The following is an 88,814-nucleotide window of genomic DNA, read 5'->3' on the forward strand; positions in this document are numbered from 1 at the left end:
TCGTGTGTTGCGCGGTGTGGAGTGCGGAGCAAAGAACAGGAAACAACACCCCCCCCCCCTCTCCTTTCCCTCCTCCTTTGCCTCCCCCCCCCCCCCCCCCCCCCCCCACGACCCGGGGAGAGAAGAGTGGCCGACCCCTTCGACCTGTCCACACCGGCCGAGCGCTGGCTGTGGAAGAAGGACACGCTCAAGGAGCCGACGATCCTTCAGTCGTTCGCCTTCGACGAGGCGAACAAGCATCTCTACGTCCTTCAGCTCACCCGGGGCGGCTCCACGGCAGGCGATCTCTGCCTCAACAAGCTCGACCTCCGGGGCAAGCGCCTGGGCCACATGTACCTGCGCGGCTTCGGGCACGGCGTCAGCATGGGCGTGCAGCACACGTCCGACGGCACCGTGTGGATCTGGACCGAGGCCGACGCCGAGGGCGGCTACGGCAGGGGCGTGACCCGTTTCCGCTTCGCCGACGGCGCCGTCCGCACGCGCGAGGACGTCAAGGTCCGCCACCCGATCCCGGGCTCCACCCACAACCAGCCGTCCCTCTGCCCGGACTCGCGGCGCATCGCCGTCCGCCACCGCGTCGACGACAAGCCCCGCTACCGGATCTGGGACCTCGACGCGTTCGTCGCCCGTGACTACTCCGCGCCGGTCGCCGACTTCCCGCAGACCGGCGCGCATCCCGACCCGAAGGTCCCGTTCCAGGGCTACGTCCTGCACGGCGACCACCTCTACCAACTGGCCGGGACCGCCTACGACGCCAAAACCAACCCGCCCGCGAAGCGCGGCAACGTCCACCTCTCCTGCCTCGACAGCCGCACCGGCCGACTGCTCGACCGGCAGCGCACCGAGGCCGGCCACTCCCTCGACCACCGCGAACCGGAGGGCCTCGCCGTCCGTCGTGGCTCCGAGCCCCGGCTCTGTCTGGGGCTGGCGTCCGGGCAGGAGGGGGCGCGCAGGTTCTCGGTCTACTACAAGCCGCAGACGGCCTGAGGCGGCCGTACGCTGACTCCATGGCCAGGATCAACGACGTCGGCGGTACGCAGGGGTTCGGTGCCATCGACACGACCGACGACGCCGAGCCGTTCCACGCGGACTGGGAGGCGCGGGTCGTCGGTCTCTTCAACACGTTGCGCGCGCAGGGCGTCTTCAACACCAACGAGTTCCGGGACGCGATCGAGTCGATGCCGCCCGCCGAGTACCTGGCGGCGTCGTACTACGAGCGCTGGTTCACCGCCATCTGCGTGCTGCTGGAGCGCAAGGGCGTGATCGAACCGGGTGAGCTGGATGACTGACCGCTTCCCGCCCGGCACCCGCGTGCGCACCTTCCACCACGACCCGCCGCACCACACCCGCCTGCCGCGGTACGCGCGCGGCAAGCGCGGTGTGGTCGTCGAGCCGGAGGGCCCGGACGAACTGCCCGACATCAGCGCGCGGGGGCGTGGCGACGCGCCCGTCGAGCAGATCTACGCGGTCCGTTTCGAGGCCCGTGACCTGTGGGGCGAGGGCGACCATCACGTCGTACTGGACCTGTGGGAGAGCTACTTGGAAGAGGACGAGGAGGGTACGGCCGATGAGCGGTGACCACACCGACGCGACGATCGCCCGGCGCGTACGGCGGCTGGAGACCCTGCTGGAGGAGAAGGGCCTGGTCACCGGCGGGAGGGTGGACGAGGTGATCGACGCGTTCCTCGCCGGGTCCTCGCCCGTGAACGGGGCGCGCGTCGTCGCACGGGCGTGGACCGACGAGGCGTTCAGGTCCCGTCTGCTGCGCGACGGAACGGCTGCCGTCCGGGAACTCGGCCACATGGACGGCTCGTACCAGCGGCTGCGGGTGGTGGAGAACACCGCCACCACCCACAACGTCATCGTCTGCACCCTCTGCTCCTGCTACCCGCTCCGCCTCCTCGGCCCGTCGCCCAGCTGGTACAAGTCCGAGGCGTACCGCTCCCGCGTGGTCCGCGAACCCCGCGCGGTCCTCGCCGAGTTCGGCGTGGAGCTGCCGCCCGACACCCAGGTCACGGTCTGGGACTCCAGCGCGGAATCCCGCTACATGGTGCTGCCGCGCCGCCCCGAGGACACCGCGGGGATGAGCGAGGAGGAACTGGCGGGACTGGTGACGCGCAACGCGCTGATCGGCACGGCCGTGGTGTAGGGCACGGGGCGGAAGACGGAAGGCGGAAGACGGAAGGCGGAAGGCGGAAGGCGCAGGTCAGTGGCGTAGGGCTCACTTCCGCCGCGGCTTCGCGTCCGCGTCCATGTCCGGTACGTCCTTCACCGACGGTTCCCCGAGCTCCTCCAGCGCCTCCTCGGCCAGCGGCACCCGCGTCGGCGAGAAGTGCGGATTGATCCGCAGCGCCTCTCCCAGATGCCGCCGCGCGGGCCCCGCCATCTCCAGCTCCCGCTCGATCATCCCCCGGTGATAGGCGTACAGCGCGCTGCGCACCCCGCCCCCCTTGTGCTTGTCGGTCGCCCGGCGGGCGAACTTCAGCGCCTCCTCGTCCTCCCCGGCCCGGTGCAGCGCCCACCCCAGCGCGTCGGCCACCGCGATGCTCGGCTGCCGCCGCCACTCGGTCCTGAGCCGCCGTACCGCCAGCTCCGCGTCGCCGTGGTCCGCCTCGAAGAGGCCCAGCACCAGCTCCTCGTCCACCCCGCCGGCCGCGGCCCGCGCCGCCCGCTCGCGCAGCAGGTCGTACTGCACGCGCGCCGCCTGCCCCAGCCCCATCGACTCGTACAACTCGCCCAGTTCCAGGGCGTATTCGGGGAGCGGCTGCTTGGCGAGGGCCGCCCGGTAGGCGTTCAGCGCCTCCGTGGAGCGGCCCAGTGCCGCCAGCGTCCGCCCCTGCCCGGCGAGCGCGGCCCGCTGGTCGGGGTCGAGGCGCACCGCCGCCTGGAAGTGCCGCAGGGCCACCTCCAGGTCACCGCGCTCCCAGGCGAGTTGCCCGGTCCGTTCGAGATACGCCGCCCGCTCGGCCGGGGCCTCGGCGCCCGCCGCCGCGTCGGACAGCGCCGCCGCCGCGTCCTCCCGCCAGCCCCGGTCCCGGTAGAGGGCCGCCGCCCGCGCCTGTACGGCCGGTCCCGAGCGCAGCTTCAGCAGCCGGTCCAGCGTCCGCTTGGCGGCCTTGTAGTCACCCAGCCCCGTCTGCGCGTCGATCAGCAGCGGATATGTCGTCCACCGCCTGCCGTCCAGCTTCAGCGCCGCCTCGCTCCACGTCCGCGCCGCTCCGTAGTCCCGCCGCGCGTTCGCCAGGGCCGCCATGCCGTCCAGCGCCTCGACGTTCGTCTCCCGCGCCCGCAGCGACGTACGCAGCGCCTTCTCGGCCTTCGGGTAGTACGCCGGATCCGCGGTCCGCCGCCCCTGTTCCACATACGCGGCCCCCAGCACCGCCCACGACCGGGCGTCCTCGGGATGCCTCCGCAGATGGGTCTCGCGCTCGTCGATCAGCACCGCCAGATCGGGCAGCGCCGCCGTCACCCCCGTCGTGACCGCGGCCAGCGCCTGCGACCCCGGTGCCGGCGCCGGTGAACCCGTCCCGCCCGGCCCCCACGGCAACAGCGTCAGCACCCCGCCCAGCACGACGCATCCCGCCACCGAGGCGATCAGCACTCGCCGGCGGTCGCGCGGGCGCTCCGGCGTGCCCTGTCCGTCCTGCGAGGTGCCGTGGTCCGCTGTGCTGCTCTCCGTGGCGCTGCTCTCCGAGGCGCTGTTGCGCATGGCGCTGTTCTCCATGGCGCTCACTGTGCGTGAAACGTGGCGTCAATACGACGACCACACCCGTCTGACCCCGGCTGCCGTACATGGGGTTCACACCGATGGCCCCGGGTGTCACGCTGTGATCATGAGCCGTATCGAAGCCGCACCCGACCAGGCCCGGGGGGACCTCACCGAGCGGCTGCTCGCGGGCCTGCCCGCCGAGGCCGTCCTGACCGACCCCGACATCACGGCGTCCTACGCCAACGACATGGCCAGCTTCTGCCCGGCCGGCGCCCCCGCCGTGGTCGTGCTGCCGCGCACGGTCGAAGAGGTCCAGCACGTCATGCGCACCGCCACCGAGCTGCGCGTCCCGGTCGTCCCGCAGGGCGCCCGCACGGGCCTGTCGGGCGGGGCCAACGCCTCCGACGGCTGCGTCGTGCTGTCCCTGACCAAGATGGACCGCATCCTGGAGATCAACCCGGTCGACCGCATCGCCGTCGTCGAGCCCGGCGTCATCAACGCGACCCTCTCCCGCGCGGTCAACGAACTCGGGCTGTACTACCCGCCGGACCCCTCCAGCTGGGAGATGTGCACGATCGGCGGCAACATCGGCACCGCCTCCGGCGGCCTGTGCTGCGTGAAGTACGGGGTGACGGCGGAGTACGTCCTCGGCCTGGACGTCGTCCTCGCCGACGGGCGCCTGATGTCCACGGGCCGCCGTACGGCCAAGGGAGTCGCGGGATACGACCTGACCCGCCTCTTCGTCGGTTCCGAGGGCTCGCTCGGCATCGTCGTACGGGCCGTGCTGGCGCTGAAGCCGCAGCCGCCGCAGCAGCTCGTGCTCGCCGCCGAGTTCGCCTCCGCGGCCGCCGCGTGCGACGCGGTGTGCCGGATCATGGAGGGCGGGCATGTGCCGTCGATGCTGGAGCTGATGGACCGTACGACGGTCAAGGCGGTCAACGACATCGCGAAGATGGCACTGCCGGAGGCGACCGAGGCCCTGCTGCTGGCCGCCTTCGACACCCCGGACCCCGCCGCCGACCTCGCCGCCGTGGGCGCGCTGTGCGAGGCGGCCGGCGCCACCCAGGTGGTTCCGGCGGACGACGCGGCCGAGTCCGAACTCCTCCTCCAGGCCCGCCGGTTGTCCCTTACCGCGCTGGAAGCGGTGCGGGGTGTGACGATGATCGACGACGTGTGTGTGCCGCGGTCCCGGCTGGGCGATCTGATCGAGGGCGTGGAACGCATCGCGGACAAGCACCAGCTGACCATCGGGGTCGTCGCCCACGCGGGCGACGGCAACACCCACCCGACCGTGTGCTTCGACGCGGCCGACCCCGACGAGTCCCGGCGGGCCCGCGAGTCCTTCGACGAGATCATGGCCCTCGGCCTGGACCTCGGCGGCACGATCACCGGCGAGCACGGCGTGGGCGTCCTGAAGAAGGAGTGGCTGGCCCGCGAGATCGGCCCGGTCGGGGTCGAGATGCAGCGCGGGATCAAGCAGGTCTTCGACCCGCTCGGCATCCTGAACCCGGGCAAGCTGTTCTGACCGGCCCCTCCGGTCTCTCTCGTCCCTCCCGTCTCATCGGTACGCCTCACTGGGCGAGCAGTTGGTCGAGCGCGTCGTCGATCCCCAACTGCTCGCCCTCCATGCCCGGCGGCACCAGCCGCAACGTCCGCTCCAGCCAGGCCGACACCTGCGCCGCCGGGGCCTGCAGCAGGGCGTCCCCGTCGGGGGAGCTCAGCCCCATGATCACGAGGCTCCGGCCGTCGACCTTCGTCGGCCACACCCGCACGTCCCCGTGCCCGCACGGCCGGAACACCCCCTCGACGAGCAGATCGCGGGAGAAGGTCCAGTGCACCGGGTGGTCGGAGTTGACGTGGAAGGCGATGTGCACGGCGAACGGGTCGTCGCTGTGATAGTTCAGCAGCGCCGGAACCGGGATGCTCCGCTCGGGCGACAGAACCAGCCGAAGCTCCAGCTCGCGCTCTACGACGGTGTGATGCATGGCGTGTACGTCCTCTCTCGTGACTCACACGGACCCTGCGAGCGGGCCCGTACGAGTGGAGAGGGAGCAGGGGCGCGGATCATTACGCGGGTTCGCGAAACTTTTTCCCGGCCGGTTGCCGGGAAGGTTCCGCTCGGGTGAATTCGCGCCGGTCTGGCGCTGCCTGCCCGGGGGCGACCCCCGGACCCCCGGCCGGGGGTTGGCTGGCCGTGCCCGAACGGGTGGCGTGGGGCGGGTGCTGCGGGCTGGTTGCCGGCCCGGTTCCGGGAAGGTTCCGCTCGTGTGCAGTACGTGTGCGAGGTTGCCCGGAAAGGAGTGGGTCCTACGGGACTGGCGGTGCTGGTTGCGCCGGTCTGATAGATGTGGAGGCCCCTATTTGACCCACGAGCAGATACCGGACGACGGACATGAGCGCCCCAACCCCGGCCCCCGGTGACGACAGGCCCCGCGAAGGGTATTACCCGGACCCGTCCATTCCTGGATATGTCCGGTACTGGAACGGTGCCTCCTGGGTGCCGGGCACCAGCCGTCCGGCACCGACGGACGGCGAACCGCTCGCCCCGCCGCCGGGTGCGAACCCGGACGGGTCCGCGGCCGCCTCGGTCGAGGAGACCGGCCCGCACTTCTTCGACGAGGAGCCCGCGCCCGGCCACGGCCAGCACGGCAGCCGCCCGGAGCCGGCGTCCGCCTGGGGCGCCGACCCCGCCCACCAGGCCGGCTTCGGCGGCGACCAGGACCACCGTGTCTCCTGGGGCGCCCCGCAGGACCCGGACCCGAGGGACCCGCGCGCGGCCCACGCTCCGCCCGCCGAGCCGGAGTCCGACTCCGGGGGCGTCGCCTCCGGGGACACGTTCATGATCCGCCGGCCCGTGGCGGGAGGCGCCGCGGGAGCGCAGGCCACTCCCGGCATCCCCGGCCCCACCCCCGCCGACGGCACCATGGCCATCCGCGCGGTGTCCCCGCGCACGGGGCAGCAGGGCCGGGCGGCCGGGGCGCAGGGCGGAAGCACGGGCGCGTCCGCCGGCCCGGGCGCCGCGCGTGCGGACGCCGACCGCCCCTCGGCGGCCGGTGCCCCGCAGGGCCCCGGCTTCGGCGCCGGGAAGGCCGCCGCGGAGCGGGCCGCAGGGGCCCACGGACAGGCTCAGACGGCCGCGGGGGCCGCGAGTGCCGCCCAGGCGGCCGGCGCCGCTCCCACGGCTCTCTCCGGCCCGCAGCAGGCCCAGCAGGCCGCCCCGAGCATCCCCCAGCAGTCGGGCGGCCCGCAGCCCGCGGCAGCCGCCTCCGGCGCGCCCATGTCGGCGGGCCCCGGCGGCGGCCAGTCCTCCTGGGCGCAGCAGGTCCACCGGCTCGCGGGCCCCGAGGACGACCAGCCGGTCGCCCCGTGGAAGCCCCCGACCCTGGACCCGTTCCAGGCGGCCGCCATGCGTCAGGCCGCCGCCCGCCCCGCGGGCATGGGCAAGCGCCTGGCCGCGCGGCTGCTGGACACCGTCGTGCTGGGCGCCGTCACCGCCGTGGCCGCCGTACCGCTCGGCACCAAGGCGATCGACCACGTCAACGAGAAGATCGACGCCGCCAAGCTCTCCGGCGAGACGGTCACCGTCTGGCTGCTGGACGGCACCACTTCGGCGTATCTCGGCATCATCCTGGCCGTCCTGCTCCTGTTCGGCGTCGCCTACGAGGTGCTGCCCACGGCCAAGTGGGGCCGCACGCTGGGCAAGAAGCTGCTCGGCCTGGAGGTGCGGGACATCGAGGCCCACGAACCCCCGGTGTTCGGCGCGGCCCTGAAGCGCTGGCTCGTCTACAGCATCCCCGGCCTGCTCGTCGTCGGCGTCGTCGGCGTGCTGTGGTGCGTGTTCGACCGGCCCTGGCACCAGTGCTGGCACGACAAGGCGGCGCGTACGTTCGTCGCGGGCTGACCGCGTACGGCGAACGGCCCGGAAGATTTCGTACCCCGGACGGCCCCGCGCCGGATGCGGAGCCGGACGGTTCGCGGTCGACTCGGGCCATGAGCAGCGAACCGCCTCCCGGCTCCGGTCAGCAACCCCCGGAAGACGATCCGTTCAGGAAACAGCCCCCGCCGCCCGAGGGCTCGGGTTCGCCGTACGGTGAGCAGCCACCGTACGGCGGCCAACCCCCGCCCTCCTACGGCGGCGGCCCCTACGGCGGTGACCCGTTCGGCGGCGGAGGTCAGCCCGCGGACCCGCTCGCCGGAATGCCGCCGCTCGCCGACAGCGGCAAGCGCACGCTGGCCCGCATCATCGACATGATCCTGGTGGGCGTCGTCGTCTGGCTGCTCACCTGGGGCTTCGGCGTCACCGAGTACGACGTGGACACCGACAAGGTGGAGTACAGCAAGTCCTTCGTGCAGTCGCTGGTCGCGGCCGTGCTGTTCATCGGCTACGACACCGTCATGACCGCCAGGACGGGGCAGACGCTCGGCAAGAAGCTGCTCAACATGCGGACGGCGAACCTCGACAACGGCGCCACACCGTCCGTGCAGACCTCGCTGATCCGGGCCGCGGTGCTGTGGATCCCGTTCGCGTTCTGCTGTGCCTGCCTCTGGACCGTCATCGCCGGTGGCTGGAGCTTCTTCGACAAGCCCTACAAACAGGGCCTGCACGACAAGGCGGCGAAGACGGTCGTGGTCAGCACCGGCACCTGAGGGTCAGGGTCAGGACTGGGTCAGTACGGGTTCCTCCGCCTGTTCCCGGTCGGCGCGGGCGCGGGCGGGCTTGCGCACCGCCACCACGCGGGGCTTCTTGGGCATGGGCACCGTCATGGCGACCAGGAGCCCGAGCAGGAGCGCCGCGACGGCGATGACCGCGATCCCCGCACCCGAACTCGTCTGCGACAGCAGCAGCATGGCGAGCGTCGAGAAGATCACGGTGCACGAGCCGTAGGCGAGCTGTGCGGCAGTCGGACGAGGCATGATCATCGTGTCCTCGGAATCAGGGGTGCACGGGGGTCTCGGCCTGGCTTTCCGCCGACGTCCGGGCGTTCCGCCATCCGACTCTAACCGCGTGCATGCCCGAGAGGAACAAACCGTAAGCGTGACCTAACCAACAGTGCCGGTGCACGGGGGGCGCACGGAGTCATCTCGTCCAGCAAGTGGACGGCGGCACGCGCCGTTGCCGAAAGGGTTGTTGTTCGCTAAACGAACATCGACTCCGCATAGTGCAATTGACCTGTTCAAGTCAAGGTCTGTATTTTCTGCTTAACCTCTAGTCAAATGTCGTCACTTGACTACACGCGTTGATCAGGCGCTCGCGGGAACCTCCATGACCAGGACCCTCCCTTCCGCGTGCCCGGACGCGGGGGAGGAAGCAAGTGACCAGTAGACCCTGGACGTTCAGAACGGCGGCAACAGCCGTCGCGCTCGCTACGGCGGCGGCGACGTTCTCGACCTTCGCGGTGGCTCAGGCCGACGAAGGCGCGCCGGCGTCCGTGGAGCGGCACGACCCGGCGGAGCACACTCACGCCGACCACGACCTCGACGGCCCGATGAGCAAGACTCAGGAGGCTCAGCGCGAAGAGGCCCTGAACCAGGTCATATCCGGCCGGACCAAGGTGAAGAAGCGCGACGGCTCACAGGTCGTCGAGCTCAAGAGCAAGAAGGGCGACAGCAAGTACGTCGAGCTGGGCCGCGAGAAGACCGACAAGATCTTCACGATCCTGGTCGAGTTCGGCGACCAGATCGGCGAGTTCGGCGGTACGCCGGCCCGGCCCACAACCAGATAGCCGAGCCCGACCGCAAGAAGGACAACTCGACGGCCTGGCAGGCGGACTACAACCAGAAGCACTACCAGGACCTCTACTTCGGCACCGGCAAGAAGACCGAGTCGCTGAAGAAGTACTACGAGAAGCAGTCCTCGGGCCGCTACTCGGTCGACGGCGAGGTCACCGACTGGGTCAAGGTCCCCTACAACGAGGCCCGCTACGGCAACAACGCCTGTGGCGAGACCAACTGCGCCAGCGTCTGGAACGTCGTCAGTGACGGTCTGAACGCGTGGGTCGCCCAGCAGAAGGCAGCTGGGAAGACCGACGCCGAGATCAAGGCGGACGTCGCGCAGTTCGACCAGTGGGACCGGTACGACTTCGACGGCGACGGCGACTTCAACGAGGCCGACGGCTACATCGACCACTTCCAGATCGTGCACGCCGGTGAGGACGAGTCCGCGGGCGGCGGCGCGCAGGGCACCGACGCGATCTGGGCCCACCGCTGGTACGCCTTCGGCACCGACGCGGGAGCCACCGGCCCCGACGCCAACAAGCTGGGCGGCGCGCAGATCGGCTCCACCGGCATCTGGGTCGGCGACTACACCGTCCAGCCGGAGAACGGCGGCCTGGGTGTCTTCGCCCACGAGTACGGTCACGACCTCGGTCTGCCGGACCACTACGACACCGCCGGCGGCGAGAACTCCACCGGCTTCTGGACCCTGATGTCCTCCGGTTCCTGGCTCGGCACCGGCAAGAAGGAGATCGGTGACCTGCCCGGCGACATGACCGCCTGGGACAAGCTCCAGCTGGGCTGGCTGAACTACGACCGGGCGAAGGCCGCGACGACGTCCGAGCACAAGCTGGGCGTGGCCGAGTACAACACCCGGCACAAGCAGGCCCTGGTGGTCGAGCTGCCGAAGAAGGCCGTCACCACCGAGCTCGTGACTCCCGCGCAGGGCGCCACCCAGTGGTGGAGCGGCAGCGGCAACAACCTGAAGAACACGCTGAGCCGTTCCGTGGACCTCACCGGCAAGTCCGCGGCCTCCCTCACCCTCGACGGCTGGTGGGAGATCGAGAACGGCTACGACTACCTCTACACCGAGGTGTCGACCGACGGCGGCGCCAACTGGACGGCGATCGACGGCACGGCGAACGGCAACGCGATCAGCCGCGACGGCAGCGACAAGCCGGCGCTCAGCGGCGCGGTGGACGCGTACCAGAAGCTCGTCTACCCGCTCGACGCCTACGTGGGCAAGAAGATCGACCTCCGCTTCCGCTACGCGACCGACGGTGGTCTGGCGATGAAGGGCTTCGCGGCCGACCGGATCACGGTCACCGCCGACGGCTCCGCCCTCTTCGCGGACGACGTGGAGAGCGTGGACAACGCCTGGACGGCGACCGGCTTCACGCGGATGGGCGCGTCCTTCACCAAGGACTACGAGCAGTACTACCTCGCCGAGAACCGCCAGTACGTGTCGTACGACAAGACCCTGAAGTCGGGCCCGTACAACTTCGGCTTCTCGTCGACCCGTCCGGACTGGGTGGAGCACTACGCCTACCAGAACGGCCTGTTGATCTGGAAGTGGGACACCTCGCAGGCGGACAACAACACCAGCGCCCACCCGGGCGTCGGCCTCGTCCTGCCGGTGGACTCCCACCCGGCCCCGCTGAAGTGGTCCGACGGCACGCTGATGCGCAACCGCATCCAGTCCTACGACGCGCCGTTCAGCCTCTACCGCACGGACGGCATGACGCTGCACAACGCGGACGTCGCGACGAGGATCCCGTCGCGTGCGGGGGTGCCGGTCTTCAACGACCGCACCAACACGTACTACGACGCGGCGACCCCGGCCGCGGGTGTCAAGATCACTGACACCAACACGAAGATCAAGATCCTCAAGGAGGCCTCGAACGGCTCGACGATCACGGTCGAGGTTGGCCGCGCGGTGAAGTAATTCGCGTTTTCGCAGGTCAGAGCACTATCGGCGGTGACCCCCTGGCGGGGTTGCCGCCGATCGTGTTTAGGTGCACCCTGTGCTTCCGTTATTGACACCGGTGCCGGCACAGGCACCGGAACCGACCCTGACACCGACTCGCACGGGGGTGTGACCGCATGGCCGCTGGAGGTTTCTGCAAGCTGCCGACCGGCAGCGTGGTGGTGGCGCTGAACCTGCCCAGACCCACCGCCGACGGCACGGGCTGCGTCCGTGTCCTCGTCCACGCCCAGAACCGCGCCCGAGCCCTGACCAGGCTCCGCAACCTGGGCATGCGAGCCGTCTACCTGCGAGGCAACGGCTCTCCACCGACCCCGGACGAGATCACGGCGGTCCTGCACCACCCGGACGGCCTGATATGGCGAACGGCCCCCGACAACGGTGTCGGCGTGAGCCCGGAGCTGGTGCAGGAGCTGTGGCACCCGATCAGGGCACTGCTGAGGAGGCCGACGGCGTCGGCGTGAGTGAGGCGGCCCTGACGAATGCGGCTACGGCCCGGCAGCGCCCTACGGCGCCGCGGTCGCCAGACGACCGGATGAGGCACCCCGTGCAGCGCCCGGTAGAGCGCTACGCGACCACCGGCTTCCCCGCCAGCTCCACGCCCGCCTCGCGCATCTCCTCCAGCGCCCGCTCCGTGGTCTCGGAGGCCACCCCGGCGGTCAGGTCCAGCAGCACCTGCGTACGGAAGCCCTCCCGCGCCGCGTCCAGGGCCGTGGCGCGCACGCAGTGGTCCGTGGCGATGCCCACCACGTCCACCTCGGAGACCTCCCGGGCCCGCAGCCAGTCGGCCAGCCGCACGCCGTTCTCGTCGGCCCCCTCGAACCCGCTGTAGGCCGCCGCGTACGCGCCCTTGTCGAACACGGCGTCGATCGCGCCGGAGGCCACCGCGGGGGCGAAGTTCGGGTGGAAGCCGACGCCCTCCGTGCCGGCGACGCAGTGCGCCGGCCAGGAGTGGGCGAAGTCCGGGTTGGTGGAGAAGTGACCGCCGGGGGCGATGTGGTGGTCGCGGGTGGCGACGACATGCTGGTAGCCGGACCCGGCCGCCTGCCCGATCAGCTCGGTGACGGCGGCGGCCACGTCGGCGCCGCCGGCCACCGCGAGGCTGCCTCCCTCGCAGAAGTCGTTCTGCACATCTACGACGATCAAGGCGCGGCGCATGGTCGGTGTCCTTCGGTTATGGACGCTGGGGCCGGGACGCCGCGAAAGGGGCTGGCCCGGCCGTGAACTTACGAGCCTAGAGACTTCGGGTGCCGTGCGGGAGGGGGCATTGCGTGCGCACGCCGGGCGCGCTCGCTTCACGCCCCCGTCTGGCTCTCCGAGCGCCCGTTGACATACTCCGTCGGGATGACAGGTTCCCCGCGCGAGAGCTGTGTGGCGGACAGCGGCAGATTCGCGCGAGCGGCCGCGTGCCGGTCCCGTACGACGTCCAGCGGCTCACGGGCCACCACGTCACCCCCCTTGACCAGCTCGACCAGCAGCTGCCGGTCGGCGAGCCCGTCCGGCACCGGCCCGGTGCCGACGACCTCCGCCTCCGCGGCGCCGTACTCGTCCAGGCGACGCGCGGCCCACTTGCGGCCGCCGATCGACGTCTTGCCGCCGGTCGACTTCTTCGCCACCGGCACCAGCGGTGCCGTGGGGTCGGCGGACTCCGCGCGGGCGACCAGCTTGTAGACCATCGAGCAGGTCGGATGCCCGGACCCGGTCACCAGCTGGGTGCCGACGCCGTACGCGTCCACCGGCGCCGCCGCCAGCGAGGCGATGGCGTACTCGTCCAGGTCGGAGGTCACGATGATCCGCGTGTCCGTGGCGCCCAGCTCGTCCAGCTGCTGCCGGACCCGGTGCGCCACCAGCAGCAGGTCGCCCGAGTCGATCCGCACGGCGCCCAGCTCGGGCCCGGCGACCTCCACGGCCGTACGGACCGCCTCGGCGACGTCGTAGGTGTCCACGAGCAGCGTGGTGCCCCGGCCCATGGAGTCGACCTGGGCCTGGAAGGCGTCCCGCTCGCGGTCGTGCAGCAGGGTGAAGGCGTGGGCGCTGGTGCCGACGGTGGGGATGCCGTAGCGGAAGCCGGCGGCCAGGTCGGAGGTGGAGGTGAAGCCGCCGAGGTAGGCGGCCCTGGACGCCGCCACCGCGGCCAGCTCATGGGTGCGGCGGGCGCCCATCTCGATGAGCGGGCGCCCCCCGGCGGCCGACACCATCCGCGAGGCGGCCGCGGCGATCGCGGAGTCGTGGTTGAGGATGGAGAGGATCACCGTCTCCAGCAGCACGCACTCGGCGAAGGTGCCCTCGACCCGCATGATCGGCGAGCCCGGGAAGTAGACCTCGCCCTCGGGGTAGCCCCAGACGTCGCCGGAGAAGCGGTAGCCCGCGAGCCACTGAAGGGTCTGCTCGTCGACGATGTTCCGCTCGCGCAGGAAGCCGAGCACGTCGGCGTCGAAGCGGAAGTTCTCGACGGCGTCCAGCACGCGGCCGGTGCCGGCCACGACGCCGTAGCGCCGCCCGTTGGGCAGCCGCCGGGTGAAGACCTCGAAGACGCTCCGCCGCTGGGCGGTGCCGGCCTTCAGGGCGGCCTGCAGCATCGTGAACTCGTACTGATCCGTGAAGAGCGCCGTCGAGGGAACGTCCACCGGCAGCCCTAGGTCCGCTGTGTTCATGACGGGGATGGTACCCCCATTTCGTCAGTCTGACGATTTGTGGGGTCGGGGTCACGGTCGAGGTCACGGTCGAGGTCACAACAGGCGCGCTTGCGCAGCCCGTTTGTGCGACCGCCCCCCTCGGGTGGCAGCATGGGCTCTGTGACGTCACCCGCACCCCTGGAGATCGAACGCACCGAGTCGGCGGAGGAGGTCTTCGCCGTCCCCGAGCCGGACGTCCCCTGGGTCACGATCGTCCACAACGACCCGGTCAACCTGATGAGCTACGTGACCTACGTCTTCCAGTCCTACTTCGGCTACACCAAGGACAAGGCCACCAAGCTCATGCTCGATGTCCACCACAAGGGCCGGGCGGTCGTCTCCAGCGGCACTCGCGAGGAGATGGAACGCGACGTGCAGGCCATGCACGGCTACGGTCTGTGGGCCACCCTCCAGCACGACCGCAAGTGACCCGTTCGCCCGCGCAGGACCCGGAAGTAGCGAATCGCCTCCATGCCAGGAACCTTCGAACCGCTCCCCGGCGGCGGCGCGGCCGTCGCCCTCGATGACGTCGAGATCTCCATCATCCGGTCGCTGGCCGTCCAGCTCCTGGAACTGATCGGCCCCGGCCCCGCCGCGGACACCCCCGACGACCCGCTCGCCGAGCTGTTCGCCGAGGGTCCGAGCGAACCGCCCGCCGATCCGGTCCTGAGGCGCCTTTTCCCGGACGCCTACAGCGACCCGGAGGCGACCCCGGGTCCCCAGGAGGCGGAGGAGCAGCGGGCGTACTCCTCGGAGTTCCGCCGCTTCACCGAGAACGACCTGCGCGCCGGCAAGCGGGACAGCGCGCTCGCGGTGGTCCGCTCCCTGGACGAGCTCAGCTCCTCCGCCGCCGGTGAGGGCGGCGCGGTGCTCAAGCTCTCCCCCGAGGAGTCCCAGCTGTGGCTCGGCGCCCTCAACGACCTGCGCCTCGCCATCGGCTCCCGGCTGGAGATCACCGACGAGGACGACACCGACCTGCTCTACCGGCTGCCGGACGAGGATCCGCGCAAGCCGATGGTGATGGCGTATCTGTGGCTGGGCGGGCTCCAGGAGACGCTCGTCGCCACGCTCCTGCCGTAGTAGGCCCGGGTATGGGTCCGGCCCCGCCGCCGTACGCGCCGGGGCCGGACCCATGGGTGCGGCGTGCTCAGGCCACCAGTGCGGTGATGCAGGAGGTTGCCCCCGCGCCGACCGCCTGCTTGGCGACCTTGCTCGCAAGATCCTTGTTCACGCGGCCGACGATGAGCGAGATTGCGGCCGCAACGGACGCGTTCACAAGGCAGTTCTTCGTCTTCTTGCTCATCCTGAGGCCCCCGACGAGCAGCTCGCAGGCTTCCTTGTCGCCGTAGTGGCACTTGCTGGCGGCGATGTCCTGCCAGGTGTCGATCCTGGGCGTCCGAGGTGACGAGCCGTGCTGCGGCTGGGCCACGGCCGGTGCGGCCCCGAGGGCCAGCGAGCCGAGCACGGCGAGGGAGACGATCTTGAGCTTCATTGGTGTTCCCCTGTGTGGTGGACGGTGCGAGCCCGCGGTGGTGGTCGACCAACCGCTGGTCAGTGGCCCGCTCCGAGCACGCTAGGAGCGTTGGCATGTGCAAGGCCAGAAAATTGATCAACATCTGAGGAATGTGCCGACCTCGGGCGGGGCACATTTTGTTCATCTGTCAACTGTTTGCGATTCAAGGGGTGTTCGCTCAGAGGGTGCTCAGATCCGAATAACGATCCAGTCACCACCCATGCTCCTTGTGCGGCGATTTATGCCCCGTGTCCGGACCTCCTTGTGGTGTGCGCCACGTCGATCGGGTCGATCACTGCAACGGCCGTGATAGATCTTCTCGACCGCCCGCGGACGCCACCCCTGTCCACGGGGGGCGCCACCACGCCGGCGGATCGTCGGCTCGGCACCGCTCCATCCACATCCGGGGGGATCGTGACCCGATCCGGGGCCGCTTCGCAGGCTCGGATCATCATGGAGAAAGGCGCACCATTCATGACCTCAGTGCAGGTCGACAAGCATCCTGACGGCAACGGGGCCGACGGATCCGCGGCGGAGGACGGCGAGGGGTATCAGCGCGGGCTAGGGGCCCGGCAGATCCAGATGATCGCCATCGGCGGTGCCATCGGTACGGGCCTGTTCCTCGGCGCGGGCAAGGGCATCTCCAAGGCCGGACCCAGTCTGATCCTGGCGTATGCCATCGCGGGCCTCGTGATCTTCTTCATCATGCGGGCGCTCGGCGAACTGCTGCTGTACCGCCCGGTCTCCGGCTCCTTCGCGGACTACGCCCGTGAGTTCATCGGTCCGTTCGCGGGGTTCGTCACCGGCTGGACGTACTGGCTGTTCTGGGTCGTCACCGGAATCACCGAGGTCACCGCCGCGGCCGCCTACATGACGTACTGGTTCGACATCCCGCAGTGGGTCTCGGCGCTGATCTTCACCGTTGTCCTCTACGGCGCCAACCTGATCTCCGTGAAGCTCTTCGGTGAGCTGGAGTTCTGGTTCTCGATGGTCAAGGTCACCGCGATCGTCGGCATGATCCTCATCTGCGTGGGCATCCTGACGCTCGGCTTCTCGGACGCCGGCGACACCGCTTCCGTGACCCACCTGTGGAGCGACGGCGGATTCTTCCCGCACGGCATCGGCAGCACACTGATGACCCTGCAGATGGTGATGTTCGCCTTCCTCGCCGTCGAGCTGGTCGGCGTCACCGCGGGCGAGTCCAAGGACCCCAGGACCGTGCTGCCCAAGGCGATCAACACTGTGCCGTGGCGTATCGCCGTCTTCTACGTCGGCGCTTTGATCATGATTCTCTCGGTGGTGCCCTGGAGTCAGTTCCAGCCCGGCGTCAGCCCCTTCGTGGCAGCCTTCGAGAAGATGGGCCTCGCCGCCGGCGCGGGCATCGTGAACTTCGTCGTCCTGACCGCCGCCCTGTCGTCCTGCAACTCCGGCATGTACTCCACCGGCCGCATGCTGCGCAATCTCGCGCTCAACAGCCAGGGACCGAAGCTCTTCACCAGGCTCACGAAGAACGGCCTGCCGCTGGCGGGCACCACGTTCTCCGCCGCGCTGATGATGGTCGGCGTCTGGATCAACTACCAGTGGCCGGGCAAGGCGTTCGACTACGTGGTGTCCTTCGCGACCATCTCCGGCATGTGGGCCTGGATCGTCATCCTGATCTGCCAGCTTCGCTACCGTGCCAAGGCCGACCGCGGGGAACTGCCCCGGTCCGAGTTCCGCACGCCCGGCGCCCCCGTCACCAGCTGGTTCGCGCTCGCCTTCATCGGCATGGTGATCGTGCTGATGGGCATCGACAAGGACGCCCGTATCTCGCTGTACTGCGCACCGCTGTGGGGGCTGATCCTCGGCGTCTCCTACCTGGTGCTCAAGCGCCGGGATCCGCAGGCTGCGGCGTTCAAGAAGCGCTGACGAAGCCTCCCCGAGGACGTCCAGCCGGGCGGGGCACTCGTGGCGCCCCGTTCCGCTGCCGCTCAGGGCGTCCGGCATGTGGGCCGCCCCGTACCACTCTTCGGTACGGGGCGGCCCTCTGCTTATCCTGACGAGCATGCTGACCATCACCCAGGCCCTCGTCGACCAGATCGTCGCCCACGCGCGCAAGGACCACCCCGACGAGGCGTGCGGCGTCGTGGCGGGCCCGGCGGGCTCGGACCGCCCCGAGCGCTTCATCCCGATGCTGAACGCCGCGATGTCGCCCACGTTCTACGAGTTCGACTCCGGCGACCTGCTCAAGCTCTACCGCGAGATGGACGACCGCGACGAGGAGCCGGTGGTCATCTACCACTCCCACACGGCCACCGAGGCCCGCCCTTCCCGCACCGACATCTCCTACGCCAACGAGCCCGGCGCGCACTACGTCCTCGTCTCCACGGCCGACACCGACGGCCTCGGCGAGTTCCAGTTCCGCTCCTTCCGGATCATCGACGGCGAGGTGACGGAGGAGAAGGTCGACATCGTCGAGGCGTACTGAGCACGGAGCACCCGCGACCGACCTGAACAGCGCGGTCTCACTCCCCGGCCCGCATCCGTCCGCGATGTGGGATCACATACCAAGAGGCGGACCGGGAATCGATACGATGACCCCATGGTTTTCCACGACGTGAGCGAGAAGACGCCGGGCATGCTGCTCGTGGCGCGGCTGCACGTCGACCTGTGCAGGCTCGCCAGCGCCATCTGTTGACGCGACACCCTGCCGCCGTACGGCCGTGAGCCGCGGCGCCGCACACCCGCACCACCCTGCTGCACTTGCGCTGCCGCGCGCCCGCCCGACTACTCCCGACAGGAGCCCTGAGCCATGGCCATCGAGGTCCGCATCCCCACCATCCTCCGCACCTACACCGACGGTCAGAAGGCGGTGGAGGGCAGTGGTGACACCCTCGCCAAGCTGTTCGCCGACCTTGAGACCCGGCACGCGGGCATCCAGGCCCGCATCGTGGACGGCGACCAGCTGCGCCGCTTCGTCAACGTCTACCTGAACGACGAGGACGTCCGCTTCCTCGACGGCATCAACACCAAGCTGACCGACGGCGACAACGTCACGATCCTGCCGGCCGTGGCCGGCGGCATGGCCTGATCCCTATGCGCTACGACTCCCCGCTCGCCGCGGTGGGCAACACCCCTCTGGTGTGCCTGCCGCGGTTGTCGCCGTCCGAGGACGTCCGCATCTGGGCCAAGCTGGAGGACCGCAACCCCACCGGCTCGGTCAAGGACCGCCCGGCCCTGCACATGATCGAGCAGGCGGAGAAGGACGGCCGTCTCACCCCGGGCTGCACGATCCTGGAGCCGACCAGCGGCAACACCGGCATCTCCCTGGCGATGGCGGCGAAGCTCAAGGGCTACCGCATCGTGTGCGTGATGCCGGAGAACACCTCGCAGGAGCGCCGGGACCTGCTCGCCATGTGGGGCGCGGAGATCATCTCCAGCCCGGCCGCGGGCGGCTCCAACACCGCGGTGCGGGTCGCCAAGGAGCTGTCCGCCGAGCATCCCGACTGGGTGATGCTCTACCAGTACGGCAACCCCGACAACGCGGGCGCGCACTACGCCACGACCGGCCCGGAGATCCTCGCCGACCTCCCCTCGGTCACCCACTTCGTCGCCGGCCTCGGCACCACCGGCACCCTGATGGGCGTCGGCCGCTACCTGCGCGAGCACAAGCCCGACGTGAAGATCGTCGCGGCGGAACCGCGCTACGACGACCTGGTCTACGGCCTGCGCAACCTCGACGAGGGCTTCGTACCCGAGCTGTACGACGCCTCCGTCCTGACCACCCGCTTCTCGGTCGGCTCGGCCGACGCGGTCACCCGCACCCGTGAACTTCTCCAGCAGGAGGGCATCTTCGCGGGCATCTCCACCGGCGCCGCGCTGCATGCCGCGATCGGTGTCGGGAACAAGGCCCTCAAGGCAGGTGAGAGCGCGGACATCGTGTTCGTCGTCGCCGACGGCGGCTGGAAGTACCTCTCGACCGGCGTCTACACCGCGACGTCGACCGAAGAGGCCATCGAGACGCTCCAGGGGCAGCTCTGGGCGTGAGCCGGCCGGCCGGCTCGGGGTCCGCGAGGCCCTGACGGGGCGAGTGACGGCGCCCTACGTCGAGAGGTGACGGACCTGGTCCCACACGACCGGGTCCATCACCCCCACCCTCCGCCGGAAGTCGGACACCGGTACGTCCCGCAGCTCACCCGTCTCCAGGAAGCTCGCCCGCCCGCGGGTGTCCCCCACGGAGCCCGGCGGCAGTGGGATCACGCCGTGCCGCTCGTCCCGGTACTTACTGGTGATCTTGGCGACGGTGACCCGCTGCCCGCGCACCGCGAGCACCAGACACGGCCGGTCCTTCGCCCCCGGCCCGTCCTCGTACGGCACGTTCGCCCACCAGATCTCCGCGGGCTCCGGACGGGCCGAAGCGCGCCCCCGACCACGTCCCCCGGGCCGCCCCGGCGGCCTGGTGCGCCGCCCTTCGGGCCGCCGCCCGCGTCCCCATCCGTCGACGAGCGTGGCGACCAGCGCCAGCAGTACGACCGCCGCGAGCGCGAGCCACCATGACGTGTCCATACGCACGAAGGTACCGGCGCGCAGCTACCCGCGCGCGCCTTCTCTCCCGCCCCACGCAACCCCGCGGCCCGACAGGCGTGCGAGGCACCCCCACCGCATCCAGCCGAACGCGTGACACCACAGGTGAGTTCGCCCACAACAGCCCTTGGCGGAGGAGCGACCAAAGGTTTTGCGCCTTACGCTCGACAAACCGCACGACCCCCGACGCCACCCATTCCCGATCTTCTGGATTTCCCGCCAGCGGAGGTTTCTGTTTCATGAAGCTCACCGTCGTCGGCTGCTCGGGGTCGTTCCCGTCCGCGGAATCGGCCTGCTCGAGCTACCTCGTCGAGGCCGACGGCTTCCGGCTGCTTCTCGACATGGGCAACGGCGCCCTGGGCGAGCTGCAGCGCCACTGCGGTCTCTACGACCTCGACGCGATCTTCCTCAGCCATCTGCACGCCGACCACTGCATCGACATGTGCGCGTATTTCGTCGCGCGCTACTACCGGCACGACGGCGGCCGCTGCGACCCGATCCCGGTCTACGGACCCGAGGGCACCGAGCAGCGTCTGACCACCGCCTACGCCGACACTCCCACCGCCTCGTCCATGAGCGAGGTCTTCGACTTCCACACGGTCAAGCCGTCCACCTTCGAGATCGGCCCGTTCACGGTGCACACGGAACGCGTGGCCCACCCGGTGGAGGCGTACGGCATCCGGATCGAGCACGCCGGGAAGGTCCTGACCTACTCCGGCGACACGGGCATCAGCACGGCCCTGGACGAACTCGCCCGCGACGCCGACCTGTTCCTGTGCGAGGCGGCGTTCACGCACGGCAAGGAGAACATCCCCGACCTGCACCTCAACGGCCGCGAAGCAGGTCAGACGGCGGCCCGAGCGGGCGCCCGCCGCCTGGTCCTCACCCACATCCCGCCGTGGACCGACCCCCAGATCAACCTCGACGACGCGCGCGAGGTCTACGACGGCCCGGTGAGGCTGGCGGCGCCGAGGCAGACGTACGAGATCTAGCCGGCTTGATCCAGCCGGTGAACCAGCCCGTACGGGGTTCAGGCCCGTAGGTGCGTGAAGGCCCCGGAACCTTTCTTGGTTCCGGGGCCTTGTCATGCTCTACGGCTACGCCTTGGTGAGGTCCTCGATCTCCTCCTCGGGCTCGCGGCCCGGGGTGGGGAGGTTGAACTTGATGATCGCGAACCGGAAGACGGTGTAATAGATCGCCGCGAAGACCAGACCGATCGGGATGATCATCCATGGCCTGGTGGCCAGGTTCCAGTTCAGGGCGTAGTCGATGAAGCCCGCGGAGAAGTTGAAGCCCGCATGGACGCCCAGCCCCCAGGTGACGGCCATGGACACCGCGGTCAGGACCGCGTGGATGACGTACAGGAGCGGGGCGATGAACATGAACGAGAACTCGATCGGCTCGGTCACACCGGTCACGAAGGAGGTCAGCGCGAGCGAGATCATCATGCCCATCACGGCCTTGCGGCGCTCGGGACGAGCACAGTGAGCGATGGCGATCGCGGCGGCCGGCAGACCGAACATCATGATCGGGAAGAAGCCGGACATGAACATTCCGGCCGTCGGGTCACCGGCCAGGAAGCGGCTGTAGTCGCCGTGCACGACCTCGCCGGCGGCGTCCTTGAAGTCGCCGAGCTGGAACCACGCCACCGTGTTCACGAACTGGTGCATGCCGATCGGGATGAGCGCCCGGTTGATCGCACCGAAGAGGGCGGCGCCCGCGGAACCGAGGCCCGTCATCCATTCGCCGAAGCTGCCGATGGCCTCACCGATCGGCTCCCAGACCAGTCCGAAGAAGACGCCGACGGCGACACCGACGAAGGCCATGATGATCGGGACGAGCCGCCTGCCGTTGAAGAAGCCGAGCCAGTCCACCAGCTTCTTGCGGTGATACCGCTGCCACAGGACCGCCGAGAGCAGACCCATGATGATTCCGCCGAGCACACCGGGGTTGTTGTAGGTCGCGGCTATGTCCGCGCCCGTCTGGATCTTGGCCTCGGTGACCGGGAAGGCCTCAAGGACCTTGCTGTAGACCAGGAAGCCCACCAGCGCGGCGAGGGCGGTCGAGCCGTCGGACTTCTTGGCGAAGCCGATGGCGACGCCGATACAGAAGAGCAGGGGGAGGCTGCCCGTGATGGCGCCGCCCGCCTTGTCGAAGACGGAGGCGACCTTGTCCCAGCCGAGGCCCTCGGCCCCGAAGACGTCCGGCTGACCGAGCCGGACCATCAGGCCCGCCGCCGGCAGGACGGCAATGGGCAACTGCAGGCTGCGGCCGACCTTCTGCAGTCCCTGGAACAGACCGGATCCCCACTTCTTTGTGGGGGCCGCCGATGCGGTGGCGGTGCTCATAGACTTCCTCCATCGGGTGGTGGTCTACACCACTCAGTGGTGTAGACCTGTTGTAGCACGATGAAGGTGAGATAAGGAACCCGCGATTCCCGCGGGATTTTCCGGACCCGTTCCAGGTCTTTTGTCAGCCCTTCGTGACGTCCTCGACCTCGTCCTCCGGCTCTCTACCCGGGGTCTTGAGATCAAACTTCGTGATCGCGAAACGGAAGATCGCGTAATAGACGACGGCGAAGCAGAGGCCGATCGGAATGATCGCCCAGGGTTTCGTGGCCAGCTGCCAGTTGATGACGTAGTCGATCAGTCCGGCCGAGAAACTGAATCCGTCGTGGACCCCCAGCCCCCAGGTCACCGCCATGGACACACCCGTCAGCAGGGCGTGCACCACGTACAGGAGCGGGGCGATGAACAGGAACGAGTACTCGATCGGTTCCGTGATCCCCGTGACGAACGACGTCAGGGCCACCGACGTCATCAGACCGGCGATCTCCTTGCGGCGGTGCGGCTTGGCGCAGTGTGTGATGGCGAGGGCCGCGGCCGGCAGCGCGAACATCATGATCGGGAAGAAGCCCGAGGTGAACAGGCCGGCGTTCGGGTCGCCCGCGAGGAACATGTTGATGTCACCGTGCACCACCTCGCCGTCGGGCTTGGTGTAGCTGCCGAACTGGAACCACATGGGCACGTTCAGGAACTGGTGGAGCCCGATGGCCAGCAGCGCCCGGTTGGCCACCCCGAACACGCCCGCACCCCAGGCGCCCAGGTCCCTCATCCAGTCGCTGAAGCTCTCCAGCGCGTCACCGATCGGCGGCCAGACCCACAGGCACAGCACCGCGAACACGATCCCCACGAACGCCATGATGATCGGGACGAGCCGCCGCCCGTTGAAGAAGCCGAGCCAGTCCACCAGCTTCGTCCGGTGGTAGCGCTGCCAGAAGAAGGCCGCCAGCAGACCGATGACGATGCCGCCGAAGACACCCGGGTTCTGGTAGGTGAAGACGGTCACCGACCCGTCCCGCACCTGGCAGCCGACGTCCGGGACGGCCGTCGAGCCCTCCGGGCAGTCCTCCGGGAACTCGAGCAGCACGCTGTAGTAGACGAGGAACCCCGTCACCGCCGCCAGCGCCGTCGAACCGTCCGCCTTCTTCGCCATGCCGATGGCCACGCCGACGCAGAACAGCAAGGGCAGCCCGAGCGCCCCGTCGAGCAGCGCGCCGCCCGCGCCGTCCATCACCTTCGAGAGGTTGTCCCAGCCCAGCCCGTCGTTCCCGAACACGTCCGGCTGCCCCAGCCGGTTGAGGATGCCCGCGGCCGGGAGCACGGCGATGGGGAGCTGAAGGCTGCGTCCCATCTTCTGCAAGCCCTGGAACGCCGCCTGCCACCGCCTGCGTGCGGGAGGGGTCTCGGTCTCGGCACTCATGGGTTGGCGACCGCCTGTCAGGTGGTGTAGACCAGTTACCGACGATTGGGTTGCTGTGACGTCATCCTTCGGTACTCACCACGCACCCGCTCGTAAAGTTGGGCCAACAGTGCGTGAGGAGACCGAAATGGCCACCAAGGCTGAGAAGATCGTCGCCGGGCTCGGCGGCATCGACAACATCGAGGAGATCGAGGGCTGCATCACCCGGCTCCGCACCGAGGTCGGCGACCCCGCGCTGGTCGACGAGACCGCCCTGAAGGCCGCCGGCGCCCACGGTGTCGTGAAGATGGGCAATGCCATCCAGGTCGTCATCGGCACCGACGCCGACCCGATCGCGGCGGAGATCGAAGACATGATGTGAAGCCACGGGATCGTCCCGGGCTTCAGCCCCTGAGGGCCCTTCCCGACACGGGAGGGGCCCTTCCCCGTGGGGGGCTAGGCTCAGCGCCATGGCAGCTACCTCCTCAATTACTCGAATCGACGGCCGCACTCCCGAACAGCTCCGCCCGGTCACCATCGAACGTGCCTGGAGCAAGCACGCAGAGGGCTCGGTCCTCGTCTCCTTCGGCGACACGAAGGTTCTGTGCACCGCCTCCTTCACCGAAGGCGTCCCGCGCTGGCGCAAGGGCAGTGGCGAGGGCTGGGTCACCGCGGAGTACGCCATGCTGCCGCGCGCCACCAACACCCGCGGCGACCGCGAGTCCGTCCGCGGCAAGATCGGCGGCCGTACGCACGAGATCAGCCGCCTCATCGGCCGCTCCCTGCGCGCGGTCATCGACTACAAGGCACTCGGCGAGAACATGATCGTCCTCGACTGCGACGTCCTCCAGGCCGACGGCGGCACCCGCACCGCCGCCATCACCGGCGCCTACGTCGCCCTCGCCGACGCCGTCTCCTGGGCCCAGGGCAGGAAGCTGATCAAGCCCGGCCGCAAGCCGCTCACCGGCACGGTCAGCGCCGTGTCGGTCGGCATCGTCGGCGGCGTTCCCCTCCTCGACCTGCGCTACGAGGAGGACGTGAAGGCCGACACCGACATGAACGTCGTCTGCACCGGCGACGGCCGCTTCGTCGAGGTCCAGGGCACCGCCGAGGCCGAGCCCTTCGCCCGTGAGGAGCTCAACGCCCTGCTGGACCTGGCGGTTTCGGGCTGTGGGGAGCTGGCGGAACTCCAGCGCAAGGCACTTGATACCGTCCTCGAAAAGTAAAGGACGCACCAAGAAGAGCCGCATCTCGGGGCAACCGCGCAGCCTCACCTGACGTCATTAGGGGTACGGGCGTACGGCACACCGCTGTACGCCCGGCCAGTGACCAACGGGGGCCCTGCGGGCCTGGGAGCAGGGAGGGAACGTCAACCATGGCCACGAGCCGACGCCGCCGGAGCCGTATCGCCATAGCCGCCGCAACCATCGCGGCAGTCGGGCTGACGGCCGGGCTGACCACCGGCTGTGACGCCGTCAGCAAGGCGATGGACTGCGTCCAGACCGCCGACGCCATCGCCGACAGCGTCACGGAACTCCAGCAGGCCGTGGAGGGCGCCGCGAACGACCCGACGCAGCTCGAGGAGTCGCTGACCTCCATCGACAAGAACCTCGACAAGATCGGCGACAAGACGGACAACACCGACGTCAACAAGGCGGTGGACGACCTCCAGACGGCCGTCACCAACGTCCGTGACGCGGTGAAGAACGGCGACGAGACCCCCGACATCAGCCCGGTCACGGAGGCGGCCGGCGAGCTGACCAAGGTCTGCACGCCGTAGCGCCGCGCCGGCTGGGCGGGTACGTCTCGGCTGCCGGGTTCTGAGGGTGGGTGGGTGCGGGCCGAACGCGGCTGGTCGCGCCCACGCGGCGGAGCCGCGCATCGATACAGCCCCGCGCCCCTTGGGGCCCGGTTGAGTGGGCGCCGAACAGAAGGACGCCCACGGGATACTGGACCCCATGACCCGCCTCATCCTCGCCACCCGTAACGCCGGAAAGATCACCGAGCTCCGGGCGATCCTCGCCGACGCTGGTCTCGACCATGACCTCGTCGGCGCGGACGCCTACCCGGAGATCCCCGACGTCAAGGAAACCGGCGTCACCTTCGCCGAGAACGCGCTGCTCAAGGCGCACGCGCTGGCCCAGGCCACCGGCCTCCCGGCGGTCGCCGACGACTCGGGGCTGTGCGTCGACGTCCTCAACGGCGCCCCCGGCATCTTCTCCGCCCGCTGGGCCGGACGGCACGGCGACGACCAGGCCAATCTGCAGCTGTTGTTGGCCCAGCTGGGCGACATCGACGACGTCCACCGCGGCGCCCACTTCGCGTGCGCGGCGGCGCTCGCCCTGCCGGACGGCACGGAGCGGGTGGTGGAGGGTCAGCTCAGGGGTACCTTGCGCCACGCACCCGTCGGCGCCAACGGGTTCGGGTACGACCCGGTCCTCCAGCCGGAGGGTGAGAGCCGGACCTGCGCCGAGCTGAGCCCCGCGGAGAAGAACGCCATCAGCCACCGGGGCAAGGCGTTCCGGGCGCTCGTGCCGGTCGTGCGTGAGCTGCTCGCGCGGTGACTCGCGCGATGAGTGGTGCGGCCGGAGGGACTCGAACCCTCACGGGTGTTACCCCACTGGGACCTAAACCCAGCGTGACTGCCAATTCCACCACGGCCGCGTGACCTTGCCCGGCCATGCTACTGGCCGGGCTGGGTGCTCAGATGCCCAGATCCTTGATGATCTTCGCCACGTGGCCGGTCGCCCGGACGTTGTACAGCGCCCGCTCGACCTTGCCCTCCTCGTCCACGACGATCGTGGACCGGATGACGCCCATGTACGTCTTGCCGTAGTTCTTCTTCTCGCCGTAGGCCCCGTAGGCCTCGGTGACGGACTTCTCCGGGTCGGCGAGCAGCTTGACCTTCAGGGACTCCTGCTCGCGGAACCTGGCGAGCTTCTCCGGCTTGTCGGGGGATACGCCGATCACGTCGTAGCCCGCGCCGGCCAGCAGCTCCAGGTTGTCGGTGAAGTCGCAGGCCTGCTTGGTGCAGCCGGGCGTCAGGGCCGCCGGGTAGAAGTACACGATGACCTTGCGGCCCTTGTGGTCCGACAGGGACACCTCGTGGCCGTCGGCGTCGGGCAGGGTGAAGGCGGGGGCCACGTCCCCCGGCTGGAGTCGCTCGCTCATCGAACCAGCGTAACCGGGGAGCCTGACAGTGCGGTCCGGCGTGGAGCTGACAGACTGTCCGGAAACAGCATCAGCTTCACTTCGGAGGCCGAACCGTGGCGGACACGTCGGACACCAGAACCCCGGCGCAGATCGAGGCGGACATCAAGGCCCGTCGCGCAGTGCTGGCCGAGACGCTCGACGAGATCGGGGTGCGCGTGCACCCGAAGACGATCGTCGGCGACGCCAAGGCCAAGGTCGTCTCGAACATCGATCACACGCTCGGACGGGCCTACGTAGGGGTCAACCGGGCCGTGAGTGATGTGCGGGCCAAGTTCACCGACGAGGAGGGCGCACCCCGCCTGGAGCGGATCGTGCCCGTCGCCCTCGTCGCGGTCGGTCTCGTGGGCCTGCTGGCCCTCGGTACCCGGCGCCGCAAGGGCTGATTCGACGGCGGACCCGGCGGCGTACGCGGGCGGCGAAGGCAGGTAGGTTCAAAGGCGTGAGCGCCAACAGAAACGAGCACAGCAGCCAGCACGACAAGCTGCCCATCCGGATGCTGCACGACCGTGTACTCGTGCGGCAGGACACGAGCGAGGGCGAGCGGCGTTCCGGTGGCGGCATCCTGATCCCCGCCACGGCGGCCGTCGGCCGTCGGCTGGCCTGGGCCGAGGTCGTCGCGGTGGGTCAGAACGTACGCACCGTGGAGACCGGCGACCGGGTCCTGTACGACCCGGAGGACCGCGCCGAGGTCGAGGTGCGCGGCGTCGCGTACGTGCTCATGCGCGAGCGCGATCTGCACGCCGTGGCCGCGGACCGGTTCGAGGGGTCCGAGGACTCGACGGGGCTCTACCTCTGAATCGACTGTCAGAAGGGGCTGGTGACCATCGTCACCAGCCCCTTCTGTCGTTCGCTTGCTAGCTTTGAAGGAACCCGACGAGACGCGCCGTACCGGGATGTACGCAAAGACGACGCACCCCCGTTCAGTGTCGATACGTCTCGGAGGTGCCCGTCATGGCCTGGGTTCTGCTCGTCGTCGCCGGTCTGCTGGAGGTCGGCTGGTCGGTCGGCATGCTGTGCTGATCTGGGGGACACCCCCAGACCCCCGTACACCGACGGCTTCACCCGCCTCGTCCCCAGCCTCCTCACCGGCGCCGGCATCGTCGCCAGCATGCTGCTGCTGTCGTACGCCGCGAGGTCCCTGCCCATCGGTACCGCCTACGGCGTGTGGGTGGGCATCGGCGCGGCCGGTGCGGCGGTGGTCGGCATGGTGGTGCTGGGGGAGCCGGTCACCGCCGCGCGGATCTTCTTCGTCTGTCTGCTGCTGGTCGCCGTCGTGGGGCTGAAGGCGACCAGCGGTCACTGAACCGGGCCGCTCGCCCGGCGCTCACTGTCTGCGGACCGTGCCCTGCGGACCGACGGTGGTCCCCGTCGTCCCTCCGCCGCCGGTGTCCGTGCCGCCGGTGGAGGTGTCGCCGCCCGTACTGCCGCCGGTGTCGGTGCCGCCCGTGGAGGTGTCGCCCGTGGTGCCGCCGTCGGTGGTGCCGCCGGTGTCGGTACCGCCGGTGGAGGTGTCGCCGGTCGTGCCGCCGTCGGTGGTCGTGCCCCCGTCGTCGGCGCCCCCGGTCGTCGTGTCGCCCGTCGTGCCGCCGTCCGTCTGGCCCGGCGTCTCACCGCCGGTCTGGCCCTCGCTGTCCTGACCGCCGGTGGTCGTGTCCCCGGTCGTGCCGCCGTTGTCCTGGCCGCCGATGCCCTGGTCGCCCCGGGTCGGGTCGGTCGTCGGGTACTGGGGCTGGTCGGCGCCCTCCTGGAGCTCCAGGTCGAAGTCGCGGGCCGGCTTACCCTTCAGGGCCGTCTTGGTGTACTGGGCCCAGATCTCGGTGGGCGCGCCACCGCCGTTGACGCGGTCGAGGCCCATCGCGCCGTACAGCGACTTGTGCTTGGCCGTGACCGGGTCCTGGCCCATCACGGACACGACGGTGGCCAGGTCGGGGGTGTAGCCGGCGAACCAGGCCGCGGTGTCCTCCTCCGCCGTACCGGTCTTGCCCGCCGCCGGGCGTCCGGCGGCCAGGGCCGCGGTGGCCGTGCCGTTGTCGACGACGCTCTGGAGCACGGAGGTCGTGGTGTCGGCGGCCTCGCGGCTGATGACCTGGGACGTCTTGCGCTCCGGCAGCTCGATGACGTCGGCACCGTCCTTGGTGACCCTGTCGATCATGGTGTACGTGCCGTGCTTGCCGTGGTTGGCGAGCGTCGCGTAGGCCTCCGCCATGTCGAGGACGCTGGCCGTGGCCACGCCCAGCGCGATGGACGGCGAGGGGTACAACTCAGGGGTGCTGCCGGGCAGGCCGAGCTCGACCGCGGTGTCCTTCACCTTCTCCGGGCCCACGTCGACGGCCATCTGCGCGTACACCGAGTTGACGGACTTGTCGGTGGCCGTACGGACGTTGATGTCGCCGTAGGAGACGTCGTCCTCGTTCGCGGGGTCGTAGGCGCCGCCGCTCCAGCCCTGCACGGGGCGCTTGTTGGTGCCGTCGTAGATCGTGTTCGGGGTGATCTGGCGGCCGTCCTGCGTGGTCGAGCCGTTCTCCACGGCCGAGGTGAACACGAACGGCTTGAAGGTGGAGCCGACCTGGAAGTCCCGGCGGGTGGCGTTCGGGGTGTACTGCTTCACGTAGTCGATGCCGTTGTACATCGCGACGATCTTGCCGGTCTTCGGGTCGACGGAGGCGCCGCCCGCGCGGACGTAGTTGTCGACCTTGTTGTTCTTCTTGTCCAGCTTGGAGATCAGCTGGTCGTTGACCGCGTCGACGAAGGCGTTCTGCTTGTCCTTCTGGAGGGTGGTCGTGATGCGGTAGCCGCCGAGCGCGAGCGCGTCCTTGTCGACGATCTTGTTCTGGACGAGGTAGTCCTGCACGATCCGGACGATGTAGCCGCGCTGCCCGGACAGCCCCGTGGAGGTGGCGGACTCCTTCGGCATCGGGAACTTCAGCCCGGTCCGCTCGGACTGGCTGAGCCAGCCCTTGGTGACCATGCCGTCCAGGACGTAGTTCCAACGGGCCACCGCCGCGGCCTTGTTCTCGGGGTGGGCGACGACGTCGTACTCGCTGGGCGCGTTGACCAGTGCGGCCAGATAGGCGGCGCGGGCCGGGTCCAGGTCCTTGGCGTCGATGCCGTAGTAGGCCTGGGCGGCGGCCTGGAGGCCGTAGGCGTTGCGGCCGAAGAAGCTGGTGTTGAGGTAGCCCTCGAGGATCTCGTCCTTGCTCTTCTCGCGGTCCAGCTTGATCGAGATGAAGAACTCCTTCACCTTGCGGGTGACGGTCTGCTCCTGCCGCAGGTAGTAGTTCTTCACGTACTGCTGGGTGATCGTGGAGCCCGACTGCTTGCCCTTGCCGGTGACGGTGTTCCAGCCGGCGCGCAGCATCGCCTTGGGGTCGATCGCGGACTCGGTGTAGAAGTCGCGGTCCTCGGCGGCCAGGATCGCGTGCTGGGCGTCCTTGGACATCTGCCCGAGGGTCACGTTCTCCCGGTTGACCTCGCCGTCACGGGCGATCACGGAGCCGTCCGCGTAGAGATAGACGTTGGCCTGCTGGGTGGCGAGGGCGTTGGCCGGCGGGATCTTGACCATGGAGTAGCCGAGGAAGAACACGCCGGCGAGCAGCAGGACGCCGATGACGAAGGTGCCCAGCACCATCCGCCAGGTCGGGATGATCCGCCGCCAGCCCGTCCTCTTCGGCCGCTTGGGCTTCTCGTTCGGCTGCTGCGCCTGCGGCTGCGGCTCGTCGCTCATCTCGTGCACGGACTCCTGTTTCGCGTCGTACGTTCCCGTACGCCTCGTACGCCTACTGCGCCCCCATTGCTGAAGACTCTCGCACCGGGCGTTCCGTTCCCGGAAACCGGAGCGTGTCTGCGGAAAGTGAGCAGACTCTCGTGCCGTGCGGTCCCGGAAATCAGCTGGCAGGCCGTGCCTCGCGCGCACTAGGCTCCTGCGCTTCGGTGCCGTTGCGGGCGAGGAGGGCTGTGGATGTGGGATCGGGGCGGTTGTACTTAGCCGTCGCGGCGGGCGGATTCAGAAGATACGCGACCTACCGGGCGGCGACCGCGGCCGGGATCTTCACCAACACCGTCTTCGGCGTGATCCTCGTCTACACCTATCTGGCACTGTGGGACGAGAAACCGCATCTCGGCGGCTACGACCAGGCGCAGGCCGTCACCTATGTGTGGCTCGGGCAGTGCCTCTACGCGACGCTGGCCATCCAGGGCGGCGGCGCGGAGAAGGACCTGATGGAGCGTATCCGCACCGGTGAGATCGCCGTCGATCTGTACCGGCCGGCCGACCTCCAACTGTGGTGGCTGGCGGGCGACGTGGGGCGGGCGCTGTTCCAGATGCTGGGCCGGGGCGTGATCCCGTTCGTGTTTGGCGCGGTCTTCTTCCCGATGGCGCTGCCGACGGACGTCACCCCTTGGGCGGCCTTCGTGGTCACGCTCCTGCTCGCGACGATCGTCAGCTTCGCGATCCGCTATCTGGCCGCCCTGAGCGTGTTCTGGCTCATGGACGGCATGGGCGTCAACCAGGCCCTGATGATCACGGGAATCTTCTTCTCCGGCATGGTCCTGCCCCTGAACGCCTTCCCGGGCGCCTTCGGCGAGATCGTGCGGGTGCTGCCGTGGGCGGCGCAGCTCCAGATGCCGGCGGACGTGCTGATGGGCGAGACCGACCCGCTGCGGGCGTACGCCTTCCAGGCGGCGTGGGCGGTGGTGCTGCTGGCGGCCGGGCGGCTGGTGCAGTCGGCGGCGACGCGGCGGGTGGTGGTGCAGGGTGGCTGAACCCTCTGGGACTTTCGGTGGGTCCAGGGCGGGTGAGGCGCTGCGGGCCTACCGGCTGATCGCCGGGATGTGGATCCGCTCGTCCATGACCTACCGTGCCTCCTTCGTCGTCACGGTCTTCGGCAACCTGCTGGTGACCGGCCTGGACTTCGTGGCGATCCTGCTGATGTTCTCGCAGGTCGACTCGCTGGGCGGCTGGTCGCTGCCCGAGGTCGCCTTCCTGTACGGGCTGTCGGCGACGGCGTTCGGGCTCGCCGACCTGACCTTCGGCTCGATGGACGTCCTGGGCGGCCGGATGCGCGACGGCTCCTTCGACATCCTGCTCGTGCGGCCCGCCCCGGTGCTCGCCCAGGTCGCCGCGGACCACTTCGCGCTGCGCCGGCTGGGCCGGATCACCCAGGGCGTGCTGGTGCTGGGCTGGGGACTGCTGGCCGTCGACGTCGACTGGACCACGGCCAAGGTGCTGCTGGTGCCGGTGATGCTGATCAGCGGCGGGGCGATCTTCTGCGCGCTGTTCGTGGCCGGCGCGGCCTTCCAGTTCCTGGCGCAGGACGCCGCCGAGGTGCAGAACGCGTTCACGTACGGCGGCACCACGCTGCTTCAGTACCCGCCGACCGTGTTCGGGAAGGACTTCGTGCGCGGGGTGACGTTCATGCTGCCGCTCGCCTTCGTCAACTGGGTGCCGGCCGCTTACGTGTTGGAGCGGCCGTATCCGCTCGACCTGCCCCGGTGGACGTCCTTCGCGTCGCCGCTGGTGGCGGTGGCGTGCTGTGCGCTGGCCGGTCTGGCGTGGCGGGCCGGGCTGCGGTCGTATCGGAGTACGGGAAGTTAGGGGCAGGAGATGGAGGACCTGGAGGACATGGCCGGCGCGGACGCGTTCATCGAACTGGACGGGGTGGAGAAGGTCTTCGACGTACGCAAGAAGACCGGTTTCCTCAAGCGGGAGCGGCGGCAGGTGCGGGCCGTCGACTCGATCTCCTTCAGCGTGGCGCGCGGCGAGATGGTGGGCTACATCGGGCCGAACGGCGCGGGCAAGTCGACCACGATCAAGATGCTGACCGGGATCCTGACCCCGAGCGGGGGCCGGCTCCGGGTCGCCGGCATCGACCCGTCCCGTGAGCGCACCCGGCTCGCGCACCGGATCGGGGTGGTGTTCGGCCAGCGCACGACCCTGTGGTGGGACCTGCCGCTGCTCGACTCGTACAAGCTGATGCACCGCATGTACCGCATCCCGGACGCCCGGTACCGCGAGAACCTCGACCGCCTCGTCGAACTCCTCGACCTGTCGGCCCTGTTGGACGTCCCGGTGCGGCAGCTCTCGCTCGGGCAGCGGATGCGCGGCGACATCGCGGCGGCGCTGCTGCACGACCCCGAGGTGCTGTACCTGGACGAGCCGACGATCGGGCTCGACGTCATCTCGAAGGCGAGGGTCCGGGACTTCCTGCGGGAGCTGAACGCCGAGCGCGGCACGACGGTCCTGCTGACCACGCACGACCTCCAGGACATCGAGCAGCTGTGCTCACGGGTGATGGTCATCGACCACGGGCGGCTGATGTACGACGGCCCGCTCGCCGGCCTGCACGAGGTGGGGGAGAGCGAGCGCGTCCTGGTCGTCGACCTGGAGCGCGAGCTCCCGCCGATCGAGGCGGCGCCCGCGCGCGTGGTGAAGGTGGAGGGGCCGCGGCAGTGGCTGGCGTTCCCGGCGGCCGAGTCGGCGGCGGTGCTGGTGGCGCGGATCGCGGCGGATTATCCGCTGGTGGACCTGTCGGTGCGGGAGCCGGACATCGAGGCCGTGATCGCGAAGATGTACGCGGAGCAGGCGGAGCAGGCGGAGCAGGCGGAGCAGGTGGAGCAGGCGGGAAAGGCGATCTCGTAGCCCCGGGGCAAGGTAGCTCGTAGGCTGCTGTGTATGACCGACGATGCCCCGGAGCTTCGCGCCTCCGACGCCGATCGTGAACGAGTCGCCGAGGTCCTCCAGGACGCCCTCGCGGAGGGCCGTCTCGACATGGAGGAGTTCGAGGAACGCCTGGACGCCACGTACAAGGCTCGTACGTACGGGGAGCTGGCGCCGCTGACCCGTGACCTTCCCGTCGGCGCGGTGGCCGTTCCGAAGGTCGACATGGTCAAGAAGTCCGGTGGTTCCGACGTGAGTTGGGCGGAGCGGATCGTCGGCGGCGAGGGGTCGTCGACGTGGGGCGTCGCCGTGATGTCGGAGTTCCAGCGCAAGGGACGCTGGACGGCACCGAAGCGGTTCGACTGCGTCGCCTTCTGGGGCGGCGGGACGATCGATCTGCGGGAGGCGAACTTCGCGGACCGGGAGATCGTGATCAACTGCGTCGCGATCATGGGCGGCGTGCAGGTCGTCGTGCCGCCCGGCGTCGAGGTCGTGGTGCGCGGGATCGGGATCATGGGCAGCTTCGACCACCGTGAGGAAGGGGTGGCCGGGGAGCCCGGCGCGCCCCGGGTGATCGTGACCGGGTTCGCCTTCTGGGGCGGCGTCGGCGTCGAGCGCAAGCGCACCCGGGAACAGCGCCAGGAGCTGCGCGAGGAGCGCCGGCAGGAGAGGTTGGCACGCCGGGAGGAGCGGCGGGAACTGCGGGAGTCGATCCGGGACGGGCAGTACACGAGGCACCGCGAGATGCTGGAGGAGCATCGCGACGCGCGGCGGCACACCCACGACCCGCACGGCAGGCGGTCGGCGCGGGAGCGGGACGAGGACTGAGCCGCGCGCCCGACCGAGGCACCCGGTGCCCGGGCAGGGGCCTGCCCCTACAGTTCCGCCGGAGCCGCACCCTTCAAGTCGTTCAGGTTGAAGGTTTCGCCCATCCGTTCGTAGCCCTGGTCGCTCGGGTGGAGGTGGTCGCCCGAGTCGTAGTCGGGGCGGAACTTGCGGGGGTTGTACGGGTCCCGCAGAGCCTTGTCGAAGTCGGCGACCGCGTCGAAGACCTTGCCGGCGCGGATCTGGGCGTTGATCTGCTGGCGTACGTTCTCGCGGGCGTCCGTGTAGCCGCGGTGGCCCTGGAAGGGCATCAGGGTCGCGCCGACGACCTTCAGGCCGCGGGCGTGGGCCTGGCGGACCAGGGTGCGCAGGCCGTCCAGGATGCGGTTCGGGTCGGCGAGTTTCGGGTTGCGCAGGATGTCGTTGACGCCGAGGTCGATGACGACGACCTTGACGTTCGTACGGGAGAGGACGTCACGGTGGAAGCGGCCGACGCCCGCCTGGTTGTCCGCGGGGCGCCCGGAGCCGCTGGCGAGGATCTGGTTGCCGCTGATGCCCTGGTTGACGACGCTGTAGCGCGGCACGTCCTGGCCGGCGGCGACCGCCGCGCGCAGCCGGCGCGAGAGGACGTCCGTCCAGCGGCGGTTGGCGTTCTCGGTGGACGTGATGCCGTCGGTCAGGGAGTCGCCGAAGACCACGACCGTACCGTCGGACTCGTTGCTGAGGACGTCCAGCGCGGTCAGGTAGCGCCAGGAGCCGACCTGCCCGGTGTACGCCACGCCGGCCGCGTCCTCGGTGAGGTCGCCTTCGGCGACGTAGCTGATCTGGCGCGCGTGCGGGTGGAAGGTCACCGGGCCGGACGGGGTGGGGGAGAAGGTGGTGACGAGGATGTCGGTGTTCGCGGGGATCGCGAGGCGCACGGCGTCGCTCAGCACCTGCCGCCCGGGCGGGATGACGATCGTGGCGTTGCCGCCGAAGGTCAGCCGCCGCATGGTGTCCGTGATCGCCGCCGCGGTCCCGGTGCCGGCGGCGACGGCGATCGACGCGTGCGTGAGGGTCAGTGCGGACTGGCCGTAGAGGTTGGACAGGGTGATCCGCACGCTCGTGCCGCCGACGCTCGTGTGCACGACGTTGCGTACCGAACGGCCCGCCAGGCCCTCGACCTCGGTGCCGGGCTCGGCGCCGACCGGCGAGGCGGACCAGGCGCCGACCCAGATGCCGGTGGAGGCGGGGGCGGCGGGGTTGCGCGGAGCGCCTTCCTTGATGGGTGTACGCCTGTCGGTGGCGATGCCGCTGCCGGAGGCGACTCCGACGTATATGGCGGTCGAAACCGCCACGATCAGGGCGATGACCCCCGAAAGCAGGGCATAGTGCTTTGTGGGGGAGGCCCCCACACCCCCCGCGTAACGCCTGGTCATGCGGTGCGTGTCTCCTCGGGCGGATGGGAGCCCGAGGCTCCGATGTGATCACCTCATGATGCGTCATAAGGCGGAGAGGAGTTGCACAGACCCCCCATTGGGCCGCCGGAGTTCATCCGGACTTCGCCATCGATCTCCCCCCACCGAACAGACGCCGGGAACTCTTGATTCGTTCCAGGAGTCGGTCAGGAAGGGACAATGTGTGCGGGGGATCCTGGACGGGTGGAGTGGAATGGAACGTGCGAATCCGGATGAAACGGGAACGTCTGGCGTAGAGATGCATGCCCGGTCGGAGGCCGCCGATAACCGGCGCGTCCCCGCATCGGCCGTACGTGCGATGAGCACGTTCACCGCCGCCGACGAGGAGAAGCAACGCGGCGTACGGCGGATGAAGATCACCGCGACCGGACTGCTGCTCCTCGTGGCGCTGATCTACGTCCTCGCCAAGGTGGCGGCGCACCAGGGCGCCGGCGAATGGGCGAACTACGTCGCCGCGGCCGCCGAGGCCGGCATGGTCGGCGCGCTCGCCGACTGGTTCGCGGTCACCGCCCTGTTCCGCCACCCCCTCGGCCTGCCCATCCCGCACACCGCGATCATCCCCAACAAGAAGGACCAGCTGGGGGTCTCCCTGGGCGAGTTCGTCGGCGAGAACTTCCTCTCCGAGGACGTCGTACGACAACGCCTGCGCGCCGTCGGCATCGGCAGCCGCCTCGGCGCCTGGCTGGCCGATCCCGAGCACGCCGACCGGGTGACGGCGGAGTTGTCCGCGGCCCTGCGGGGCGCCCTGACGGTCATGCGCGACTCGGACGTCCAGGCCGTCGTCGGAGAGGCGATCACCCGGCGCGCCGACGCCCAGGAGATCGCGCCCGGCATAGGGAAGATGCTGGAGAAGATCGTCGCGGACGGCGGCCACAAGCGGGCCGTCGACCTGATCGTCGCGCGGGCCCAGCACTGGCTGATCCTGCACGACGAGGAGATCATGCACGCGGTCCAGGGCGGCGCCCCCGGCTGGACCCCGAAGTTCGTCGACAAGAGGGTCGGCGAGCGCATCTACAAGGAGCTGCTCCGCTTCGTCACCGAGATGCGCGACATGCCCTCCCACCCGGCCCGCGGCGCCCTCGACCGCTTCCTCACCGACTTCGCCTCCGACCTCCAGTCCGACACGGACACCCGCGCGCGGGTCGAGCGGCTCAAGGGCGAGGTGCTGGGGCGCGGCGAGGTCCAGGACCTGATCGCGTCCGCGTGGACCGCCGTACGCTCGATGATCGTCTCGGCGGCCGAGGACGAGCGCAGCGAACTGCGCCTGCGCGTGCGTGCCTCGCTGCTGTCGCTGGGTGCGCGGATGGCGGTCGAGCCGCGGCTCCAGGCCAAGGTCGACAGCTGGGTGGAGGGCGCGGCGGTGTACGTCGTCACCACCTACCGCAGGGAGATCACGTCCCTGATCACGGACACCGTGGCCGGCTGGGACGCCGAGCACACCACGAAGAAGATCGAGGCACACATCGGACGCGACCTCCAGTTCATCCGGATCAACGGCACGGTGGTGGGCTCGCTGGCCGGGCTGGTGATCTACACGGTGTCGCGGGCGCTGGGGGCGTAGCGGCGGGCGTGGCGGCGGGCGTGGCGGCGGGCGTGGCGGCGGGCGCGACGGGGCGTGGCGCGGGGTAGAACCGGCGTCCTCAGGGCACTCGGCACGGGTTCCGCTCGACGAGGAGGGGGCCCATGACCACCGCAGGTGCCGAGACCGGCCGTACCGTCACCACCGACATCCCCGCCCGCCTCGACCGCCTCCCGTGGTCGCGCTGGCACTGGACGATCGTCATCGGTCTCGGGACCGTGTGGATCCTCGACGGACTGGAAGTCACCGTCGTCGGAAACATCGCGCCCCGCCTCTCCGAACCCGGCAGCGGACTGCCGATCACCTCCGGCCAGGTCACCGGCATGGCCGCCGCCCTGTACGTGGCCGGAGCCTGCCTCGGCGCCCTGTTCTGGGGCCGCCTGACCGACAAGTGGGGCCGCAGGAAACTCTTCATGATCACGCTGGCGGTCTATCTGGCGGCGACGGCCCTGACCGCCCTCTCCTTCGACACCTGGTGGTTCTTCCTCTTCCGCTTCCTCACCGGCTTCGGCATCGGCGGCGAGTACGCGGCGATCAACTCGGCGATCGACGAACTGATCCCGGCTCAGTACCGCGGCCGCGTCGACCTGATGATCAACGGCAGCTTCTGGCTGGGCGCGGTCGGCGGCTCGCTGCTGTCGATCGTCGCGCTGAACACCGCGGTCCTGCCCGCGAACCTCGGCTGGCGGCTGACGTTCGCGCTCGGCGCCGTCCTCGCCCTGGTGATCCTCCTGGTCCGGCGGCACGTCCCGGAGAGCCCGCGCTGGCTGCTGATCCACGGCCGCGACGACGAGGCGGAACGGATCGTGTCCGCCATCGAGCGCGAGGTGGAGGCCGAACGGAACGAGCCGCTGCCGCGCCCCGAGGGCGAGATCACCATCCACCAGCGCCGGAGCGTCTCCTTCCTGGAGATCGGCCGCACGGTCTTCTCGAAGTACCGCAGGCGGGCGGCCCTCGGGTTCTCCCTCTTCATCGGCCAGGCGTTCCTGTACAACGCCATCACCTTCGGCTTCGGCGCGATCCTCACCACGTTCTTCGACGTGCCGAGCGGCAACACCGGCTACTACTTCGCGGTCATCGCGGTCGGCAACTTCCTGGGCCCGCTGCTGCTGGGCAGGTTGTTCGACACGGTCGGCCGCCGGATCATGATCTCCTCGACGTACCTGCTCTCCGGCTTCCTGCTCTTCGGCACGGCCTGGCTGTTCGACCGGGGCTCGCTCAGCGCGACCACGATGACGGCCTGCTGGTGCGCGGTCCTGTTCTTCGCCTCCGCCGGTGCGTCGAGCGCCTACCTCACGGTCTCCGAAGTCTTCCCGATGGAGACCCGCGCGATGTCCATCGCCTTCTTCTACGCCCTCGGCACCGCGGCCGGCGGCATCAGCGGCCCCCTGCTCTTCGCCGACCTCACCGAGACGGGCAGGGTCGGCGACACGGTCCTCGCGTTCCAGATCGGCGCGGCCCTGATGTGCCTGGCGGGCCTGGTCGCGGCGTTCCTCGCGGTCCGCGCGGAACGCCGGTCGCTGGAGGACATCGCACGTCCGCTCACGGCGGTGGCGAAACCGGCCCGTGCGGGGGCGACGGGAGGGTGAAGGTCCGGTCCCGGCTCCCCTCGTGGTGGCAGCCGGAACCGGAGATCGTGACCCTGCGCCCAGTCCCTACTGCGCCTGGGCCCGGGACTCGCGCTGATCACGGCCCCGGCGCCGCAGCAGGAGCAGGCCGCCGGCGAGGGCGGTGATGCCGGTGGCGGCCGTCCAGCCGAGGACGTCGTTCGAACCCGTGGCGGCGAGGTCACCGCTCGCGGCGGCGGACGCGGACGCCGAGGGCGTCACCGCGGTCCCGCCCTGCGGCCGGGCTTGTGACCCCGCACCGGCCGACGCGGCGGCCGAAGCCGACGCCGCCGGGCTCGGCGCACCGCCCGTGCCCGTCCCCGTGGCCTTGTCCCGGGTGAACGCCAGTGTCCCGAAGCCCAGTTGGTCGTATCCGCCGCTGTCGGGGCCGTAGTTCCCGCCGCCGCCCTCCGGGGCGGACCTCGCCGCGATCCGCGTGAGGTACGACGCCGACAGGCCCCGGCGCTTGGTGTAGTGGTTGGCGATCATCGCCCAGATCGGGCGGATCATCTCCGGGTTCACGGGAGCCGCCTCGGTGACGGTCTCCGACCCCGACCAGCCGTTGATCGCGCCCTTCCTGCGGGTGTTCGCGGTGAACGGCACATCCCCGCCCAGGGCCCACTTCGCGACGTACTGGGCGCCCTTGAGGAAGCGGTTGTCGTCGTAGCCGTAGAGGTCGGTGCCCTGGTTCCAGGCCATCTCGCAGAAGGTGCCCATCAGGCCGACGCCGAGCAGCGCGTGCCCCTGGTCGCGGCCCGCCTCCAGCCACTCGGCGAGTCCGTCGTCGTGCACGACGGGGATGGCGTGCTTGATGGAGCCGAGGCCCGCGCCGTGCTTGAAGTACTCCACGGCACGGCCGACCTGGGCCTTGTCGTCGCAGAAGATGCCGGTCGCCAGGACGCAGCACATGTTCGCCAGGTCCCAGTTGGTCCAGTAGTTGCTGACGACGGCGCCGTTGTGCCTGACCAGGAAGTCGTCGCTGAGCGGCGCGAAGGTCCGGGTCAGCATCTCCTGGAACCGGCCGAGCTCGAAGTCGCCGTGATCACGCACGAGTTCGGCCGCGTTGGCGAACTGGTACCCGTACAGGCCCGCCGCGAGGAACCGGTCGGCGCTGCCCTGCACGCTGGTCAGCGTCCCCGACCAGGCGTTGAGGATGCGGACCGCCGCGTCGGCGTGCGCGCTCTCGCCGGTGACGTGCCAGCGCAGGGCGTTCTGGTAGGCGGAGTGGATGTCCTTGTAGAGCGCCGCGTAGTTCTGCGGGGTGCCGCCGCCCCGGTAGACCGTGGCGGCGGGGCGGGGCTGCCAGCCGCTCTGCGCGTGGGGGTTGGCGGCGAGCTTGGCGAACCCGGCCGTGTAGGGCTCCGCGCCCGCCTTCACCTTGGCGGCCATCCGGTCCAGGTCGGCACGGGTGTGCAGCAGGCCGGGGTGCGCGAACGAGGCGCCGGCCGCGGCGGCCGGGGTCGCGAGAGCGGTCGTACCGACGCCGACGCCGACGCCGACGGCTCCGGCGGTCGCACCCGTGGCCTTGAGCATGCTCCGGCGGCTGATCTGTCGTGTCACGTGGCTCATTCCTCGCGTGCCTGGGGCTGGGGACGGAGAGGAGACGGAGCCAGACTGCGGGGGATAACAAAAACTCCGCACACCCCTCAGGGAGCACCACCGATGACCATCCGCAGGATCGTCCCCAACATCCACGTCGGATCCGAGGAGGCGATGACGACGAGCCGGGACTTCTACGGCCTGCTCGGCTTCGAGGAGGCGATGACCCTGTTTTCCGGGGGAGACCCCCAGGCCCCCGGTCCCTGGGTGATGACCATGGCGTCCCCCGCCAACCCCACCGCCCAGATCAGCTTCTTCACCGAGGAACGCACCGGCCCCGTCGTCCCCGACCTGAGCGTGGAGGTCGAGGACGTCGACGCCGTGTACGCGCGGGTGGTGGCGTCGGGCGCGGAGGTCGTACGGGAGCTCCGGGACGAGGAGTGGGGCGTACGGCGCTTCTTCGTACGGGACCCGGGCGGACAGGTGGTGAACGTGCTGAGCCACCGGGCCTAGGGCGATCCGGCGGCCATGGCGACTGCGGCGGCTACGGCGGTCTCGGGGTCCGGCGAGGTCCCGTGCGTACGGCTGGTGTCATGACCCGGCGGAGTCATGTGCCCTGTGCCCACGCCGGTCTCAGGGCCTGGCGGAGTCCCATGACCTACGGCCGGTCTCAGGGCCCGGCGGAATCCTGTGCCCTGTGCCCACGCCGGTCCCAGGACCCCGCGAAATCCTCTGGCCTACGGCGATATCAGCCCCGTCGGTCCGCCACCGCCCAGGACGCCAGGGCCATCGCGCCGGCCACTCCGAACACGGCGGGCCACGCACCCACCTTCTTGGCGAGGGGATGCGAACCGGCGAAGGCGGCGACATACGCGGCGGTCAGGGCGCCCGCGGCCTTTCCGCCCGCCTGCTGTCGCCACTGCTGGGCGGCCGTGGCCCCCGCGACGGCCAGTACGGCCCCGCCGAGCTGCCGCTTCCTGGTCCAGCGGGCTACCCCGTACCCTCCGACCAGCCCGCCGGCGGCGACCACCGCGCTGGGAACCTTCGCCATGACTGCCTCCGAACACCGCGGCCGACCGCTTCAGCCGGGTCTGGACAACCGAGGCTAACCGGCCTGCTGCCTGCGGAACTCGGCCCGGGCCCGCAACTCCGTCAGGTACCCCGAGCCGATCGCGCCCCCGGCGGCGGCGAGGGCGAGCCCGAGGACGGCCGGGTTGACGTACCCCGGCACGTCACCGTTGTCGTAACTCCCGCCGTCGCTCGTCTCGCAGACGAACCCGAGCGGGAGGTACTCGACCCTGTAGCCGGCGATCTCGATGCCCTGCCGGTGCCGTTCCATCCAGCCCGCCGTACGGCAGGACCGGGGCGGTGACGAGTCGGTGCCGCCGTCCTCCGCCGTCATGACGGCACCGCAGACGGCGAGCAGCCCCCACGCGTACAGGGCACACGCGCCCGCACCCGCGAGGGCGGCGAGACCGCGCAGTCCGAAGGGAGCGCTCGCGCGGCGCAGACCGTGGTCGGACAGCGTGCGGCCACCGTATCCGCACAGACCCACGGCGACGATCACCACGATCACGACGAACAGCAGGATCAGCAGGAACACGTGGCCTCCAGATCAGGGCGGAAGACGGCGGGTGCGCCGAGTCCAACAGGGCCCGGCGCACCCGGCTGTGGCGGAGCCCACAGTTCCGGCAACAGCGGTGTCACAGAGCCGGCTTCACCGAAGCGGCCTCACAGCACGTCGGCCAGGCGGTCCACCTGGTCCGGGTCGAGGCCGTAGCAGTAGAGCATCACCTCGTCGGCGCCCAGGTCGGCGAAGGCGGTGATCGCGGCGCGGATCTCGGCGGGCGTGGTGAGCAGGCCGGCGACCATGCGGTCGGCCATGCCGGTGAAGGCGTAGTAGGCGTGCATGCGGGCGTGTGCGTCGTCGAGTACGTCCCGCGGGCCGAGCGCGACGTTCACCTGGGCGACGAGGCGGGGTTCGCCGTCGCGGCCGTACTCCTTCCAGAAGCCGCGGACGGTGTCGAACAGGCCGCCCGCCCAGGAGGGTGCCGCGGCGGCGAGGAAGCCGTCGCCCCAGCGTGCGACGCGTTCGAGGGCGGCTGGCTTGAAGCCGCCGAAGAGGATCTGCGGGCCGCCGATGCGGGCGGGCACCGGGCCGATGGGGCCGACGCCGTCGCCGTAGGGCTCGCCGTGCCACAGGCGGCACATCGTGGCCATCTGCTCGTCCAGGCGCCGCCCCCGGGTGCGAGGGTCGGTGCCCGCGACCCGGTGATCGTCCTCCCGGCCGCCGATGCCCAGGCCGAGGACGAGACGGCCCCCGGTCATCCGGTCCAGCGTGGCCGCCTGCTTGGCCAGCAGGGCGGTGTCCCGCAGCGGGGCGAGCAGCACCTCGGTCTGGACGCGGACGCGTGAGGTGGCGCCGGCGAGGACGGCCAGGGCGACCAGCGGCTCGGGGTTGTCGTACACGAGCCGGTCGAGCAGACCGAGCGTGCTGAAGGGACCGGCGTCGGCGCGCCGGGCCCAGGTGAGAAGGGCGGCCGGGTCGCCGACGGGCAGGCCGATGCCCACATCTGTACCGACGTTCATGAAGGAGCCTCCGAATGAGGGGTCGACAAGGACTGCCGCCCCTCCTGCACCTCGGTGAGGTGGGACGCTCCCGCTCTGCGGCTTCTTTCCGGGGGAACGTCTCTTCGAAGTGAACTCACTGTAGGACGGGCCCGTTTCGGCGGACAAACCATTTGAACCGGACGGGGTGGCGGCGAAAACGCCCTGCCGGGCGGGGCACCGATGGGCCACCATCGCCGGATGCGCCCCCCACAAGCCGCCGAGCCCGCCGCGGAAGCCGCTGACGAGTCTGCCGCCGAGCCCTCCGAAGAACACCCTGACGACCCCTCCGATGACCCCTCCGACGACCCCTCCGATGACCCCTCCGACGGCCCCTCCGGTGACCCCTCCGGTGACCCCTCCGGTGACCCCTCCGGTGACCCCTCCGACGAACCCTCCGAGCACGCCCGCTTCGCCGCCTACACCGTTCAGCTGGCGAACTCCACGCCCGCCGAGGAACCGGCCCTGGTCCGCCGCGTCCTCACCGACCCGGACCGGACGATGGCCGAGTCCGCCGTGACCCGTCACCTGGACCGCCGGGCCGCCGCGATCCACGCCACCTCCGCCTACACCGAACGGGCCGAGTCCATGGCCGCGGCGACGGCCGGTCACGCCTTCCCGGCCGAACGCCTCCGGGAGTGGGCCCTCCTCAGAGCCGTGCACCTGAACCACCCGTGGGACCCCGAGGCCCTGACCCAGGCGTCGTCCAACTGGCTCCAGCTCAAGCTGGCCGAGGCCCCTGCCACGCCGACCCCCGTCCTCACCCTCCTCGCCGGCCAGGGCCGCACCAAGCGGATCCGCCACCAGGCGCGGACGAGCCTCCGGCTACGGTCGGCGGCCTCCTACCAGGGACCAGGGGACTAGGAGGTGCCGCGCTCCAGGACGACCGTCCGCATGCCCCCGGGCCCGCTCTCCTCGTGCCGGACCCGCAGCCCGGCCGTGCGCAGCTGGTCCAGCACCCAGGCGTGGGAGAGGCGGAGCTTGCGGTAACTGCGGGCGGTGAGCGTCCAGCCGGAGGCGTCGGCGTTGCGGGTGTGGAGCAGGTCGTGGACGACGACCGTGTAGTCGTCGTAGTCGTCCGGGTACTCCAGGAAGCAGGTCATGATCCGGTCCGCGGTCGCCCGGACCGGTAGGAAGCGGTCGGTGCCCGTGAGCGGGACCGTCAGGTCGCGGTAGGCGAGAACGGCCGTCCCCCCGGGCGCGAGCGCGGCGGCGACGTCGGCGAAGAGAGCGGCCACATCCCCCCGGGTCGGCAGATGCGTCAACGTGTCACCCAGGCATACGACGGCCCCCGCCGACCCCGGCCGCACCAGTTCCCGAAGAGCGGTCCGCACATCCGCCCGCACCGCGCGTACGGCGGGCACGTCGGCGGCGTGCGCGGCGAGTTCGTCCAGCAGCGGCCGGCTCAGATCGACCGCGAGAACGGAGTCGAAGCCGAGCCCGGCCAGCGCGAGGCTCGCGTGTCCAGGGCCGCACCCCAGATCCACGGCGAGCGCCCCGGCCGTCGCCGAACCGATCGCGCACCCGGGCGTCACACCCCACCCCGAGAGAGCGGCACCCTGTACCGCGGCGAGCGCGTCGAGATCGCCCCCGAGCATCCAGGTGTAGTACTCCGCGAGAAACCGGTCGTAGTGGTCGACGGCCTGGTCGACGGCTTGGTCGACGGCTTGGTCGACGGCCTGGGCAGTGGTCTGGTCAGCGGTCTGGTGAGCGGTCTGGTCAGCGGCTCGGGCGGCGGCGGTCGTCATGGGCGAGGGTCCCTTCGGTCCGGCGGGCGAGGGAAATGTATTGCGTGGTACGGGAGTTGGGCGGCTCGGCCGAACCAAATTCGGAACCCCGGGAAGAATGACGGCCATGGACGACACTGATTCGGCGATCCTCACCCATCTCCAGCGCGATGCACGGCTCACCAACCGCGAACTCGCCCGCAGGGTCGGCATCGCACCCTCCACCTGCCTGGAACGGGTCCGCGCCCTGCGCGCCCGCGGTGTGATCACCGGCTATCACGCGGCCGTACAGCCACGCCTGTTGGGCCGCTCGCTGCAGGCGCTGGTCTTCGCCCGGCTGCGTCCGCTGAGCCGCGAGGTGATCCACGACTTCGAGAGCTATCTCACCCGGCTCCCCGAGGTCGTCTCGGTCTTCGTGGTCTCCGGCGACGACGACTTCCTCGTCCAGGTGGCCGTCCCGGACATCGAGCACCTGCACGCCTTCCTCATGGACCGCTTCAGCGCCCGCCGCGAGGTGGTGAGCTTTCGCAGCTCGGTGATCTACCGGCAGACGGCTACGCGCGTACTGACGCCCATCGAGCCCGACTGAGACTCAGACCCCGTCGAGAAGGGACATGAGAACGGTGTCCAGTTCGGGCCCCAGATCCTCTCTCCCCGGCTCGACGACGGCGTACGACCGCTGGAGAAACCGCCGAAGAGCCGCCGTCCCGAACCGGATCGCGGCCATGCCGTGCGGGGCGTGGAACTCCACGACCGTGCGGGACCGGCCGCACGGTCGTATGCGTACGTCCCCGATCCCGGCCGCCCCGTCGAGCCCCTCCTCCAGCAGCGAGCGGGCGAACGTCCAGGTGACCCCGCGCCCGTCGTCCGAGACATGGGCGGGGAAGTCGAGGTGCACGGCGAAGGGTTCGGTGGCGGTGTAGCGCAGCGTGGGGCGTACCGGCAGCTCCGGGTGGTCGGGGGTGACGAGGCGGGCGCGGACGGACTGTTCGAGAGCGAGGCGCATGGTCTTCTCCGTTGGTGGTGCGGGGTGTGTGCGACCTCTCGACCGCACGGCGAGCACGTTGATTACGCCGAACCGGAACCCAGCGCATGTGATCTAACTCACCCGAACCATTTACTTGAGATTTTAGTCATCTACGCTGACAAACTCGTCCGCGCCCATCAGCCCAGCAGGCAACCGGAGCGTTCCCGCCATGTCCGACGGTTTCCCCAAGGTGCCCGCCCAGGCGACACCTCCCGTGTCCACCACCGCCTCGTACGCCCGTATCTACGAGGAACAGCAGCCGCGCCTGGTCGCGTTCGCGCGCTCGCTCACCCGCAACAACACCTGGGCTGCCGAGGACCTGGTGGCCGAGGCGCACTTCCGCGTCTGGCGGCGGCTGTCGGCGGGGCACGAGATCGAGAACGTACCGGCGTACCTGATGACGACGGTGCGGCACCTGGCGGCGACGGCCGGCGGCGAGGCGCGCGAAACCCCGCACGACCCGCAGGCCGCCGAGCGAGTGGACGTCGCCGCCCACACCGAGGGCGTGGCGGACCCGGCCGAACAGGTCTCCTCCGTCGACCTGTTGGTGCGCGTGCTGGGCCAACTGCCCGAGCGCTGGGTGCAGGCACTGTGGCTGGCGGAGGCCGAGGGCCAGCCGCTGGAGACGGTCGGCCGGCGCATCGGCGCCAAGCAGGGTGCGACGGCCGTACTCCTCCACCGTGCCCGCGAAGGCATGCGGCAGGCATTCCTGCGCTCCCAGACCGGCGCTCCCGACGACCCCGCGTGCGAGGTCCACTGGGTGCGCATGCCGGCCTACGTACGCGGCGGCGCGACGCCCCGCCAGTCGGAACGCCTGCTCGCCCACGTGGACGCCTGCGACGACTGCCGCGGCCGGCTCGCGGTACTCATGCGCGCCAACGACCGGCTGCCCGCGTTCGTCGGTCCGGCCCTGCTGGTCTTCGCCGTCGGCGGCGCGGGCAAGTTCCTGCTGCCGCTGGCCGCCGGGTCCGCCGGCGCCACGGCCGCCCTGAGCGGCCAGCTCGGCACCGCGCTCCACACGGCCCGCCAGGCGGTGACCGGCGGCGGGGCCGGCGGTGCGAAGGTGCCCGCCGCCGTAGCGGCCGGCGCGACCGTCACGGGCATGGCCCTCGCGATGGTCCTCGCCCTGGGCACGGGCGGCTCCACACCGACGCCCACCCCACCACGGGCGCCGCTGGCGGAGGCGCCGGTGGCGCAGCCGTCGGAGGGGACCGGGCCGGGGGAGCGGGTGCCGGGGGAGCCGGACCGTGCTGGTTCGGCCGGGCTGCCCGAGGTGACACAGGCCGACCAGCGCCGGCCGGATGGCGGGGTCGAGGTGCTGGTCGCCGGGTTCGCCGGGGTCGCCGGTCCGGATACGACGGGTGGCGGGGATGCGGCCGAGTCGGGGGATGGAGTTGGGGCTGGGGGTGGGGCTGGGGGTGGGCCGGTGGTGGTCGAGGCCGGTCCGGGGGTCGGGGTCGAGCCGCCGGTCGTCGAGGAGCCGCCGGTCGTCGAGGAGCCGCCGGTCGTCGAGGAGCCGCCGGTCGTTGAGGAGCCTGCACCGAGCCCTGTCCAGCCGGTGACGGAGCCTCCGGTGGAGGAGCCGGGCGGGCCGGGGTATCCGGAGTACCCGGGTGATCCAGGCGATTCCGGTGATCCCGGTGATGCGGGTGGTTCGGGGACAGGCGCGGAGCAGCCGGAGCACTCGCAGCCGGAGGCCGAGGGGCCGCCGGAGGCCGAGGTGCCGCCGGAGGCCCAGGCGCCGCCGGAGGGCCCTGGAGCCCCGGAGGCGGAGGCTCCCGAGACGCCGTCGTCGCCTACAACTCCCGTAGAGCCAGAGCCGGTTGAGAATGAAACACCTGAGGCCCCGCAGACGCCGGACAGCCCCACCCCGCCGGTGGTGACGGACCCCGCGCCCACCCCGCAGCCAACGCCCGGGGACCCCGGAGACAACTGCGGGAACTGACGAGGCCGAGGACGAAGACGACCGACTGACTGACCCACGCGGGCCGCGCCGGCCACCCCCTGCTACCCCTTGGCGCGGCCCGCGTCGGCGTTGCGCCGGGAGTCCGCCGTACGAGTTCAGTTGGAGTCGGAACCCGACCCCGGCCCGGAGTCCGAGCCGCCCAGGGCGGAGATGTCCGAGCCCGAGCTCTGACGGGAACGCCCCGACCCCCGTACCAACTTGCCCACGCCCAGGGTCACCGCGGCCACCGCGCGCACCCAGCCCGGCCCGCCCCGAGACGCCCACACGACACAGACGCATCCCCCGACGGTGAGCACGAGAACACCGACCAGCGCGAGCACGATCATGCTCATCCCCTTCGTTCACTACGGTCGGCGCAATCCTCTCAGCCGATACGGCGCCCGAACCCAGCCCCCTCGAAGCCTCCCCGAACCCCGTACGTCAGGACCGCAGTGGCACGCGCCAGTACTGCCGCTGCTTCTCATCACGTACGACGACGCCGAGCCTCAGCAGCTCCCCGCGCAGTTCCCGTGCGTCCTCGGAGCCCTGTTCCTTCTTCCGGGCCACCTCGCGAGCCCTCAGCAACGCGTCCGCCCCGTCGGGCAGCCCGGGCATCCCGGGAACCCAGCGCCGGAACTCCCCCTGATGCGGATCCTCGTCCGCCCACCGGTAGCCGTGCGCGGCGAAGGCATCGGCCAGCCGCGTCCAGGACAGATCGCAGCGCTCCCGCGCGATCTCCATCCCGTCCGGCCCGAGCAGCACGAGCTGCTTGCCGTCCCGCACCGCCAAGGCGATCTCGTCGTGCCCGAACTCCTGCGAGGAGTCCCTGACACCGAGGACCACCCGCCCGGAGGACACACTCACCGACAGCGACTCATGCACCGCGATGAACCCGAGGAACAGCCCCAGCAGGGCTCCCACCGCGACGCCGCCGAGGGTGAGCCAGGGCTCCGGGACGGAGGTCACCAGCTTGGCCGGCCCTTGCAACGGCGCCCACGACAACGTCACGAGCCACTCGGCGAGAAGGGTGACCAACCAGCCGACGCCCGCCCCGCACGCCACGCAAAAGAGAGTCAGAAACCATGGCGACTCGGCGAGTACGGTGACCTTCCCGCCCGAACGGCCCTCACCCCGAAGGCCCTCCATCCCCGCCGCACCATCGTTGTCCCCCGTGGCCATGCCGCTCCCACTTTCCCGCAGTCGTGTTCCCGTTCGCCGGTCCGGCGTAGTCACGTCCCGGCCCCAGCCCGCCTCAGCCCCAGTCTGGCGCAGCTCCGAACCGAGTCTGCCGAGCCGCCGGAGGCCCTGCCATCGGCCGAAGGTCTACGCCGTACGACTTTGGTCGACCGATGCCCTCCTCCCCATGGACCACCCGGGTGCCCGGGCGGGCGACCGGCCAGCCAGCCAGAACAGCTGGCAGACGCAAGCGGGGACCCCGCTGCCCGAGCTTGTCGCCCGGGCACCGGGGCCCCTGTCGATGAACTACGCGACGGAACGCGGATTGCTCAGTGGTGGCAACTGGAGCCGACGTGGTTGATTTGCGCGCCGGGGTGTCCCTCACCGTTGAGCAGATTGCCCGCAAGGCCGTTGAGCGCTCCGACCTGACCGAGAATGCTGAGGTCAAAGTCGTGCGACTTACAACCGCCATGACCGTCGTATGCAGGCTGTGCGGTGGCGGTGCCGGTGGCTATGAGGCTCAGAGTCCCGACCATGGCGGCCGCGACAGCGGCCTTCTGAAGCTTGCGCATTTCTCCTCCTTGGGTCGAGTTAGAGCGCACACCTAAAGATCCACATTGCGCTCAATTCGGAGGCTAATCCGATATCTCCCCGAGCGCTCATCGGGACTGCCATACGGGCCACGCCCATGAGGCCTAATCAGCTTCGAGGGCTGTGAGACCCCGTCAGCTGGGCGGGGTGGTCATGAGGGGGCATCAGCTGCGGCGGCCGTCGAAGGGATCTGCCCACTCGGCAAGCAAGCGCCTCGCCGCGTCCCCGGCACACGCGCGCTTCGTAAGAGAGCCAAAGATCCGGTCGTACTGGGCAATGTCGATCGCCTCGCGCAGCACCACCCGCCCGGTGAACACCTCCAACGTGGCGAGGCTGGCGTCGTACAACGTGAAGGTGTTGAACGGAACCTCGGCGACCCGGCCTGCCAGCGGAAGCACCTTGATATCGATGTTCGGGCGATGAGAGAGGGACACGAGGTGCTCGACCTGCCGGGCCATGACAGCTTCCTCGCACAGCTGCCAACGGATGGCCGACTCGGTGAGCAGAAACTCAAACCGTTTGTCGAGGTCGTCGAGTACGGCCTGACGCTCTAGCTTGCGCGCGATCACTTGCTCGACATCTTTGCTGACGACGGACGAGGTCCGTGTCATCACCTGCCGCATGTACTCGGCCGTCTGGATCAGTCCGGTGGGAATCGCGGGAAGGAAATACCGCAGACATGAGGCACCCCTTTCCAGCAGGGCGAGTTCACGTTGCACGTCATCTGTATCGGGTACCGGTTCAAACCTCATCTGATCTCCCTTGTTCAGTCGCCCGCCCATGTGATGCGGCCGGTCATCAGGACCTCGTGGTTGGCGTACAGCGCGTCGAGTTCGAGCTGCCGACGCACGTATGCCGTCCATGTGACGTCTGCCAAGTCGCCGTATGCCGAGGATGTCACCACCCGAGCGCGGCCCGCCTGGGTGAGAATCCAACGGGCCTGTTCCTGCCCGTTGTTACGTCCACCGAGATCGCGGGCGAGGTTCCACAGCTCCTCGCCGTCGCTGTGTTCGTCCACGACAGCGACAAGTCCGATGTCGCCCAGGCAGCGCTTGTCGCTGGACTGCGTCGTATAGGCCACAGAAAGGCCTTCGAGGGGAAAGAGGGTCACGCGCCCGGTGGCGGTCAGTTCGGTCAGCGGCACAGCTTGGTGTCCGTTTCTGGCCAGAGACGGGCGAGCCGGCTCGGGGGAGACGGCCCGCCCTAGCGGGGATGGCGGTGAAGGTGATCAGCAGCAGGGGCCGTCGCCGCAGCAAGCGGGCGGGTTGCAATCGGCGGCGGTACCCCACAGCCGTTCGTCGACTCCGAATCCGGCCGTGCGGATCCGCCGCACGACGTCGGTCATCAGGCCTCGTGTGCGGGTCTTGCTGTTCGGCTGGTGGTGCAGGAAGTAGCCGAACTGTTTCTGGCACCAGTTGGCGTACCAGTCGGTGTGCAGGATCAGCGTGTGCCAACCGGGGTCGACCTGCTGGGACGGAGCCATGGCGGCTCCTGAGCGGGTCGTGCCCATGACGTAGACGAGGGCGAGGGCCTGGTCGAGGACCCGGTCGGCGACGCAGCGCTCAAGGCCGTACTCGTCGGCGCAGAACGCGGCGAGGGTGTCGAACTCGGTGCCGGTGACGAGCGAGCGGCCGGTGCGCGGTTGTACCGCGACGGTGGTGGTCATCGTCGCGCCACTCCCTTGGCGATGGCGCGGCTGGTGGATACGGCCGTGACCAGGCGTTGATCGGGTCGGAACAGGCGTGTGTGGAGCACGAGTTCACCTCACGGTCGGAGGACTGTCGGGTTGCCCTCTGTCGTAGTTCCGGTTGCGTGTCGTGTTCTTCGGAGAGGGGACTGCTGCACTTGCCGCGTGAGGTGCAGCAGGCTGGCTTGTACGCAGTGGGAAGGGAGAGTGAGACCGGTGACGCAGCCGAACGACGGTGCTGCTGAAGGCATGTTGGTCCGGCTTGCGTGTTGCCCACAGGGGTTCAGAGCCGTGTGCCAATCGCGATCCGGTCGTTGCCTGTCGGACGCACCATCGCCAGGAGCACGATCTTCAAGCGGCGCTCGTTCAGGTGGCGAACGGCGGCCAAGTGGCACTGTCGAACGCCGACGATCGATAAGACCAGCCCGAGAAACGCCCGCTCGACTTCATCGAGCCCGAGCGTGTACATGCGTCCGGCCAAGCTCGCCCACCGGCACGTCATGACGCCGTCTTCCGTCGTCACGAGCGCGGCCCGGACGTTGCTCAGGGCGGGGAGTTCCTCTTCCTCGGCCAGGCACTGCACTGCGGTGCGCTCGCGGAGACTGGCGGCAGAGCGTGCGAGAAGCTCACCGAGCGAAGGGGCATCGGGCTCGTCGGCCGTCGCACCGGCGGCAGTTGTGTCGGGCGTCAGCATCCGAGTGCCTCCACCTGGACACACCCGCTGCTACCCAAAGCCGCGCTCAGCGCAGTCGGGTCGGTAAGGCGGCCCGAGCCGTCCGGACTCTCCAGCCGCGTGCGCTCGTTGATCGAGTACAGGACTGGTCGGCACTCAAGCTGCCAGCTCGACGGATGCACGGTCAGCTGCAGTGCGTGATCCAGCTCTTCAGCGAGGCATGGAGGCACGAGCCACCAGGCCCGGCCCGTCGGCGAGTCCACCGGAACGGGGCCGAGTCGCTCTCTGTCTACACACGCCATGGCGGCCTTGACGGACGGAATCAAGGGGGCTTCGACTACACGCCGGTGTTCGCCGACCGGGATCCGCGCGAACTTGTCTGCGGCCCACGCACGACACAACGCACTGGGATTACGAGTGCAGGACAGAAGCCGGTCCTGGCCTGCTTGCCGGAGTGACCGGATGAGTTTCGTGGCCATGACCAGGACGTTAGGCAGTTCAATTGCGCACCCGTGCAGTGATTGCGTCTGATTGCGCCGCTGACTGGCGTGCTTGCGGCTGCTTGCTCACGCAAGGTCCAGAGACGCCCGCGCTCGGCCGACGAGACGGCGCGCCGACGTCCCGTACTCAGCGGATTCCGAAAGCCAGACCCACGCCCTTTCGTACAGCTGGATGTCGTCCTCGCCCGTGAGCCATAGCTCTTCGCTGATCGTCTCGACGATGACCAGCCTGCGGTCGTAAATCCAGAAGCCGTGGGGAGCGGTACGGCGCAGCTGAGCGCCGAACGGAAGAATGCCGAGCTCAATCCGACGCTGGCCGACCAGGTTGTACAGACGATCCAGTTGCTCAGCCATCACGTCTGCCGGGCATGACCGGTGGTAAAGCGCTGCCTCGCATACGAGGAACATGAACGTCTTCTCGGGGTCGTACAGCGCTTCCTGGCGACGCATCCGGGCTTCGACGGCGGCCTCTGTGGTCGGCGGGATACCCCGGAACTCGGCGTTCGCCTCAAAGATGACGCGGGCGTACTCCGGCGTCTGGAACAGCCCAGGTATGCGCGACACCTCAAGTCCGCGGATAGCCTTCGTGGCCTGGGTTTGGCGCACGGCGATCTCTTGGCGGCCGCGGTGCCCGCCGGCAAGTTGGCGCCGCCAGGAGCGGTGGCGTTGCTTCATCTCCAGACCTGCCCGAAGCCCTTGGAGCTCAGCCTCGACGTCCGGCCGACCGCAACCTTGCGCCCAGGCGGTCAGGTCGGCCGCCGAAGGGGTCTGCTTGCCGTTCTGGAGCCGGGAGACCTTCGAGGTCTGCCAGCCAGCTCTGGCAGCGAGATCCTTGCCTTCCAGGCCCGCCTCGGTGCGCAGCTCACGAAGCCGCGCCCCGAGTGCCTCTCTGGCGGTCTGATAGTCCGTGCTCACACGGTGGAACGTACCCGCCTTGCGAAGTCTTCGGTGCGGACGGCGTGGTGCCAGGCGGCGTCGCGGGCTTGGCAGGCGGCGAGAACTTCAGCCGGGTCCTGGCTGACGTACACGCCCAGGGTGGTGTCTTCGTCGTCGAACGCGAAGCGGGCGAGGACCTTGGAGTCGAAGAGCCAGAAGTCGTACTCCGGCAGCCGCAATCCCTGGGACTGGGTACGTGTCAGATAGCGGATGTCCTCGCCTGCCGAGATGTTGCTTGGCGCACTGGCGAGGAGGAATTCCTGTCCCTGGGTGGGCGGGTCGTCGACCAGCCGGACCCGTTCGAACCGCTTGCCCTGCGTCGTCTGCGCGCGGACGTTGTCGCGCCAGGCGTTATCGGGGCCGCGCGCGATGTCCTCGCCGGCGAGGAACCGCGGCCACTTCGGGCTGTTGCGGTCGGAGGCGTAGCCACGTCGTGTCTCCAGCCGCCAGGCTGTGTGTTTGAAGTCGCTGAAGAGGTGGGAGATCGCGGCGAAGGGCTGGAGTTCGGGGGCGTCGTTCCTCGGTGCGTAACGGGTCAGCAGGCTGCGCGGGACGCGGACGAAGGTCTCGGACCCTTTGACGTCCCGCAACTGGGCCAGGTGCTCCGGGTTGGTCTCCCGCTCGCCCTGGACGAGGATCTCGTCCGTGTCCTCGATGTCGTAAAGGGTGGGGCAGTCGCCGTCGTCGCTGGTTGTGCCGATGAACCTGAGCGTCATTTTGCCCTCCAGCTGTGTTGGGTGATGATCCAGGATGCGATTAGCGGGTTCTGGCGTGCTCATGGATTGCAGCAGATTGCGTCTGCGGGGACGGAGGCGTGGGTTGCGCGCAACTGAGGCAGCGTGCTGTGCCGTTGATCTGGGAGATCACGTGCGGCAGTTCGAGAAGGCTGTTCACAGGGAAGGCCGGTGGTTACTCCATCCTCGACTTGCGGACTTCGCTGCGGTCTGGACGGAGTGGACCGAGCAGGTTCCCGAGCCTGGAACCTGTTCAGCTTCTGCCGGAGCGTCTCCAGTTCCTGCTTGGCTCCGAGAGCCTTCATCCGATCTGCCGCCCGCGTAGGCCGCGATCACGCCGCTCACTGATCCTGAGCCTCCTGCTTCAACCGCCTCGTGAGGTCAGTGCCCTCCTGCACGGCGATGTCGAAGTTGGGATCCAGGTAGAGCCGGATTCTGCCCCGGTAGTCGACGATCACGGTAGCGACGGCATTGAAGTCCGTCTGCGACGAACCCTCCAGTGCACGCTGAAGATCTTCTTCAAAGGACTCTCGGTCGCCCGGAAAGCCGTGTCCGGACCTCAGAGCTGCTCGAATGTTGCCGACGGTATGCAACGGCAGCGCCGCTGGTCCGGGCGTCTCCGCGCGCTGTGCGTTCACGATCGCCAGTTCCTTGCTGTCTGCTGCCGTGAGGTGTGCCCCGCTGCGGAGGGAGGGCTGCTGAGGAATCCCTCGTCAGTGCGCCAAGCGTCCGTGTTCCAGGACACCACCGAGGAAGGCACGCCACGCGCCGCGACCAACATTGATGATCGGTCCTGTCTCACACTTAGAGTCGCGTACGAGGGCGCCGTCCGTTGCCAACGAACACTCGACGCACTCTCCTCCGGCACCGTTGCTGTACGAGGACCTTGACCACACCGGAGCGTGGCTGCCATCGGCGGCTGCAATGCTCACCTTGCGTATTCCTTCAACATCGTCTTGATCAATTGGATGGAGCGTTGAGGACTCAGAGCCGCGGCTCGCAGGCCGTCGAACGCCTTGGTGTACTCACGAACATGATGCTCGCCCTCCAGGTACACGGCATCGGTGATGCCGTCCCGATACACGATGTCCGGGTCCTCCTGAGCAGGGAAGCCCAGCATGGTGAATGAGCCTGTGACCGGATAGGTGCCAGCGTCGAAGGGCAGGACCTGGAGGGTCACGGTGGGCAACTCGGCGGCCTCCAGTACGCGTTCGAGCTGCTCTCGCATGATTGCCAGATCCCCGATCACATGGCGAAGAGCGCCTTCGTTCACGACGAACCAGGCATCTGGCGCGTCAGGTCGCGTCAACATGGTTTGGCGTTCCATGCGTACACGCACGGCCCTGCCGATGTCCTCGGCAGACAGGTGCGCGCCGGTCGTGTGGAGTTCCCGCGTGTAGGCGTCCATCTGCATGAGTCCGGGGATCAACTCGCACTGGTACTGGCGGATGGTAGAGGCGTCCTGCTCCAGGCCGATGTAGATGTTGAACCACTCGGGCACGCCGGCGCCGTGCACCTGCCACCAACCGCGCGTCTTGGCTTGCCGGGCAAGTGACTTGAGGAACTCGCGCAGTTCGTCGCTGGTTTCGTAGAACCGGCACAGGGCCTCGATGTCGGACGGCTGGACCCGGCCGCTGCCCGTCTCCATGCGATTGACCTTGGAGCCGCTCCAGTCCAGAGCCTCGCCGACCTGGGCGCAGGTGAGCGCGCTCTTCTCCCGGAGCTTCTTCAGCTCGATCGAGAGACGACGACGGCGTGCCGTCGGTGAACCGGCCATTCCAACCCTCTTCCTGGTAGCGGGTGTTCAGTCTCGCGCCAAGGGGTGTGCTTGCCAATCACCTAGAAGTGGGAATCCCTCCCTGCACATTGCATGACGGGATGTGTATGTATCACTCTGAACGGCAACGCAACCCATCGTGAGCATCCGTAACACTCCGCCATCGTGTGGAGTTGCCTGTGAGGAGAGGGACCGTCGTGATCCAGGAAGCGTGTATGCAACGGAAGCCCTGGGACCTGGCCTTCACTGCCGAGCCAGCGGAAGTGGCCGCCCTGCGCCGCACCGTGCGGCAGCATTTGGGGAGCTGGGGATTGCACGATGTCATTGACCAGGCTCAGCTGTGCGTCAGCGAGCTGGTGTCCAATGTCATCACCCATGTCGGCCATGGCACGCCGGCCACCCTCATGGTCGCCATGAACGGCCTTCATCTGCGTGTCGAGGTCCATGACCCCGACACGCGCGCCCTCCCCACTCTCGTGGACGCGGACCGCGACTCCGAGTCCGGACGGGGCATGGCTCTCGTCGACGCGGTCGCCGATCGCTGGGGAGTCCAACTCCACCCCGATCGAAAGGTCACTTGGTGTGAGTTCGCGACGGGGCTGACCGCGCCGGACGGTCACGTGGCACGCGGGGACGTCACACGCGCTGAGGCGCTGCTAGGCATCTACAGGGCGGCGAGGTTGCCTCGTGAGCAGAGCCTGCGTGGGCTGAGCATGACGACTGCTGAAGAAGCGGTGATCGACGCCATCACAGACTTTCTCCACTGGCTGCGGGCACACGGTTGCGACGAGGAAGAGATCCTGGATCGTGCGCAAACACGCTTCGAGGCGCAGACCGCAGAAACTGGAGGTCTGCCGTGTCGAATCCAATGATGAGGAAAACCTCGGGTCTTCCCAGCGCGGACGGGGATTGGTTCAAGGGGCTCAACGATGCCTTGATGACAGCGCAGGATGACCGGTCTTCTGAAGGTCGGCAGCAGCAGCTGACAGGCCGCGCGCATGATTGGAAGGTCGCCTCCGTGCTGGCTCAGGAACTTCTCGTCTGACTCCTCTACCCCGCAGCGATAGTCGAGTACGTCCACACGTCCGCTGGGAGCTCATGCTGAAGTTCCCAAGTGATCGCCATAGGCTTGCTGCCTGTGTGCTTCACGTAGGTGGCTGGGCCCAAGAGCATCCAGGGCTCGGATTTGCCGATGGCGTTGCGCTTGTAGCGGCGAAGGAACAGCAGGACGTGGCTGTCCTGCTCAGCGTGCCGCTGGTAGCGAAGGCCGGTCGAGGAGTTCTCCGGTGTGTTGCCCTGAGATTCCCAGTGGAAGCGGGTGGGGCTGATCGCATAGTCCTTATAGCGGACGCTAGGGGAGAAGTCTCGTTCGCTCTTCTCCAGGGTGATGAGGAGGGCGTCGGTTTTGATCTCCTCAACCCAGGTCACTCCCTGGCTGAAGATTCCGGGCATCTGCCCGCCCAACCGTGCCACCCCGAGGGCCGAGAGGATTTCGGAGCGGTTGTAGGAGCTGTGAATCTTCAGCGGGAGGTGGCTGAGCCGTCCGTCCAGGGGGATGGGGAAGTGATCGGAGCGGTCGAGGACATACGACAGGACCTCCTGGAGTTCGTTGCGGAGCAGGCGTTGGGCGTGCAGCGATTCCAAGCCCTCCCGGTAGCTGGAGAAGCCGCCCGCCTTGTCCCATAGATTGAAGAAGAGCATGCGGGCGTACGCCTGCTCGGTCGGGGAGAGGGTGTCGTAGTCAGGAGCGTCACCCGCGAGAAGGCGGAGATACGCGTTGGCTCGGTCCTGGTCGTCCACGTGGAGAAAGGCGTGGACGCGCTTCAGAAGGTTCTCCTCGCCCGGCAGTGGGGCCTCGTTGATGATCCTGGCCTTGCGTAGGACCTTGGTCCAGGAGTTGTCGCTTCTGTAGAGCTCCTTGATATCCCGTCGGCTCTCGCGCAGGTACGAATCGAGCTGGGGAGTGCTGTAGTCCCTGACCTCCTTCGCCAACGTATTGACGGTGGCGTTAAGTTGAGTACGGATGTTGTCGAGGACGAGATCCTTGGACTTACCCTCCAGGATGATCTGGCAGCCGGAGGGAAGCTGAGGGAAGTCGCGCTCGATGCTGTCGACCAGGCGGTTCCGGGAGAGGTTCGTCATTGCGCGGAACTGCTCCTCGAAGCGGAATTCCGCGCGGTGTTGGCCGATGAAGTCCAGCACGGTCAGTACCGGCTTGTTGGGCGTGCGTCGAAGTCCACGGCCGAGCTGCTGGAGGAAGACCGTCGCACTGTTCGTGGGGCGTAGGAGTAGGAGAGTATCGACGTCGGGAATGTCCAATCCTTCGTTGAACAGATCGACGGAGAAGACGACCTGGAGCTTACCGTTCTTCAAGTCGTCCAGCGTCTGCTTCCGTTTTGCGGCAGACGATTCGCTGTCGAGTGCCGCGGCCAGGAAACCTGCTTTGATAAATTGCCCGGCCATGAAGTGAGCGTGTTTCTTGCTCACGCAGAAGCCCAGCGCTCGCATCGCGGCGGGGTTGGAGATCTTGTCCTTGACCTGCTTGAGGACGATGAGCGCTTGGCCATTTCCAGCCGTGTAGACGTTACCGAGTTCATCTCGGTCGTAGTTGCCCGATTTCCATTGCAGCTGAGTCAGATCCGTGCCGTCCGGGATTCCGAAGTAATGGAACGGGCACAGCAGGTCGGCCTCAAGCGCTTCCCACAACCGCATCTCGGCTGCGATCCGACCTTCGAAGAACTCGTCCTGCACATTCTTCCCGTCCATCCTCTCCGGCGTTGCTGTGAGGCCGAGCAGTTGGGTCGGTTCGGGGTGACCTTCGGGCCGTTTGAAGTGGGTGAGGACGCGGCGGTACGTGTCCGCCGTGGCGTGATGGAACTCGTCGATGACGATCACGTGGAAATGGCTCGGATCGAGCTGCTCCAGCCGACGGAGGTTGAGGGACTGGACGCTGGCAAAGACGTGGGTCCAGTCGCGAGGTTCTTTTCCGCTGTGGAGTAGTTCACCGAAGGAGGCGTCGCTGAGCACCTCTCGGTAGGTGCGCAGAGATTGCTCAAGGATCTCCTTGCGATGCGCCACGAAGAGTAGGTGGGGAAGCCGCCCACCCAATTTGTCGCGTAGGTTGCGGTAGTCCAGCGCGGCCATGACGGTCTTGCCGGTTCCGGTGGCCGCGACGAGGAGGTTTTCGTGATGACCGCGGATCTCACGCTCGACGCGTAGCCGCTCCAGCATGTCCTTCTGGTGCGGGAAGGGCTGCACTTCAAGACCGGAGAGGCTGATCCGGAAGTCGTCGTCAGGTCCCCTGCCTCCCGCGCGCGCCAGCGCCTCGGAGAGCCGCTCGCCGTCCTCATCGGGGTCGTACGACTCGAAGGCGAAGTCGTCCCAGTACGCGTCGAAGGTCGCCTCGAACTTGTCGAGTACCCGGGGTGTGGCGACCGATGACAGCCGTACGTTCCACTCCAGACCGTCGAGCAGCGCGGCTTTGGACAGATTGGAGCTGCCCACATAGGCCGTATTGAATCCGGTGTTTCGGCCGAACAGCCAAGCCTTCGCGTGTAGCCGTGTGGACCGGATCTCGTAGTTGACCTTCACCTCGGCGCCGAACTCGCGGACAAGGCGGTCCAACGCGTATCTGTCGGTGGCCCCGATGTAGGTGGTCGTGATGACCCGAATACGGATTCCCCGCTCCCTCGCCGCGCGAAGCGAGTCTTCGAGCACCCTTATGCCATGCCACTTCACGAACGCGCACAGCAGGTCGATGCGGTCGGCCGTGGCGAGTTCCGCACGCAGTTCGGAGCCGAGGTTGGGGTCGTCTGGGGCGTTGGTGATCAACGCCGTTTCGGAGAGAGGTGTCAGCGGACGGACCGCGTAGACCCCGGGGGCCTCCTGCTCGGCGAGAGCCAGCAGCTGACGTGGGCCATCAGTGATGGTGCTGTCGATCCTGTCCACATCAGGGTCGGGCACGCTGGCGACCAGTGACTGCATGATCTGGTTGGCGACAGCCACCTGCTTCTTGTGCGGCAGTTGGGCCAAGCGCTGCCCTACGGCTTCGCTGATATACCGGGCCAGCACGTGTGGCGTCGATACCTCACTGACCTCGGCGTCGATGGCCTTCCATCCTGCGGCTTCGAGTCCCTCTATCCGATCGCGCAGATCCTGAGTGACAAGCCGCTCGTGGACGCCGGCCACCAGCCCCGTAGGGTCCCCCGATTCCGCCACGCTTGCTCCTGAGTCTCTCGTTTGGCTAAGGATCTGTTCTAACAGCAGTCACTGACAAGTGAAGGTCTGATGCCGAGAGGCGATCACGCCAGGCCGCCGTGCCCCACAGGCAACTTCGAACGTTGAGGCGCCTCAGGGGGTGGGGTGCGAATCCTTTGGGGCAGCGGGGGTAGGGCTTTGCCGCGAGGGTTCAGCCGTGCTGTTCGTGGAGTTGATGAAGGTGAGGGAGACCACGACCAAGCACGTGAGGGCGAAGCCGAGGAACACAAGCCGCTGCTTCTGCATGGTAGCCACGCGACCTTTCGAGTCGCTGGCAATGATCTGGTACTTGGTGGTCCGGTGCTCGAAGAACCTGGCGACGGTGTCCTTGGGGAGGTTCCTGATCACTCGCGCCAACGCGAGTGTCACAAGTACGAGCCCGATTGAGATGACGACCTCAACGGGCACGCCGTCGAGAAGCTGCGAGAACATGGTTTGCTGACCCTTTTTCGTGCGGTCGGCGAGACAAGAGCGGCATGTGCGGCATGCTAAACGGCATGGCTACGCCCACGCCCCGATACTTATGGATGGTGGGCGTGTTGGCTCACGGGAAGCGAATCGGCGCTGTCTCAGGTCAAGCCGAAAATGATCGCCTTCCCCACCAAGGAGAAGGCGCTGACCGTTCGCTGAGTTACGCCTCGATCCGGTTCTCGGCCTTGCGGCCCTTGTTCCAGGCGTTAGCTACGAGGCGGTAGGCGGTCGAGACTCGCGATCCGGTACCGCTGTTGTTGAAGCCGCCACGGGACGACTGGCTGAGTATCTCGGAGCGCCACTTGGCGGCTGTGCCCATGGTCATGATCTTCCGGGCCAACTCGCTGTCCTCGACGACGTCTCCCCATCGGCCGAGGAACATGCCTATGCCGCCCAGGAGCATTCCGTCCCAGGTCTCCGCCGAACGGTCCCATGCGTTTTCCGCGACCGTAAGCGTGCGGTCGAAGACGGAGGAACCATAGCGATCCACGATCTGCAGCACGCCGGATACGGCCCCCACACCATTGGTGGAGGTGGAGCCGAGGGTCAGCTCGTGCTTCTTCAGGATCCTGTCTGTGTCGACGAAGAGAGGTACTCCACCGGTGAGGCCGACGTGGTACTCGTCGATGGGACGCGGCTTGTGGGACTCCCGGTTCTTGATAAGGAAGAGGATGGCTTCCTGCGCCTGGGTCAGTCCGTGATGGATCTCGGCCCGGATGGTCGGGATACCGGCCAACGCGCACGCTCGCCAACGATGCTGTCCGTCGACGAGGTAGAGGTCGCCGTCGGAACGCTGCGACACGATGACTGATCCGATTGCCTCGCGGACCATGTTGTTCGCAATGTTCTGGGCGCGCCTCTCATTGAGGGTCCGCTGCGCCTGGGGGTCGATGTTGAGGTCCTTGATCGCAACCTCGACCCCGTAGTCCACCTTGTGCTCGGGGAGCTCGAAGGTGTACCTCGCCTTGGGCATGGCTGTGCCTTTCAGCGTTGCGTTAGGGGGAGTTATCGGCAATGCCGGGATTTTGGGATGCAACGCGATCTTCAGCAAATCATATGGGCGAACGTTTCTGCAAGTCCCTTCTTCTGCAACGCAGTTCGTAGGCTTCGAGGGTTCCCGAGAAACCGATGAACCCCCAGCCATGCCAAGGCTGGGGGTTCACTGCCGTACGTGAGCGAGCTCCCGTCGTCGGCCGCGGTCGACCTACTACGCCCCGTGGCACTCCCCGTACTGCCGCCCAGACCCACACCAACACCCAGCCCCCCGCTGCGGCGGCCAGGCAACCGCCCGCCCCCGCGCCGCCAACGTCGTCGCATACTGCGGCAGCAGCGTCGCGTCCTCCGGCGAGGCCAGCTCGGAAGCCGCGAACGCCTCGTACGACGGCGCCGTGCCGGTCACGATCCCCAGGTTCGGGGTGCCGGACGAGGACAGCTCCCGGAGCGACGCCTCTATCGTCTCCAGGTGCTCCCCGTGCGAGGGGTACTCCGCCGCCAGCGACGGGTACGCCGCCACCAGCTCCGCCAGTTCCCCCGCCGTCCAGTGGAGGACCGCCACCGGGAACGGGCGGGACAGGGCCTCGCGGTAGGCGCCGAGTTCCGCTCGTAGGCGGGAGATCTCCGCCTCCAGCTCCGCCGGGTTGTCCGAGCCGAGGGACCACACCCGCTTCGGGTCGTGGAGTTCGTCCAGGGAGATCGGCATCGAGTGGAGCGTGTCGGCCAGGGCGTCCCATTCGTCGTGGGCCAGGCCCAGCATGCGGCGTACGCGATGGCGGCCGAAGAGCAGGGGGTGCGTCGAGTACGGGGGCTCCGGGACGTCTGTCAGGAGGAGGCGGGCGCCCTCCGTGAACGTCTCCTGCGCCTGCTCCAGCTCGTCGTGGGACTCCAGGGACTCCGCGACGATCACCCACGGGGCCGGGTCCCTGGGGGAGGCCGAGCGGACGCCTTCGATGATGGCCCTGGCCTCCGCCTCATGGCCGTACTCCCAGAGGTTCGACGCCTTCAAGGCCCGTACCAGATGGGGGTCTTCCAGGGGAGTCGACGACGCCAGCAGGCGGTCGTAGAGCGCGGTCGCGGCGGGGCGGTCGCCGGACAGTTCCAGGTGGGCCGCGGCCTGGAGGAGCAGGGCCTCGGCGTCCTCGGGGTAGAGGCCGGCGGTTCGCTCCAGGCGTGCCGCTTCGGCGGTGTGGTCGACGTTTTCGGCAGGCGTGTCGGGGCGCATGTCAGACACCGTACTGGCTAGGGATGGCGGTGCGGAGAACAGAGGGGGGAAGAGGGTGCAGATATTGCCTGGTCGAGGCGGGCGCGACCTTGGTCACGGCCGAGCAGTGGCAGCCCTGGCGCGGGCGCTTCAAGGCCGGGCACCCCGGGGCGGGCGACTCAAGGGCGGGCACCCCAGGGCCGGGCAGCCCAGGGTGCGCCAGCCCCCTCACGACCGCCGCCTCAGATCACCACCCCGTCGATCTGCAACGTCTGCACCGCCTTCGCCGCGAACGGCACCGCCACCGACTTCCCGCTCAGGAACGTGTTCGAGTACGACCGGTACTGGTCCCCGCCCGTCGTCACCGTGTTCCAGCGCGGGACCAATCCGCCCGAGCCGCCGGAAACCGTGGTGAAGCGGGACAGGTCGAAGGTCAGGGTCTGGGCCGACGTCGACGTGTTCACCGCGACGATCACCAAGCGGCGCGCCGACGCGTCGTAGGCCGCCGCCGCGTAGCTGACGCCGGTGTCGAGGATCCGCATGCCCGGGCGGATGTGACGGCTGAACTGCGCCATCACGTAGTACTTGGTCTGGATCGTCGTCGGCTGGAGCGTGTTCGCGTCGTACGCGATCATCGCCCAGCCCGTCGACGGGTCCATCACCTGCCAGTAGCACCACGCCGTCGGGTGCAGCCAGCGGAAGTCGTAGCAGAGGTTGGAGGCCAAGGCGAGGCCCGTGCCGTCGCTGTCGCCCGTCTCCGAGTTCCAGAGCTTCTTGCCGGAGGTCGTGACGACGTCCGTGTAGAGGAGGTCCCTGCGGCCGCCCGAGCCCTGGTAGCCGTGCACGTTGACCTGGCTGACCAGGGCCTTGGTCGAGGAGCCGAAGGACGACCAGGTCGAGCGGGCCGTGTCGATGTTCGTCTCGTCCGAGGCCGCGATGCGGATGCCCGTCAGGCCCCGCTTGTCCAACTCGCTGCGCATGTAGGGGAGTACGGCCGCCTGGACCGCCGGGTCCATGTGGCAGCCCTCCTGGGTGCCGGTGGCGGTCCACCAGGTGGAGGCCGGCTCGTTGAAGGGGTCGACCGTCGCGAAGTTCACGCCCCAGTTGTTCTTCGCGCGCAGGGCCGTCGCCGCCAGGTGCGAGGCGTGCTGGCGGTAGTTCCAGGTCTGGAGGTTGTTGCCGCCGCCCGCCGCGCCGGACGGGTTGTGGTTGGAACACATCCACCACATGGGGGAGTTGGCGAAGAGCTCGGTGGTCGCGCCCCGCTGCGTCGCCTTCACCAGCATCGCGCGCTGGTTGGCGTCCGCCGTCCAGTCCCAGGCCGAGGACGCCGGGTCCTCGTTGTTGTAGTCCTGCCAGAAGCCCTCGATCTGCTTGAAGGCGGGGATGTTCGGCGATGCGACCATGCTCTCGCCGTTGATGCTGTTCGAGCTGCACGCGCCGAGGTTGTAGCGGGCGATGTTGAGGCCGAGGCCGGGGAGCGTCGTGCCGTTGTAGGTCACCGAGTTGGTGGTGAAGAAGAGGTCGGCGAAGTCGTTCCGGCTGCCGAACACATTGGCCCACCAGGCCAGCGAGGTGCCCCAGCCCTCCCAGGTGCCGTACGACGTGCCGGGGTTGACGGCGATCGTCGCGTCCGCGTGTGCGGTGCCCGTCGCCAGGGCGCTGCCGAGGACGGCACCGCCTGTCGCCGCCAGCAGAGTTCTGCGTCGGATCATGACTTCTCCGCTTCGTTCAACGGCCGGTCGTCGTCGAACCGGCGTCGTGGCCTGTCCCCGTTGATGCCGACAGGAAGCATCAGGTGTGACGTATGAGGTTGTCGAGGGTTTCGACAGGTTTCGACAGCCCTTTCTCAAACCTGTGAAGGAAGTGTTCGGCGTACCGGACGCGCAGGGGTCTGGAGACCTCGCGAGGCGGCGCCTATCGTGCGTGCGGCCCCGGTGAAGGAGGCTCAGGATGGTGCGGGTTCGCGTCGTGCGGCACAGCGGGCTTCGGCGGCGCGCCCTGCGGCGGCGGGTGCTGTGGGGCGGCGGGGAGGTGCTCGTCACGGTCGGGGTGGTGCTTCTGCTGCTGGTCGTTCACCAGGTGTGGTGGACCAATCGGGAGGCCAGGGAGGGGGCCGCGCGGGAGGTCCGGGCGCTTGAGCGGACGTGGGACGGTGGAGGCGGCGACTCCCGTACGGCCGTGCCGCCGACGCCCGCCGTCACGCCGGCGCCGTCGTCCACCGGCTCCCCAAAGCGGCCCGCCGACACCCGGCGTCGGGCGACCGCCGCCCCCGCACCGGCCCCCGACTGGTCCCGGTCCTACGCCATCCTCACCATCCCCCGTCTCCACCTCCGCGTCCCCGTCGCCGAGGGCGTCAGCAGGAGCGGCGTCCTCAACAAGGGGTACGTCGGCCACTACCCCGGAACCCAACAGCCGGGCCAGGCGGGCAACTTCGCCCTCGCCGGGCACCGCAACACCCACGGTGAGCCCTTCCGGTACATCAACCGGCTCGCGGCCAGGGACACGGTTCGGGTCGAGACGCGGAGCGCGACGTACACGTACGCCGTCGACAAGACCCTGCCGCGGACCACCGCCCGCGACGGCGGCGTCCTGCGGCCCGTCCCGCGCTCCACCGTCAGGCCGGCCTACGGCTACACCGACCCCGGCTACTACCTCACCCTCACCACCTGCACCCCGGAGTACACGTCGAAGTACCGGCTGGTGGTGTGGGCCAAGCTCGTCTCCATGCGGCCCCGCTAGGGGCTCTGGCCCGGTCCCCGCCCCGCCCCCGCCCCCGCCCCCGTCCCCGTCCCTGTTCCAGTTCCTGTATAACGAACATCAGGACGAGCGCCATGACAGGACCGGTACGGAGGGGGCAGCCCATGATCCGCAGTCGGGCCGGTCTGCGTCCCGCCGCCGCGCTGGTGCTCCTCTTCCTCGAGATCGTGCTGCTCGACACCGGCAGCCTCTCCGCGACCGTCGCACTCGCGGCGACCGCGGCCGCCGGTTCCGCGTTCGCCGTCTGCTCGCTCCTCGCCTCGCGCGCGGCGCCCACCGTGGCGCCGACCCGGGTGCGCACGGCCATCCGTGACCGGGCCCGCCGTACGGCCTTCCTGCCGCAACGCGACCCCGACGCCTCGGGCCGGCCACGGCCCAGGGCACCCGGGCACGCCCTCCCGGCGACCGTCGCGTAGGGCACGCACACACGCACTGAACAGCTGAGAAGCGTGACCCCGCGCGGGTCGTCATGCCGCATTCCGCCATGCCGTTTCCCGGCATGCCCCGTTCCGGCACGACGAGACCCCCGGAGGGCTCACCCATGTCCGTTTTCGCCGACCTTGTTCAACAGCTCGCCGATCTGCTCCAGCCGCTGTTCGGCGCGTCCGCGGCCGCCGCCGCGATCGTCCTGTTCACCGCCTTCGTACGACTGCTCGTGCATCCGCTGTCCCGGGCGTCCGCGCGGGGGCAGAAGGCGCGGACCGAGTTGCAGCCGAAGATCGCCGAGCTGCGCGAGAAGCACGCCAAGAACCCCGAGAGGCTCCAGCGGGCCGTACTGGAGCTGCATGCCGAGGAAAAGGTGTCGCCGCTGGCCGGATGCCTGCCGGGCCTGTTCCAGCTGCCGGCCTTCTTCCTCCTCTACCACCTGTTCTCGAACACGACGATCGGCGGGAAGGCGAACGAGCTGCTCTCACACCAGTTGTTCGCGGCGCCGCTGGGGGACCGGTGGGCCGACGCGTTGAGCGGTGCCGGGGGAGGGGCGTTCGGCGGGGCGGGAGTCGTGTATCTGGGGCTGTTCGTGATCGTCGCGGCCGTCGCCACGTTCAATTTCCGGCGGACGAAGCGGATGATGGCGGCCAACAGCCCTGTCTCCCCGGTTGCCGCGGCCGAGGGGCAGCAACTGGCCGGGCTCGGGGCCGTCACCAAGGTGATGCCGTTCATGTCCTTCTTCACGCTCTTCACCGTGGCGGTCGTGCCGCTGGCCGCCGCGCTGTACGTGGTGACCAGCACGACGTGGAGCGCGGTGGAGCGGGCGGTGCTCTATCGCTGAGCTCCCCAGCTCCTGGGCTCCCCAGCTCCTGGGCTCTACGGTCCAGTACGTGAACCAGGTATTGCGGACTGGCCGTGGACCTTGGACGATCGACCAGTCCTCCGATGGCTGCACCCGTCGGCGGGCGCCCGCGATCGAGGGAGATTGTGATCATGAAGCTGCTGCGAGTCGGTACGGCGGGAGCGGAGACGCCCGCGCTGCTCGATGCCGAGGGTGTTCTGCGGGACCTCTCCGGTGTCGTGCCGGACATCGACGGGGCGCTGCTCGCCGACGGCGCGGCGCTCGGTCGGATCCGCGCCGCCGCGGACGCCGGTGAGCTGCCCGCGCTGGACGCGACCGGGCTGCGGGTCGGGCCGCCGCTCGGGCGCATCGGCAAGATCGTGTGCATCGGGCTGAACTACCACGACCACGCCCGCGAGACCGGCGCCGAGCCGCCCGCCGAGCCGGTCGTCTTCTTCAAGGCCGCGGACACGGTCGTGGGCCCGAACGACACCGTGCTGGTCCCCCGCCGGTCGGTGAAGACCGACTGGGAGGTCGAGCTCGCGGTCGTCATCGGACGTACGGCCCGTTATGTGGAGTCCGCCGAGGAGGCGCTCGCGCATGTCGCCGGGTACGCGGTCGCGCATGACGTGTCCGAGCGGGAGTTCCAGATCGAGCGCGGCGGGACCTGGGACAAGGGCAAGAACTGCGAGACGTTCAATCCGCTGGGGCCGTGGCTGGTGACCGCGGACGAGGTGGCGGACCCGCAGAACCTCTCGCTGAGGCTGTGGGTGAACGGCGAGCTGAAGCAGGACGGGACGACGGCGGAGCAGATCTTCCCGGTGGCGGAGGTCGTGCGGTACGTCAGCCAGTTCATGACGCTGTATCCCGGCGACGTCATCAACACGGGTACGCCGGCGGGGGTTGCCATGGGGCGGCCCGAGCCCAAGCCGTATCTGCGGGCCGGGGATGTGGTCGAGCTGGAGATCGAGGGGCTCGGCCGGCAGCGGCAGGAGTTCAAGGACGCGTAGGCGCTCCGCTGGGAGAGCTGGGAGAGCTGGGAGAGCTGGGGAACTGCGGGTCGTCGGTCGGCCGCGGGTAGTCCGTGGTTGATCGCGCAGTTCCCCGCGCCCCTAGAAGCCCAGGAAGGTTTCCAGCGCCTCCACCACCATCCGGTGGTCCTCCAGCTGCGGCAACCCGCTCACCGTCACCGACCCGATCACGCCGACGCCCTCGACGTTGACCGGGAAGGAGCCGCCGTGGGCCGCGTAGGTGTCGGGGTCCAGGCGGGAGGAGTCCTCGAAGGTCGTGCCCTTGGCGCGGAAGCGGGCGCCGACGACGTAGGAGGAGGCGCCGTAGCGCTCCACGACGCGGCGCTTGCGGGCGATCCAGGCGTCGTTGTCGGGGGTGGAGCCGGGCAGGGCGGCGTGGAAGAGCTGCTGGCCGGCCCGGTGGATGTCGATGGCGACCGGGGCCTGGCGTTCGCGGGCCATCTCGACCAGCAGGGAGCCCAGGGCCCACGCGTCGTCGTAGGTGAACTGGCGGAAGACCAGGCGGCGTTCCTGGGCCTCCAGCTCCCCCAGGGGCGGGGTGAGCTCCGGGTGGAACTTCGGAGTGATCTCCGGGTTGTGGGTCTTGTGGGGCTTGTGCGTCGTCACAGGGTCACCGCCGTTCCGTCGTGTGCCGAACGGCGCGCCGCCTCCAGCACGTCGAGGGCGGCGGCCGCCTCCAGGGCGGGCACCGGGTTGGGGCCGCCGTCCAGCAGTGCCTTGGCCACGGCCGCATAGTAGGCGGGGTAGTCGCCGGGGAGGGTGGGTTCGACGCGGCCGCCGCCCGTCACGGGGGACTCGCCGGATCCCACCCGGCCCCACAGCGACTCGGGTTCCGTGCCCCACTCCGTACCCGCGCCGGGCCGCCGGCCCTCCCGCAGTGCCGCCTCCTGCGGGTCCAGGCCGTACTTCACATAGCCCGCCTTCGAGCCGAGCACCCGGAAACGCGGGCCGAGCTGGGCGGTCGTGGCGGAGGCGTACAGGTGGGAGCGGACGCCGTTCGCGTGCGTGAGCGCGATGAAGGTGTCGTCGTCGGTCTCCGCGCCGGAGCGGCGGACGGCCGCCTCGGCGTAGACCTGGGTGACCGGGCCGAAGAGCACCAGTGCCTGGTCGACGACATGGCTGCCGAGGTCGTACAACAGACCTCCGATCTCTGCGGGGTCGCCGGACTCCCGCCAGCCGCCCTTGGTCTGCGGACGCCAGCGTTCGAAGCGGGACTCGAAGCGCCATACGTCGCCCAGTTCGCCCTCGGCCAGGAGGTGGCGGAGGGTCAGGAAGTCGTTGTCCCAACGGCGGTTCTGGAAGACGGACAGGAGCAGGCCGCGCTCCTGGGCGAGTGTCGCCAGTTCGCGCGCCTCGGCCGCCGTGCCGGCGATCGGCTTGTCGACGACGACCGGGAGGCCCGCCTTCAGGGCGGCGGTCGCGAGCGGGACGTGCGTCTTGTTCGGGGACGCGATGACGACCAGGTCGAGGTCGGCCGCGCGGGCGAGCAGCTCGTCGGGGGTGGCGACGACCCGTACGTCCGGGTGCTCGGCGCCGGCCTGCTTCTGCCGCTCGGGGTTCGACGTGACCACCGTGTCCAGGGCGAGCCCCTCGGTGGTGGCGATCAGCGGGGCGTGGAAGACGGAGCCGGCGAGGCCGTAGCCGACCAGGCCGACGCGCAGGGGAGTAGCACTCATGACGCCCACTTTCGCAACGCTGTTGCCAAAGTGCAAGCGCCAGGGACAATGGGCGGCGTGAACAGGACGAAGGACGATGTCGGCGGCGGGGCGGCGGGCGGCGCGATCGGTGGCGGGGGCGGCGGCGCGGGCGGTGGCGTGAATCTGGGCGCCCTGCGCAGTCACAACACCGCGCTCGTGCTCGACCTGCTGCGCACGGCCGGTCCCGAGGGCATCAGCAGGCTCGAACTCGCCGAGCGCACCGGACTCACCCCCCAGGCGGTCAGCAAGATCACCGCCCGGCTGCGGGAGGACGGACTCGCGGCGGAGGCCGGGCGCCGGGCCTCCACGGGGGGCAAGCCGCGTACGGTGCTGCGGCTGGTGCCGGAGGCCGGGCACGCGGTGGGCGTGCATCTGGACCGGGACGAGCTGACGGCCGTGCTCTGTGATCTGACGGGCGCCGTGGTCGCGCGGCGCACAACGGCGCTGGACCTGGGGGCCGGCGCGGAGACGGTCGTCGAGCGGGTCGTGCGCGAGGTGGGGGAGCTGGCGGCCGGGGCCGGGCGGCCGGGTGCCGTGCTCGGCGTCGGCGTCGCGCTGCCCGGACCCCTCGACCACCGGCGCGGTGTGCTCCACCGGGTGACCGGGTTCCCGGAATGGAACGGCTTCCCGCTGCGGGACGTGCTCGCGCGGCGCCTGTCGTTGCCGGTCGTCGTCGACAAGGACACCAACGCCGCCGCCCTCGGACTCGCGGTCGGGGGCGAGACCGCGTCCGTCACGTCCTTCGCGTATCTGCACTTCGGCGCGGGGGTCGGCGGAGGGCTGGTGCTCGGGGGAGTGGTGCACCGGGGGGCCCGTACGGGCGCCGGGGAGTTCGGGCACCAGGTCGTCCAGCTGGACGGCCCGCCCTGCGAGTGCGGCAACCGCGGTTGTGTCGAGGCGCTGTGCCTGGCCGCCGTGGCGCGCGGCGACATCGCGGAGGCGGCCCGCGTGCTCGGCACGGCCGTCGGCAACCTGGTCGCGCTGCTCGACGTCGACCTCGTCCTGCTGGGCGGCCGCACGGTCGCCACCGCCCCGGAGACCTTCGTACGAGGCGTCACCGCCGTCCTCGACGAACGCGCCCCGCGCGCGGGCGAGGAGACGGTACCGGTGCGGGTCGCCTCCGGCGGGGTGGGCTGGGAGGGGCGGGTTGGCTGGGAGGCCATGGAAGGCCGACAGGACCGGGTGGGCCAGGTGGGCCGGGAGGCCGCGGAAGGTCACGAGGGCCGCGTGGGCCAGGAGGCTGCCGAAGGCAGGGAATGCCGGGAGGGCGCGGAAGCTCGGCAGGGCCGGGACGGCAAGGAACACGCCGGGGGCGGCACAGGTGGCGTAGGCGGTGAACGGGGCGAACGCGGGGAACGCGGCGAACACGGTGAACGCGGGGAACACGGCGCGCACGGCGCGCACGGCGTCGCCGAAGGCGCGGCCCAGCTGCTGCTGGCGCCGTTGTTCGGGCGGGCCGACGGGTGACGGTGCGCGTGCGCTGATCGAGCGGTCTTGCGGGGCCGTACGGAATGGCAGCGCCGTATGTCCGCCCGCACCCGGCATGGTCATGTGTTCATGCGACTACTGCACTCACCCGCTCCCCTCTGCCTCGCAGCAGCCGCCCTTCTCGCCGCGGCGCCCCCGGTGCACGCGGAACCTCCCGTCGCCCTGCCCAGCTGCGTCACCGACGACGGGGCCTTCCCCCTGACCACCCGCCTCCGCGGCGGCCCCGACTCCTATACGGCCGGCGGCGGATTCGGCATCTGGTACCTGGACCTCACCAACACCACAGGGCGGACCTGCACCGGCATCCACCCCGTCGTCGTCCTCGTCGACGGCAAGCGGGCCCTCAAGCCGTCTCAGCCCCGCCTTGAGTTCTACGGGCCCCCGAAGGGCAGCCAGGACGGCCCGGCCGACGCCGGCAGCCCCGACGACGCCGGCAGCCCCGACGACGCCGGCAGCCCCGACGACGCCGGCAGCCCCGACGACGCCGGCCGACCGGACAAGGCCCGCCCCCACCCCGTCCGCTTCGAGACCACCGACGAGGACGAACTCGTAGGCGCCTTCGACGGCTTCTCCGGCTTCACCGTCGGCCCCCGCAAGACCGTCACCGTGAAGGTCCGCCTCGCGGTCACCTCGGACGCCGTGCCGAACGAGGTCACCGTCAACGCGGCCGTCGTACAGCGCCACGACGGCGACGGCGACTGGGTCGGCCAGTCCAACGACTACCGCTTCACCATCGAAGCCGACCCGGCCGACGCCGACGCCGACGCCGACGCCGATGCCGCCGACGGGACCGGCCCGTCCGACCCCTCCGCTCCGGCCGGCCGGGAATCCTCCGCCGACCCGGCCGCCTCCGCCGTCCCGAACCCCTCGACGAGCCCCCGCACCGGCTCCGCCGGGAACGAGCTCTCCCTCGCCGACGAACTCGCCCGCACCGGCCTCACCTCGACCCCCGGCGCCACCCTCGCCGCCACCACGGCCTTCGTGCTCGCGGGCGCCGTGCTGCTGCTCGCCCGGAGGCGCCGCTGAGAGCGCTCGCTTTCCCGGTCCGCCGCCTCCGTCGGCCTTTCCGTCTGCGACGGCGCATGCTCCTCGCCGCGTTCCGGTGGACGGCGGCCGCCCACTGCCGTTCGGGAGACGCGAAGGCGCTGAAGCCGGCCGGCGCGCCCATGTGCCCGGCCCCGTCGCCGAGTTGCCCGCACTGCCCGCCGCGCAGGGCACGTGAGCGGCGGCACCGCCGACGGTTACCAGGTGATCGACGGGGTCAGGATCAGCCACTCCTGATTACGCTGGGGGCCGTCGGTACGCCGTGGTTCCGGCGCCCCCGCCCATCCCGTACGCAGGCCAGGAGCACAGCGACATGGCAGACCGCAAGCCCATCGAGTCTTGGCTCACCGACATGGACGGTGTGCTCATCCACGAGGGCGTTCCGATCCCCGGCGCCGACGCCTTCATCAAGAAGCTGCGTGATTCCGGCAAGCCCTTCCTCGTCCTCACCAACAACTCGATGTACACCCCGCGCGACCTGCACGCCCGGCTGAACCGCATGGGCCTGGAGGTGCCGATCGAGAACATCTGGACCTCGGCGCTGGCCACCGCCAAGTTCCTCGACGACCAGCGTCCCGGCGGCTCGGCGTACGTCATCGGCGAGGCGGGCATGACCACCGCGCTGCACGACATCGGCTACATCCTCACCGACCACGAGCCGGACTACGTCGTACTCGGCGAGACCCGCACCTACTCCTTCGAGGCCATGACCAAGGCGGTCCGGCTCATCAACAACGGCGCCCGCTTCATCTGCACCAACCCCGACGAGACGGGGCCGTCGACCGAGGGCCCGCTGCCCGCGACCGGCGCGGTGGCCGCGCTGATCACCAAGGCGACCGGCAAGCAGCCGTACTTCGCGGGCAAGCCGAACCCGCTGATGATGCGGACCGGTCTGAACGCCATCGGCGCCCACTCCGAGACCAGCGCCATGATCGGCGACCGGATGGACACCGACGTGCTGGCCGGCATGGAGGCCGGCATGCAGACGTTCCTGGTGCTCACCGGACTGACCCGGCCCGAGCAGGTGGAGAACTTCCCGTACCGTCCGTCCAAGATCGTGGACTCGATCGCGGACCTCGTCGAGCGGATCTAGGGCGACACGCGCTGCCCTGACCCGTGGCCGCGCGACACAACCCGTACGGAGCAGTGCGGCCCCGCTGAGGATGCGGGGCCGGACTCACGGGGGGAGTCTCCAGATATCTGGAGGTTCACGATGGGATCACTGCGCGTCACCCTCTGTGCCATCGCCGCCCTGGGCACGGTCGCCGTCACCCCGGCGGCGTACGCGGCGGACGGGGGTGTCTCGGTCAGCCCGTCCGCACCCCACCCGGGCGGCGATATCGCGCTGCTGGTGAGCGGATGCCGGGAGAAGACCGCCCTGGCCGTCTCCACGGCGTTCGTCGCCGACGTACGCCTCACTGTCGGCGCCGACGGCACCCTCGTCGGGCAGAGCCGCATCCGCTCCACGGTCACCGCGGGCGTGTACAACGTGAAGGTCGCCTGCGGGGACGCGTCCCGCGCGGGCGCCGTCCACGTCGTACGGAAGGGGGCGCGGCCGTCGGCTCCCGCGTCTCCCGTGGCCCCGGTCGAGGCCGGCGGCGGTGGCACCGCCCACCTCGCCGTCGTGGACGCCCGCGAGGCCGGGCCCGGCACGGCGCACACCGTGACGGGGCTGGTCCTCGCGGGCGTCGCCGCGACCGCCGTGGCACTCCGCAGCGCCCGCCGCGGCCGCGAGCAGCGCAGGCCGCACTGACCATGTCCGACCACGAACGCCCCGCCCGCGGCGGCCGCTTCCTCATGGGCGCGGCCTGGGCCGTACTGCTGCTCGGGCTGTGGCTGTGGGGACGGGAGGTCACCGACGTACGGCAGGGCATATCCGCGCCGGTGTCGGGCGACGTCGCGGCCGTCGGACGGCCGCCACGCGTGGACCTGCCGCCCGCCGCACAGCCGTTGGGGAACGCGCTGCCCCAGCGCCTCGACATCCCCGGGCTCCGGGTGAAGGCGCCGGTGATCGCCCGCGGCCTCGACACCCACGGCGCGATCGATCCGCCGCCCTACGACCGGGCCGGCTTCGTCGGCTGGTACGCGGCCGGGGTGAAGCCGGGAGCCGCAGGCGCCGCGCTGCTGGTGGGGCACGTCGACACCGAGACCCGGCCGGCCGTCTTCTACAAGATCAGCGCGCTGAAACCGGGTGCCACGGTGCGCGTGCTCCGCGACGACGGCAAGCTCGCCGAGTTCACCGTGGACGACGTCCAGGTCATCACCCGCGACCGCTTCGACGCCCGGCAGGCCTACGGCGCCCACCGGTCGGGCCGGGCGGAACTGCGGCTGATCACCTGTGGCGGCACCTTCGACCGGGTGACGCGCAGTTATACGGCGAACGTGATCGTGTCGGCCTATCTGACGGGGACAGGGGTGTGACGGGCCTCTGCCCCTGGTTCGGCCGACGCCGGCAGGCATACGACGCCCAACCGGCGAACGTGATCGTCTCGGCCTGTCTCACCGGCACGGGGCTGTGAGCGGGGCCGGGGCGCACCTGGCCCGGTCGACGGCCCGCTCCCCCCGAGGCCGCCGACCGGGCCGGTCCTCTACCGCGCGCGCACGGGCTGCGGGAGTAACCCGGCGACCGGCGCGGGAGGCCTTGTGATGACCCAGTGGGGGATGGTCCGACCGGGGGCTGGGGTCGTCCGGAACCGACTCTAGAACGGATGGCGGCCGGGGCCTAGAGGAAGTTCGAGGCGGTACTACGCGCGTTCCTCGTCGTCCCCGCCTTCCGCCTCCCGGCGCAGCTCGGCGTCGTCCGCGACCCGGTCGATGACCTCGCCCGCGACCCGGTCCAGCGGCAGCCGGCGACGGCGCGCGTACTGCCGCAGCGCCACGAAGGCGTCGTCGGCGCCCGTGTTCCAGCGCTCGGCGAGCATGCCCTTGGCCTGCTCGATGCGCACCCGGCTGGACAGGGCCTGCTGCAACTGACCGGCGAGGGTGCGGCACTGGACGTACGTCGTGTGGTTCTGGAGTCCGAGGGCCGCGCAGTCGGCGATGAGCTGGGCCAGCCGCAGCTGCGTGCCGTCGTCGGCGCGGGAGCCGTCGGGCAGGGCGCGGACGAAGACGTTGAGCGCGCCCAGCGGCTGCCGGTGGCGGCGCAGCGGCACCGCGAACGTGGCGGCGATGTCATGGACGAGCGCCCGCTCGGTGAACTCGGGCCAGCGGGCCGCCGCCCGGGCCGCCCGTATCGACACCGGCCGCACTGGGCGGCCGGAGCTGTAGCTGTCCAGACAGGGCCCGCCGTCGCGCTGGGCCTCCAGCAGGTCCCTCGCCATCTCCTGATGCGCGCTGCTCGCCGTCAGCGACACCGTCCGGTCCTCGTCGATCAGCATGAACCCGGCGGCCTGCGCCGGCAGTAACCGCACACAGTGGTCGGCTACGCCCGTTAAGTACCGCGTGGCCTCGAACCCGTCTGTGAGGGTGTCCGCCGACTCCACCAACGCCTGCGCCAGCCGGATCTCCCGGGTGGATGGGTGCATGAGCGCACACTCCCCTTCCCCTGTTCCTCTGTTCCCCTGTCGGTGCCGCCCCACGGGCGCACCCCACCGCCCCTCGGAGCCGTCTTAGTGGCTGTAACAGGTCCCCGACAAGGCTCGGCGACCTCGTGTGCCCCACGACACGTATGTCAGGATTGAGCCTTGGAACAGTGCACCCGAGGGGGAGCTGGATGTACCTGAAGAGGGGGGCCTGGAGGGGGGCTCGCGCGCGGACGTCCGCGATGGTGCTGGGGGCGGCACTGCTGATCGCGGGCTGTTCTTCCGGGGACGGCGAGGAGCCGGAGGACAACGCCGGCGCCGGGATCAGCCAACAGCCCAAGGAGACCGACCCGTTCTGGGTGAACCCGGACGGGAACGCGGCGCAGCAGGTGGCCGACTACGTGAAGAACGGCAAGAAGGAGGACGCCGAGGAGATCCGCAAGATAGCGCAGCAGCCGACCGGCGAGTGGATCGGCCCGGAGAACCCGGAGGACGAGGCCCGCGGCTACACGGAGGCCGCCGACAAGGCCGGCCGTACCGCCCTGCTGGTCCTCTACAACATCCCGCACCGCGACTGCGGCCAGTACTCCCAGGGCGGTGCCGCCGACGGCGACGCCTACCGGGCCTGGATCGACGGCGTGGCCAAGGGAATCGGGGACCGGTCGACGACGGTGATCCTGGAGCCGGACGCGGTGCTGCACCTCGTCGACGGCTGCACCCCGGGCGAGTTCCACGAGGAGCGCTACGACCTCCTCAAGGGTGCCATCACCAAGCTCAAGGCCCTGAAGAACACCAAGGTCTACCTGGACGCGGGCAACGCCGGCTGGGGTCATCCCGACCAGATCTTCGAGCCCCTGAAGTGGGCGGGCATCGACCAGGCCGACGGCTTCGCCGTCAACGTGTCCAACTTCTACACGACCAAGGACTCGGTCGCGTACGGCAGGCAGCTCTCCACCAGGGTGGGCGACAAGCCGTTCGTCATCGACACCAGCCGCAACGGCAACGGCCCCTACACCCAGGGCAACCCGGACGAGCGCTGGTGCAACCCGCCGGGCCGCGCGCTGGGCGAGACCCCGACGACCAGGACGTCCGACCCGCTGGTCGACGCCTACGTCTGGGTCAAGCGCCCCGGCGAGTCGGACGGCGAGTGCAAGGGCGGCCCGAAGGCGGGCGAGTGGTGGGCGGAGTACGCCTTGAAACTGGCGGAGGCCAGTAAGTAACGCCGGGACTCATGTGGCTGGCGGCGCCCCCACCCCCCTAGGGGCGCGGGGAACTGCGCGACCAGCCACATGAAACCCGCAGCCGAAAACCAAACCCGCGGCAGCGCTACGGCACCTTCACCCACTGCGCCTTCGACGGCGTCCCCTGGTCATCCGTGACGAACAGCATGTACCACCCCGACGGAACCAGATTCCGATTCGTCGGCACATCCACCGTGATCTTGTCCCCGGACTTCTCGAAGTCCAGCTTCACCGATCGCTGATCCACGTCAGTGACATGTGTGGACGCACTCGGCCGCATCAACCGGACGTTCTCGATCGACGACGCGTGCTTCGAGGTGAACGTCCCCGACCCACCCCGCTTGATCGTCTGCGGACCGCCCGACAACGACGGCTGAGCGTCCCGGTACAGATACGGCGGCGTATAGATCTCGATCCGCTGCTCGAACTTCCCCGGCTTGGTGTTGGCCTTGTCGGCGTAGAGCGAGTCCGAGCCGAAGAACATCACCCGCCCGTCGGGCAGCAGGATCGACCCCGAGTGGTAGTTACGGCCCACCAGCGGGTCGGCGACCCGGTTGAGGGCGCCCGTGGCCGCGTTGTACAGGTGCGCCTGGAGGATGTTGGAGTCGCCGCGCCCCCGGTAGTCCTCGGAGCCACCCGACACCAGCACACTGTCGTCCGGCAGCACCGACGCCTGCGGATACCGCGTGCCCTTCTCCAGCGACGGCCCGTCCACGAACTTCGGGTCGTCGTCCTTCAGATCGATCAGCCGCGTCTTCTCGCTGGACTCCTTGGACTCGCCGACGCCACCGCCGCCGATCACCATGTACTTCTCGTCCTGCGCCGGCGGCAGCAGCACCGTGCCCGAGGTCTCCATCAGCTTCGGGTCGCTCAGCCCGCTCAGCTTGCTGAACTTGTTGGTGCCCACGTCCCAGATGCCCGGGTCGCGGCCCACGTTGTCAGGACCGTAGCCCGCGTTCGAACCCGAGTAGAAGATCTTCCCGTTCTCCAGCGGGAACAGCGCCGGGTACGTCGGGAACTGCCTGGTCTTCTGCAGGTACGTCCACTTCTTGGTCTTCGGGTCGTACACCTCGTTCTTGCCCGGCACGAGCTGGCCGATGTCGTCGAGGCCGGAGACGCTGAGGATCTTGCCGTTGCCCAGGGTGGTGAGCGTCGGGTACCAGCGGGCCTCGTGCATCGGGTCGACCTTGATGTACTTCTCGGCGACCGGGTCGAACTCATAGGCATCCCGAATACCCTGGAAGTCCTTCTTGTCCAGGGCGAGCTTCTGTGCGATGCCGTACGTGTTACGCGCGTCGGCACCGGACAGCCCCTGAATCCGGTAGTTGTCCTGGGTGCCGGTCTCGTAGTCCTCGCCCTTCTTCTGCGCCTCGACATAGATCCGGCCGAGACCGGGGTCGTTGCGCAGGAACTTGCCGGTCGCCTTGTCGAAGACCTTCTTCGCACGCGGCACCAGCACCGGGTCCTTGGAGACGAAGGTCTTGCCGTTCTCCTTGCCGGTGAACTTGGTGCCCGCGGGCAGCGTGATCGGCTCGTCCGGGTTCTCGTTGTGGACGATCATCAGGCCACCGGCCTTGGTGACGTCACCCTTGAGCTTCTCGTAGCGCTTGGTACCGCCCGCGATCAGCAGGTTGCCGTTGGACAGCTGGGTGTGCCCCGTGCAGAACAGGTCGTTCGGCGTCGGCACCTTCTTGATCGTGCCCTTGACCGGGTCCCAGATCCGGGTGTCGTACTTCTTCGCGTCGAAGTTGTCCTGGTTGTTGCCCGAGCCCGCGATCAGCAGCACCTTGCCGGTGTGCAGGAGAGCCGCGTGGATGGTGTTCTGGCGGTACTCCTCGGGGAAATCGACGATCTCCCATTTGCCGTTCTCGGCTTTGTACTCGGGCTTGTTGATTTGGTACTGGTGGTATTTCTCGGTGCCGACGCGATAGAGCCACGGCCCGTTCATTCCGGCCAGCGCGAGTACCACCGCCGTACCTATCGCGAGTCGACGGGCGCGGCGGCGGCCTGCACGGTCGTTCATTCCTTACGTCCCCCAAGTCCACCAAGGGCGATCTGCATCGTCTGGTCGTTACCACTACTGCCCGACGCGGCCCAACTCGGCTTGTGCTGCGGCGCGTGCGGGGCATGCGCCGTGTGCGGAGCATGGGACGCGTGCTGCGTGGGCAGCGGTTGCGGCTCCGGCTGGTACGGCGCGGACTGGGCCGGGGCGGGCTGGGCCGGCACGGTCGCGACGGGCCTCTTCTTGTCCTGCCGCAGCATGTAGCGCCAGGCGAAGATCGGCGTCGCGGTGATCAGCATGGCGAACGTCGCCCAGATGATCATCGCGGGGTGCGCGTGGCCGTACACGAAACCGGCGGTGATCGACGCCCCGAAGATCGCGATGAAGTACCAGTGGTACCGGAAGGTCCCGAACCAGCGGTCGGGGCTCGCGGAATCGCCCTTGGGGGTGACCACGAACTTGCTCTTCTTGCGCAGCGCGGAGTCGATCAGCGCCTTCGCGTACAGCGGCGCCGACAGCGCGGACATCACCATGCCGGCCACACCGCCGGAGCCCTCGGGCTCGTGCGGCGAGACGTTGTGGCGGCGGTTCCAGACGTAGAGGCCGATCTGGAGTGCGGAGGCGTTGCCGTAGAGCATCAGCCAGATCGTCGGGTCGATGTTCACACCCGAGGCGCCCAGGCCCAGGAACAGCGCACAGCTCAGTGCCGCCAGGATCCAGTTGAGGGCCGACATCGGGTAGAAGATGATCATCATGGTGTAGTTGAAGAGCTTGCTCGGCGGCAGCGAGTACCAGCCCTTCCAGTACTGCTTGAGGATCGTCTCGTACGTCCCGCGCGACCAGCGCATCTGCTGGGTGAAGAAGTCGGTCCAGGCGCTCGGCCCCTCACCGACGGCGAGCACGTCCGGCGTGTACACGGACCGCCACTTCTTCCCCGTGGCCGGGTTCTTGTGGCGGTGGATCTCGAACCCGGTCGCCATGTCCTCGGTGATCGAGTCGTACAGACCGCCGATCTGCTTGAGCGCCTTGATGCGTACGGCGTTCGACGTACCCACGAACATCGGGGAGCCGTACTTGTTGCCCGCCCGCTGGATGAGGGCGTGGAAGAGGAACTGCTGCGACTCGGCGGCCTTGGTGACGAAGTTGTCGTAGTTGCCGTACACCTGCGGGCCGATGACGAAGCCGACGTTCGGGTCGCGGAAGAAGCCGAGCATCCGCTCCAGGTAGTTCGGCAGCGGCACGTGGTCGGTGTCGACCGAGGCGAAGAAGTCGTAGTCGTCGCCGTGCGCGTCGAGCCAGGCGTTGTAGTTGCCGTGCTTGGTCTTGGCGCGGTGCGGGCCCTTGGCCTGGTTCCACTTGGCGATGCCCTTGCGGGAGAAGTGGTGCACGCCGAGCCGCGCGCACACCTCCTTCACCTCCGCGTCGTCGCCCTCGTCCAGCAGCCAGACGTGCATCAGACCCCGGTGGCGCAGCTTGACGGCCGCCTCCAGGGTCTTCGTCACCATCTCCAGCGGCTCCTTGCCGGGCACGAAGGAGGTCAGGAAGGCGACTCTCGTGCCGGTCTCCGGGACCACCGGGATCGGGTCGCGGGCGACCAGCGTGGCGTGCGCGTTGGACAGCACGTTCATGCAGCGGAAGAACTCGATCAGACCGATCGAGACGAGCATGACTATGTCGAGCGCCGGCAGGAAGTCGAAGGCGGGATAGTCCCGCTCGGTCCAGTGCTCGGGCTGGAGCAGCCAGAACAGCAGGACCAGCGACAGCACCGGGGCCGCCGCCAGCATCAGCGCGACCCTGATCCGGTGCGGCTCCTGCGAGATCAGCGAGCGGTACTCGACCCGGTACGGCTTGTTCGGGTCGGGCTGTGTGAGGGGGCCGGCGAGCCGGCTGTAGTGCTCGTAGTCGTACTTCGGCAGCGTCTTCTTGATCCGGCGGAAAGCTCCGGTCCTGGTCTGCGAAGGCACCCTCAGTTGGGTGGTTTGAGACGGGTCGAAGTTCTGCCGGGCGCCCGTCGGCGTCGACGTCATGAGTCATCCCCCCACACGCGGGTCACCCGCGTGTCTGTCGGTTCCTTTACGGCTGCTCCGGTCCCCCTCGACCTTCACAGGCGTATCAGTGGTGGGCCGCAGTCACCACATCTTCCACACCTTAGACATGGAACTGCGACCTTCCGGTTGCATCATGCCCCCCTCGGCATGCGGTCATGAGCGGGGCCCCCTATGCCCCGGCGAAAACCGGCAACCGGCTCCTTGCCCCCCAACTGCCGCGTATGCGCAGCATCTTGAAAAACCAATCACCAGGGTTCTACGTCGTTCCACATGATCGCAAGATGCGAAACGAGGTGTTTACCGGTCATACGCGCTCATTGTGGCACCTGTGGGGGTGTTGTGTACCCGTGGTGGAAACACGGGCGCGGATGTTGCCGAAGTGCTCCCTTATGGCCTCCTCCGCCCGTATCGCATCGCCCGACCGCACCGCCTCCACGATCTCCCGGTGCTGCCGGCAGGTGACCAGCGGATCCTGCGGGGCGCCCCCGAGATCGGTGTGGACGCGGTGGAAGGCGTCCCAGAACGCCTCCATCACCTCGCCCAGCAGCGCGTTGTCCAACCCCCGGTAGAGAGTGGCGTGAAACGCCCGGTCGGTGTCGGCGATCCCGTCGCCGCCGCGTGCCGCCTGCTCTTCCATACGGTCGACCAGCGCGTCCAGTTCAACGAGATCGCCCTCCGGCACCCGCCCCGCGAGCCGCGACACCAGCCCCGTCTCCACGGCCTCCCGCAACTGCACCAGCTGGAGCAGGGTGTCCTCGCCCCGGTAGTGCCCGGCGACGGTACGGAAGGCGAGGCCCTCGATCATCGGCGCCAGCGACATGGCGCCGACATACGTCCCGAAGCCGTGCCGGATCTCCACGATGCCCATCGCCTGCAAACCCTTGAGCGCCTCGCGCACGGAGTTCCGGCTGGCACCCAGATGAGCCATCAGCTCGGGCTCCGTCGGCAGCGGGGCCCCGGAGGGCAGCCGACGGTCGATGATGAGCTTCTTGATCCGCTCCTGAAGGTCACGCGCTGCCATGGCCAGAGAGTATCCGGCCAAACACGAGATCAGCCCCCCGCTTGCGCGAGGGGCTGATTCCACCGCTGCGCCGCCAGGGAGCACTGCCCGGGGGGGCGACCCCCGGACCTCCGGCCGCCCGTGTGGGCGTCGGTGACTGCGGCGGTAAAGGCCGAAGGCCCCTCGCGGTGGCGAAGGGCCTTCGGTGTCGTGCGCCGCCAGGGACTCGAACCCCGGACCCGCTGATGCTGTGTTTCCCGGGGGGCGACCCCCGGACCTCCGGCCGCCCGTGTGGGCGTCGGTGACTGCGGCGGTAAAGGCCGAAGGCCCCTCGCGGTGGCGAAGGGCCTTTGGTGTCGGTGCGCCGCCAGGGACTCGAACCCCGGACCCGCTGATTAAGAGTCAGCTGCTCTAACCAACTGAGCTAGCGGCGCCTGCTGACGGCGTAACTCTACATGACCTCTCGGCGTGCTTCGGACCACCGGGCGGGGGTGGCGGAGGGCCGGGGAGGGGGCCGTAAACCATTCGGACCGTCAACATGCGCGTCCGGAAGACAGTTGAGAAACTGACGACGTGCACAGCCGCGGACATTTCCAACTGGAGCGTGAAGGGAATCGCATGGAGACTCGGACTCCGGTATTCGAGGAATTCGATCCGGCGAGTGACTGCGACTGCCCGGGATGCGTTCACTGGAGACGTGTCCTGCCGCATTCCGAGACCGGCCGCCACCCGGCCGCCCACCGGGCGCTGATCCTCGCCGCAGCCGCCTCCACGACCCTCGCCGTCGGCCACACGGCCCCGGCGTTCGCCGCCCCCCACGCCCCCGACCGGCCTAGTGTTCCCGCAGGTGACGAGCCCAGCACACCCCAGGGCGGCAAGGCCCCCCTGCACGGCCCGGGCGGGCAGCCGGCCGAGCTGTCCGGCCCGGTCAAGACACCCGCGACCACTCGCGCGCAGATCATCAAACGGGCCAAGAAATGGGTCTCCGCGAAGGTGCCGTACAGCATGTCCAAGTACTGGTCGGACGGATACCGGCAGGACTGCTCGGGCTTCGTCTCGATGGCCTGGAAGCTGCCCGGTAACGAATGGACGGGCAGCCTGGGCCAGTACGGAGTACGCATCGCCAAGAAGGACCTGCAGCCCGGCGACATTCTGCTGTTCCACAATCCGGCGAACCCCGAGAAAGGCTCGCACGTCGTCATTTTCGGCGGCTGGACGGACCACACGCACACCTACTACGTCGCCTACGAGTCGGCGCCCCCGCACGCCCGCCGACAGACCACCCCGTACGCCTACTGGAGCCACTCCTCCCGCTATCTCGCCTACCGCTACAAGGGGCTGAAGAGCGCCACCACGGGGACCGAACCGGCCACGGAGAAGCCGACCGCGGAGGAGCCGGCCACGCAGGAGCCGGACGCAGGGGAGACAAGCGCGGGGGAGGCAGGCGCGGAGAAGCCGGAGGCCGGGAAGACGGATGCCGTCACGCCGGGGGCCGAGAAGCCGGTAACCGTGAAACCGGAAGGCTCGGACAGCGGGACGGCGTACCCGGGACGGGCGTATTTCGGACCCGGGGCCAACAACAAGTACGTCACCCGGCTGGGCCGCCTGCTCGTCGAGCGCGGTGCCGGCCGGTACTACACCTCCGGCCCCGGCCCGCGCTGGACGGACGCGGACCGCAAGGCCACGCAGGCCTTCCAGGAGGCGCAGGGCTGGCGGGGCCAGGACGCGGACGGGCTGCCGGGCGCGCAGACATGGGCGCTGCTGGTGACGGGCAAGGGGAAGGACATCCCGAGCGCTGGTCCGGCGGGAGGCGCCGACCCGGCCGACCCGTCCGCCCCTGATGCAGCCGCAACCGCAGCCGCAGCCGAGTCCACGAAGCCCGCGTCGCACGGGGTGTCCGGTTACCCGGGCCGGGCGATGTTCCGGCCGGGCGCCGACAACCCGTACGTCCTCCAGCTCGGCAGACAACTCACCAAGAAGGGGTTCGGCAAGCACTACGAGACCGGGCCGGAATCGCGCTGGAGCGAGGCGGACCGGCGAGGCGTCGAGGCCTTCCAGCGCACCCAGGGCTGGCGCGGCGGCGCGGCGGACGGCTATCCGGGGCCGGAGACCTGGCGGCGGCTGTTCTCGTAACCCGACATCCCGGCGACCACTGTTGTGACGCATCTGGCGCGGAGGCTGGAGGCACGCATGACCACGACCACTTCCCACACCCCCGAGCCCGAGGGGGTCGCGGGGCCGCCCGAGGTACCCGCCCGGCCCGCGCGGCTGATCCAGAACGAGGCGACCACCGAGATCCCCGTCCATCTGCTGTTCCGCGACGAGGCGGGCCCGGTGTCCGTGCCGCTCAGACCGACGGTCGTGGCACGTCGGCAGGGCACGGGGGAGCAGCCGCGGCTGCGCCGCCCCGTGCAGGCCAAGCCGCGCCCCGAGCCGCAGATCGATCCCGAGCTGGTGGAGCGGCCGGCACGGGTGCTGCCGGGGGCGGCGGGGGTGCTGGCCGGTGTCTGCGGGGCGGCCGGGTGCCTGGCCACCTCGTGGTGGGCGGGCGTGCTGCCGGCGCTGGCGATGGAGGCGTCGGGGCTGCCCTCGTCCGCGGCGGGGCTGGGTCCCGTGCAGTGGGCGGCGTACACGGGGGCCGGGGGCCTGGGGCTCCTCGGCCTGGGCGGGCTGGCGCGCGGGCGGACCGGACGGGCCTGGGTGCTCGGTCTGTTCGGCGGCTACCGCGGGACGGTCCGGCGCACCGGTCTGCTGTGGGTCAACCCGCTGCTGCTGCGCCGCCGGGTCGACGTACGGCTGCGGCACTGGCGCAGTGAGCCGATGCCCGCGGCCGACGGCAACGGGGTCGCGTTGCGGGCGGTCGTCCTGGTGGTGTGGCGGGTGAAGGACACGGCGCGGGCGACGCTCGGGGTGGAGGACCACGAGTCGTATCTGCGTGAGTGCGTCGAGGCGGCGCTGGCCCGGGTGCCGGTGGAGATGCCGGGTGCCTCGCGGGGATCGGCGGAGGCGGCCGCGGAGACGCTGACCCGGTTGGTGGTGCGGGACGCGGGCGTGGTCGGGCTCGACGTGTTCTCGGTGCGGCCGGTGCGGGTGGAGTACGCCCCCGAGGTCGCCGCCGCCATGCACCGGCGCCGGATCGCCGCGCTGGACGCCCAGGACCGGGCCACCATGGTCACCTCGGTGGTCGACTCGGTGGAGGACACGGTGACCCGGCTGACCATGCGCGGTCTGGTCGAGCTGGACGACTACGAACGCAAGGCGCTCGTCAAGGACCTGACGGTGGCGTTCTGCGCGGGGCGGGGGGAGGCGGGCGCCTGAAACCCGCTGACGGCCCGTCGAACCCGTTCCTCGATGGGTATGGACACGTCTTTGATATGGACACAGTCAATAGTCGGCAATAATCTGGGACTTGGTCTAGACCTGCAAGCTCATCGAACCTCCCCCACGTTCCCAGGAGCAGCAGCATGCGCAGAAAGACCAAGTGGTACGCCTCCGCGCTCGGACTCACCACCGCCGGGGCCCTCGTGCTCTCCGCCGGAGGCGCGAGCGGCCACGGCTACACCGACCTCCCCGTCAGCCGTCAGAAGCTCTGTCAGAACGGCACCGTGACCAACTGCGGCTCCATCCAGTGGGAGCCGCAGAGCGTCGAGGGCCCCAAGGGCTTCCCCGGCTCGGGACCGGCCGACGGCCAGATATGCAACGGCGGACTCGGCCAGTTCAGCCAGCTCAGCGCGCCGAAGACCCCCTCCGGCGGCGCCTGGCCCACCACCCGGGTGACCGGCGGTCAGAACTACACGTTCCGCTGGCAGTTCACGGCCATGCACGCCACGACCGACTTCCGGTACTACGTCACCAAGCCGGGCTGGAACCAGAACCACAACCTGTCCCGCTCCGACCTCAACCTCACACCGTTCTTCACGGTCCCGTACAACGGACAGCGACCGCCGTCCACGCTCTCGCACAGCGGCAGGCTGCCCACCGGGTTGAGCGGCCACCACGTGATCCTCGCGGTGTGGACCGTCCACGACACGGGCAACGCGTTCTACGCGTGCTCGGACGTCACGTTCTGAGCATTGCTTGAGACAGCGCGGCCCCGCCCGCGGGTACGTTCCCCCTACGTCGACATGACCATGACGGCGTAGGGGAGCTGTACCTGACCTCGGGGAATGCGCAATGGACGTCATCTTCTACCTCGTTCCCGGCCTGATCCTGGCCGTTGTCCTCTTCGGCGCGTACCGCGTGCTGCGCCGCTCGCTGCAGATCCGAAGCGCCTGGAACAGCGGTCTGACCGCGGAGGGGCGCTGTCTGCGGATGTTCACGACGACGCACGGCGGCAGCGGCGACACGAGTGTGAGCACCACGCTGCATCACGTGTACGAGTTCACCGCCCGCGACGGCCGGACGGTGCGCTTCGAGGAGGAAGGCGGCCCGGGGACGACGTTGGAGGGCGACTTCGTCACCGTCTATTACAAGGAGGGCGGCGAGGTCGTCGCCACGGCGAAGGAGCCGCGCCGGGGCAAGCTGGCGGCGTCCACCGTCGCCATCCTCGCGTTCCTCGGGGTGGTCGCGGTGTTCTGCATCGGCTTCATGGCCACGTACCACCAGATGTCCGACGGCTTCGGCTTCGGCGAGGGCACCGACGACACTGTCGACACCGTCGTGGTCGACGGCGTCACGATGACCCCGTGACCCTACACATCTGACGGTCCATCAATTACCGTGCGCCGCCATGGAGTCCAACAGGCGTACGGTCGCGGAGCTCGTCGCCGGCCGATGGGGCGACCACCGGCCGGGGCTGTGGTGGGAGGAGCAGGCGCTCACCCATCACGAGGTGGCGGCGGGTGCCGCGGCCCGGGCGGCGCTGCTGGCCGACCTGGTGCCGTCCCGCTCGCACATCGGGGTGCTGCTCGACAACACTCCTGAGTACGTCCTGTGGCTGAGCGCGGCGGCCCTCGCCCGCGCCGCCGTCGCCGGGATCAACCCCACCCGCCGGGGCCCCGAACTCGCCCGCGACATCCTGCACACCGAGTGCCGTGTCCTGGTCACCGAGCGGTCCCACCTGCCGCTGCTCGACGGCCTCGACCTGTCCGGCGTCCGCCTGCTGCTGACCGACTCGGCCGAGTACGACACGCTGCTCGCCCCGTACGCCGACGCACGACCCGACCCCTCCCGTGCCTCGCCGCACGACCGGCTCCTGCTCTACTTCACCTCCGGCTCGACCGGCGCCCCCAAGGCCGCGATCTGCACCCAGGGGCGTTTGGCCGCCGCGGGCCGCTCCCTGGCCGGCCAGTTCCACGTCCGGCCCGACGACGTGCACTACGTCTGCATGCCGCTGTTCCACGGCAACGCGGTGATCGCCGACTGGGCGCCCGCCCTCGCGGCCGGCGCGGCGGTCGCGCTGCGGCGGCGGTTCTCCGCGTCGGGGTTCCTGGCGGACGTACGCGCGTACGGGGCGACGTACTTCACCTACGTGGGCCGGGCCATCCAGTACGTCCTCGCCACCGAGCCGCGCCCCGACGACCGGGACAATCCGCTGCGCCTTGGCTTCGGCACCGAGGCGGGGGCCGTGGACGCCGCCGCCTTCGAGCGGCGGTTCGGGGTGCGGCTGGTCGAGGGGTACGGCTCCTCCGAGGGCGGGGCCGCCGTGCAGTGGTCGCCGGGCACGCCGCCCGGGGCGGTGGGGCGCGCGACGCCCGGGCTCGCCGTACTCGATCCGGAGACCGGTGAGGAGCGTCCGCCCGCCGTGTTCGACGCGGGTGGGCGGCTGGTCAACGGGGACGCGGCCATCGGGGAGCTGGTCAACCGGGGGCCGAACCCCTTCGAGGGGTACTGGCGAAACCCGGAGGCCGAGGCGGAACGGCGGCGGGAGGGCTGGTACTGGACGGGTGACCTGTTCTGCCGCGACGCCGACGGCTACCTGTACTTCGCCGGGCGCGGCGACGACCGGCTGCGGGTCGACGGCGAGAACCTGTCCGCCGCGATGATCGAGAACATCCTCGCCCGGTACGAGGGTGCCGTGGCCGTCGCCGTGTACGCGGTGCCGGATCCGGTGACCGGGGACCAGGTCATGGCGACCATCGCCGGGGAGTTCGACCCCATCGCCTTCGCCGGGTTCCTGCTCGCCCAGCCGGATCTGGGGACGAAGATGGCACCCCGGTTCGTACGGGTGGTGGAGCGGATGCCGGTGACCGCCACGAACAAGATCCATCGGGCGGGCCTGCGACGCGAGGGGCCACGGTGCGCCGACCCGGTGTGGTGGCGACCGCCGGCGGAGCGGACCTACCGGAGACTGACCGAGGCGGATGCCCTGGCATACGTCGAAGGGCCTCTCGCTCCCACGAGAGGCCCTTCGGAAGTGCGCCGCCAGGGACTCGAACCCCGGACCCGCTGATGCTGTGTCTCCCGGGGGGGTAACCCCCGGACCCCCAGCCGCCTCTGCTTGACGGCATACGTCGAAGGGCCCCTCGCTCCCACGAGAGGCCCTTCGGAAGTGCGCCGCCAGGGACTCGAACCCCGGACCCGCTGATGCTGTGTCTCCCGGGGGGTAACCCCCGGACCCCCAGCCGCCTCTGCTTGACGGCATACGTCGAAGGGCCCCTCGCTCCCACGAGAGGCCCTTCGGAAGTGCGCCGCCA

88 protein-coding genes, 2 tRNA genes, 3 pseudogenes and 1 riboswitch are annotated in these 88,814 nt (G+C 69.5%); of the genes and pseudogenes, 50 read left to right on the plus strand and 43 right to left on the minus strand.

Annotated features, from left to right (window positions below):
* The first annotated feature begins 126 nt into the window (after window positions 1-126).
* The 4 genes from ACFU95_RS04280 to nthA are packed head-to-tail and all read left to right on the plus strand — an operon-like array spanning window position 127 to window position 2,149.
* On the plus strand, window positions 127-987 hold the full coding sequence (locus tag ACFU95_RS04280; protein WP_383821466.1) for a Teichoic acid biosynthesis protein C (Precursor): 861 nt from the start codon (window positions 127-129) through the stop codon (window positions 985-987).
* A gap of 20 nt (window positions 988-1,007) precedes the next feature.
* On the plus strand, window positions 1,008-1,289 hold the full coding sequence (locus ACFU95_RS04285) for a hypothetical protein (RefSeq protein ID WP_383821469.1): 282 nt from the start codon (window positions 1,008-1,010) through the stop codon (window positions 1,287-1,289).
* Window positions 1,282-1,578 carry an SH3-like domain-containing protein gene (locus ACFU95_RS04290; RefSeq protein WP_383821471.1) on the plus strand — a complete coding sequence of 99 codons (297 nt, stop codon included), beginning with the start codon at window positions 1,282-1,284 and terminating at the stop codon, window positions 1,576-1,578. Before ACFU95_RS04285 ends, ACFU95_RS04290 begins: the two co-directional genes overlap by 8 nt.
* Window positions 1,568-2,149, plus strand: a complete 582-nt coding sequence (gene nthA, locus ACFU95_RS04295) for a nitrile hydratase subunit alpha (protein ID WP_383821474.1) — start codon at window positions 1,568-1,570, stop codon at window positions 2,147-2,149. The genes ACFU95_RS04290 and nthA overlap by 11 nt, the downstream gene beginning before the upstream one ends.
* A gap of 72 nt (window positions 2,150-2,221) precedes the next feature.
* On the opposite strand, the gene ACFU95_RS04300 is transcribed toward nthA, so the two are convergent.
* Window positions 2,222-3,724, minus strand: coding sequence for a tetratricopeptide repeat protein (locus ACFU95_RS04300; protein WP_383821477.1), 1,503 nt, complete (start codon window positions 3,722-3,724; stop codon window positions 2,222-2,224).
* Window positions 3,725-3,827: 103 nt separating this feature from the next.
* On the opposite strand from ACFU95_RS04300, the gene ACFU95_RS04305 reads away from it, so the two are divergent.
* Window positions 3,828-5,234 carry an FAD-binding oxidoreductase gene (locus tag ACFU95_RS04305; RefSeq protein ID WP_383821480.1) on the plus strand — a complete coding sequence of 469 codons (1,407 nt, stop codon included), beginning with the start codon at window positions 3,828-3,830 and terminating at the stop codon, window positions 5,232-5,234.
* A gap of 46 nt (window positions 5,235-5,280) precedes the next feature.
* Here ACFU95_RS04305 and ACFU95_RS04310 read toward each other — a convergent pair whose 3' ends face one another.
* A complete protein-coding gene (locus ACFU95_RS04310; RefSeq protein ID WP_383821482.1) occupies window positions 5,281-5,694 on the minus strand; it encodes an SsgA family sporulation/cell division regulator in 414 nt (137 codons plus the stop codon).
* 407 nt (window positions 5,695-6,101) lie between these two features.
* On the opposite strand from ACFU95_RS04310, the gene ACFU95_RS04315 reads away from it, so the two are divergent.
* On the plus strand, window positions 6,102-7,610 hold the full coding sequence (locus ACFU95_RS04315; protein WP_383821484.1) for an RDD family protein: 1,509 nt from the start codon (window positions 6,102-6,104) through the stop codon (window positions 7,608-7,610).
* Window positions 7,611-7,699: 89 nt separating this feature from the next.
* Window positions 7,700-8,356: an RDD family protein gene (locus tag ACFU95_RS04320; protein ID WP_383821487.1), complete on the plus strand. Its 657-nt coding sequence runs from the start codon at window positions 7,700-7,702 to the stop codon at window positions 8,354-8,356.
* A gap of 9 nt (window positions 8,357-8,365) precedes the next feature.
* On the opposite strand, the gene ACFU95_RS04325 is transcribed toward ACFU95_RS04320, so the two are convergent.
* Window positions 8,366-8,629, minus strand: a complete 264-nt coding sequence (locus ACFU95_RS04325) for a hypothetical protein (protein ID WP_078916379.1) — start codon at window positions 8,627-8,629, stop codon at window positions 8,366-8,368.
* A gap of 392 nt (window positions 8,630-9,021) precedes the next feature.
* Between ACFU95_RS04325 and ACFU95_RS04330 the strand changes: the two are divergent.
* Window positions 9,022-11,366 (plus strand): annotated as a pseudogene (locus ACFU95_RS04330) (immune inhibitor A domain-containing protein).
* A 158-nt stretch (window positions 11,367-11,524) separates the two neighbouring features.
* Entirely contained in the window at window positions 11,525-11,869 is a 345-nt protein-coding gene (locus ACFU95_RS04335) for a hypothetical protein (RefSeq protein ID WP_383821490.1), read from the plus strand.
* Between the two features lie 103 nt (window positions 11,870-11,972).
* On the opposite strand, the gene ACFU95_RS04340 is transcribed toward ACFU95_RS04335, so the two are convergent.
* Window positions 11,973-12,563, minus strand: a complete 591-nt coding sequence (locus tag ACFU95_RS04340; RefSeq protein WP_383821493.1) for an isochorismatase family protein — start codon at window positions 12,561-12,563, stop codon at window positions 11,973-11,975.
* Window positions 12,564-12,700: 137 nt separating this feature from the next.
* Window positions 12,701-14,059: a nicotinate phosphoribosyltransferase gene (locus ACFU95_RS04345; RefSeq protein WP_383821496.1), complete on the minus strand. Its 1,359-nt coding sequence runs from the start codon at window positions 14,057-14,059 to the stop codon at window positions 12,701-12,703.
* Between the two features lie 132 nt (window positions 14,060-14,191).
* On the opposite strand from ACFU95_RS04345, the gene clpS reads away from it, so the two are divergent.
* Together clpS and ACFU95_RS04355 are read left to right on the plus strand one after the other, a co-directional pair.
* Window positions 14,192-14,509: an ATP-dependent Clp protease adapter ClpS gene (clpS, locus tag ACFU95_RS04350; RefSeq protein WP_030053518.1), complete on the plus strand. Its 318-nt coding sequence runs from the start codon at window positions 14,192-14,194 to the stop codon at window positions 14,507-14,509.
* 42 nt (window positions 14,510-14,551) lie between these two features.
* A complete protein-coding gene (locus tag ACFU95_RS04355; protein WP_383821499.1) occupies window positions 14,552-15,160 on the plus strand; it encodes a DUF2017 domain-containing protein in 609 nt (202 codons plus the stop codon).
* 67 nt (window positions 15,161-15,227) lie between these two features.
* Here ACFU95_RS04355 and ACFU95_RS04360 read toward each other — a convergent pair whose 3' ends face one another.
* Window positions 15,228-15,572: a hypothetical protein gene (locus ACFU95_RS04360; protein WP_383821501.1), complete on the minus strand. Its 345-nt coding sequence runs from the start codon at window positions 15,570-15,572 to the stop codon at window positions 15,228-15,230.
* Window positions 15,573-16,067: 495 nt separating this feature from the next.
* Here ACFU95_RS04360 and ACFU95_RS04365 point away from each other — a divergent pair, with 495 nt between their 5' ends.
* From ACFU95_RS04365 to ACFU95_RS04385, 5 genes are all read left to right on the plus strand, one after another.
* Window positions 16,068-17,501, plus strand: a complete 1,434-nt coding sequence (locus tag ACFU95_RS04365) for an amino acid permease (RefSeq protein WP_383821504.1) — start codon at window positions 16,068-16,070, stop codon at window positions 17,499-17,501.
* Between the two features lie 136 nt (window positions 17,502-17,637).
* A complete protein-coding gene (locus tag ACFU95_RS04370) occupies window positions 17,638-18,060 on the plus strand; it encodes a Mov34/MPN/PAD-1 family protein (protein WP_383821507.1) in 423 nt (140 codons plus the stop codon).
* Between the two features lie 114 nt (window positions 18,061-18,174).
* Window positions 18,175-18,270 carry a putative leader peptide gene (locus ACFU95_RS04375; protein ID WP_316959376.1) on the plus strand — a complete coding sequence of 32 codons (96 nt, stop codon included), beginning with the start codon at window positions 18,175-18,177 and terminating at the stop codon, window positions 18,268-18,270.
* Between the two features lie 114 nt (window positions 18,271-18,384).
* The gene (locus ACFU95_RS04380; RefSeq protein WP_383821511.1) at window positions 18,385-18,663 is read left to right on the plus strand and encodes a MoaD/ThiS family protein; all 279 of its coding nucleotides are present in this window, start codon (window positions 18,385-18,387) and stop codon (window positions 18,661-18,663) included.
* A 5-nt stretch (window positions 18,664-18,668) separates the two neighbouring features.
* Entirely contained in the window at window positions 18,669-19,619 is a 951-nt protein-coding gene (locus ACFU95_RS04385; RefSeq protein WP_383821514.1) for a PLP-dependent cysteine synthase family protein, read from the plus strand.
* Window positions 19,620-19,673: 54 nt separating this feature from the next.
* On the opposite strand, the gene ACFU95_RS04390 is transcribed toward ACFU95_RS04385, so the two are convergent.
* The gene (locus ACFU95_RS04390; protein WP_383821517.1) at window positions 19,674-20,138 is read right to left on the minus strand and encodes a type II toxin-antitoxin system PemK/MazF family toxin; all 465 of its coding nucleotides are present in this window, start codon (window positions 20,136-20,138) and stop codon (window positions 19,674-19,676) included.
* A gap of 257 nt (window positions 20,139-20,395) precedes the next feature.
* Here ACFU95_RS04390 and ACFU95_RS04395 point away from each other — a divergent pair, with 257 nt between their 5' ends.
* On the plus strand, window positions 20,396-21,148 hold the full coding sequence (locus ACFU95_RS04395) for an MBL fold metallo-hydrolase (RefSeq protein ID WP_383821520.1): 753 nt from the start codon (window positions 20,396-20,398) through the stop codon (window positions 21,146-21,148).
* A 105-nt stretch (window positions 21,149-21,253) separates the two neighbouring features.
* Here the strand turns inward: ACFU95_RS04395 and ACFU95_RS04400 are convergent, their stop codons facing one another.
* Together ACFU95_RS04400 and ACFU95_RS04405 are read right to left on the minus strand one after the other, a co-directional pair.
* Window positions 21,254-22,504 carry a PTS transporter subunit EIIC gene (locus tag ACFU95_RS04400; RefSeq protein WP_383821522.1) on the minus strand — a complete coding sequence of 417 codons (1,251 nt, stop codon included), beginning with the start codon at window positions 22,502-22,504 and terminating at the stop codon, window positions 21,254-21,256.
* Between the two features lie 124 nt (window positions 22,505-22,628).
* Window positions 22,629-23,918 carry a PTS transporter subunit EIIC gene (locus ACFU95_RS04405; RefSeq protein WP_383821524.1) on the minus strand — a complete coding sequence of 430 codons (1,290 nt, stop codon included), beginning with the start codon at window positions 23,916-23,918 and terminating at the stop codon, window positions 22,629-22,631.
* 127 nt (window positions 23,919-24,045) lie between these two features.
* Between ACFU95_RS04405 and ACFU95_RS04410 the strand changes: the two genes are divergently transcribed.
* The 4 genes from ACFU95_RS04410 (at window position 24,046) to rdgB (ending at window position 26,461) form a co-directional block, all read left to right on the plus strand.
* Entirely contained in the window at window positions 24,046-24,279 is a 234-nt protein-coding gene (locus tag ACFU95_RS04410; protein WP_383821527.1) for a glucose PTS transporter subunit EIIB, read from the plus strand.
* 106 nt (window positions 24,280-24,385) lie between these two features.
* The gene (rph, locus tag ACFU95_RS04415; protein WP_383822227.1) at window positions 24,386-25,123 is read left to right on the plus strand and encodes a ribonuclease PH; all 738 of its coding nucleotides are present in this window, start codon (window positions 24,386-24,388) and stop codon (window positions 25,121-25,123) included.
* Window positions 25,124-25,272: 149 nt separating this feature from the next.
* A complete protein-coding gene (locus ACFU95_RS04420) occupies window positions 25,273-25,677 on the plus strand; it encodes a hypothetical protein (RefSeq protein ID WP_383821530.1) in 405 nt (134 codons plus the stop codon).
* Between the two features lie 178 nt (window positions 25,678-25,855).
* Entirely contained in the window at window positions 25,856-26,461 is a 606-nt protein-coding gene (rdgB, locus tag ACFU95_RS04425) for an RdgB/HAM1 family non-canonical purine NTP pyrophosphatase (protein ID WP_383821532.1), read from the plus strand.
* A 13-nt stretch (window positions 26,462-26,474) separates the two neighbouring features.
* On the opposite strand, the gene ACFU95_RS04430 is transcribed toward rdgB, so the two are convergent.
* Together ACFU95_RS04430 and bcp are read right to left on the minus strand one after the other, a co-directional pair.
* Window positions 26,475-26,561, minus strand: a tRNA-Leu gene (locus ACFU95_RS04430).
* A 39-nt stretch (window positions 26,562-26,600) separates the two neighbouring features.
* Complete coding sequence (gene bcp, locus ACFU95_RS04435) at window positions 26,601-27,068, minus strand: thioredoxin-dependent thiol peroxidase (RefSeq protein WP_383821535.1); 468 nt, start codon at window positions 27,066-27,068, stop codon at window positions 26,601-26,603.
* Between the two features lie 95 nt (window positions 27,069-27,163).
* Between bcp and ACFU95_RS04440 the strand changes: the two genes are divergently transcribed.
* The 3 genes and pseudogenes from ACFU95_RS04440 to ACFU95_RS04450 all read left to right on the plus strand — a co-directional run bounded on the left by ACFU95_RS04440 (window position 27,164) and on the right by ACFU95_RS04450 (window position 28,413).
* On the plus strand, window positions 27,164-27,493 hold the full coding sequence (locus tag ACFU95_RS04440) for a DUF3618 domain-containing protein (RefSeq protein ID WP_383821538.1): 330 nt from the start codon (window positions 27,164-27,166) through the stop codon (window positions 27,491-27,493).
* 56 nt (window positions 27,494-27,549) lie between these two features.
* Window positions 27,550-27,906 carry a co-chaperone GroES gene (locus ACFU95_RS04445; protein ID WP_048583239.1) on the plus strand — a complete coding sequence of 119 codons (357 nt, stop codon included), beginning with the start codon at window positions 27,550-27,552 and terminating at the stop codon, window positions 27,904-27,906.
* Between the two features lie 57 nt (window positions 27,907-27,963).
* A riboswitch (guanidine-III (ykkC-III) riboswitch) is annotated at window positions 27,964-28,025 on the plus strand.
* 36 nt (window positions 28,026-28,061) lie between these two features.
* Window positions 28,062-28,413 (plus strand): annotated as a pseudogene (locus ACFU95_RS04450) (DMT family transporter).
* 21 nt (window positions 28,414-28,434) lie between these two features.
* Here ACFU95_RS04450 and ACFU95_RS04455 read toward each other — a convergent pair.
* Window positions 28,435-30,834: a transglycosylase domain-containing protein gene (locus tag ACFU95_RS04455; protein ID WP_383821541.1), complete on the minus strand. Its 2,400-nt coding sequence runs from the start codon at window positions 30,832-30,834 to the stop codon at window positions 28,435-28,437.
* Between the two features lie 236 nt (window positions 30,835-31,070).
* Between ACFU95_RS04455 and ACFU95_RS04460 the strand changes: the two genes are divergently transcribed.
* The 4 genes from ACFU95_RS04460 to ACFU95_RS04475 all read left to right on the plus strand — a co-directional run bounded on the left by ACFU95_RS04460 (window position 31,071) and on the right by ACFU95_RS04475 (window position 34,593).
* Window positions 31,071-31,871, plus strand: coding sequence for an ABC transporter permease (locus tag ACFU95_RS04460; protein ID WP_383822230.1), 801 nt, complete (start codon window positions 31,071-31,073; stop codon window positions 31,869-31,871).
* Between the two features lie 67 nt (window positions 31,872-31,938).
* Window positions 31,939-32,703 (plus strand): ABC transporter permease, encoded by a 765-nt coding sequence (locus ACFU95_RS04465; RefSeq protein WP_383822233.1) that lies wholly within the window; start codon window positions 31,939-31,941, stop codon window positions 32,701-32,703.
* 9 nt (window positions 32,704-32,712) lie between these two features.
* Window positions 32,713-33,747, plus strand: a complete 1,035-nt coding sequence (locus ACFU95_RS04470; protein ID WP_383821544.1) for an ATP-binding cassette domain-containing protein — start codon at window positions 32,713-32,715, stop codon at window positions 33,745-33,747.
* A gap of 33 nt (window positions 33,748-33,780) precedes the next feature.
* Window positions 33,781-34,593, plus strand: a complete 813-nt coding sequence (locus ACFU95_RS04475) for a DUF1707 domain-containing protein (protein ID WP_383821547.1) — start codon at window positions 33,781-33,783, stop codon at window positions 34,591-34,593.
* A 47-nt stretch (window positions 34,594-34,640) separates the two neighbouring features.
* Here the strand turns inward: ACFU95_RS04475 and ACFU95_RS04480 are convergent, their stop codons facing one another.
* Window positions 34,641-36,008, minus strand: coding sequence for an SGNH/GDSL hydrolase family protein (locus ACFU95_RS04480; protein WP_383821550.1), 1,368 nt, complete (start codon window positions 36,006-36,008; stop codon window positions 34,641-34,643).
* Between the two features lie 337 nt (window positions 36,009-36,345).
* Between ACFU95_RS04480 and ACFU95_RS04485 the strand changes: the two genes are divergently transcribed.
* Complete coding sequence (locus ACFU95_RS04485) at window positions 36,346-37,608, plus strand: DUF445 domain-containing protein (protein ID WP_383821553.1); 1,263 nt, start codon at window positions 36,346-36,348, stop codon at window positions 37,606-37,608.
* A gap of 122 nt (window positions 37,609-37,730) precedes the next feature.
* A complete protein-coding gene (locus ACFU95_RS04490) occupies window positions 37,731-39,215 on the plus strand; it encodes an MFS transporter (protein ID WP_383821555.1) in 1,485 nt (494 codons plus the stop codon).
* Between the two features lie 66 nt (window positions 39,216-39,281).
* On the opposite strand, the gene ACFU95_RS04495 is transcribed toward ACFU95_RS04490, so the two are convergent.
* Complete coding sequence (locus tag ACFU95_RS04495) at window positions 39,282-40,766, minus strand: alginate lyase family protein (protein ID WP_383822236.1); 1,485 nt, start codon at window positions 40,764-40,766, stop codon at window positions 39,282-39,284.
* 129 nt (window positions 40,767-40,895) lie between these two features.
* Here ACFU95_RS04495 and ACFU95_RS04500 point away from each other — a divergent pair, with 129 nt between their 5' ends.
* Entirely contained in the window at window positions 40,896-41,285 is a 390-nt protein-coding gene (locus ACFU95_RS04500) for a VOC family protein (protein WP_383821559.1), read from the plus strand.
* Between the two features lie 235 nt (window positions 41,286-41,520).
* Here ACFU95_RS04500 and ACFU95_RS04505 read toward each other — a convergent pair whose 3' ends face one another.
* The 3 genes from ACFU95_RS04505 to ACFU95_RS04515 all read right to left on the minus strand — a co-directional run bounded on the left by ACFU95_RS04505 (window position 41,521) and on the right by ACFU95_RS04515 (window position 43,361).
* Window positions 41,521-41,823: a hypothetical protein gene (locus ACFU95_RS04505; RefSeq protein ID WP_383821563.1), complete on the minus strand. Its 303-nt coding sequence runs from the start codon at window positions 41,821-41,823 to the stop codon at window positions 41,521-41,523.
* Window positions 41,824-41,877: 54 nt separating this feature from the next.
* Window positions 41,878-42,375 (minus strand): hypothetical protein, encoded by a 498-nt coding sequence (locus ACFU95_RS04510; RefSeq protein WP_383821566.1) that lies wholly within the window; start codon window positions 42,373-42,375, stop codon window positions 41,878-41,880.
* A gap of 128 nt (window positions 42,376-42,503) precedes the next feature.
* A complete protein-coding gene (locus ACFU95_RS04515; RefSeq protein WP_383821569.1) occupies window positions 42,504-43,361 on the minus strand; it encodes an LLM class flavin-dependent oxidoreductase in 858 nt (285 codons plus the stop codon).
* 219 nt (window positions 43,362-43,580) lie between these two features.
* Between ACFU95_RS04515 and ACFU95_RS04520 the strand changes: the two genes are divergently transcribed.
* Window positions 43,581-44,243, plus strand: a complete 663-nt coding sequence (locus ACFU95_RS04520) for a PT domain-containing protein (protein WP_383821572.1) — start codon at window positions 43,581-43,583, stop codon at window positions 44,241-44,243.
* Here ACFU95_RS04520 and ACFU95_RS04525 read toward each other — a convergent pair.
* Window positions 44,240-45,127: a class I SAM-dependent methyltransferase gene (locus ACFU95_RS04525; protein WP_383821574.1), complete on the minus strand. Its 888-nt coding sequence runs from the start codon at window positions 45,125-45,127 to the stop codon at window positions 44,240-44,242. The genes ACFU95_RS04520 and ACFU95_RS04525 overlap by 4 nt on opposite strands.
* A 106-nt stretch (window positions 45,128-45,233) precedes the next feature.
* On the opposite strand from ACFU95_RS04525, the gene ACFU95_RS04530 reads away from it, so the two are divergent.
* A complete protein-coding gene (locus ACFU95_RS04530) occupies window positions 45,234-45,695 on the plus strand; it encodes an Lrp/AsnC family transcriptional regulator (protein ID WP_383821577.1) in 462 nt (153 codons plus the stop codon).
* Between the two features lie 3 nt (window positions 45,696-45,698).
* Here ACFU95_RS04530 and ACFU95_RS04535 read toward each other — a convergent pair whose 3' ends face one another.
* The gene (locus ACFU95_RS04535) at window positions 45,699-46,112 is read right to left on the minus strand and encodes an SsgA family sporulation/cell division regulator (RefSeq protein WP_383821579.1); all 414 of its coding nucleotides are present in this window, start codon (window positions 46,110-46,112) and stop codon (window positions 45,699-45,701) included.
* A 190-nt stretch (window positions 46,113-46,302) separates the two neighbouring features.
* On the opposite strand from ACFU95_RS04535, the gene ACFU95_RS04540 reads away from it, so the two are divergent.
* The gene (locus ACFU95_RS04540; protein ID WP_383821582.1) at window positions 46,303-48,078 is read left to right on the plus strand and encodes a sigma-70 family RNA polymerase sigma factor; all 1,776 of its coding nucleotides are present in this window, start codon (window positions 46,303-46,305) and stop codon (window positions 48,076-48,078) included.
* A gap of 116 nt (window positions 48,079-48,194) precedes the next feature.
* Here ACFU95_RS04540 and ACFU95_RS04545 read toward each other — a convergent pair whose 3' ends face one another.
* From ACFU95_RS04545 to ACFU95_RS04600, 12 genes are all read right to left on the minus strand, one after another.
* Window positions 48,195-48,425, minus strand: coding sequence for a hypothetical protein (locus ACFU95_RS04545; protein ID WP_383821585.1), 231 nt, complete (start codon window positions 48,423-48,425; stop codon window positions 48,195-48,197).
* Between the two features lie 94 nt (window positions 48,426-48,519).
* The gene (locus ACFU95_RS04550) at window positions 48,520-49,140 is read right to left on the minus strand and encodes a hypothetical protein (RefSeq protein ID WP_383821587.1); all 621 of its coding nucleotides are present in this window, start codon (window positions 49,138-49,140) and stop codon (window positions 48,520-48,522) included.
* Between the two features lie 443 nt (window positions 49,141-49,583).
* Window positions 49,584-49,826 carry a hypothetical protein gene (locus ACFU95_RS04555; protein ID WP_383821589.1) on the minus strand — a complete coding sequence of 81 codons (243 nt, stop codon included), beginning with the start codon at window positions 49,824-49,826 and terminating at the stop codon, window positions 49,584-49,586.
* A gap of 183 nt (window positions 49,827-50,009) precedes the next feature.
* The gene (locus ACFU95_RS04560; protein ID WP_383821592.1) at window positions 50,010-50,564 is read right to left on the minus strand and encodes a DUF5753 domain-containing protein; all 555 of its coding nucleotides are present in this window, start codon (window positions 50,562-50,564) and stop codon (window positions 50,010-50,012) included.
* A 47-nt stretch (window positions 50,565-50,611) separates the two neighbouring features.
* Complete coding sequence (locus ACFU95_RS04565) at window positions 50,612-50,989, minus strand: hypothetical protein (protein ID WP_383821595.1); 378 nt, start codon at window positions 50,987-50,989, stop codon at window positions 50,612-50,614.
* Between the two features lie 84 nt (window positions 50,990-51,073).
* The gene (locus ACFU95_RS04570; protein ID WP_383821597.1) at window positions 51,074-51,511 is read right to left on the minus strand and encodes a hypothetical protein; all 438 of its coding nucleotides are present in this window, start codon (window positions 51,509-51,511) and stop codon (window positions 51,074-51,076) included.
* 304 nt (window positions 51,512-51,815) lie between these two features.
* Window positions 51,816-52,226, minus strand: coding sequence for a hypothetical protein (locus ACFU95_RS04575; RefSeq protein WP_383821600.1), 411 nt, complete (start codon window positions 52,224-52,226; stop codon window positions 51,816-51,818).
* 545 nt (window positions 52,227-52,771) lie between these two features.
* Entirely contained in the window at window positions 52,772-53,620 is an 849-nt protein-coding gene (locus ACFU95_RS04580; RefSeq protein ID WP_383821602.1) for a helix-turn-helix domain-containing protein, read from the minus strand.
* Window positions 53,617-54,357, minus strand: a complete 741-nt coding sequence (locus ACFU95_RS04585; protein ID WP_383821605.1) for a DUF6879 family protein — start codon at window positions 54,355-54,357, stop codon at window positions 53,617-53,619. The genes ACFU95_RS04580 and ACFU95_RS04585 overlap by 4 nt, the downstream gene beginning before the upstream one ends.
* A 359-nt stretch (window positions 54,358-54,716) precedes the next feature.
* Complete coding sequence (locus tag ACFU95_RS04590; RefSeq protein WP_383821608.1) at window positions 54,717-55,013, minus strand: hypothetical protein; 297 nt, start codon at window positions 55,011-55,013, stop codon at window positions 54,717-54,719.
* Window positions 55,014-55,088: 75 nt separating this feature from the next.
* Window positions 55,089-55,307, minus strand: a complete 219-nt coding sequence (locus ACFU95_RS04595) for a DUF397 domain-containing protein (RefSeq protein WP_383821611.1) — start codon at window positions 55,305-55,307, stop codon at window positions 55,089-55,091.
* Window positions 55,304-56,152, minus strand: a complete 849-nt coding sequence (locus ACFU95_RS04600; protein ID WP_383821613.1) for a helix-turn-helix domain-containing protein — start codon at window positions 56,150-56,152, stop codon at window positions 55,304-55,306. Before ACFU95_RS04600 ends, ACFU95_RS04595 begins: the two co-directional genes overlap by 4 nt.
* A gap of 215 nt (window positions 56,153-56,367) precedes the next feature.
* Between ACFU95_RS04600 and ACFU95_RS04605 the strand changes: the two genes are divergently transcribed.
* Window positions 56,368-57,024, plus strand: a complete 657-nt coding sequence (locus ACFU95_RS04605) for an ATP-binding protein (protein ID WP_383822239.1) — start codon at window positions 56,368-56,370, stop codon at window positions 57,022-57,024.
* Between the two features lie 178 nt (window positions 57,025-57,202).
* Here ACFU95_RS04605 and ACFU95_RS04610 read toward each other — a convergent pair whose 3' ends face one another.
* The 5 genes from ACFU95_RS04610 to ACFU95_RS04630 form a co-directional block, all read right to left on the minus strand.
* Window positions 57,203-60,370, minus strand: coding sequence for a DUF3427 domain-containing protein (locus tag ACFU95_RS04610; protein WP_383821615.1), 3,168 nt, complete (start codon window positions 60,368-60,370; stop codon window positions 57,203-57,205).
* A gap of 132 nt (window positions 60,371-60,502) precedes the next feature.
* The gene (locus tag ACFU95_RS04615) at window positions 60,503-60,841 is read right to left on the minus strand and encodes a hypothetical protein (RefSeq protein WP_383821618.1); all 339 of its coding nucleotides are present in this window, start codon (window positions 60,839-60,841) and stop codon (window positions 60,503-60,505) included.
* Between the two features lie 199 nt (window positions 60,842-61,040).
* On the minus strand, window positions 61,041-61,853 hold the full coding sequence (locus ACFU95_RS04620) for a DUF6551 family protein (RefSeq protein WP_383821621.1): 813 nt from the start codon (window positions 61,851-61,853) through the stop codon (window positions 61,041-61,043).
* A 234-nt stretch (window positions 61,854-62,087) separates the two neighbouring features.
* Complete coding sequence (locus tag ACFU95_RS04625; protein WP_383821623.1) at window positions 62,088-63,098, minus strand: SEC-C metal-binding domain-containing protein; 1,011 nt, start codon at window positions 63,096-63,098, stop codon at window positions 62,088-62,090.
* A gap of 221 nt (window positions 63,099-63,319) precedes the next feature.
* The gene (locus ACFU95_RS04630; protein WP_383821626.1) at window positions 63,320-64,792 is read right to left on the minus strand and encodes a glycoside hydrolase; all 1,473 of its coding nucleotides are present in this window, start codon (window positions 64,790-64,792) and stop codon (window positions 63,320-63,322) included.
* Window positions 64,793-65,030: 238 nt separating this feature from the next.
* On the opposite strand from ACFU95_RS04630, the gene ACFU95_RS04635 reads away from it, so the two are divergent.
* The 4 genes from ACFU95_RS04635 to ACFU95_RS04650 all read left to right on the plus strand — a co-directional run bounded on the left by ACFU95_RS04635 (window position 65,031) and on the right by ACFU95_RS04650 (window position 68,117).
* A complete protein-coding gene (locus ACFU95_RS04635) occupies window positions 65,031-65,819 on the plus strand; it encodes a class E sortase (RefSeq protein WP_383821629.1) in 789 nt (262 codons plus the stop codon).
* Window positions 65,820-65,941: 122 nt separating this feature from the next.
* A complete protein-coding gene (locus tag ACFU95_RS04640) occupies window positions 65,942-66,253 on the plus strand; it encodes a DUF6412 domain-containing protein (RefSeq protein ID WP_383821632.1) in 312 nt (103 codons plus the stop codon).
* A gap of 125 nt (window positions 66,254-66,378) precedes the next feature.
* A complete protein-coding gene (locus tag ACFU95_RS04645) occupies window positions 66,379-67,107 on the plus strand; it encodes a YidC/Oxa1 family membrane protein insertase (protein WP_383821635.1) in 729 nt (242 codons plus the stop codon).
* A 152-nt stretch (window positions 67,108-67,259) separates the two neighbouring features.
* Window positions 67,260-68,117, plus strand: coding sequence for a fumarylacetoacetate hydrolase family protein (locus ACFU95_RS04650; RefSeq protein ID WP_383821638.1), 858 nt, complete (start codon window positions 67,260-67,262; stop codon window positions 68,115-68,117).
* A 102-nt stretch (window positions 68,118-68,219) separates the two neighbouring features.
* Here ACFU95_RS04650 and ACFU95_RS04655 read toward each other — a convergent pair whose 3' ends face one another.
* Entirely contained in the window at window positions 68,220-68,744 is a 525-nt protein-coding gene (locus ACFU95_RS04655; RefSeq protein WP_383821640.1) for a heme-degrading domain-containing protein, read from the minus strand.
* A complete protein-coding gene (locus ACFU95_RS04660; protein WP_383821643.1) occupies window positions 68,741-69,814 on the minus strand; it encodes a Gfo/Idh/MocA family oxidoreductase in 1,074 nt (357 codons plus the stop codon). The genes ACFU95_RS04655 and ACFU95_RS04660 overlap by 4 nt, the downstream gene beginning before the upstream one ends.
* Window positions 69,815-69,862: 48 nt before the next feature.
* Here ACFU95_RS04660 and ACFU95_RS04665 point away from each other — a divergent pair.
* The 5 genes and pseudogenes from ACFU95_RS04665 to ACFU95_RS04685 all read left to right on the plus strand — a co-directional run.
* A pseudogene (locus tag ACFU95_RS04665) lies at window positions 69,863-70,963 on the plus strand (ROK family protein); the annotation flags it as partial.
* 423 nt (window positions 70,964-71,386) lie between these two features.
* Window positions 71,387-72,349, plus strand: coding sequence for an LPXTG cell wall anchor domain-containing protein (locus tag ACFU95_RS04670; protein WP_383822242.1), 963 nt, complete (start codon window positions 71,387-71,389; stop codon window positions 72,347-72,349).
* Window positions 72,350-72,680: 331 nt separating this feature from the next.
* The gene (locus ACFU95_RS04675) at window positions 72,681-73,460 is read left to right on the plus strand and encodes an HAD-IIA family hydrolase (protein ID WP_383821646.1); all 780 of its coding nucleotides are present in this window, start codon (window positions 72,681-72,683) and stop codon (window positions 73,458-73,460) included.
* A 120-nt stretch (window positions 73,461-73,580) separates the two neighbouring features.
* The gene (locus ACFU95_RS04680) at window positions 73,581-74,120 is read left to right on the plus strand and encodes a hypothetical protein (RefSeq protein ID WP_383821649.1); all 540 of its coding nucleotides are present in this window, start codon (window positions 73,581-73,583) and stop codon (window positions 74,118-74,120) included.
* 2 nt (window positions 74,121-74,122) lie between these two features.
* Window positions 74,123-74,788, plus strand: coding sequence for a class F sortase (locus tag ACFU95_RS04685; protein ID WP_383821652.1), 666 nt, complete (start codon window positions 74,123-74,125; stop codon window positions 74,786-74,788).
* A gap of 323 nt (window positions 74,789-75,111) precedes the next feature.
* On the opposite strand, the gene ACFU95_RS04690 is transcribed toward ACFU95_RS04685, so the two are convergent.
* On the minus strand, window positions 75,112-75,891 hold the full coding sequence (locus ACFU95_RS04690) for a GAF and ANTAR domain-containing protein (protein ID WP_383821655.1): 780 nt from the start codon (window positions 75,889-75,891) through the stop codon (window positions 75,112-75,114).
* A gap of 188 nt (window positions 75,892-76,079) precedes the next feature.
* Between ACFU95_RS04690 and ACFU95_RS04695 the strand changes: the two genes are divergently transcribed.
* Complete coding sequence (locus tag ACFU95_RS04695; protein WP_383821658.1) at window positions 76,080-77,108, plus strand: glycoside hydrolase family 6 protein; 1,029 nt, start codon at window positions 76,080-76,082, stop codon at window positions 77,106-77,108.
* A gap of 106 nt (window positions 77,109-77,214) precedes the next feature.
* Here the strand turns inward: ACFU95_RS04695 and ACFU95_RS04700 are convergent, their stop codons facing one another.
* The 4 genes from ACFU95_RS04700 to ACFU95_RS04715 form a co-directional block, all read right to left on the minus strand.
* Window positions 77,215-79,152 carry a galactose oxidase-like domain-containing protein gene (locus ACFU95_RS04700; protein ID WP_383821661.1) on the minus strand — a complete coding sequence of 646 codons (1,938 nt, stop codon included), beginning with the start codon at window positions 79,150-79,152 and terminating at the stop codon, window positions 77,215-77,217.
* The gene (locus tag ACFU95_RS04705; protein WP_383821664.1) at window positions 79,149-81,158 is read right to left on the minus strand and encodes a glycosyltransferase family 2 protein; all 2,010 of its coding nucleotides are present in this window, start codon (window positions 81,156-81,158) and stop codon (window positions 79,149-79,151) included. The genes ACFU95_RS04700 and ACFU95_RS04705 overlap by 4 nt, the downstream gene beginning before the upstream one ends.
* Window positions 81,159-81,483: 325 nt before the next feature.
* Entirely contained in the window at window positions 81,484-82,200 is a 717-nt protein-coding gene (locus tag ACFU95_RS04710) for a FadR/GntR family transcriptional regulator (protein WP_383821667.1), read from the minus strand.
* A 339-nt stretch (window positions 82,201-82,539) separates the two neighbouring features.
* Window positions 82,540-82,613, minus strand: a tRNA-Lys gene (locus ACFU95_RS04715).
* A 184-nt stretch (window positions 82,614-82,797) separates the two neighbouring features.
* On the opposite strand from ACFU95_RS04715, the gene ACFU95_RS04720 reads away from it, so the two are divergent.
* The 5 genes from ACFU95_RS04720 to ACFU95_RS04740 all read left to right on the plus strand — a co-directional run bounded on the left by ACFU95_RS04720 (window position 82,798) and on the right by ACFU95_RS04740 (window position 88,570).
* A complete protein-coding gene (locus ACFU95_RS04720) occupies window positions 82,798-84,312 on the plus strand; it encodes a peptidoglycan-binding protein (protein WP_383821670.1) in 1,515 nt (504 codons plus the stop codon).
* A 57-nt stretch (window positions 84,313-84,369) separates the two neighbouring features.
* The gene (locus tag ACFU95_RS04725; protein ID WP_383821673.1) at window positions 84,370-85,497 is read left to right on the plus strand and encodes an SPFH domain-containing protein; all 1,128 of its coding nucleotides are present in this window, start codon (window positions 84,370-84,372) and stop codon (window positions 85,495-85,497) included.
* Between the two features lie 146 nt (window positions 85,498-85,643).
* On the plus strand, window positions 85,644-86,249 hold the full coding sequence (locus ACFU95_RS04730; RefSeq protein ID WP_383821676.1) for a lytic polysaccharide monooxygenase: 606 nt from the start codon (window positions 85,644-85,646) through the stop codon (window positions 86,247-86,249).
* A 103-nt stretch (window positions 86,250-86,352) separates the two neighbouring features.
* The gene (locus ACFU95_RS04735) at window positions 86,353-86,868 is read left to right on the plus strand and encodes a hypothetical protein (RefSeq protein ID WP_383821679.1); all 516 of its coding nucleotides are present in this window, start codon (window positions 86,353-86,355) and stop codon (window positions 86,866-86,868) included.
* Between the two features lie 40 nt (window positions 86,869-86,908).
* On the plus strand, window positions 86,909-88,570 hold the full coding sequence (locus ACFU95_RS04740; RefSeq protein WP_383821681.1) for an AMP-binding protein: 1,662 nt from the start codon (window positions 86,909-86,911) through the stop codon (window positions 88,568-88,570).
* The last annotated feature ends 244 nt before the right edge of the window (window positions 88,571-88,814 follow it).

The organism is Streptomyces sp. NPDC057623 (assembly GCF_042800355.1).
GTDB lineage: Bacteria > Actinomycetota > Actinomycetes > Streptomycetales > Streptomycetaceae > Streptomyces.

Bases quoted from the DNA above. Each gene is read 5' to 3' on its own strand.
- ACFU95_RS04690 (WP_383821655.1), bottom strand. From the start codon at position 75,891: ATGCACCCATCCACCCGGGAGATCCGGCTGGCGCAGGCGTTGGTGGAG.
- ACFU95_RS04455 (WP_383821541.1), bottom strand. From the start codon at position 30,834: ATGAGCGACGAGCCGCAGCCGCAGGCGCAGCAGCCGAACGAGAAGCCC.
- ACFU95_RS04420 (WP_383821530.1), top strand. From the start codon at position 25,273: ATGGCCACGAGCCGACGCCGCCGGAGCCGTATCGCCATAGCCGCCGCA.
- ACFU95_RS04390 (WP_383821517.1), bottom strand. From the start codon at position 20,138: ATGGACACGTCATGGTGGCTCGCGCTCGCGGCGGTCGTACTGCTGGCG.
- ACFU95_RS04645 (WP_383821635.1), top strand. From the start codon at position 66,379: ATGTCCGTTTTCGCCGACCTTGTTCAACAGCTCGCCGATCTGCTCCAG.
- ACFU95_RS04385 (WP_383821514.1), top strand. From the start codon at position 18,669: ATGCGCTACGACTCCCCGCTCGCCGCGGTGGGCAACACCCCTCTGGTG.
- ACFU95_RS04540 (WP_383821582.1), top strand. From the start codon at position 46,303: ATGTCCGACGGTTTCCCCAAGGTGCCCGCCCAGGCGACACCTCCCGTG.
- clpS (WP_030053518.1), top strand. From the start codon at position 14,192: ATGGGCTCTGTGACGTCACCCGCACCCCTGGAGATCGAACGCACCGAG.
- ACFU95_RS04310 (WP_383821482.1), bottom strand. From the start codon at position 5,694: ATGCATCACACCGTCGTAGAGCGCGAGCTGGAGCTTCGGCTGGTTCTG.
- ACFU95_RS04520 (WP_383821572.1), top strand. From the start codon at position 43,581: ATGCGCCCCCCACAAGCCGCCGAGCCCGCCGCGGAAGCCGCTGACGAG.
- ACFU95_RS04545 (WP_383821585.1), bottom strand. From the start codon at position 48,425: ATGATCGTGCTCGCGCTGGTCGGTGTTCTCGTGCTCACCGTCGGGGGA.
- ACFU95_RS04570 (WP_383821597.1), bottom strand. From the start codon at position 51,511: ATGACCACCACCGTCGCGGTACAACCGCGCACCGGCCGCTCGCTCGTC.
- ACFU95_RS04525 (WP_383821574.1), bottom strand. From the start codon at position 45,127: ATGACGACCGCCGCCGCCCGAGCCGCTGACCAGACCGCTCACCAGACC.
- ACFU95_RS04660 (WP_383821643.1), bottom strand. From the start codon at position 69,814: ATGAGTGCTACTCCCCTGCGCGTCGGCCTGGTCGGCTACGGCCTCGCC.
- ACFU95_RS04515 (WP_383821569.1), bottom strand. From the start codon at position 43,361: ATGAACGTCGGTACAGATGTGGGCATCGGCCTGCCCGTCGGCGACCCG.
- bcp (WP_383821535.1), bottom strand. From the start codon at position 27,068: ATGAGCGAGCGACTCCAGCCGGGGGACGTGGCCCCCGCCTTCACCCTG.
- ACFU95_RS04465 (WP_383822233.1), top strand. From the start codon at position 31,939: ATGTGGATCCGCTCGTCCATGACCTACCGTGCCTCCTTCGTCGTCACG.
- ACFU95_RS04695 (WP_383821658.1), top strand. From the start codon at position 76,080: ATGTACCTGAAGAGGGGGGCCTGGAGGGGGGCTCGCGCGCGGACGTCC.
- ACFU95_RS04475 (WP_383821547.1), top strand. From the start codon at position 33,781: ATGACCGACGATGCCCCGGAGCTTCGCGCCTCCGACGCCGATCGTGAA.
- ACFU95_RS04300 (WP_383821477.1), bottom strand. From the start codon at position 3,724: ATGGAGAACAGCGCCATGCGCAACAGCGCCTCGGAGAGCAGCGCCACG.
- ACFU95_RS04730 (WP_383821676.1), top strand. From the start codon at position 85,644: ATGCGCAGAAAGACCAAGTGGTACGCCTCCGCGCTCGGACTCACCACC.
- ACFU95_RS04555 (WP_383821589.1), bottom strand. From the start codon at position 49,826: ATGCGCAAGCTTCAGAAGGCCGCTGTCGCGGCCGCCATGGTCGGGACT.
- ACFU95_RS04470 (WP_383821544.1), top strand. From the start codon at position 32,713: ATGGAGGACCTGGAGGACATGGCCGGCGCGGACGCGTTCATCGAACTG.
- ACFU95_RS04735 (WP_383821679.1), top strand. From the start codon at position 86,353: ATGGACGTCATCTTCTACCTCGTTCCCGGCCTGATCCTGGCCGTTGTC.
- ACFU95_RS04325 (WP_078916379.1), bottom strand. From the start codon at position 8,629: ATGATCATGCCTCGTCCGACTGCCGCACAGCTCGCCTACGGCTCGTGC.
- ACFU95_RS04625 (WP_383821623.1), bottom strand. From the start codon at position 63,098: ATGCGCCCCGACACGCCTGCCGAAAACGTCGACCACACCGCCGAAGCG.
- ACFU95_RS04370 (WP_383821507.1), top strand. From the start codon at position 17,638: ATGCTGACCATCACCCAGGCCCTCGTCGACCAGATCGTCGCCCACGCG.
- ACFU95_RS04705 (WP_383821664.1), bottom strand. From the start codon at position 81,158: ATGACGTCGACGCCGACGGGCGCCCGGCAGAACTTCGACCCGTCTCAA.
- ACFU95_RS04505 (WP_383821563.1), bottom strand. From the start codon at position 41,823: ATGGCGAAGGTTCCCAGCGCGGTGGTCGCCGCCGGCGGGCTGGTCGGA.
- nthA (WP_383821474.1), top strand. From the start codon at position 1,568: ATGAGCGGTGACCACACCGACGCGACGATCGCCCGGCGCGTACGGCGG.
- ACFU95_RS04605 (WP_383822239.1), top strand. From the start codon at position 56,368: ATGCAACGGAAGCCCTGGGACCTGGCCTTCACTGCCGAGCCAGCGGAA.
- ACFU95_RS04685 (WP_383821652.1), top strand. From the start codon at position 74,123: ATGTCCGACCACGAACGCCCCGCCCGCGGCGGCCGCTTCCTCATGGGC.
- ACFU95_RS04485 (WP_383821553.1), top strand. From the start codon at position 36,346: ATGAGCACGTTCACCGCCGCCGACGAGGAGAAGCAACGCGGCGTACGG.
- ACFU95_RS04340 (WP_383821493.1), bottom strand. From the start codon at position 12,563: ATGCGCCGCGCCTTGATCGTCGTAGATGTGCAGAACGACTTCTGCGAG.
- ACFU95_RS04365 (WP_383821504.1), top strand. From the start codon at position 16,068: ATGACCTCAGTGCAGGTCGACAAGCATCCTGACGGCAACGGGGCCGAC.
- ACFU95_RS04380 (WP_383821511.1), top strand. From the start codon at position 18,385: ATGGCCATCGAGGTCCGCATCCCCACCATCCTCCGCACCTACACCGAC.
- ACFU95_RS04635 (WP_383821629.1), top strand. From the start codon at position 65,031: ATGGTGCGGGTTCGCGTCGTGCGGCACAGCGGGCTTCGGCGGCGCGCC.
- ACFU95_RS04640 (WP_383821632.1), top strand. From the start codon at position 65,942: ATGATCCGCAGTCGGGCCGGTCTGCGTCCCGCCGCCGCGCTGGTGCTC.
- ACFU95_RS04500 (WP_383821559.1), top strand. From the start codon at position 40,896: ATGACCATCCGCAGGATCGTCCCCAACATCCACGTCGGATCCGAGGAG.
- ACFU95_RS04600 (WP_383821613.1), bottom strand. From the start codon at position 56,152: ATGGCCGGTTCACCGACGGCACGCCGTCGTCGTCTCTCGATCGAGCTG.
- ACFU95_RS04480 (WP_383821550.1), bottom strand. From the start codon at position 36,008: ATGACCAGGCGTTACGCGGGGGGTGTGGGGGCCTCCCCCACAAAGCAC.
- ACFU95_RS04620 (WP_383821621.1), bottom strand. From the start codon at position 61,853: ATGCCCAAGGCGAGGTACACCTTCGAGCTCCCCGAGCACAAGGTGGAC.
- ACFU95_RS04410 (WP_383821527.1), top strand. From the start codon at position 24,046: ATGGCCACCAAGGCTGAGAAGATCGTCGCCGGGCTCGGCGGCATCGAC.
- ACFU95_RS04290 (WP_383821471.1), top strand. From the start codon at position 1,282: ATGACTGACCGCTTCCCGCCCGGCACCCGCGTGCGCACCTTCCACCAC.
- ACFU95_RS04530 (WP_383821577.1), top strand. From the start codon at position 45,234: ATGGACGACACTGATTCGGCGATCCTCACCCATCTCCAGCGCGATGCA.
- ACFU95_RS04725 (WP_383821673.1), top strand. From the start codon at position 84,370: ATGACCACGACCACTTCCCACACCCCCGAGCCCGAGGGGGTCGCGGGG.
- ACFU95_RS04355 (WP_383821499.1), top strand. From the start codon at position 14,552: ATGCCAGGAACCTTCGAACCGCTCCCCGGCGGCGGCGCGGCCGTCGCC.
- ACFU95_RS04710 (WP_383821667.1), bottom strand. From the start codon at position 82,200: ATGGCAGCGCGTGACCTTCAGGAGCGGATCAAGAAGCTCATCATCGAC.
- ACFU95_RS04585 (WP_383821605.1), bottom strand. From the start codon at position 54,357: ATGACGCTCAGGTTCATCGGCACAACCAGCGACGACGGCGACTGCCCC.
- ACFU95_RS04315 (WP_383821484.1), top strand. From the start codon at position 6,102: ATGAGCGCCCCAACCCCGGCCCCCGGTGACGACAGGCCCCGCGAAGGG.
- ACFU95_RS04335 (WP_383821490.1), top strand. From the start codon at position 11,525: ATGGCCGCTGGAGGTTTCTGCAAGCTGCCGACCGGCAGCGTGGTGGTG.
- ACFU95_RS04395 (WP_383821520.1), top strand. From the start codon at position 20,396: ATGAAGCTCACCGTCGTCGGCTGCTCGGGGTCGTTCCCGTCCGCGGAA.
- ACFU95_RS04680 (WP_383821649.1), top strand. From the start codon at position 73,581: ATGGGATCACTGCGCGTCACCCTCTGTGCCATCGCCGCCCTGGGCACG.
- ACFU95_RS04495 (WP_383822236.1), bottom strand. From the start codon at position 40,766: ATGCTCAAGGCCACGGGTGCGACCGCCGGAGCCGTCGGCGTCGGCGTC.
- ACFU95_RS04740 (WP_383821681.1), top strand. From the start codon at position 86,909: ATGGAGTCCAACAGGCGTACGGTCGCGGAGCTCGTCGCCGGCCGATGG.
- ACFU95_RS04700 (WP_383821661.1), bottom strand. From the start codon at position 79,152: ATGAACGACCGTGCAGGCCGCCGCCGCGCCCGTCGACTCGCGATAGGT.
- ACFU95_RS04405 (WP_383821524.1), bottom strand. From the start codon at position 23,918: ATGAGTGCCGAGACCGAGACCCCTCCCGCACGCAGGCGGTGGCAGGCG.
- ACFU95_RS04675 (WP_383821646.1), top strand. From the start codon at position 72,681: ATGGCAGACCGCAAGCCCATCGAGTCTTGGCTCACCGACATGGACGGT.
- ACFU95_RS04400 (WP_383821522.1), bottom strand. From the start codon at position 22,504: ATGAGCACCGCCACCGCATCGGCGGCCCCCACAAAGAAGTGGGGATCC.
- ACFU95_RS04360 (WP_383821501.1), bottom strand. From the start codon at position 15,572: ATGAAGCTCAAGATCGTCTCCCTCGCCGTGCTCGGCTCGCTGGCCCTC.
- ACFU95_RS04345 (WP_383821496.1), bottom strand. From the start codon at position 14,059: ATGAACACAGCGGACCTAGGGCTGCCGGTGGACGTTCCCTCGACGGCG.
- ACFU95_RS04575 (WP_383821600.1), bottom strand. From the start codon at position 52,226: ATGCTGACGCCCGACACAACTGCCGCCGGTGCGACGGCCGACGAGCCC.
- ACFU95_RS04650 (WP_383821638.1), top strand. From the start codon at position 67,260: ATGAAGCTGCTGCGAGTCGGTACGGCGGGAGCGGAGACGCCCGCGCTG.
- ACFU95_RS04630 (WP_383821626.1), bottom strand. From the start codon at position 64,792: ATGATCCGACGCAGAACTCTGCTGGCGGCGACAGGCGGTGCCGTCCTC.
- rdgB (WP_383821532.1), top strand. From the start codon at position 25,856: ATGACCCGCCTCATCCTCGCCACCCGTAACGCCGGAAAGATCACCGAG.
- ACFU95_RS04490 (WP_383821555.1), top strand. From the start codon at position 37,731: ATGACCACCGCAGGTGCCGAGACCGGCCGTACCGTCACCACCGACATC.
- ACFU95_RS04320 (WP_383821487.1), top strand. From the start codon at position 7,700: ATGAGCAGCGAACCGCCTCCCGGCTCCGGTCAGCAACCCCCGGAAGAC.
- ACFU95_RS04720 (WP_383821670.1), top strand. From the start codon at position 82,798: ATGGAGACTCGGACTCCGGTATTCGAGGAATTCGATCCGGCGAGTGAC.
- ACFU95_RS04285 (WP_383821469.1), top strand. From the start codon at position 1,008: ATGGCCAGGATCAACGACGTCGGCGGTACGCAGGGGTTCGGTGCCATC.
- ACFU95_RS04375 (WP_316959376.1), top strand. From the start codon at position 18,175: ATGGTTTTCCACGACGTGAGCGAGAAGACGCCGGGCATGCTGCTCGTG.
- ACFU95_RS04535 (WP_383821579.1), bottom strand. From the start codon at position 46,112: ATGCGCCTCGCTCTCGAACAGTCCGTCCGCGCCCGCCTCGTCACCCCC.
- ACFU95_RS04615 (WP_383821618.1), bottom strand. From the start codon at position 60,841: ATGTTCTCGCAGCTTCTCGACGGCGTGCCCGTTGAGGTCGTCATCTCA.